Origin of the sequence: Rhodococcus sp. IEGM 1351 (assembly GCF_030056875.1) — a bacterium.
Taxonomy (GTDB): Bacteria; Actinomycetota; Actinomycetes; order Mycobacteriales; family Mycobacteriaceae; genus Rhodococcus_F; species Rhodococcus_F opacus.
Map to the genome: position 1 here is coordinate 21,814 of NZ_JASHKU010000019.1, position 113,909 is coordinate 135,722.

Below are 113,909 nucleotides of genomic sequence, written 5' to 3' on the forward strand. Positions count from 1 at the left end.
GCATCGGGGGGCGGGCCGCGGGGCGCGGCGCGCCGCCCCCCCCCGGGGGGGGGGGGGGGGGCCCCCCCCCACCCCCCGCCACTCACGTGCTCAGGGGACGGGTATGTGATCGGCGGCGGCGAGCGCCTGGCGGGCGTACGCCCGCACGTCGGCGTCCGTGTCCTCGAGCGCAGTGGTGAGCGCGCCGACGGCGGCCCGGCCGCCCGGCCACCGGCCGAGTGCGAGGACGGCGGCCTTGCGCACGTCGAGGTGCGCATCCGTCAGGGCGTCCGCCAGCGCGGCCACCGCGACTTCGGGGTCCGCTCCGGCGAGTGCCCGCGCGGCGCCCTGCCGGATCTGCCAGGCCGACTCCCGCAGCGCCGCCGCCGCAAGGGTCACGTCGTCGCCGGTGCAGCCCAGACTCGCGAACGCCGTGAGCGCGGCGGCGCGCACGAGCGGATCGCGGTCGCCGGCCAGCGAGCGCACGGTGTCGACACCGCCGAGCCCGATGGTGGCCAGGCCGTGTGCGACGGTGATCCGCACTTCCCGGTTCTCGTCGTGCGCGCCCGCCGCCACCGACTCCCACCGGTCCAGCGACACCAGCGCCCGCACCGCTTCGATCCGGACGTGGTGATCGCCGTCGGACAGCGCCGTCAGGAACTGCTCCGCCGAACCGGCGTGCAACGCGCGCAGAACGTCGACCACGGCGGCCCGGACCACGGCGTCACCCGACCCCAGGTGGTCGGCCAGTCCGTCGGCGGACGGCAGCACCTCGACGAGTTCGCGCAGGCCGTCGGCGGCAGCGCGGCGCACCGTCACCGCACCGTCGCCGAGGGCGTCGACGAGGGCCGCCCCGAATCCGTCCGGGGTTCCTTCCGTCAGCACCGAGAGTGCCGTGACGCGGACCTGCGGGTCGGCGTCGCCCAGATACGGTGCAAGCTCTGCGACGCTCGGCGCGTCGAGTCCGAGGACTGCGACGATGGCCGGTGACGACGGCTCCTGCCGGACCGGCGCCGCGATGCGCGAGCGCTCCTCCACCGGGGCACGCCCCCCGACCAGCGGCGGCTGCGCGACGGGTACGACCGTCCGGTCCACCGGCGGAAGGGAATCGAGACCGGGCACCGGCACGAAGTACGGCTCGACGGGGCGCTTGAGGAATTCCATGTCGCCGTTCTCGCCGCGCCGCAGATTCAGGTGGTACCCCCATTCGTCGTCCCGCTGCTCCGGGAGATCCGCCCGTTCGTGGTAGAGCCCCCAGCGACTTTCGGTCCTGGTGAGGGAACTGCGGGACGCCATTTCCGCGCAGTCCCGGATGAACGTGACCTCCGCGCAGCGCATCAGCTCGTGCGGGGTGGTCGCGCCCATCCCGGCGATCTCCCCAGCCATCCGTTCGAACGTCTCGACGGCGATCGACAGCTTCGTCGCCGTCTTCGGCGGCGCGACGTAGTCGTTGACGAAGCGGCGCAGCTTGTACTCGACCTGCGGCTGCGGCGGCCCGTCCGGGTTGCGCAGCGGCCGGTAGATCAGCTCGTGCGCGGCGGCCAGCTGCTCCGCGGGCAGCGCGGCCGGCGCCTCGACGTCGGGCAGGGTGCCGGTGGCGTGCGATCCGGCGAGGTCGCCGTACACGAAGGCGCCGATCATGTAGTTGTGGGGGACGCAGGCGAGGTCGCCTGCCGCGTACAAGCCGGGAACGGTGGTCGCGCCGTGCTCGTCCACCCACACCCCGGACGCGGAATGCCCGCTGCACAAGCCGATCTCGGAGATGTGCATCTCGATGTCATGGCTGCGGTAGTCGTGGCCGCGGTTCGCGTGGAACGTGCCGCGGGTGGGGCGTTCGGTGGTGTGCAGGATCGACTCGAGCGTGTCGAGCGTTTCCTCCGGGAGGTGGCTGACCTTGAGATAGATGGGCCCGCGGGCGGATTCGATCTCGCTCTTGACCTCGCTCATCATCTGCCCCGACCAGTAGTCGGAGTCGACGAACCGTTCCCCCTCGGCGTTCACCTGGTAGCCGCCGAACGGGTTCGCGACGTACGCGCACGCCGGGCCGTTGTAGTCCTTGATCAGCGGGTTGATCTGGAAGCATTCGATGCCGCTGAGTTCGGCTCCCGCGTGATAGGCCATCGAGTAACCGTCACCGGCGTTGGTGGGGTTCTCGTACGTGCCGTAGAGGTACCCCGATGCCGGGAGCCCGAGCCGGCCACACGGACCGGTCGCGAGGATCACTGCCTTCGCCCCGACCGCGACGAACTCACCGGTGCGGGTGTTCAGCGCCGCGGCCCCGACGGCGCGGCCGTTCTCCGTCAGCACCCGGACGGGCATCAGCCGGTTCTCGATGCGGATCTTCTCCCGCATCTTCCGCTGCCGCAGCACCCGGTAGAGGGCCTTCTTCACATCCTTGCCCTCGGGCATCGGCAGCACGTACGAGCCGGAGCGGTGCACCCGGCGGACCGCGTATTCGCCGTACTCGTCCTTCTCGAACTTCACGCCGTACTTCTCGAGGCGCTGCACCATCGCGAAACCGCGGGTCGCCGTCTGGTACACGGTGCGCTGGTTGACGATTCCGTCGTTGGCTCTGGTGATCTCGGCGACGTAGTCCTCGGGTTCGGCCTTGCCGGGAATGACGGCGTTGTTGACGCCGTCCATTCCCATTGCGAGCGCGCCGGAATGGCGCACGTGCGCCTTCTCGAGCAGCAGCACGTTCGCGCCGTTCTCGGCGGCGGTCAGTGCCGCCATCGTGCCGGCGGTGCCGCCACCGATCACGAGCACGTCGCAATCGAGACGGACGGTGTCCGCGAGGTCGGGGATGTCCATCAGGTCTCCGAAGTGTGGTTCAGTGCGGCGAGCACGTCGGCGCGCGCGGCACGGGTGTCGGGGTGGTCGAGGTGGTCGCGGTCCCGGGGGTGCGGGATGTCGACGAGCGCCCGCAGCGGCTCGCCGGCCCGGCCGAGCACCGCGACGCGATCACCGAGCAGCACCGCCTCGTCCACGTCGTGGGTCACGAACACCACGGTGGTCGGGTGAGTACTCCACGTGTCGACGAGCAGTCGCTGCATGACGCCGCGGGTCTGGGTATCGAGGGCGCCGAACGGCTCGTCCATCATCACGGCCCGCGGCGCCCCGGCGAGTCCGCGCGCCAACTGCACTCGTTGCCGCATGCCGCCGGACAGGTTCTTGGGCAGGAAGTCGCCGAACCCGGTCAGACCCACCTCCGCGATCCAGCGATCGGCGGTCTCACGGCGTCCCTTGCGGGGTTCGCCGCGGAGCGCGAGGGCCAGCTCGATGTTCGAGCGCACCGTGCGCCACGGGAGGAGCGCGTTGTCCTGGAAGACGACGGCCCGGTCCCGGGACGTCGACTCCACCGCCGCACCGTCGGCGACGACGCGGCCCGAATCGGGCGGCAGCAGACCGGCCAGTGCGCGCAGCACGGTGGACTTACCGCACCCCGAAGGCCCGGTGAGCACGAGGATCTCGCCGGGGACCACGGTCAGCGACAGCGAACGGATGACGGGGTTCCCGGTGTAGGACAGGGTGACGTCGTCGAGGACCAGCGACATGCCGGCGGCCACGGACGCTCCGGCGGTGGCGGTCATGCGCGCTCCCCTCGCGGCAGCCAGCGGGTGACGCGCCTGCCGAGCAGTTCGACTGCCCCGGACGTCGCGAATCCGAGGATGCCGATGGTGATCATGCCGACGAAGACGCCGGGATAGTCGACGATCGTGTACGCCTGCCAGGTGCGGTACCCGACACCGAGCCTGCCGGAGATCATCTCGGCGGAGATCACGCAGATCCACGCCACCCCGATTCCGACCGACAGTCCACCGAACACGCCGGGCAGGATTCCGGGCAGCACCACCCGGGACAGCACGTCCCAGCGTCCGCCGCCGAGCGTGCGCACCGAGTCCTCCCACAACGTCGGGAGGGCCCGGACGGCATGCCGGGTGCTCACCATGATCGGGAAGAACGCGGCAACGAACGTGATGAACACGATCCCGGCCTCGTCGCTGGGGAACAGCAGGATCGCGACGGGCACCACCGCGATGGCGGGGATAGGCCGCGCGAGTTCCGTGAGCGGACCGAGGATGTCGGCGAACAGTTCCGATCTGCCGAGGGCGATTCCGGTGGCCACACCGACCACGGTCGCGAGTCCGAATCCGCTGAGGATGCGGATCAGCGACTGCCCGAGGTCGAGGTAGAACAGGTCGCTCTGCAGCTGGGTACCGAACGCGGACACGACGTCGGTGACGGTGGGGAGCGTGTCGAACCGCAACCACACCCGCACGTCGTGGGCGGTCAGCAACTGCCACGCGACGATTGCCGCGATCACGGACGTGATCCGTACGAGGCGTGACCGCCACGGCGAGGTTCGCCGGCGCGTCGATGCCGGATCGTGTTCTTCGACAGCGGCTTCGGTGTCGACCAGGACCGTCGACCGTTGCAGGGTGGTCACTGCCGCACCTCCTCGACCGCGCGGTCGTACGTGACCACGCCACCCGTGGGATGCGCGCGCAGGTAGCGGTCTGCCGCGGCGCCGGTGGTGAAGGGCAGGAAGTTGTCGCCGTCGCGCACCCACACCGATTTGTCCGCGAACCACCGGGTGCCCAGTTCGGCGTCGGGAACGTAGGCAGCGCGCACGGCGCGTCCCTCGGCCCGGGCCTGCTTCACCGCCCGGAGCAGGCACGTCGGGTCCGCGGCCGGCTGCGTCCCGGTGGCGCCGTCGAACCAGACCTCGCCGGCCAGTGCCGGATCGCTCGGGGCGGTGGCGCACACGGGATCAGTGCCGATGACCGACGTCGGGTTGGCCGTGGACGCGAGCGTGGCGTCGTAGTCCTGCCCGTCGGCCTCGAACGCGGACCGGAGCGGAGCGTCGTTCACGAAACCGTCGACGTCGAGGTCGGCGAAGTCGCCGATCGACTTCAGGTACGGCACATCGTTCTTCAGCGCGCCGATCAGGTCCGGCTTGAGCGTCGTGTCGAACGACGTGCCGCCCGGGCCGTTGTACAGGTACACGACCTCCTGCGGCAGGCCGCTCGCGTCGGCCACGATCCGCGACGCCTCGAGCGGTTGCGTCTGGACGAACCGCGTGGCGTCGAGCTGCGCCCGGAGGAATGCGTCGAGAACTTCGGGGTGTTCGTCCGCGTACGCCTCACGGGCCACCACACCGTGCAGGGTCGGGGTTCGGAGTTCGGCGCCGTCGTACAGCAGCTTGGCCTTGTCCTGGAAGACGAGAAGCCCGGGCCAGGCGACGAACTGGGACAGCGCCGCCACCTGACCGGATTCCAGGGCCGAGGATCCGACCTGCGGCTGCTGGTTGAGCACTTCGACGCCGGTACCCGGGTCGATTCCGGCGCGGTCGAGTGCCTGGACGAGGGTGCCGTGGCCTGCGGAGCCGACGCTCGCGGACACCTTCTTGCCGGCCAGGTCGCCGAGTGTGGTCGCGGGTGAATTCGGTGGCACCACCACCATGTTCAGTGCGCCCTCGGGGTTGTAGCCGGTGACCGAGACGATCTCCGTCTTCGATCGCGGGTTCGCCTGGGTGCGGGAGCCGTTGATCAGCATGGGGTAGTCGCCCATCGATCCGATGTCGATCTTCTCGGCCACCATCTGGGCGGTGATCGGCGCACCGGTGTCGTAGTCCTGCCACTCGACGGAGTACTTCGTTCCGGTCTGTTCCGTCACGTCCTGCAGGCGCTGTTCGAGGTATCCCTGTGCGCGCAGCAGCGTTCCGGCGGTGACGGTGTTGATCGTCTTGGACTGGTACCCGATCACGAGTGTGACCGCGTCACCGTTGTCGGCCGAGGGTTCGAGGGAGCAACTCGTCGCCACGAGTGTCAGTGCCGCGGCGGCGATCGCGAAGGCGGAAGAGCGTCGCTTCATCTGGGTGGTCTTTCGCTCAGCGGAGGAGGTACGGCATGTTCACGGTGACCGCGCCGGTCGGGCAGCGAGCAGCGCAGGGACCGCAGTACCAGCATTCGTCGACGTGCATGAAGGCCTTGCCGTTCTCCGGGTTGATGGCCAGCGAATCGAGCGGGCAGATCTCGACGCACAGGGTGCAGCCCTCGATGCACAGCGACTCGTCGATGGTGACGGGTACGTCGGCTCGTTGATTGACCAAAGTCATGAGGTGAGGTCCCAGTTCGTGATGTCGGGTCGGCGGACGAGGCTGCTGCGCATGGTGATTCGGTCACCGCGCATGCGGATGTATTCGAGGTCGACGGGACGTCCGTCGACGAGCCGGGTGAGGCGTTCGAGCAACAGGAGCGCCGCACCCTCGGGCGTCTGGAGGTTCGCGGCGGAATGGGCGTCGGCGTTCACCGATTCGATCGCCACATCGGCGGAGCCGAGGGGCTGACCGCACACCTCCTCGATCAGCGCGAACACGTCGTTGGTTTCGAGGTCGTGGCCGAGGATCTCGGCTCCGATGTCGGGAACGAGGTACGTGAGGTCCAGGCTGAGCGGCAGGTCGCCGAGATAGCGCACCCGCTCGATGTAGACGGCAGGTTCGCTCGGCTCCAGCTGCAGGCGGCGGGCAACGGCGGGCGGCGGGCTGATCTCCAGGGCGGCGCGGACGTCGTTGCGGACCTCGCCGTGCCCCTTCAGCGTCTCCTTCAACCCGAGCAGGGCGTCGAGACCGTGGTCGTACTTGCGCTGCGCCACGTGCGTTCCCACGCGCGGGACCCGGTCGATGAGCCCCTCCTGCTTCAGCAGCGCCAGCCCGTCGCGTACAGCGTTGCGCGACACGCCGAACTCGGCGGCCAACTCCGATTCCGACGGCAATCCGCGCTCGGCGAAGGAGTCCGCGTGGATCTGCTGACGGAGCAGGTCGGCGAATCTGCGCGCATGGTCCGCGCGGGAACTGCGCGACGCCGTCTGGAGGGGAGTCGGATTCACCACCGTGGTTTCCTTCGTCGATAGTGCGTGTGAGCTGGACGAAGACAAACGCTAACGGCACTCGGCGGGGCCCGGAGTCGCCGCGAACAGCCGCTCGGGGCGCCCCCGTGAATCGGCCGGGTCCACGCCGGGACCGGAACGCCTCACCAGCGGAAACACGGCAACGACCCGGCAATGCGCCAGGCCGGGCCGGGCCGGGAAGTTTCAATCAGGGTGATTCGAAGTCGCGACGTCCGCCCGTCGAGCGATGAAGTCTAGGTTAGGCTTACCTTCTATCTTCGCCCCGAAGGAGTCGTTGCCGTGTTCGCACCCACCGCCAGACGTCAGCTCGCCGTCGCACTCGCCGTGGCCAGTTCGTCCCTCTTCCTCGCCGCATGCTCGTCCGGCGACAGCGGAGGCACCACGGAAGCGTCCGGTGAGGGATTTCCGGTCACCATCGAGAACACGTTCGGATCGACAACCCTCGACGCGGCGCCCGAACGCATCGTCACCCTCGGATGGAACGCCCAGGACGTCGTCTACGCGCTCGGCGAGACACCGGTCGGCATGCCGAAATACACATACGGCGCCGAGGCGAACGGTGTGATGCCCTGGCTGCAGGACCGATTCGATCCGTCCCGGACCACGTTGCTCGACACGGCGACGTCCACCCCCATCGAGGGCGTCGCCGCGCTGGCGCCCGATGTCGTCCTCGCCCCATACGAGGGATTCGACCAGGCAACGTACGAGAAGCTGTCGGGAATCGCCCCCACGGTGGCGTACCCGGACAAGGCGTGGCAGACCACGTGGCAGGACCAGACCACGCTGGTCGGACAGGCACTCGGCAAGAGCGCCGAGGCGGAGCAGCTGGTGGCCGGTCTCGACGACACCCTCGCCCAGACCGCCGCCGCGCACCCCGAGTTCGCCGGCAAGACGATCTCGGTGATCAACTTCGACACCGACGCCGCGACGGTCAACGTCTACATGCCCTCCGATCCCCGTGTCCAGGTGCTGACCCAGCTCGGGTTCACCGTGTCTCCCGGTGTGCAGAAGCTGGCCGCTGCCAATGATCCGGACAAGTTCTTCGCCGACATCTCCGTGGAGAACATCTCCGATGTCGACGCCGACGTCGTGGTCGCGTTCGTCCCGAAGAACACCACCGTCGCCGCGAACCCGGCCTACGCGAATCTCGGTGCCATCGGGCGTGGAACCGCGGTCGCGCTGTCGGACACGAAGATCATCTCGGGGCTCAGCCAGACCAGCGTTCTCGCGACACCGTGGGTTCTGGACAAGCTGACGCCTCAGCTGAGCGAGGCCGCCACGAAAGCGGGTGCCTGAACTCCCGCCTGACAGGCGGTCTCGGGCGTAGCGTGATTCGAGACACAAATTTCCGCTGTGCCCGCATCAGGAACGCTCGCCGAAAGCAGGTATGCGATGACGCAGATGTCCGAAAGACACACCGCGAAGGTCATCGGCGTCACCGTCGCCGCCGCGGTAGGTGGATTTCTCTTCGGTTTCGACAGCTCGGTCATCAACGGTGCCGTCGACTCCATCCAGGGCCACTTCGAACTCGGGTCGTTCTTCACGGGCTTCGCCGTGGCGATCGCCCTGCTCGGATGTGCTGTGGGCGCATGGTTTGCAGGCCGCCTCGCGGACCGCTGGGGCCGCAAGAAAGTGATGCTGCTCGGTTCGGTGCTGTTCGTCGTGTCCTCGCTCGGAGCGGGTCTCGCGTTCAGCGTCCCCGACCTGATGCTGTGGCGCGTCCTCGGCGGCCTCGGCATCGGTATCGCGTCGGTCATTGCGCCCACGTACATCTCGGAGATCGCGCCGGCCCGCTACCGCGGCGCGTTGGCGTCGCTGCAGCAGTTGGCCATTACTCTCGGCATCTTCGCCGCGCTGCTGTCGGACGCGGTGCTGCAGAACGCCGCGGGCGGCGCCTCCAACGAGTTGTGGCTGAACCTCGAAGCCTGGCGCTGGATGTTCATCGTCGGTGTGGTCCCCGCGGTCGTGTACGGCATTCTCGCCCTGCTCATTCCCGAGTCACCCCGCTACCTGGTCGGCAAGCACCTCGATCAGGAAGCGGCCGACATCCTCGCGAACATCACCGGTGAAGTCGACCCGCACGAGCGCGTCACCGAGATCCGGCTGACCCTCCGCCACGAATCCACGGCGTCGTTCGACGACATTCGCGGCCCGAAGTTCGGGCTGCAGCCCATCGTCTGGGTCGGCATCTTCATGGCCATCTTCCAGCAGTTCGTGGGCATCAACGCAATCTTCTACTACTCCACCACGCTCTGGAAGTCGGTGGGCTTCACGGAGAACGAGTCGTTCACCACGTCGGTGATCACCGCGATCATCAATGTGGGCATGACGTTCGTCGCCATCCTGTTCGTCGACCGGATCGGCAGGCGAATCCTGCTCATGGTCGGCTCGCTCGGCATGTTCGCGAGCCTGCTCATGGCCGCAATCGCCTTCTCCCAGGCGACGGGCAGCGGCGACGACGTCGTGCTCCCCAGCCCGTGGGGGGCGGTCGCGCTGATCGGCGCCAACCTGTTCGTGATCTTCTTCGCCTCCACCTGGGGCCCGGTCATGTGGGTGATGCTGGGTGAGATGTTCCCCAACAACATGCGCGCCTACGCACTCGGCATCAGCACGGCGGCGAACTGGATCGCGAACTTCACGGTCACGCTGTCGTTCCCGCCGCTCACCCGCTCGGTGGGGCTGTGGTTCCTGTACGGGCTGTTCGCGTTCTTCGCATTGCTGTCCTTCTTCTTCGTCCGGTCGAAGGTCCGGGAGACGAAGGGGATGGAACTCGAGGAGATGCACACCTGACCCAGGCACGAACGGATCCGGCCGAATCACAGTGTGATTCGGCCGGATCTCTGTGTGGGGCGCCCGGTACTACTGTCCGCTTTTCTCCGCGCGCTGCGCATCGAGGTCTGCGACGACACCGTTCTGCTGCCCGGGGCGCAGGTTCCCGAGGCCGGCGAACCATCCGGTGATCTGCCGGGCGACGTCCTGCGCGGTGAGGCCCAGCTCGGCATGGATCTGCGCGCGCGACGCGTGGTCGAGGAACCGTTGCGGAACACCGAGGTCACGACAGGGGACGTCGACCCCGGCCGACCGCAGCGCGGCGGACACGGTGGAACCGACACCGCCGTGCAGCCCACTGTCCTCGACGGTGACGACCATCGTGTAGTCCTCGGCGAGCTTCACCAGCGACTCCGGGACCGGCAGGACCCACCGCGGGTCGACGACGGTCGTCGAGATGCCCTGCTGTTCCAGGCGTTCCGCCGCGGCGAGCGCGAGACCGGCGAACGCGCCGACCGACACGATGAGCACGTCGTTCCGCCCGGAGGGGGCGCGAAGGATGTCGACGACACCGTCCACGCGGCTCAGCGCGGGGACGTCGTCGCAGACCGTGCCCTTCGGGAACCGGAGCGCGGTCGGGCCGTCGTCGACGGCCAGCGCTTCGTCCAGTTCCTCCCGCAGGGTGGCGGTGTCGCGGGGAGCCGCGACCTTCATACCGGGGACGATGCCGAGCAGCGACATGTCCCACATGCCGTTGTGGCTGGCGCCGTCGTTGCCGGTGATACCCGCGCGGTCGAGAACGAGGGTGACGGGAAGCTTCAGCAACGCCACGTCCATCAGCAGCTGATCGAACGCGCGGTTGAGGAACGTCGAATACACCGCCACCACCGGGTGCAGACCCCCCAGGGCGAGGCCGGCCGCCGACGTCACGGCGTGCTGCTCGGCGATCCCGACGTCGAACATCCGGTCGGGATACTTCTCGCCGAACGCGGCGAGACCGGTCGGGCCCGCCATCGCCGCGGTGATCGCCACGATGTCCTGCCGGTGGCTCGCCTGATCGATCAGCTCGGCCGAGAACACCGACGTCCAGTCGGCGGACGCCGAGCCGGCCGACTTACCCGTGATCGGGTCGATCACGCCGGTCGAGTGCATCTGATCGGCCACGTGGTTCTCGGCGGGCGCGTACCCCATGCCCTTGCGGGTGACGGCGTGGACGATGACCGGGCCACCGAACGCCTTCGCGCGGCGCAGCGCGGATTCGAGCGCGGCCTCGTCGTGTCCGTCGACCGGCCCGAGGTACTTGATGCCGAGGTCCGTGAACATCACCTGCGGGGCCACGGCGTCTTTGAGGCCCGCCTTCATGCCGTGCAGGACCGAGTAGGCGGTACGGCCCACCCACGGAAGTTTCTTCACCATCCGGCGGCCGCTGTCGAGGATGCGCTCGTATCCCGGCTGGAGGCGGAGAGCCGCGAGGTGGTCGGCGAGACCACCGATGGTCGGCGCGTACGAGCGGCCGTTGTCGTTGACGACGATGACCACCGAGCGGTCCTTGCCTGCCGCGATGTTGTTCAGGGCCTCCCAGCACATGCCGCCGGTCAGTGCGCCGTCACCCACGACGGCCACGACGTGGCGGTCCTGACCGGTCAGTTCGAAGGCCTTCGCGAGGCCGTCCGCGTACGACAGCGACGCCGATGCGTGCGAGGACTCGACCCAGTCGTGGTCGCTCTCCGCCCGGCACGGGTACCCGGACAGGCCTCCCTGCTTGCGGAGCGAGTCGAAATCGTCCTTGCGGCCGGTGAGGATCTTGTGGACGTACGCCTGGTGGCCCGTGTCGAAGATGATCGGGTCGGCGGGCGACTCGAAGATGCGGTGCAACGCGAGGGTCAGTTCGACGACGCCCAGGTTGGGGCCGAGATGCCCACCGGTCGCCGCGACCTTCTGCACGAGGAACTCACGAATCTCCGCGGCGAGCTGCTTCATCTCCGCCGAATTCAGCTGACGAAGATCGTCAGGCGTCTGGATACGGGCAAGAACACCCAACGAGATCGCTCCCTCCGTGATGCACGCCGCCTTGCGTGCCTCTGCCGTGGCTTCGTGTCACGTCACAGTGGAACCAGTCTACGGAGCCGCCGGAGTGCGGGACACACGGTATGGGCCGGTGCGGCCCCGTATCGTGGGCTCGTCCTCGGGCATCCCGGCCACGGCCGTGACCGGCTTCACACAATTGTGCCGCCGGACGGGCCCCTCGGAACACCCGACAGCGTCGTGAACAGCCTCTAGGGTCGACTCATGAGCACCGTGGTGGACGCGCTGATCGGGAAAGTCTTCGCCGCGACCCGGGAGAACCGCAGCGGCGAGCTCGCCGACTACATTCCCGAACTCGCCGCGGTCGCCCCCGACTCGTTCGGAATCTGCATCGCCACCGTGGACGGCTTCGTGTACGAGGTCGGCGACACCCGCCTGCCGTTCACGATCCAGTCCATCTCGAAACCGTTCACGTATGCCCTGGCGCTCGCCGATCGCGGGTCCGGCGCCGTCGCCGAGAAGATCGACGTCGAACCGTCCGGGGAACCGTTCAACGAGATCAGCCTCGACCCGCGGACGGAGCGACCGCGCAATCCCATGATCAACGCCGGGGCGATCACCGCGGCGTCGTTGGTGGCCGGACCCGACCTGGACACCCGGTTCGAACGTATCCGGGCCGCGTACTCCCGCTACGCCGGACGGGACCTGACGTTCAACCGGTCGGTGTACGAGTCCGAGTCACGGACCGGGCACCGCAACCGGGCCATCGGCCACATGCTGCGCTCGTTCGACATCATCACCGGCGACCCCGACGAGGCCGTCGACCTCTACTTCCGCCAGTGCTCCGTCGACGTGACGTGCCGGGACCTGAGCGTGATGGCTGCGACGATGGCGAACAACGGCGTCAACCCCGTCACCCGGGAGACCGTTCTCGACCCGGCCCTCGTCGAGCGGGTTCTGAGCGTGATGTCGACGTGCGGCATGTACGACGCCGCGGGCAAGTGGGTGTACGAGGTGGGGTTGCCGGCCAAGAGCGGCGTCGGCGGCGGCATCATCGCGGTCCTGCCGGGGCAGATCGGCATCGCCGTCTACTCGCCGCGCCTCGACGAGCATGGCAACAGCGTGCGCGGGGTGGAGGCGTGCCGGGCCTTGTCGGCCGAGTTGGAGTTGCATTTCCTCCATGTCACCCGTGCCGCCCGTTCGGCGATCCGTGCCAGTTACTCCGTCGTCGACGGTCCGTCGCGGATGCGGCGCACTCCCGCCGAGCGGGCCGCCCTCGACGACGTCGGCAAGCGCAGCAGGATCTACGAGCTGCACGGCGACCTCCTCTTCGCCGGCGCGGAGTCCGCGGTGCGCGAGATCGGCGGGGTCGAGACCGAGCTCGAGGTCGTGGTGATCGACGTCCGGCGGGTCGACGACGTCGGCGGCATCGCGCGCCGCATGCTCGACAGTCTGCGCGACGAACTCACCCGTCGCGGCTGCGCGGTCGCCCTCGTCGATCCGGCGGGGCTGCTGGGCTACACGCGGTCGGATCTCACCGGAACGAGCGGGCGGGTGTTCGCCGACCTCGACGCCGCACTGCAGTGGTCCGAGGACACCCTCCTCGACCTGCACTGCGCCGCCCTCCGCCAGCCGGCATCGATCGACGTCACGCAACATCCGGTGCTGGCCGGACTTCCACCGGAGCAGCTGCGGCGACTCGCCCGCGACCTCGATATCCGCACGTTCACGCGCGACGAGCAGATCATCCACCGGGGCGACCGGGCGTGCGGGCTGTTTCTGATCCTGTCGGGCCGGGTCAGCATGAGAGTCACCGATTCCGGGGGTGTCGTGTACCGGATCATGACGCTGTCGACGGGCATGACCTTCGGCGAGATGACGATGCTGCTCGACTTGCACTTCCTCAACGACGTGTGCGCGGACTCCGACGTCACCGTCGCCGTACTCCCCGCGGAACGGTACGCCGACATGGCCGCTCACGAGCCCGGCCTCAAACTCGCTCTCCTCGAACGGCTTGCTGCCGGTGCCTACGAGCAACTCGACGTGGTGCTCCGGTCGCTGCTGCGGCCCTGATCCAGGACCGCCCACAGGAAATGCGATTGCCCGAATCGGAAAAATCGGACAGGCTTGGGGCTCGGAATCGACGACGCTCGAATCGAAAGCAGGGTGCAATGCTCTCAGCGACAAAGCTGGCCATCGAGACGACGGGACTCGTCAAGACGTTCGGATCCACCCACGCGGTCGACGGCCTGGATCTGGCCGTCCCCCTCGGGGGCGTGTACGGCGTCCTCGGACCGAACGGCGCGGGCAAGACCACCGCGATCCGGATGCTGGCCACGCTCCTGCCCCTCGACGGTGGAACGGCCACCGTGCTGGGGCACGACGTCGCGAGCGAACCGGACGCCGTGCGCAGCAAGGTTTCACTCACGGGACAGTTCGCCTCGCTCGACGAGGATCTGACGGGCAGCGAGAATCTGTTGCTGCTCGGCCGGCTGTACGGGTACTCCCGCGCGGCGGCCCGCACCCGGTCCGAGCAGCTGCTGTCCGCCTTCGGGCTCGACGAGGCAGGCAACCGGCAGGTGAAGAACTACTCCGGCGGTATGCGCCGGAGGCTCGACATCGCGGCGAGCATCATCGTCACTCCGGAGATGATCTTCCTCGACGAGCCCACCACCGGTCTCGACCCGCGCAGTCGCAATCAGGTGTGGGAGATCGTCCGCGCACTGGTGGCCGGCGGCACGACGGTTCTGCTGACCACGCAGTACCTCGACGAGGCCGATCAACTCGCCGACCGGGTGGCAGTCATCGACCACGGCAAGGTGATCGCCGAGGGCACCACCGGTGAACTGAAGGCCTCCGTCGGGTCGGGTGCCCTGCACGTGCGGGTCACCGACACCGCAACCCGTCCCGCGGCGGCAGCGCTGCTGAGGAACGTGCTCGAGGTGCCGATCACCGAAGAAGCCGATCCGGCCGCCCTCACCGCCCGTATCGACGACCCGGCCCGGGTCTCGCGGGCGCTGCCCGCACTCGACGACGCCGGAATCGCCGTCAGCACATTCGCATTGGGGCAACCGAGCCTCGACGAAGTCTTCCTCTCCCTCACCGGCCGACCCACCGAGGAGCATGCGTCATGACCTCCACCACCGACCGGACCGCCGACACCGCCACCGCTGTCGCCGACGTCCTGAAGATGCCCGGCCCGAGGCCCGCGAGACCCACCGCGTGGTCCACCTCGCTCTCGTTCGGCTGGCGAGCCCTGCTCAAGATCAAGCACGTGCCCGAGCAACTGTTCGACGTGACGATGTTCCCGATCATGTTCACGTTGATGTTCACGTACCTCTTCGGCGGCGCGCTGGCCGGTTCGACCAGTGCCTACGTGCAGTTCCTTCTGCCGGGCATCCTCGTGCAGACGGTCGTCATGATCACCATGTACACCGGGCTGACACTCAACAAGGACATCGAGAAGGGTGTGTTCGACCGGTTCCGGTCGCTCCCGATCTGGCGTCCGTCCCCACTCGTCGGCGCGCTGCTCGGTGACGTCGTCCGCTACACGATCGCGTCGATCATCGTCCTGATCCTCGGTCTCGTCCTGGGATTCCGCCCGGACGGCGGTCTCGTCGGTGTGGTGGCGTCGATCGGCCTGCTGCTGCTGTTCTCGTTCAGCCTGTCCTGGATCTGGACGATGTTCGCGATGCTCATGCGCACCGAGCAGGCGGTCATGGGTGTGTCGATGTTCATCCTGTTTCCGCTGACATTCGCCAGCAACATCTTCGTCGACCCCGCGACCATGCCGGGCTGGCTGCAGGCGTTCGTCGGCGTCAACCCGATCAGCAAGCTGGTGACGTCCATCCGCGGGCTCATGGCCGGGACGGTGGAGATGGCGGATCTCGCCGTCGTGTTCGGGTGGTGCGCCGGGTTCGTCGTGATCTTCGGACCACTGACGATGCGCCTGTACAACCGTAAGTCGTGACGGTGGCGGCCACCGATCACGCCGAGAGATCGGTGACGGTGCGGGGATCCGGAATCGTGTCGGCGGTTCCGGATCTCGTCCGCGCCGCCGTCACCGTGACCGCGACGCGTCCCGCGGTGGCCGACGCGTTCGAGGCCGTCGCCCGGTCCACCACCGCCGTCACGGACACCCTGCGCGGGTACGGCGTCTCGGGGCCCGACCTCGCGACCACCGGGCTCTCCGTGCACTCCGAGACCACCTGGACCGAGGGCCGGGGCAGCGAGGTGACCGGCTACACCGCCGCGACGACGCTGCAGATCACCGTCCGCGAGGCCGGGGCGTCCGCATCGTCACCGGCGCAGGTGGTGGCCGCCTGCGTCGGCGCGGGCGGCGACGACATCCGTCTCGGCGGACTCGAATTCGACTTCGCCGATCCTGCCGCGCTGACGGCGACAGCCCGGGACCGGGCCTGGGCCGATGCTCTCGCCAAGGCGGAGCAGTACGCCTCGCTGTCGCGTCGTGTGCTGGGCGAGGTGCTCGACATCGCGGAAGTCGACATCGGTGACGTGTCCCCGCGGCCGGTCGCGAAGGCGTTCGCGGCGGCCGACTCCCCGATCGCAGTCGAACGCGGCGAGAAACCGACGCGGGTCGACGTCCGCGTGCGGTGGCGTCTCGTCTAGGCCCGGGGGCCCCGCTGCTGGACCGACGCGGCGAACGTGTCGTTGAGCTGCGTCAGCGACGTCACCGCCGCGAGCGCCTGTTCCTGGGACCAGCCTTCGAGCATGCCGCGCAGCCGTTCGGCCCGGCGCTCGGTCGTCTCGCGCAGAATGTCCATCCCGTTCGGCGACACCCGAATGCGGGAGGCACGCTTGTCGTCAGGATCGGCGGCGCGCGACACGTATCCCGCGTCGACCAGTTCGGAAATCTGCCTGCTCAGCGAGGACTGACTGACGCACAGGTCGGCGGCCAGTTCGTTCTGGCGGCACTCCCCGCGCGCGGCGAGCACGAAGAGCACGCTCGTCAGCGCCGGCGGGATCGGGGTCTCGCCGCTCGCGGAGACCACCGCCCGCAGCGACCGCCCGAGTGCGAACACCGCATCGACGAGCGCTTGCGCAGTATCTGCCTGTACCGACATCCAGTCCCCGTCCCACACACCCACTACTTGCGGGCCGACTATAACGTTTTGTTGCGTTCGGTAACGATGCGCCGGTGTCAGCGCGTCAGCAACGCGATGCACTCCACGTGGTGGGTGAGAGGGAACGCATCGAACGCGCGCAGCTCGTCGACATGATATCCCTGCGCGAGGTACAGACCGATGTCGCGGGCGAACGACGCCGGGTCGCATCCCACGTGCACGACCCGTTCGGCGCCCGCGGCGGCGACCGCACCGATCACGTCACGCCCGGCACCCGCACGCGGCGGATCGAGCACCACGACCTGCGGCGGGGAGGCGAGCCCGGAGATGGCGCGCTCTACCCGGTCGGCGTGGAACCGCACCTGCGGCAGGTCGGAGAGTGCCGCCTTCCCGTCCGCGACGGCCTGGCGCGAGGACTCGACGGAATCCACGTGCCCCGACGGCCCGGCGCCGCCGGCGAGGGCGGCGGCGAACACACCCACTCCCCCGTACAGGTCCCATGCGGTCTCACCCGCGGACATCCCGGCCCATTCGGAGACCACGGCCGAATACGTTTCCGCGGCCCCGCGATGCGCCTGCCAGAACCCGGTGGCGGCCAGCGCCCATTCCCGGTCGCGCACCCGCTCCACCGGGCGACCCGATCCGGCGACCACCCGCTCGGCGCGCGGCGCACCGCTGGCAGCGCGGCGTGCCATGGCACCGCGGCGCCCGGGACTCGTACGGCCGGTCCGCGACACCTTCGGCGGAGCGATCTCGACCACGTGCCGCTCCCCCGCGCCGTCGAGAACGATTTGTACCTCGCTGCCGGGCTTCCAATCGTGTTCGCTCACACCGTCGTAGGCGGTCGACTCGATCTGCGGGCACGCCAGGTCCGTGACGATCCCGGAACTGCGGTGCCGGTGATAGCCGGGGCGGCCGTCCGGGTCGACGGCGAGCCGCACCCGCGTGCGCCAGCCGGTGCCGTCTCCGGTGCCGGGCAGTTCCTCGACGTCCACGTCCCGCTGCACCCGCGCGAGCCGCGCCAACTGCTCGGCCACGACCTGCGCCTTCATGTCCCGCTGCACGTGCAGGCTCGCGTGCGAGAAGTCGCAACACCCCGCGCCGCCCGGACCCGACACCGGGCACACCGGGGTGACCCGTTCCGGGGACGCGTCGAGGATCTCGATCGCGTCGGCCCGGCAGTAGGACCCGCCGCGGTCCTCGGTGACGAGGGCGATCACCCGCTCGCCGGGTAGTCCGTGCCGGACGAAGACCACGCGCCCCTCATGGCGGGCGACGACGAAACCGCCGTGCCCGGGATTTCCCAGCCGCAGTTCGATGCGGCGGTCGGACCAGTTCTCACTCAACGCTGCTCGCCCGTCACTTGTCGTCGGGTTCGTAGCCGCGGCGTGACGCCCCGGCCGTGTATTCGATGTTCAGTGTCTTCGCCTTCTCGGACGAGTTCAGTTGCCACGGAACGCTGGTGACCATCACACCCGGCTGGAACAGCAGGCGGCTCTTGAGCCGCAGCGCACTCTGGTTGTGCAGGATCTGCTCCCACCAGTGCCCCACCACGTACTCCGGGATGAACACGGTGACGACGTCCCGCGGCGAGTCCTTCCGGACGCGCCGCACGTAGTCGAGCACGGGTTTGGTGATCTCGCGGTACGGCGACTCGATCACCTTGAGCGGCACCGCGATGTCGGTCTTCTCCCACTGGCGCACGAGCGCCCGGGTGTCGGGTTCGTCGACGTTCACCGTGATCGCCTCGAGGGTGTCCGGCCGTGTGGCCCGGGCATAGGCGAGCGCGCGCATCGTCGGCATGTGCAGCTTGGAGACGAGGACGATGGAGTGAGTCCGGCTGGGCAGCACCCCGTCCCATTCCTGTTCCTCGAGCTCCCGCGCGACGCTGTCGTAGTGCTTCCGGATCATCTTCATCACCACGAAGATGGCGACCATGGCCACGATCGCGATCCAGGCGCCTGCCGCGAACTTCGTGATGAGCACGATGATCAGGACGGCGCCGGTCATGGCGAGGCCGATGGAGTTGATCACCCGGGAGCGGTGCATCCGCCGGCGCTGAACCGGGTCGTTCTCCGTCGTCAGGTGCCGGGTCCAGTGCCGGATCATGCCCGTCTGGCTCAGCACGAACGAGACGAACACGCCGACGATGTACAGCTGGATCAGCTTGGTCACCTCGGCGCCGAACAGGACGACGAACGCGATCGCCGCCCCGGACAGGAACAGAATGCCGTTGCTGAACGCCAGTCGGTCGCCGCGGGTGTGCAACTGCCGGGGCAGGTAGCGGTCCTGCGCGAGGATCGAGCCGAGCACGGGGAACCCGTTGAAGGCCGTGTTGGCGGCCAGCACGAGGATCAGGGCCGTCACGACGGCGATGAAATAGAAGCCGATGGGGAAACCACCGAACACCGTCTCCGCGATCTGCGCGATCAGAGTCTTCTGGTGATACCCGGCGGGGGCGCCGATCAGCTGTTCGGCCGGGCTGTGCGCGTACACGATCCCGATCTTCTGGGCCAGGATGATGATGCCCATCAGGAGCACGATGGCAATCGATCCCAGCAGCAGCAGCGTGGTGGCCGCGTTGCGGGACTTGGGCTTCTGGAAGGCGGGAACACCGTTGCTGATCGCCTCCACACCGGTCAGTGCCGCACAGCCGGAGGAGAAGGCCCGCGCGATCAGGAACGCGAACGCGATCCCGTACAGGTGGGAGTCCTCGGCTTCGAGTTCGAATCCGGACGATTCGGCGCGCAGGTCGTCGCCGAGGACGAAGATCTGGAAGAACCCCCACAGCAGCATCAGGGCCATGCCGGCGATGAACGCGTATGTCGGGATCGCGAAGGCGGCACCGGATTCACGGATGCCACGCAGGTTGATGGCAGTCAGCAGCACGATGGCCGCGACCGCGAACAGCACCTTGTGCTGGGCCACGAACGGCACCGCCGAACCGATGTTGGACGCGGCCGACGAGATGGAGACCGCGACCGTGAGGACGTAGTCCACCAGCAGGGCGCTGCCCACGGTCAGACCCGCGTTGGGACCGAGATTGACGGTCGCGACTTCGTAGTCGCCGCCGCCCGACGGGTAGGCGTGCACGTTCTGCCGGTAACTGGCGACCACCACCGCCATCACCGCGGCGACGGCAAGTCCGATCCAGGGGGTGTAGGCGTAGGCGGAGATGCCCGCCACCGACAGCACCAGGAAGATTTCCTCGGGTGCGTAGGCCACCGACGACATCGCATCGGAGGCGAAGACCGGGAGGGCGATCCTCTTGGGAAGCAGCGTGTGCCCGAGCTTGTCGCTCCGGAAGGGTCTGCCTAGCAGTAGCCGCTTTGTGGCGGTCGAGAGCTTTGACACTGCCAAAGCGTAAGCCGTCCGCAGAAAACCTGGACCCTCACCCACCAATGTGTCCGGATTGCGATCTCTGTCTCGGTTGCTCTTCCGCCTGGGCACTGTACGGTTCGATTCGGTACGCACGTACTCGAGACGTGACACCAGAGCCCATGAACGGAGTACAAGGTGTATGTGGTCATCATGGGATGCGGCCGGGTCGGCTCATCCCTCGCTGGCTCGCTGACCCGGATCGGCCACGAGGTCGCGGTCATCGATCGCGACCCTGCCGCATTCCTGCGTCTCGAACCCGACTTCCCCGGACGCACCGTCGTCGGCATGGGATTCGACCGTGACGTGCTGGTCAAGTCCGGTATCGAGCGCGCAGAGGCATTCGCCGCCGTGTCGTCCGGAGACAACTCCAACATCATTTCCGCACGCGTGGCCCGGGAAACGTTCGGCGTGGAGCGCGTCGTCGCCCGGATCTACGACGCCAAGCGTGCCGCCGTGTACGAGCGGCTCGGGATCCCCACCGTCGCCACCGTCCCGTGGTCGACGGACCGCTTCCTGCACACCCTCACCCGCGACAGCCAGACCGCCAAGTGGCGCGATCCGTCCGGGACCGTCGCGGTCACCGAGTTGTCCCTGCACGAGGATTGGATCGGCAGGCCCGTCGCCGAACTCGAGGCGGCGACGAATTCGCGTGTCGCGTTCATCATCCGCTTCGGCACCGGCGTCCTTCCCGACCGCAAGACGGTCTTCCAGGCCGACGACCAGGTGTACATCGCGGCCGTGTCGGGAACGGTGGCCGAGGCCGTCGCGCTCGCGGGCAATCCCCCGCCTTCGGACGACTGAGACGGCAGTGAGAATGTTCACGATCGACCACCCGAACGGAAGCAATCGATGAGAGTCGCAATCGCAGGAGCTGGCGCAGTCGGACGCTCGATCGCGCGCGAACTGGTCCGCAGCGAACACGACGTCATGCTGATCGAACGCAAGCTCGAGCACGTCGAGCAGGAGTCGGTGCCCGAGGCGACCTGGGTCCACGCCGACGCGTGCGAGCTGAGCAGCCTCGAAACGGCGTCCCTCGAAACCTACGAGGTGGTGATCGCGGCCACCGGTGACGACAAGGCCAACCTGGTCCTCAGCCTCCTCGCGAAGACCGAGTTCGGGGTCAGTCGAGTGGTGGCCCGCGTCAACGATCCCCGCAACGAGTGGTTGTTCGACGAGTCGTGGGGAGTCGACGTCGCCGTCTCCACCCCCCGGATGCTCGCCTCGCTGGTGGAGGAGGCGGTGTCGGTCGGCGATCTCGTGCGGCTGATGACGCTGCGCCAGGGGCAGGCCAACCTCGTCGAGGTCACGCTGCCCGACAACACTCCGCTCGCCGGGAAACCCGTCCGCAAGCTGCAATTGCCCCGCGACGCCGCCCTGGTCACCATCCTCCGCGGCGGACGGGTCATCGTGCCGCAGCAGGACGATCCGCTCGAGGGCGGCGACGAACTGCTGTTCGTCGCGTCCGTGGACGTCGAGGACGACCTTCGAGCGGCCGTCGGGCTCTCCTGACCCGGCGGGGACCGATCGACACCCCGGGAGGATCCGTTGAGTACCACCGCAACACCCGAGAGCATCGTCGTCACCGACAGCCCGCAGCAGAGCCGTTACGAGATCCACGCCGACGATGAACTCGCGGGAATCGAGCAGTACGAAGTCGACGGGGACGCACGCGTTTTCGTTCACACCGAGATCTACCCGCGGTACGAGGGACTCGGACTCGCCCGGACGCTCGTCAGTGCGGCTCTGGACGATCTGCGCCGCCGTGGACTGCGGGTGCACCCGGTGTGCCCGTACGTCGTGAACTTCGTGTCGAAGCATCCCGAGTACCAGGACCTCGTGGCCTGATCGATTCGGCGACTTCGTCTCCGGCACAACCGGTCAGCGCCCCCCCGGCGGCCCCTACGAGGGGCGCCGTGCTCAGGCGCGGCCGGGCTCGTCCCGGGGGCCGCCTGCTTCCGTGTCGTCCGTCGGTTCGCCGGCCTCGTCGGAGGGTCCCGGTTCGACGATCCGGTCAGCCCGGCGCACAGCCCAGATCGTCACCAGGAGCGCCAATCCCGCCAACGGCCAGCCCATCGCGATGCGCGCGAACGCGAGCCACCCGGTCTGGTCCGAATCGTAAAGTTGCGACTGCACGAGGTAGCGGGCCGCGAACACCAGCGCCCAGGCGCCAGTGGCCACGTCGTAGGCCCGTACCGCGCCACGATGGCGCCGCCAGAGGTTGCCGTGGCCGTTGAGGAATCCCCAGATCAGGCCGACGATCGGCCAGCGCACCAGAATCGAGAGCAGGAACACCGCTCCGTACGCGAGGCTCGTGTAGATCCCGAACAGGAAGTATCCCTTGGCATCGCCCGTGCGGTAGGCGATGAACGCGGAGATGCCGACGCCGAAGAACCCGGACACCGCGGGCTGGATGGGGCTGTGGCGGACGAGGCGCCAGAGGAGAATGGCGACGGCGACACCGAGGGCCGCCCAGATCGCCGGACCCAGGCCCCACACACCGTTGACCGGAACGAAGACCAGGATGGGCAGGGTCGAATAGATCAGCCCGCTGATCCCACCGAGCTGTTCGAGTATGGATTGCTGCTTCGTTTCGGTCACTCAACGAGAGTGCCACATGGGGCGGCCCCTAGGATTCGCCGCGCAACTCGTAATACGGGTTGAAGATCACCTTCTGGCCGTCGCGTTCGCCGACACGTCCACGAACCAGCAGAGTCTTGCCCGGCTCGATACCCGGAATCCTCCGCCGGCCGATCCACACCAACTTGATCTGTTCCGTGCCGTCGAAGAATTCGGCTTCGATGCTGGCGTTCCCGGACTTCGGACAGGCTTCGACACTACGGAGCCGTCCCAGCATGGTGACCTCTTCGCCGCGGCTGCAGTCGCAGGCACGTTGTGCGCCGGACGCCTGAGACGTCTCGGCCATTTCCTCGGCGTCCAGCTGCTCGAGGTCCTCGGTGAGCCTGCGAGTCAGCCGACGAAAATATCCTGCCGTGGCGGGTGCCATTGCGCGCTCCTGGAGCATGTGCGACGCGAGATCTTCGCGCCGCTCGTAGGGCTGTGTATTCGCCACTGTAGACCCATTGGTTCCCGGCAACCACACCACCGGAGGAGCACCGTGAGGGACGAGGCAGGATCGTCACATGCCCTCTGATGACCGTCCCTCCGTTGCCGTTGTGCTCCCGGGTACGGGATCCGACGCGGACTTCGTGGCCCGCGCCTTCACCGAGCCCCTGACCTGCCGTGGAGTGCGCACGGCTGCAGTCGAACCCGACCCCCGGCGAGTCGTCGAAAGCTACGTCGACGCGCTCGACGCCGCGGCCGCCCGGCACGGGCGCATCCTCGTCGGAGGGGTCTCCATCGGGGCCGCCGTGGCACTGCAGTGGGCAGGATCACACCCGGATCGCGTCGCGGGCGTCCTCGCGGCACTGCCCGCGTGGACCGGGACCGCCGCGGACGCTCCCGCCGCCGCCAGCGCCCGGTTCACCGCGGCCCGGCTGCGGGCGGACGGCCTCGAACAGGTCACTGCCGAGATGATCGCCTCCAGCCCGCCCTGGCTGGGCCGGGAACTGGCGAAATCGTGGCGATCGCAGTGGCCGCACCTTCCCGCCGCACTGGACGAGGCGTCCCAGTACCACGCCCCCGGTGTCGGCGACCTCGAGCGCATCAAAGTGCCGGTGGGGATCGCCGCCGCCACCGACGACGCCGTGCATCCCCTCGAGGTCGCCCGCGAGTGGTCCGAACGACTACCGCACGCGGGCCTCGTCACGATGTCGCTGGACGAGATCGGCGCCGACCCGGCGATTCTCGGCTACGCCAGTCTCGATGCACTCGACTCGGTACTGCACAGGACCTGAGCGTCGAATCTCCGGGACCGGGATCAGCGACCGAGTTGCTGCATCGCCGAACCCGATTCGCCGCGACGCTGCTGCGGCGGTGCCTCCGCGGGGGGCGCCTGCTGCTCGCCCTGCGGACCCGCCGGAGCCGGCTGCTGCGGCGCGGGCTGCTGCGGAGCGGCACCCTGCTGCTGCGCCAGCTGCTGCTGGTGAGCGGCGGCCAGCTGCTGGGCGAGGGCCTCGGGCAGGACCACCGGCAGCGGCGTTCGCACCGGGTTCGGCTCGTTGCCCCGCTTCACGACGGTGTCGCGCAGGATCGCCCTGGCGGTCGCGACGAGCTCCGAGTCGGCCGTGTTGCCACCGCTCGGTCCCGCGACCACGCAGCGCACCATCCACCGGTAGCCATCGACGCCGATGAAGCGCAGGTCGGCGTTCGGGGTGACGGCGAAGACCTCGCGTCCCCACGGTCCGCTCTCGACGCTCACCGTCGCGTTGTCGTTGCGCAGCGATTCTGCGAGGTCGCCCGCGACTTCCCGCCACTGGCCCGGAGACTTCGGGGCGGCGTACGCGGCCACCGTGATGCGCCCGTGCTGGGTGACGAGATGCACGGCCTGCGGCGACCCGTCAGGCGCCATCTCGACCTGCAACTGGGCGCCCTGCGGCATCGGGACGAGCACGGAACCGAGGTCGAGGCGGGTTCCCACCTCACCGACGGTGAGGTCGGCGCCCGACTCGAGGTCGTCGGCGTCGTACGGACCGCCGTCCACCTCGGTCACGGCGTCGTAGTCGTCCTCGTAGTCCGCGTCGGCGTCGCCGGCCTCGGCGTCCGTCTCGGCGTCCTCGAAGAAACCGGGCCGGTCGTCCTCGGCTTCCTTCTTCTTACGACGTCCGAACATGATCAGGCTCCTTCACTGGCATTGCCGACGAGGCTCGCGTGGCCTCCGCTCGACCCGTGTCCGTCACTGCCGCGGGTGGTGCCGTCGAGCGACGGGACCTCGACGAACAACACCAGTTCGACCCGCTGGACGAGCAGTTGGGCGATCCGGTCGCCCCGGCGGATCTCGATCGGGGTCTCGAGGTCGTGATTGATCAGGCACACCTTGATCTCGCCGCGGTACCCGGCATCGATGGTGCCGGGGGTGTTGACCACCGACAGACCCGATTTTGCGGCCAGCCCGGAGCGGGGATGGATAAGCCCGACCGTGCCCAGCGGCAGCGCGATCGCGATGCCGGTTCCGACGAGGACCCGGCGCCCCGGCTCGATGGTCACATCGATGGTGCTGCACAGGTCGACACCGGCGTCGCCGTCGTGCGCACGCTGCGGTACCGGAATGTCGGGGTCCAGCCGCTGGAGGGCGACGGGCGGAAGGACGGGGGTCGCGGCGGGAGAAAGGCCGGGAGATAGGTCGCTCACGTGCACCGAGCCTACTCTCAGACACCGACTATCCTGGTCGGGTGTCACAAACGTCCCGGCCCGAAGTCGCGCCCACCGATAACACCTCGCCCGTGCTGTACTCCGAGCGCCTGTGGGTGCCCGTCTGGTGGTGGGCAGTGGGCTTGTTCGTCGCCGGTCTGCTCGCCGCGGAGGTGCACATGGGTGCGCCGGGTCTGCGCGCCTGGCTGCCGTACGTACTTCTGCTTCCCCTGCCCGTGTGGGGACTCGTCTGGCTCAGCCGACTCCGCGTCGAGGTCGTCGAGGAACCGAACGGTGTCCACCTGCGGGTCGGCCAGGCGCATCTGCCGCTGGACGTCATCGCGCGGGTCGCCGAAGTGCCCGGTTCGGCGAAGAGCGCGGCTCTCGGTCGTCAGCTCGACCCCGCCGCGTTCGTGCAACACCGGGTGTGGGTCAAGCCGATGGCACTGATCGTGCTCGACGACCCCGAGGACCCGACCCCCTACTGGTTGATCAGTACACGACGGCCGGCCGAGCTGCTGGCCGCCGTCAACCGTCCCCGCCCGCAGGCGGACGGAGACTGATCGGACGGTGGCCTCCCACCGTCCGCCTCTCGTACTCGCCGCCGCTCAGGCCGCGCAGTCCCTGCACACCAGCACTCCGCCCGCGTCGCTGGCGAGTCGGCTGCGGTGGTGCACCAGGAAACAGCTCGAACACGTGAATTCGTCGGCCTGCTTCGGCACGACCCGCACCGAGAGCTCTTCACCGGACAGATCCGCGCCGGGCAGTTCGAACGATTCCGCGGTGTCGGACTCGTCGACGTCGACAACAGCCGACTGAGCCTCGTTGCGTCGCGCCTTCAGTTCCTCCAGTGAATCCTCCGAAACCTCGTCGGACTCTGTTCGCCGCGGTGCGTCGTAGTCAGTTGCCATGTCGCCTTCCCCTCATCCTCTTCGGTGTATCCCGGCCCGTGCGGTACGTCGAACCGATTGTTGGTCGACCGCCCACACGAAAACCGCCTCGGCGCAGATCACACCCCGCGGCTGCACAACGCTGCAGCGAATGGGTTCGTGCCCGGAACCACGCCCCGGAAACATGATCTACGCCTCTTTTGTCATCTTCTGCCGACCCTCGTTCTGCACGCTTTGAACGACTGGGGCCGCCAGACAGTAGCCGAAGGAAGTACAAAAGTCGTAACCGAATCGACCGATCGCGCAAATTGTCTGCTAATCGTCACCAACACCACAGCAAGCTGTGACATTCCACAACGGGGACGGGTTCGGGGTTATGACGTGCCAGGGATCTAAGGTAGGTGCCGAACCTGCGCCACGACGTGTGGCCGGGCCCTGTATCGGTGCGCTGCACGGGTGCAACGTACGAAGCGCAGTTCGTAGGAGAGGTCGAGGCACACTGTGGTTTCACTGATCACCGAAGGCAGCCCGCTCGACGACAAGGGTCGTCCGTTCCGGCGGCGGCGGGCGATGCCGATCCTCGTGGTGTTCGCGGTCCTCGCCCTGCTCGGCGCCGTCGTGTGGATCGGCGTCCTCGGCGACGACGAGGATCTGGCCACCACGGTCGACTGCAACCCTCCCCAGCCCGCCGCGCAACCCGTCGACCCCGCCGCCCCGCCGCAGCAGGCACTGGGTGAGAAGGTCGACGGTTCGACCCTGCGGGACGTGGAGCCTGCCGCGCTGTCGGCCACGAAGGTCCGCGTGTTCAACGCCAACGGCGAGCACGGCCAGGCGGCGCAGGTGGCCGCACAGCTCAGCGACTACGGGTTCGCGAGCGCGCCCGACGTCCAGGCGGGCAACGACCCGGTCTACGTCGACCAGAACATGCAGTGCCAGGGGCAGCTGCGATTCGGACCCAACGGCGCCGCCGCCGCGAGCGCACTCTGGCTGGTGGCCCCATGTGCCGAACTCATCCAGGACACCCGCACCGACGACACGGTCGACCTCGCGCTCGGCACCTACTTCCGCAAGATCTCGCCGAACACCGACGCCGAAGAGGTCCTGCGGTCCCTGAAGGATCCGCCGCCCGGAAGCCAGCCCGCCCCCCTCGACATCGACCTGTTGAAGGCGGCGCGCACCGCCCGCTGCTGACCGGCGGTCACCGTTCCGGGATCGGGGCGTCCACCCCGATCCCGGCGAACAGCGCGTCCAGGGCGTCGGCGATGCCGGGGGCCGCGGCCACCACCACTTCGCCGTCCGCGCTCGACGTCTGCGGGGAAGGGATGCGTACGCGGGCCCCCGCCTCGGTCGCGATCAGCGACCCCGCGGCCCAGTCCCACGGGCTCAGCCCGTGTTCGAAATGAGCGTCGACACGACCGGCCGCAACCATGCACAGATCGAGGGCCGCCGAACCGATCCGGCGGATGTCGCGCACCCTCGGCAGGATGTCCGCGATGAGGGCGCCCTGTGCCTTGCGCCGCGCCGCGCCGTACCCGAATCCGGTGGCGAGCAACGCCATCGACACGTCGGTGACCGGGTTGCACCGGAGGTCGCTCACCCGCCCGTCCGCGTCGGTGAGGGTGGCCCCGCCGCCACGTGCCGCCGCGTAGGTCGATCGGGCCGCCACGTCGACCACGGCCCCGGCGACGGACACGCCGTCGATCTGGGCGGCCACGGAGACCGCGTACGCGGGGACGCCGTACAGAAAGTTCACGGTGCCGTCGATCGGATCCACGATCCACCGCACCTCGGCGACGGAATCCTCCTCTCCCCCACCTTCTTCGCCGAGGATCGCGTCGTCGGGGCGAAGCTCCGCGAGCCGGTCGCGGATGACCTGCTCGCTCTCGGTGTCGACCACCGTGACCGGGTCGGTCGGGGTGCTCTTCGACGCGACGGAATCGCCGGATCCCGCTCGCTTGCCGACGATTCCGAAGACCTCGGGCCGTCGCGCCCGGACGTGGGCGGCGGCCTCCTCGGCCACCGCCACGGCGACCTCGAGTAGTCGCCTGGGATCGGTGCCGACGTGGCCTGGTGCGGACTCTGAACTCTGGGGTGCATGCACCCACCCATCGGAACACACTTTCGCTGCCTCACACCACCGCTGACGTTTCGCACAGCTGGTGTCATCGCCCACCGAACACGCGTCGACACACTAGTGTGACGGGCAGCAGAACTGCGCCGGAGAACACGTCGTCGTCGACACGAAGGAGCACACGCCATGACCAAAACGGGGTTCGGTGTCGACGTCGGAGGCAGTGGCGTCAAGGGTGGCGTCGTGGATCTCGAGACGGGCCAGCTGGTCGGGGACCGGATCAAGCTCCTCACTCCCCAGCCGTCCACCCCGGAAGCGGTCGCGGAGACCGTCGCCGAGATCATCCGCCAGGCGGAATGGGACGGACCGGTCGGTATCACGCTGCCGAGCGTCGTCACCGGCGGTGTGGCGCGATCGGCCGCCAACATCGACAAGAAGTGGATCGGGACGGACGCCCGCGCGCTGTTCTCCGACGCACTCGGCGGCCGGCTCGTCACCGTCCTCAACGACGCGGATGCGGCGGGGATAGCGGAGGACGCGCTCGGCGCCGGCAAAGACGCGAAGGGTGTCGTCATCCTCCTCACGTTCGGCACCGGCATCGGCTCGGCGATCCTCCACGACGGCGTCCTGCTTCCCAACACCGAGTTCGGGCACATGGAGGTGGACGGCAAGGAAGCCGAGCATCGGGCGGCGTCCTCGGTCAAGGAGAAGAAGGATCTGTCGTACAAGGAATGGGCCGGCGAGGTGAGCCGTGTCCTCACCCGGTTCGAGAACCTACTGTGGCCGGATCTGTTCATCGCCGGCGGCGGAATCAGCCGGAAGAACGAGAAGTGGATCCCGCATCTGACCAACAGGACACCCGTCGTACCTGCTGCGCTCCTGAATACGGCGGGCATCGTCGGTGCTGCGCTCGCAATGGAAACGGGCATCGCTCCGTAACTAATTCGGATGGGTCGTTACAATGGAAGAACCCGGCTGCGCGCCGGCGAAACCAGTAGACCTCTCCGCCGGATGACCACTCTGGCGTGACGCCGCACGACACCGTCACGAAAGGGCGTACGTGGCAGCCACCGATACACGTCAGACTGCTGATTCGACTTCGGAGTCAGGACCGGAAGCACCAGTCGGAGCGGCAGCCACCGGCACTGCTCCGGCAGCCGAGGAAGCTCCCGCGAAGAAGCCGGCGGCCAAGAAGGCTCCCGCCAAGAAGGCAGCAGCGAAGAAGGCTCCCGCCAAGAAGGCGGCAGCGAAGAAGGCGGGCGGCAAGAAGGCCACGGCCGGTAAGGGCGCGGACGGCGAGGACGTCGACGAAGACTCCGCCGACATGGAGGACATCGACATCACCGAGGGCGACCTCGCCGAGGTCGAGTCCGACGTCGTCGAGGTCGTCGCAGTCGGCGAGGACGAGGAGACCGAGGAGCCGTCCGAGAAGGACAAGGCCTCCGGCGACTTCGTGTGGGACGAGGAGGAGTCCGAAGCGCTCCGCCAGGCCCGCAAGGACGCCGAACTGACCGCGTCCGCCGACTCGGTCCGCGCCTACCTGAAGCAGATAGGCAAGGTCGCCCTCCTCAACGCCGAAGAGGAGGTCGAGCTCGCCAAGCGGATCGAGGCCGGGCTCTACGCGACCCAGATCATGCAGGAGCTGTCCGATTCCGGAGAGAAGCTCCCCGCCGCCCAGCGCCGGGACATGAGCTGGATCTGCCGCGACGGCAACCGCGCCAAGAACCACCTCCTCGAGGCGAACCTCCGCCTCGTCGTGTCGCTGGCCAAGCGCTACACCGGCCGCGGCATGGCGTTCCTCGACCTGATCCAGGAAGGCAACCTGGGCCTCATCCGTGCCGTCGAGAAGTTCGACTACACCAAGGGCTACAAGTTCTCGACCTACGCCACGTGGTGGATCCGTCAGGCCATCACCCGCGCGATGGCCGACCAGGCCCGCACCATCCGCATCCCGGTGCACATGGTGGAGGTCATCAACAAGCTCGGCCGCATCCAGCGTGAACTCCTGCAGGACCTGGGCCGTGAGCCCACTCCCGAAGAGCTCGCCAAGGAAATGGACATCACGCCCGAGAAGGTGCTGGAGATCCAGCAGTACGCTCGTGAGCCCATCTCCCTCGACCAGACGATCGGCGACGAGGGCGACAGCCAGCTCGGCGACTTCATCGAGGACTCCGAGGCCGTCGTGGCCGTCGACGCCGTGTCGTTCACCCTCCTGCAGGATCAGCTGCAGTCGGTGCTGGAGACGCTCTCCGAGCGTGAAGCGGGCGTCGTGCGCCTGCGCTTCGGCCTGACCGACGGACAGCCCCGCACCCTCGACGAGATCGGACAGGTCTACGGGGTCACGCGTGAGCGCATCCGTCAGATCGAGTCCAAGACCATGTCGAAGCTGCGCCACCCGTCCCGGTCGCAGGTGCTGCGCGACTACCTGGACTGACGAACACACCTCGATGCCCCCGGACTCCGAGCGAGTCCGGGGGCATCGTCGTGTGCGCCCGCGGCATCCGCCTACGGCCCGCTACGCGCTGGTGCGGACCCGGATCCAGGCCCCTGCCACCGGTTCGACCACCCGTGCCGCCACCGGGCCGATGACGGCCATCAGAAGGACATACGCGGTGGCGAGTGCCACGAGTTCGCTCTCCACCGCTCCGGCCGACAATGCCAGGCCTGCGATGACGATGGAGAACTCGCCGCGCGCGATCAGCGCGACCCCCGCCCGGGCCCGGCCCAGCCGCCCGACGCCCTGCTGTTTCGCCGCCCAGGCGCCGGTGACCATCTTCGTCAGCGCGGTGACGACGGCGAGCAGGACGGCCCAGCCGAGAACCGGTGGAATCGCCCGGGGGTCGGTGTTGAGTCCGAACACCACGAAGAACATCGCGGCGAACAGATCGCGGAGCGGTTCGAGGACGCGGCTCGCGTTGTGGGCGGTCGTACCGGAGATCGCGATTCCCAGGAGGAACGCCCCCACGGCGGCCGAGACCTGCATCGCCGAGCTGATCCCCGCGACGAGGAGCGCGGCGCCGAGCAGTTTCAGGAGCAGCGTCTCGCTGTCCGGGCTGTCCAGCAGGGCGGACACGTAGCGGCCGTACCGCAGGGCGATCACGAGGACGACCGAGATGACGACGAGGGAGATGCCCACCGCCTCGAGTCCACCGGCGAAACTGACGCCGGCGAGCAGAGCCGTCAGAATGGGCAGGTACACGGCCATCGCGAGATCCTCGAACACGAGAATCGAGAGCACGACCGGCGTTTCGCGGTTACCGAGCCGACCCAGGTCGCTCAGCACCTTCGCGATGATGCCCGACGACGAAATGTAGGTGACGCCGGCCATCACGACCGCGCCGGTGGGTCCCCACCCCAGCATCAGTGCTACGACCGCTCCGGGCGCGGCGTTGAGGACAGCGTCCACGACCCCGGCCATCCACGACCGTCGCAACCCGGTGACGAGTTCCGACGCCGTGTATTCCAGCCCCAGCAGAAGCAGGAGAAGAACCACGCCGATCTCGGCCGCCAGGTGGCTGAACTCGCTGATGTCGCCGAGATTGACGAATCCGCCGCTGCCGAAGCAGAGTCCGCCGAGGAGATAGAACGGGATCGGCGACATGCCGAACTGAGCTGCCAGACGGCCCAGCAATCCGAGCGCGAAGAACACCGCGCCCAATTCGATGAGCGCGAGCGTGGTGGTGTTCACGGGACCGTCAGCCGTTGGCCAGAAGCTTGGCTGACGCGTCCAGTCCGTCTGTGGTTCCGACGGCGACCAGGAGGTCGCCGGAGGTGAGCAGGAAATCGGGCTTCGGTGACGGGTACACCTGACCGGCCCGCATGACCGCGACGATCGAGACTCCGGTGCGGGTGCGCATCGCCGTGTCGCCGAGCGGGCGGCCGTCGAACCGGGAGTCCTCCTTGATGTAGAGCTGCTTGGTGCGGATTCCGGGCAGGTCCCGGTGCTCCTCCTCCAGCTGCGCCACCAGTTGCGGTGCTCCCAGCAGGTTGCTGAGGACTGCCGCCTCCTCGGTGGTGAGCGGCACGGACGCAGCGCACGCATCGAGATCGTCGGCCTTCGAGACGATCAGATCGGTGCGACCGTCGCGGTGGGTGATGACACCGATGCGGCGACCGGCGGCGAGTTCGAAGTCCTTACGCACCCCGATACCCGGTAGTGGCGTCACTTCAACGTTCATGCCTCCACGGTAGACCGATCGGTGTGACCAACCGCGGAAGGCTCGCGTCAGTGCCGGGCCGGGAACATTCCGTCGGCGTCGGGGCGGTAATCCTCGACCGCGGTGACCGCCGTGACGGGCAGCGTCCCGTACAGGTGTGGGAACAGCATCGACGCCGGATCCGCCGGCACGCCCGGCTCCCACCTCACCGGCGCACCGAGCGCGGCGGGGTCGAGCCTCAGCAGGACGAGGTCCGTACGCCCGGCGAACAACCTGTTGGCGGGCAGATGCACCTGGGCCGGCGTCGAGAGGTGCACGAAACCGTCCGCGGCGAACGTCGCGGGCACTCGACTGCCTTCGCGTTCCGCGGTGCGCCATTCCTCGCGGCTGCAGATGTGGACCAGCTGGTCTTCGGATTTCACACGGTGAGACTAGCGTCACGCCCCGGAACGAATCAGCTGTCAGCGAACTCGGACCGCGCGGTCTGTTCACATCTGCGCTCGTCACGTCCCTGACTGGGCGTTTCCGGCGGGTTTCGTGTGTGATGCAACACTGAGAAACGCCGATGGGAACAACGCGTAAACCCCAAACGTCTGACAGAGTAGATCCACCGCGCCACCCCCGACGCGGCGGACCAAGGCCCCAGGCACTCGGCGTCAGTCGAAGCCAGTACGGAGGAGTCATGCCCGGAACACTGACCAGCCCCCCGTTGACCGCAGCCGACCGGTGCGACCGGTGCGGTGCGGGAGCCCGCGTTCGCGCGGTACTTCCGACCGGAGGAGAGTTGCTCTTCTGCGGTCACCACGCCAACGAGCACGCAGACCGCCTTCGCGAGATGAACGCCACGATCGTGTCCGAAGCCGAAGCTGCAATCTGATACGTCAGCCGGGTGACCCGTCCCAGGCTCACCTATTCAGCAAAGAGACCGGCGAGTGCGATGCACTCGCCGGTCTCTCTTTACGTTCGCGTCACCGAGTGACGGCGGTCACCACTGTCGCAGGGTGGAGATCCGCTCGGTGAGCTGCTCGACGGTGGCGATCGCCGTGGGCGGGCCCCCGCAGACGCGACGCAGTTCGCCGTGGATGGTGCCGTGCGGCTTGCCCGTCCGGTGGTGGTGCATCGCGACGAGACTGTTCAGTTCCCGACGCAGCTGCGCGAGCTGTCCGGCGGCGGCCACCCGGTCCGCGACCTGGGGCACGGGCGTGTGCACGGGCGCGGGGGCGGGCTCCTGCTTGTCCAGCTGCTCCGACTGACGCTGACGGAGCAGCGCGCGCATCTGATCGGCGTCGAGCAGTCCGGGCAGACCCAGGTAGTCGGCCTCCTCGTCGGAGCCCGAGAACGTGGCCGTCCCGAAGGACGACCCGTCGTAGATCACCTGGTCGAGCTCGGCATCCGCGCCGAGCGAGGTGAACGCCTTCTCCTCCTCGCCGAGCTCGTCCTTCTGCTTGTTCGCGTCGGCGAGAAGATCGTCGTCGAAGCCGTCCTTCTCCCGATGGGGCTTGCCGAGCACGTGGTCGCGCTGCGCCTCGAGCTGGCTGGCCAGGTCGAGCAGCACCGGAACCGACGGGAGGAACACGCTCGCGGTCTCGCCCTTGCGACGGGACCGCACGAAACGCCCGATCGCCTGCGCGAAATAGAGCGGGGTGGACGCACTGGTCGCGTACACACCGACGGCCAGGCGGGGAACGTCGACGCCTTCCGACACCATGCGGACGGCGACCATCCACTTCTGGGTGCTCGCCCCGAACTCGGCGATCCGCTTGGACGCCGTGGGGTCGTCGGAGAGCACCACGACCGGATCTTCCCCGGTGACCGCCTTCAGGGTCTGCGCGTACGCACGGGCCACGGTCTGGTCGGTGGCGATCACGAGACCCCCGGCGTCGGGCATGCCGCCCGTGCGCAGCTGGCCGAGCCGGGTGTCTGCGGCGTGCAGGACCGCGGGAATCCAGTCGCCCGACGGATCCAGGGCCGTTCGCCACGCCCGGGCCGTCTGCTCCGCGCTGAGCGGCTCACCGAGTCGCGCAGAGAACTCCTCGCCCGCGTTGTTCCGCCAGCGTGCCTCGCCGGAGTAGGCGAGGAACACGACGGGCCGGACGACGCCGTCCGCGAGGGCGTCCGAGTACCCGTAGGAGTGATCCGCCTTCGAACGCATCAGACCCTCGCGATCGGGTTCGTATGTCACGAACGGGATCGCACTGTCGTCGCTGCGGAACGGCGTACCGGTCAGGGCGAGGCGGCGGGTGGCGTCACCGAACGCCTCCCGGATGGCGTCACCCCAGCTCTTCGCGTCGCCACCGTGGTGGATCTCGTCGAGGATGACCAGCGTGCGGCGGCTCTCGGTGCGGACCCGGTGCTTGAACGGGTGGGAGGCGACCTGCGCGTACGTCACCACGACACCCTGGTAGTCGCTGGACGTCTGTCCCGTCGAGTTCGAGAAGTACGAGTCCAGCGCGATGCCGTTGCGCGCAGCCGACTCGGCCCACTGGTGCTTGAGGTGCTCGGTCGGTGCGACCACGGTCACCTGATCGACGGTGCGGTCGCGCAGCAACTCCGACGCGACCCGCAGCGCGAACGTGGTCTTACCGGCGCCCGGCGTCGCGACCGCGAGGAAGTCCTGCGGTCCGGTCGACAGATACTTCGTCAGCGCACGACGCTGCCAGGCGCGCAGTGATCCTGCGGGTCTGGCAGGTTCTGTCTGTGCGAGGTAGGCCTCGGTGCCCACGATCTGCGCTGCCTCGGTTTCCATTCTCGGCGCCGACTGGGAGCCCACTGTCTCAGCACTCACGGGCTGCCCTCCGCTGGCATGGCACTGTTTGCTCGCACTCCTCGGTATTCGATCGACATGTCCGGGTCCAGACCCGAAGGCGCTGTCCGTCAAGGAGCCTAGCGTCCGGATCCGACGCGGACCGCATTCGCGACATCCGATAGTGACAGATTTGTCGCGACACGAGGACAGCAGCGGTGGGCAACCGGGCGTGTCCTCAGGGATGCTGGAAACATCATGACCGAAACACCCTCGACAACGCCGCAGAGTGGCGGTGACCCACCCCGGTCCGGGTGGCATCCGCTACGTCGTGCACTGAGCGTGATCGGTCGCACAGCGAGCAAGGCCTGGGACGATTCGATCTTCGGAAAGGCGGCCACGGCGGCGTTCTGGCAGACACTGTCGCTGCCTCCGCTCCTGCTGGGGCTCCTCGGAATGCTCGGCTACGTCGGCGGCTGGTTCGGACCCGACACCGTCGACATCATCCAGTCGAAGATCATCAACTTCAGCGGGACGGTGTTCAGCGACAGCGTCGTCGAACAGATCATCCGCCCCACCGTCGGCGACGTACTCGAACGTGGGCGCCCCGAGATCGTGTCACTGAGCTTCCTGCTGTCCCTGTGGGCCGGCTCCTCCGCCATTTCCACGTTCGTGGACTCGATCGTCGAGGCCCACGGCCAGCAGGAGGCGCGGCACCCGGTGTGGCAGCGCGTGTTCGCACTGCTGCTCTACGTGATGTTCCTGATCCTCGCCGTGTTCACCCTGCCGCTGGTCGCGCTGGGGCCGACGCTCGTCGGCAGAGTGCTCCCGGAGGCGTGGCGCACGATCGGGACGGAGATCGTCGACACGTTCTACTACCCCGGCGTGGGCCTGTTGCTCATCGTGGGCCTGACGACGCTGTACAAGGTGGCACTGCCCCGGTCGCTGCCCTGGCACCGGCTGCTCGGCGGCGCGCTCGTGGCGGGGGTGTTCTTCCTCGGCGCGAGCACCTGCCTGCGCCGCTACCTCTCCTGGGTGGCCGGAACCGGATACACGTACGGGGCGCTGGCCACGCCGATCGCGTTCCTGCTGTTCACGTTCTTCCTGGGTTTCGCGGTGGTGCTCGGCGCCGAGTTCAACGCCACCGTCCAGGAGTTCTGGCCCGCCCGTGCCACCCGCATCGACCAGATGCGGGATTGGATCGCCGCACAGGCCGAGAGTTCGCCGTCGACGGGTCCGGTGACCAGCCTCACACGTCGCATCGCCACCGGTCCGATCAAGGTCGTCGGCGACCGTGCCCGTCCGGATGCGGGCGAGCCGGAGCCCGGGAACGACGACGAGCCCGACGGCCCGGTACGAGAACCTCCCGAGCCACCGGGTGTGCGACGAGCGCCGGTGAAGCCTCAGTCGCCCTTGCGTAATCCTTCGTAGATCTTCTTGCAGTCGGGGCAGACCGGCGATCCCGGCTTCGCGGACTTCGTCACCGGAAACACTTCGCCGCACAACGCGACGACGTGAGTGCCCATGACGGCGCTCTCCGCGATCTTGTTCTTCTTGACGTAGTGGAAGAATTTGGGAGTGTCGTCATCGGTCGACTCGTCGGTGGTGACGTCGGGCCGTTCCTTGGTTTGAGTGCTCACCCCTCAATAATGCCGCAACCGGCCGACGAACCCACCCCCTGTGTGCATTTGCCGCCCGACAGTGGAACAGTGGAGTCATGGCACGAAGTGCAGGGTTCGGTGGGTCCCACGACGCCGGCTCCCCGAGCAATCCGGTTCTCATCACCGAGGCGGCGCGATCCATCGAGGATCAACATCGCGCCCGTGTCCGCAAGTACCTGCTCATCATGTCCTTCCGGTTCCCCGCGCTGATCTTCGCGGCGGTGGCGTACGGCATCTGGGAGAACCCGTGGATCTCGATGGCGATCATCGGTGTGTCGATCCCGCTGCCGTGGATCGCGGTTCTCATCGCCAACGACCGCCCGCCGCGCACCAAGGACGAGCCCAGCCGGTACGACCACCGCGAGTCGCCGTCCACCGCGCTGCCCGCGCCGCCGCACCACACGATCGAGGGCTGACACAGTCGGGCGTGCTGCAACAATGCACGGGTGAACCGTGACGAGCTGCTGTCGATCTGCCCCTCTCTGCGTGCGGCCCTCCGCCGCAACCGGTACGACACGGACACCCTGCTCGATGCGCTGGGCCCCGAGGTCCATGCGGCGCTGAGCCGCAACGAGCCGGTCCCGGTACGCCGGGCCAGCGCGGCCTGCGGCGAACTCGGCACCCTGATCCGCCTGTTCCTTCTCACCGACGACTGTCCCGTCAGCGAGGTGGCCGCGGCGCTGTCCCCGCTGCCGGTCGAAGACGCCGTGGCGGCCGGCCTGCTCGAATCCGACGGCGACGTCGTCCGGGCAGCCCTCGACCTTCGTCCGATGGACATCGGCGGGGGCAACCGCTGGGTGCTCTCCGACCTCGACGGCTCACTCCGCCCCCGCGAGACCCCCGTCGACCACGTCATCGGCGTCGGGCACGCGTCGCTGTCGCTGCTGCAGGCCACCCCGACCGCGCCGGTCGGGACGCTGCTCGACGTCGGGACCGGTTGCGGCATCCAGGCCCTGCACGGCGCGTCCTACGCCGACTCGGTCACGGCCACGGACCTGAACGTCCGTGCCGTCGATCTGGCGGCCGTCACGGCGGCACTCAACGAGGAAGAGATGGAACTGCTCGCCGGGTCGTGGTTCGATCCGGTCGAGGGCCGCACGTTCGATCAGGTCGTGGCCAATCCGCCGTTCGTCGTCAGCCGCGCCCGGGTGGGTCACACCTACCGCGACTCCGGACTCGACCTCGACGGCGCGAGTGAGCTGATGATCTCCCGCGTGGCCGACTATCTCGCGCCCGGCGGCACGGCGGCGCTGCTGGCGTCCTGGATCCACGTCGAGGGCGAGGACTGGCGCGCCCGGGTGGCCTCCTGGCTTCCCGCCCACGGGATCGATGCGTGGGTGGTGCAGCGGGATGTCGCGGACCCGGCCCTGTACGTCGGCACCTGGATGCGGGACGGCGGCCTCGACGCCCGGGACCCGGCCACCGCGACCATTGCCGAGGACTGGCTGGATCACCTCGCGAGCGCCAACGTCGAGGGGGTCGGCTTCGGGTTCGTCTACCTGCGCCGGACCGACGCACCCACCGATCTGATGGCGGAGGATCTCACCCACGGCTTCAGCGACCCCTTGGGCGCGGAGGCGCTCGCGTACTTCGAGCGGGTGGCGTGGCTGCGCGACCACGACGTGCTCACCGCGCGTTTCCGTGTCGAGGAGAGCACCGCCCTGGAGCGGGTGTTCCTGCCCGGCGACGAGGGATGGAACCAGGTGGTCGCCCGGCTGCACCGGGGGAACGGCCCGGCGTGGCAGCACGAGGTCGACGATCTCGTCGCCTCGCTCGTCGCGGGCATGCGCGGTGACGGCCTCGTGCTGGGCGAACTGATCGAGCTTCTCGCCGCCGCCCACGGCGTCGACGCCGAGGAACTCGCGCAGTCGGCCGTGCCGCTCGTGCACGCTCTCGTCCGGCACGGACTCGTGCTTCCCGCGTAGCCGCCGGGTTCCCGATCCGTGGCCCTTATACGTGTTCTCAGCAACTTCTCAGGACTGAATCGAGGAACCCGCAGGTCACAGCGCCTTCACAAATTACCGGCCGGGAACTTTCCCAGGCCTTCGGTGCGTTGATCCATATGAGACACCACCGATGAGGAGGCAAGTCATGACAAGCCCCAGCACCACTACTCGCATTCGCCCCAGCGCTGCCGATCTGGACGCCCAGAGCCCCGCTGCCGACCTGGTCCGCGTCTACCTGAACGGAATCGGCCGCACAGCTCTGCTGACGGCCGCAGACGAGGTAGAACTGTCCAAGCGAATCGAGGCTGGGCTGTACGCCGCGCACATCCTGGAGACCGGGAAGCGACTCTCTCCCGCCAAGAAGCGGGACCTCGCGACGGTCGTCCGTGAAGGACAGTCAGCCCGCGCACACCTCCTCGAGGCCAACCTGCGGCTCGTCGTCTCACTCGCCAAGCGGTACACCGGACGCGGCATGCCCCTGCTGGACCTCATCCAGGAGGGCAACCTGGGTCTGATCCGCGCGATGGAGAAGTTCGACTACGCGAAGGGGTTCAAGTTCTCGACGTACGCCACCTGGTGGATTCGTCAGGCGATCACCCGCGGCATGGCCGACCAGAGCCGGACGATCCGGCTCCCAGTGCACCTCGTGGAGCAGGTCAACAAGCTGGCCCGTATCAAGCGTGAGCTGCATCAGCAGCTCGGGCGTGAGGCGACGGACGACGAGCTGGCCGAGGAGTCGGGCATCCCGGCGCACAAGATCGCGGATCTCCTCGACCACAGCCGCGACCCGGTGAGCCTCGACATGCCGGTCGGCAACGACGAGGAAGCTCCCCTGGGCGACTTCATCGAGGATTCCGAGGCCACGTCGGCGGAGAACGCCGTGATCGCCGGTCTTCTGCACAGCGACGTGCGCAGCGTGCTGGCCACCCTCGACGAGCGTGAGCAGCAGGTCATCCGGCTGCGTTACGGTCTCGACGACGGTCAGCCGCGCACTCTCGACCAGATCGGCAAGCTCTTCGGGCTCTCCCGCGAGCGGGTCCGCCAGATCGAGCGCGAAGTGATGGGCAAGCTGCGTCAGGGCGACCGCGCCGAGCGGTTGCGCTCCTACGCCAGCTGACGAGAACCTCCCACCGGAATCAGCGCCGGTGCCGGTCGTACGCGACCGGCACCGGCGTTGCGCTGTCTGCGAGGCGGGGTGACCGGTCAGCGCAGGCGTCGGGGCCCGAGGTCGGCGACGCTGGGCTCCGGGCCGATCCGCACACGCGAATCGGTGATCTGCGCGCCCTCGGCCGATGCGAGCACGGGTTCGCAGGCCAGTTCCCGCACCTCTGGGAGGTCGTCCGCGAGAGCCGAGATCCGCTGCACGAGGTCGACGAGAGCCGATTTGTTCACCGGGACCGCGCTGCGGTAGCCGGACAGCAGCGGTGCGGCTTTCGGTGCGTCGATCAGTTCCGTTGCGGCGTCCTCGGTGAGGGGCAGGACCCGGTAGGCGCGGTCGCCGAGGAGGTCGGAGATCACGCCGGCGAGTCCGAACGAGATGAGCGAACCGAACGACGGGTCGTCCTGGACGCCCACCACACAGCCGATTCCCTTCGTGGCCATCCGCTGCACGTGGAGTAGCGGTTCACCGGACGCGGCGGCGAGGTCGCGGTAGGCCCAGCGGACCGAATCGGGCCCGACCAGATCGAGGCGGACGCCACCGAGGTCCGGCCGGTGCCGCCACTGCTCCCCCGTCGCCTTCACCGCGACCGGGTACCCCAATTCCTCGGCGGCCTGCACGGCCTCGTCTTCGGTGGTGGCGGAACGGAATTCCACGACATTCACGCCGTAGCACGCGAGGAGTTGCGATGCCTCGAAGTCCGACAGCCAGCGTCCGGACGACGTCCCCAGCCAGCCGTCGACCATCGTTTTCGCCCGCTCCGGATCGATCCCATTGGGGCGCACCACTTTCGAGGACGGTTTGCTCTTCCACGCCGAGTACCGCCAGGCGCGGGCCAGTGCCAGCGCCGCACGTTCCGGACCGGGATAGGAGGGAACCGAACCGCGCGTCGGGTGCCCGTCCTCACCACGGACCGCCAGGACGTCGGGCACACCCTCCGCCGCGAGGAACGTCGTGAGGACGGGTTTGTCGGCGTCCCGCACCGCCTCCCGCAGCGCCTGGGCATAGGGTTCGACGGGAACGGCGACCGGTGGTACGAACACGGCGATCACCGAATCGACGTCGAAGGACGTGAGCGCCGTCCGCACGGCCGCCGCGAACTCCTCGGGACCGGCCTGCGGACCGAGGTCGACGGGGTCGCCGACCTGCAGACCCTCACTGCGTGCCGCGTCCGCGGCGAGCACACCGAGGGCGGTGGAGTTCCCGACCACGGCGAGCCGGGGTCCCGCGGGCAGCGGCTGATATCCGAACAGCAGCGCACAGTCGAACAGCTGGGAGATCGACCCGACCTGCACGACACCGGCCTGCTCGAAGAGGGCGCGGACGATCGAATCGTCCATCTCGCCACCGCTGGCCGCCAATGCGGGCGGGACGGCGTGCCTGCCGCTCTTGACCGCGACGATCGGCTTGTTCCGTGCCACCCGGCGTGCGATGCGCGAGAACTTGCGGGGGTTGCCGAAGCTCTCCAGGTACAGCAGCACCACCTCGGTGGCCGGATCCGAATCCCAGTACTGCAGGAGGTCGTTGCCGGAGACGTCGGCGCGGTTTCCCGCGGAGACGAAGGCGGACAATCCGATTCGGCTCCGCGCGGCCTCGTCGAGGATCGCGATGCCGAGCGCGCCGGACTGGCAGAAGAATCCGACGTTGCCCGGGCTGGGCAGCACCGGTGCGAGGGTGGCGTTCAACGAGACCTCGCTGTCGTTGTTGGCCACACCGAGCGCGTTGGGACCGATCAGCCGCATCCCGTGCGCTCGGGCGGCGTGGACGAGGCGACGTTCGGACTGCCGTCCGTCCATCCCGGTTTCACTGAATCCCGACGACACGACGACGAGTGCCTTGACCCCCTTGTCCAGGCAGTCGTCGAGGACGGCGTTGATCGACTCGGCGGGTACCGCGACGACGGCGAGATCCACCTCGTCGGGGATGTCGCGAACCGACGGGTACGCCCGCACTCCGTGGACCGAACGGTGCTCGGCGTTGACCGGGTACACCGGGCCGGTGAATCCCGCCCGCAGCAGGTTGGTCAGCACGGCGTTGCCGACCTTCGCCCGGTCGGTGGACGCACCGATCACCGCGACCGACCGCGGACTGAGCACGTTGCGCATGCTGCGCGCCTCGGCGGCCCGCTCGCGGGAATTGCGCACGGACACCATCGCTTCGGTGGGGTCGATCGCGAACTCGAGCTTGAGTACTCCGCCCTCGAAGCTGCGGCTCACCTGATATCCCGCCTCGCGGAACACCGTCACCATGTTCCGGTTCTCGGCGAGAACCTCGGCGACGAACATCGTCAGGCCGTTCTCCGCGGCTGCCGCGGCGAGATGCTCGAGCAGGATGGGCCCGAGTCCGCGGCCCTGATGCGCGTCGGCGACGACGAACGCCACCTCCGCGGACTTGCCGTCCCCCTCGCCGATGAGCCGCTCGTACCGGCCGACGGCGATGATCTCGTCCCCGAGCAGCACCACGAACGCCACCCGGTCGTGGTGATCGACCGTGGTGAAATGAACGATGTCCCGTTGCGACATGGTCGGGTAGGGGCCGAAATACCGCAGATAGCGGGTGCGTTCGGAAAGCTTCGAGTGGAACGCGACGAGTTTGTCCGCGTCCTCCGGCACGATCGGCCGTAACGCCACCGCTCCGCCGTCCGCCGCCAGCACGTCGGCGACCCAGTGCCGCGGGTAGTTGTGCGCGGCGTCGGGTTTCCCCTTCGCCTCGGTCTTGACCGCCGCCCCGGCGCCGCCCGACGTCTCCGCGCTCGCCGACGTCTGGATGCCGTCGGTGGTCTCGCTGCCGTCCGTCGGCTCAGTCACGGGGATCCTCCGGGTCGAGTCCGAGTAGCGGGAAGCAGGCGCGGCGAGTGGCGATGACGGCCGAGTCGATCCGCGTCAGGGCGCGATCGACCGAGGGGATCCCGGTTTCCGGTGTGCCACCGGGACCGTCCCAGGGCCGGTAGTCGACCTCGCCGCCGTCGCCCATCGTGTCCGGCAGGTCCACGCTGGGTGCGAGCGCGTGCGCCCGCTCCTGCCAGGCCTCGGGTACGGCACGGCGCGTGTCGATCTCGCGGTCGAGCGCGGCGGCGATGAGGTGGGTCCACGCGCGCGGGACGACGCGGACGAGGCCGTAACCGCCGCCGCCGACGGCGAGCCAGCGTCCTTCGGCGTAGCGGTCGGCGAGATCACGCATCGCGAGGAACGCGGCCCGCTGGCCGTCGACCGTCAGGGCGAGGTCGGCCAGCGGATCCTCGCGGTGGCTGTCGACACCGCACTGGCTGATCACGATCTGGGGCCGGAACGACGCGAGTGCACCCGGGACGACGGCGTGGAAACCGCGCAGCCACAACGCATCGACGGTGCCGGGCAGCACAGGGAGGTTGACGGCGGTGCCCTCCCCCGATCCCTCACCGACCTCGCTCGACCACCCTGTGTTGGGCCAGAGCGTCGCCGGATGCTGGTGGAGCGAGATCGTCAGGACGCGGGGGTCGTGCGCGAACGCGTGCTGCACCCCGTCCCCGTGGTGCGCGTCGACGTCGATGTAGGCGATCCGGTCGAAACCGTGGTCCAGCAGCCAGGAGATCGCAATGGCGACATCGTTGTACACACAGAAGCCGGAGGCCCAGTCGGGCATCGCGTGGTGCATGCCACCGCCGATACTCACCGCGCGGCGTGTGCGTCCCGCTGCGATCTCCTGCGCCGCGGCGAGGGAACCGCCCGCGAGGATCGCGCTCGCCTCGTGCATCTGGGGGAAGACCGGATTGTCCTCGGTGCCGAGCCCGTGCGGGGCGTCCGCACCGAGCACACCCGACGTCGCCGAGTGCCCGGCCTGCTTGACTGCTTCGACGTACGCGGGAGTGTGGATCCGCAACAGGTCTGCGTCCGAGGCGGCGTCGGGCCGCAACAGTTCGACGCCCTCCAGAATCCCGAGGCTGCGGGCGAGCGACATGGTCAGCTCGAGCCGGGTGGGATTCATCGGGTGGTCCGCACTCCACCGATAACTGAGATAGTCCGGACTCCACACGACTGCACGGTGCGATACCAGTGCAGCCGAATCCTCCCCGGAACTGAACGACGCGGTCATGAACTCACGCTACTGGTCCCCCGCGGAGGGTGCGAGCAGACCCCGGCACGACCGGCACCGACGCGCTGCGGGGACGGACGGCGCCGGTGGCGGGCAATCACCGGTAGAATCAACCGAGACGAAGGGGTGTGAGTGTGAAGGATCTGGTCGACACCACGGAGATGTACCTCCGGACGATCTATGACTTGGAAGAAGAGGGCGTCGTCCCACTTCGAGCACGTATTGCCGAACGACTCGAGCAGAGCGGTCCCACGGTCAGCCAGACCGTTGCCCGGATGGAGCGTGACGGTCTCCTCCTGGTCGCCGGTGACCGCCACCTGGAACTGACGGAGAAGGGCCGCGAACTCGCGGTGTCGGTGATGCGCAAGCACCGCCTCGCCGAACGACTGCTGGTCGACGTCATCGGCCTCAAGTGGGAAGAGGTCCATGCGGAGGCGTGCCGCTGGGAGCACGTCATGAGCGAGGAAGTCGAGCGGCGCCTGGTGGAGGTGCTCAACAACCCAACTACTTCGCCGTACGGCAACCCTATTCCCGGGCTCGCGCTGCTCGGGCTGGACCGCCCGGTCGACGCCCCCGAGACGCTCATCCGGCTTACGGACGTGCCGCCCGGCAAGCCGACCGCTGTCGTCGTCCGGCGCCTCGCGGAGCACGTGCAGTCCGATCCGGACGTCATCGGGCAGCTGCGCGAGGCGGGCGTCGTCCCGGACGCGCGCGTCACCGTCGAGACCAAGCCCGGTTCGGTCACCATCACGGTGCCCGGCCACAGCGGGTTCGATCTGTCCGAGGAGATGGCACACGCCGTCCAGGTGAAGCAGGTACAGGGATAGTCGATGAAACTTCTGGTCACCGGCGGCGCCGGCTACGTCGGCAGCGTCTGCAGCACGGTCCTGCTCGAACGCGGACACGAGGTCGTCATCATCGACGACCTTTCCACGGGTAACGCCGACGCGGTGCCGCTCGGTGCCGAGTTCGTCGAGGGCGACGTCGCGGAGGTGGTGTCGGACGTGCTCGGCACGAGCGGCACACCCCGCTTCGACGGCGTCCTGCACTTCGCGGCGCAGTCGCTCGTCGGCGAGTCCGTCCAGTACCCGGAGAAGTACTGGCGCGGCAACGTCGTCACCACGCTCGAACTTCTGGAGGCCATGCGGCATTCGGGGACACGGAAACTCGTGTTCTCGTCGACCGCCGCGACATACGGCGAGCCGGAGCACTCGCCAATCACGGAGGCCGATCCGACCCGTCCCACCAATCCGTACGGGGCGACGAAACTCGCGATCGACCATGCCATCACGTCGTACTCGGTGGCTCATTCGCTCGCAGCGACCAGCCTGCGGTACTTCAACGTCGCGGGAGCGTACAAGTCGGCCGGCGAGAACCGGGTCGTCGAAACGCATTTGATTCCTCTCGTGCTCCAGGTGGCGCTCGGTCAGCGGGAGAAGATCTCGATCTTCGGAACCGACTGGCCGACTCCGGACGGAACGGCGATCCGCGACTACATCCACGTGCTCGACCTCGCCGAGGCGCACGTGTTGGCACTGGAGTCGTCGATCGAGGGAAGGCACCGCATCTACAATCTCGGCAGCGGTGCGGGTTTCAGTGTGCGCGAAGTCATCTCGGCGTGCGCTCGGGTCACCGGGCTCCCCATTGCGGTCGAGGACGCACCACGCCGGGCCGGTGATCCCGCCGTGCTGGTGGCGTCGAGTGATCGTGCGATCGCGGAGCTCGGGTGGCGGCCGGAGCACACCGACCTCGACGAAATCGTCGCCGACGCCTGGGCATACCTGCAGGAGCTGGGCGACCGGTCGCACGCGGCACGTCGGTGACGCCGACTCGGTCCGCGATTCAGCGGGGCAGCACGACACCTATCGCTTCGGCTCGCTCGTAACCGACGTCGGCCAGGCCCCGCACCTCGGTCGGCCGGAGTCCTGAGTGCGGTGCACCGTTTAGCAGGGTGGCCAACGCGATGCCGGCGAACGGCCCGTCGCCAAGAAGGTAGGCGCAGTATCCGAGCAGCGCCGCCGGGTTCGCGCGCTCCGGGCCCGGGAGGTTGCGGCGACGAGAATCCACAATTGACCGCGAACTCCTTGCAGTCAGCCGAATCGACGCCTATCTGGGCATGCCCGCATCGGAGTGTGCGGGAGCGAACGCCGGAGACGGTGAAGCAGTGTATTGCCGGGTGTCGGGCTCGACAGGGCATGTGCCATCGCTAGCCAATCAGGAACAGATATTGCGGAAGGCGATACTGGTGAGATCTATCGGGTCTACAAGGATCGCGGTTCGGTCTGCAGGAGCGGCGGGCGGGGCGCGGGGCGGATTCTTGACGACGCGGCCGAGGGTCGGTTCGCGGTGGTGCGGGTGGTGTGGGCGAGATCGATTGCCCCGGTCGGACGGTCGGTCCGCCTGCGGACTCCCTCCGAGGCTAAATGTCGGAGGTCGGCGTTACAGTCGAGATCTTGGGACCGGGGCGACAAATCGCTGGTGAAGGAGTTGATGGATGATGTCATGGCGTCGCTGGCATCGTTGTCCGGCCGGTTCTATCAGCTGCGGTCGAAACAGTATCAACACCGGCTTCGGGGCGGCGCCGCCGCACGGCTGGAACGGTGTACCCGGTGAGCATCTCGGATTGCGGGTCATCTCGGAAAGTGGAGGCGCTCGTCGATCACGACTTGTGCCCGGTAACGGGGGCAACGAAACTCGGCCTTGGGATGGGTAAGATGGGTGCCGCGATACGCGCCCACGAGGCGAGGCGGGTGGACGAGGAATATCCGAACCTGATCCGGAGCGAGCCGGACTTCAGGCACCTCGAATCCGAACAGCGCCGCCGCTGTACCGAAATCGAGATGCGTACAGTCCGCTACGTCGCTTTCCGTGCGGTGAATGACCTTTCCCGGGGGCCATCGGCGGACGATCTCTCCGGCGGAGAGCTGTCCGCCTTGCGGGTTGCGGGAGTTGATCCCGGCGATCACAGCACCTGGCCGCTACACACCTCCGGATGCCAAGGCACCCGCACAAAATTCGGAATTCCTTGCTGCGGCCGCGACTACTGCCGTCAGCTGGGCGCGACCCGGTTCGTTCGACTGTGCTTCGTTCCTGATCGACCAGCATGACCGGGCCGGGATCGACCGCGCCGCGGCAGTTCGCGTTCACCACACGCGCACACATGGCGGTCGACGACGCGACCGGTGAGCCGATCGGCCTCGACGACGTCGACACCCGGGTCGGGTGGCTCCTCGACCTGATCACCGCGGCTGGCGCCGAGTTGGTGTCACGCCTGTGGCAGCCGGCGACGTTCGATGTGCTCGCCACTGGCCTGGACCGCCACGATCGCAGACTGCCCGCACAAGGCCATGTCGCCGCGGCCCGCCTCGGCTGGAACCCGCGCTATCCGGACGGAATCTACGTGCCGTCCAGGGTGGGCAGGGTGGTGACGGCGCACGTTGTGGCGACCCTACGGACCCTGACATTCCGGGACACCGCTATCGCGGCACTGTCGGCCCGATTCGATCCAGCCACCGGGGCTGTGGCACCGTCGACCGAGTCGGCGGACTACGTGCCGCCGGGCTTCGTCCGAGGCGTGCAACGTCAACTCGCCGCACACGCCCGCCGCAGCGGCGCGGCACCGGCCGACCGGTTGCGGATCACCGACGTCCAGGGCCCGCCACAGACGAGCGCGATGGCCCAGCTGTCGGCCGCCGACCGGCAACTCGCACAGATCACCATGACAAAACGTGAACTGGTGTTGACGGTGAAGCTGCCCACCAGTCCCGCCCCGGCGGGGCGGGCGCAGTGGCGGCGGGTGCGGCTGACCGCCGCCATCCCCGCGCACCTGCACGGCCGGGCGGTCACCGACTGGCATCTGCCGACCCTGGTCCTCGACCGCCGGGGCCTGCTCTGGCGGTGCGCCGCGACCGAACTCGTCCCCGTAAACGACCCGAAATCGGCCACCGTCGCGGTCGGGGTCGATTGGTCTCCGTCCACGCTGGGTGCGGCCGCGATCGCAGCCGAGGGCCCAAGCGGGTTGTCCTCGGACTATCGGGGCTGGACCTACGACGACCGCGGGCTCGGAATCAAACTGGGGCGCCTGCAGGCCGAGGGGCAGATGCTGCACCGTAAGGCGGCCCGGTTGACCCGGCTGGCCGCCACCGCCCCACCTGAGGTCCGCGCCCTGCTGGAGGAGAAGATCGCCGTCCTGAACGAGCATCGCGAGGCGGTGGGCGTCAAGAGAGGGAGGATCAACCGGGAACTGGCGTTCCACTTCGCCCGCCAGGTCACCGACTACGCCGCCGCCGCGGATGCGGAGATGATCGCGGTGGAGGATCTGACCACTCTCGAGACTCGGGACCACGGGCGGGTCAACAACAACCGGGCCGCGCAGTCCGCCCGCCGACGAGCGGTCGCCGCGCTCGCGCACACCGCCGCCGGTGTCGGCGTCCCGGTGGTCTCGGTGCCCGCCCGGGGATCCTCCGCACAGTGTCCGGGCTGCGACAAACCACTTGCACGCCCCGGCGGCTACCACACCGCGTGGTGCCCCCGCTGCCAGGTCGGCGGCAACCGCGACCACCTCGCGGGGGTGAACCTGGCCAAACGCGCGCTGCTCGGCAGAAACAAGGTCACCCGTCGGCGCGGACGACTACCCGCGATCCGGGTGGCCGAACACGCGCCGGTGCGGCCATCGCGCGACAAGAACGGTCCCACTCCGAGCAGGCCACGGCACCGACGGGTTCGCCGCAGCCTGCCCACCGTCACACGGCTGTTGGGGGTGAATCCGAAACAGCATGTTCCTGCACCACAAGCGTCGGTGTGGGACACGGTCAAACCCACACCACCGCACGGTGATGCGGGTAGCCGTGACACACGTCCATCTCCAACGCCCACACCAGTGGCAGACAGTATGAGATAGCCGTAGACGCTGAACCATTCGCGGCCGGCGCTGCCGGCGCCGTTCTCCGCCGTGACGAACACGTCGAGAAGTTCGGTCGGTGTGCAGTCAGGAGCTCTTCGAATTCTTCGACGATCGCGGACAGCTTGTCCAGGGAGATCGCGGCCGGGTCGTGTCTCATGACGGCTCCGACCGACGGGTTGCGCTCCCCGGACAGGCGCACCGCCACGATCGAGCGGCGGGCCGGAATCCGAGCAGTGCGGGAACCGAGGCGAGAAGGTCGCCCGGGGCGGACAACGTGACGGTGTGCTGGTGCGGGGGCGGTCCCCCGCCGGGATCGTCGGAGAAACCGGAACCGTGCGGGAAATGCGGGTGTCGTCATGCATCAGACTCTGACGGGTCGACGCGTCGCCGCACGGCGGGCGAACTGGGAAAACCCAGAGGGCTGTGGATGGGCCGTCGGTTGTGGACAACCGGGCCGCCGCGCCGCGCAGACGCGCCGATCGACCGAGAAGTCGTCGGAGCCCTCTGCTAGGGCTTGCTCAGCTGTTCTGCACCTTCTGCACCGCGGCGGTGAACAACTCGTCGAGCGCGACGGTGTCGGCCTTCGCGTCGCCGAAAGACATGAAGGTCGCGGACACCCGCACGTCGCCCACCTGCGCGATCAACGTGACCATCGACTGGGTGACCTTGTCGCTCTCGTTGCCGGACTTGACGGTCCGCCGCAGCGCGAGGGTGTCGTCGGCCCGGACCGGAGGGGCCGGCGTGACCGCGGTGGTGACGGTGGACTCGGCCCCACTGTCCGTCACGGTGACCTCGCCGCACTTCTTCGTCTGTGCCGCCAGTTCGTCGAGGGGTGTATCGGTTCTGGTGAGCTCGACCGAGATCGTCGAACGGCTCGCGTTGTCCGTGCCCACCGCCATGACGGTGCCGGTCGGTCCGTAGTCCTGCGCAGGTGGCGCACAGTCCGCAGGGTCGACCACCGCGCCTTGCGGTACTCCCGTCAGGTCGGGTGCCGCCATCGACACGGCCTGGGCGGGCAGCACGATCGCCTCGTACCGGGCCGGGAAGTCGGCCGGATCGACCAGAAGCTTCGACAGTCCCTTTCCGGACGGCGAACCGGCCGCGATGGTCGTGCTCGGCTGCGCGACACCGGAGACCGTCGAGGAACACCCGGAGAGAATCGTCACCGCGGCCAGCGAGACCACCGGGACAACGATGGCCGTCCGTACCGCTGTGCGCCGAGACCTCACCGTCGACCTCCCGTGTCGGATGTGTGGTGCTCCCGCCCGGGGAGCCTTTCCGCCACTCTGCCACGCCGGCGCGCCGACAGCGGGGAGGCTGCGGCTCAGTTGCCGCGGGCGATCCACTCCTCCAGGTGCGGGGATTCGGTCCCGATGGTGGTTCCGTCGCCGTGCCCGGTGCGGACCGTCGTCGACGGCGGTAGCGCGAACAGACGGTCGCGGATGGACCCGATGATCGTCGGGAAGTCCGAGTAGGAGCGCCCGGTGGCTCCCGGTCCGCCCGAGAACAGGGTGTCGCCACTGAACAACTCCCCTGCCTCCGGCAGAAACAGGCAGCAGGAGCCGGGCGAGTGGCCGGGCGTGTGGAGCACGCGGAGGTCGGTCCCGGCCACGGCGATCTGCTGCCCGTCCTCGATCGGCGTGTAGGCGACGGCGGGGTGAGTCTGTCGCCACAACACGTCGTCGGCCGCATGGAGGTAGAGAGGGGCGTCCAGCGCCGTGGACAGTTCGGGCGCCACGGTGACGTGGTCGTTGTGGGCGTGTGTGCAGACGATGGCCCGCACGTGCCTGCCGCCGACAGCCTCGATGATCGGGGCGGCGGTGTGGGCGGCGTCGATCACCACCACCTCGGTGTCGTCGCCGACGATCCACACGTTGTTGTCGACGTCCCAGGTGCCCCCGTCGAGACTGAAGGTGCCGGAGGTGACCACTCGGTCGACGTGCACGCTCACGACTCGACCGCCGATCGCCGAACCCGGTACGCAATTGTTCGTACCCGTGCAGACATCGTGCACCTCCAGGATCTCGTCCGTCTGGGACCGTGCCGTTGCTCACATTGCCACAGACCGTGCGCGGGATCTCGCTGTGGGCGAACACCGGAAGGCCCCGGACGGGAATTATCGGTCGCCCGCGCCGTGTTCCCCCAGAGCGGGACCTCCGAGAGCAAAGTCCGACGTATCGATGCCGGAGACGATAGGGGACACTGGAGGCCAGGCACGAAGGAGAAGAGGTCTGTAATGGACGAACAGTCGAAGATGTACGAGCTGGAGTTCCCGGCACCGCAGCTGTCCTCCGCGGACGGCCAGGGACCTGTCCTGATCCACGGACTCGAGGGCTTCTCCGACGCAGGCCACGCCGTCAAACTCGCCACGACGCATCTCCGCGAGAGCCTCGAGAGCGAGCTGGTCGCCTCCTTCGCGGTCGACGAACTCGTCGATTACCGCTCCCGTCGGCCCACCATGACGTTCAAGGCCGACCACTTCTCGGACTACGACCAGCCCGAGCTGAACCTGTATGCGCTGAAGGACACGGCGGGTACCCCGTTCCTGCTACTGGCCGGCATGGAACCCGATCTCCGCTGGGAGCGGTTCACGACGGCGGTGCGCCTGCTGGCCGAGCAGCTCGGTGTACGCCGGACCGTGGGCATCAACGCCATTCCGATGGCCATCCCGCACACCCGCCCACTCGGGGTGACCGCGCATTCCACGAACAAGGACCTGATCAAGGACCACCAGCGCTGGTCCGGCGAACTGCAGGTTCCCGGCAGCGCGTCCTCGCTGATCGAGTTGCGGATGGCGCAGCACGGGCACGAGTCGGTCGGGTTCTCGGTTCACGTCCCTCATTACCTGGCGCAGACGGACTACCCGGGCGCCGCCGAGACCCTCCTCGAGAATGTGAGTGACGTCACCGACCTGGACCTGCCGCTGGCCGCGCTCGGCGAGGCCGCCGCACGCGTCCGCGAACAGGTCGACGAGCACATCGCAGGTAACGAGGAGGTACAAACCGTCGTCCACGCCCTGGAACGCCAGTACGATGCGTACGTAACAGCTCAAGAACAGCAGTCCACGCTCCTGGCCAGCGAAGAAGACCTGCCGAGTGGTGACGAACTCGGTGCAGAATTCGAGCGTTTCCTCGCCGAACAGGCCCTGCAGGACGGCGAGGACGGCGGCTCCGAGGAGGAGGGGGGATCACGGGGCGGGGCGTGACCGAGGAGCTGTTGTGCGGTCGCCACTCGGACACTGTGCGACCGCACGGTCCAGTTGTTCGGCCGAGAGCGGTGCAATAGCGTCGAGACCAAGCGGATGATTGAGCTGTCAACATTCGGGAGTGCACCCAGTTCAGGAGGCGACATGAGCGACACTCGCATTCGTAAGCTCAGGCCCGTTCCGAACGCCGAAACCCGCATGATGTTCCGCACGATCCACGGTTACCGCCGCGCGTTCCGCATGGCAGGTGAGGGTCCCGCGCTGCTGCTGATCCACGGCATCGGCGACAACTCGTCCACCTGGACCGAGATCATCCCGCACCTCGCCAAGAACTACACCGTCATCGCCCCCGATCTGCTGGGTCACGGACGCTCCGACAAGCCGCGGGCCGACTACTCGGTCGCGGCGTACGCCAACGGCATGCGCGACCTGCTGTCCACCCTGGGGATCGACAAGGTCACCGTCGTCGGTCACTCCCTCGGTGGCGGTGTCGCCATGCAGTTCTCCTACCAGTTCCCGCAGATGGTCGACCGGCTCGTCCTGGTCTCGGCCGGCGGCGTCACCAAGGACGTCCACCCGCTGCTGCGGCTCGCGTCGGTGCCGGTGGTCAACGAGGCGCTGAAACTGCTGCGCATTCCCGGCGCGATGCCCACCGTGCGTCTGGTGGGCAACGTGTTGAGCCAGCTGAACGGGACGCGACTGCGTCCCGGTGCGATGCTGCACGACACACCCGACCTGGTGCGCGTACTGGCGGAGCTGTACGACCCCACGGCCTACGAGGCATATCTGCGCACCCTGCGCGCGGTGGTCGACTGGCGCGGCCAGGTCGTCACCATGCTCGACCGATGTTATCTGACCGAGAATCTCCCGGTGCAGCTCATCTGGGGCGATCAGGACGCCGTCATTCCGGTTAGCCACGCCCACCTCGCGCACGCGGCGATGCCCGGCTCTCATCTCGAGATCTTCCGCGGCGCAGGCCATTTCCCGTTCCGCGACGACCCGATGCGGTTCCTGCGCACCATCGAGAAGTTCCTGTCAGTGACTCATCCCCTGCAGTTCGACGAAGCGAAGTGGCGGCAGATGCTCGTCACCGGCGTCGGTGAGAGCACCATCACCGGCAGCGCGTCCACCCGCATGGCGGTCCTCGACGCGATGGGATCGGACGAACGCAGCGCGACATAGGCCCGGCAGCGGTGCACCGCCTTCCGGCTAGCCTGTAGCAGTGCTTCTCTCCGACCTGCTCCCCGAGAACGCGGATTCCGATTCCGTTTTCGACGCCTTCACCTCCTGGACCGAAGAACGGGGTCTGACGCTCTACCCCGCCCAGGAAGAATCCGTGATGGAGCTGGTGTCGGGGGCCAACGTGATCCTGGCGACGCCCACCGGATCCGGCAAGTCGATGGTGGCGGTCGGCGCCCACTTCTACGCCATGGCCACCGGCAAGCGCACCTTCTACACCGCCCCGATCAAAGCCCTTGTCAGCGAGAAGTTCTTCGCCCTGTGCGAGGTGTTCGGCGCGGAGAACGTCGGCATGATGACCGGCGACGCCGCCGTCAACTCGCGGGCACCGATCATCTGCGCGACCGCCGAGATCGTCGCGAACCTCGCACTGCGCGAGGGCCCCGAGTCCGACATCGGTCAGGTCGTGATGGACGAGTTCCACTTCTACTCCGAACCCGACCGGGGCTGGGCGTGGCAGGTCCCCCTCGTCGAGCTCCCCCACGCCCAATTTCTGCTCATGTCGGCCACCCTCGGCGAGGTCGACTTCTTCTCTTCCGACCTCACCCGCCGGACCGGCCGCCCCACCACCGTGGTGGCGGGCACCGAGCGTCCCGTTCCCCTCATGTTCTCGTACGCCACGACACCGGTGAGCGAGACGATCGAGGAACTGGTAACCACCAATCAGGCCCCCGTCTACGTGGTTCACTTCACCCAGGCCGCAGCCCTCGAACGCGCACAGGCCCTGACCAGCGTCAACTTCTGCTCGCGCGAGGAGAAGGACGCCATTGCCGAAGCGCTGGGCGGCTTCCGGTTCACCACCGGATTCGGCAAGACGCTCTCGCGTCTCGTCCGGCACGGTATCGGCGTCCACCACGCGGGCATGCTGCCGAAATACCGCCGTCTCATCGAGAAGCTGGCGCAGGACGGTCTGCTGAAGGTCATCTGCGGTACCGACACCCTCGGTGTGGGGATCAACGTCCCCATCCGCACCGTGCTCCTCACCGGGCTGACCAAGTTCGACGGCACCCGCACGCGGCACCTCCGCGCCCGCGAGTTCCACCAGATCGCGGGACGCGCGGGACGCGCCGGCTACGACACCCTGGGCACCGTGGTCGTGCAGGCCCCCGAACACGAGGTCGAGAATCTGCGTGCACTCGCCAAAGCGGGCGACGACCCGAAGAAGCGCCGGAAGGTGCAGCGCAAGAAGGCGCCGGACGGCTTCGTGTCGTGGAGCGAGGCCACGTTCGATCGGCTCGTCGCCGCGTCACCCGAACCGCTCGTCTCACGGTTCTCCGTGTCGAACTCCATGCTGCTCAACGTAATCGCGCGACCGGGCAACTGCTTCGAGTCCATGCGGCATCTCCTCGAGGACAACCACGAGTCGCGACCCGCGCAGCGCAAGCACATCCTCAAGGCGTTGTCGTTGTACCGCGGGCTGATCGACGCCGGCGTGGTGCAGAGACTCGACGAACCCGACGCCGACGGCCGCATGGCCCGGCTCACCATGGAACTCCAGCGGGACTTCGCACTCAACCAGCCGCTGTCCCCGTTCGCCCTGGCCGCCCTCGAACTCCTGGACGTCGAATCCGATTCCTATGCACTGGATGTGGTGTCGGTGATCGAGTCGACCCTCGACGACCCGCGGCAGGTCCTCATGGCGCAGCAGCACTTCGCCCGCGGTGAGGCGGTCGCGCAGATGAAGGCCGACGGGATCGAGTACGAGGAACGGATGGAACTGCTCGAGGAGGTCACCTGGCCCAAGCCTCTCGCGGACCTGCTGTTCCCGGCGTTCGAGATGTACCGCGGTGGGCATCCGTGGATCACGGAGTTCGCGCTGTCGCCCAAGTCGGTGGTGCGCGACATGGTCGAGCGGGCCATGACGTTCGCCGAAATGGTCAGCCACTACGGTCTGGCCCGTTCGGAGGGGCTCGTGCTGCGATATCTCGCGGACGCGTATCGCGCACTGCGCCAGACCGTTCCGACCGAGGCCCGGACGGAGGAGCTGGACGACCTCATCGAGTGGCTGGGCGAGCTGATCCGCCAGGTGGATTCGAGCCTGCTCGACGAATGGGAATCTCTCACCGACCCCGGCGCGGAGGGAGACGACCAGCAGGTCGCGTTCGGCGCCGATGTGCCGCGCCCGATCTCGGCGAACACGCGGGCATTCCGGGTGATGGTGCGCAACGCCATGTTCCGGCGTATCGAACTCGCGTCGCGGCGGCGGTGGGCCGAACTGGAGGGACTCGACGACGGCATCGACGCCGAGGAGTGGGAGGACCAGCTCCAGCCGTACTTCGACGAATACGACTCCCTCGGCACCGGCCCCTCGGCGCGCGGCCCCCAACTGTTCCAGGTGGAGACCGCGCCCGAGCTGTGGCGGGTGCGGCAGGTCCTCGAGGACCCGCAGGGCGATCACGGGTGGGCGTTGACGGCGGTCGTCGACCTTCCCGAGTCCGACGCGGCCGGCGAAGTGATCTTCGACGAGCTCAGCATCGTCGAGGGTTAGCGGTCAGGAACGCGGCCGGCGGGGCTGATCACGCCGCGCCGCGTTCTTCTCCTTGATGCGGACGGTCTCCTTGCGGACCTCGGCCTGGGTGGCACGTTCCTGCTGCAGCCATTCGGGTCGATCGGCCATGAGCGCGTCGATCTGCTCGGTGGTGAGCGCCTCGGTGACGCCGCCTCGGGCGAGGCCCGCGATGGACACCCCCAGCTTCGCCGCGACCACCGGCCGCGGGTGCGGGCCGTTGCGGCGCAGCTCGAGCAGCCACTCCGGCGGATCGCTCTGCAGTGCACTCAGCTCGTCGCGGGAGACGAGACCCTCCTGGAACTCCGCGGGGGTGGCCTCGAGGTACACACCCAGCTTCTTCGCCGCGGTGGCGGGCTTCATAGTCTGAGGGCTCTTGTGCGACGTCATGGTGTCAAGAGTAACGAGCGTGTGCGGCGTCGTTGACCAAGGCCGGTAGCCTGACGGAGTGACAGACGCGGATGCATCCCCTTCGTTCCGGCTCGCGTATGTCCCGGGCGTGACCCCTACCAAGTGGGTGCGGATCTGGAACGAACGGCTGCCCGACGTCCCGCTCACCCTCGTCCCGGCAGCGGCCTCGGCCGCACCCGACCAGTTGCGCGGCGGCGGCGCGGACGCGGGCCTGGTGCGGCTGCCGATCGACCGGACCGGTCTCAGCGCCATCCCCCTGTACACCGAGATCCCCGTGGTCGTGGCGCCGAAGGACCATGTGGTGGCGGCGGTGGACGAGGTGTCGATCGCGGATCTGGCCGACGAGATCGTGCTGCACCCGCTCGACGACGTCCTCGTCTGGGACAGCGTGCCGGGACTGCCGGCCCAGGACCGCCCCGCCACGACGGCCGACGCAATCGAACTGGTCGCTGCGGGGATCGGGTTGCTCGTCGTCCCGCAGTCGCTCGCTCGGCTCCACCACCGCAAGGACCTCGTCTACCGGACGGTGTCGGACGGCCCGGAGTCACGGATCGCGCTGTCGTGGCCGGAGGACGAGACCACCGAACTGGTGGAGGAGTTCATCGGCATCGTCCGAGGCCGGACCGTCAATAGTTCCCGGGGCCGCACCCCGACGCCGGCGCAGCCGAAGAAGAAGCGTCCCGCCGCGGCGACTGCACGCCAGAAACCGGCCACGGGAGCCAGGACGTCCCGGTCGGGCTCCGGAGCGAAGGGTGGCAAGAAGGGCAAACCGCGGCGGCGGTCCTAGGCCCTGAGGTCAGGCGGGCGCGCCGACCGACGCCGTCTTCGTGAGGAGGGCAGCGAGTTGCCCGTAGCCGTCCGCACGGGCACTGGACGAGCGGAATACGAGGCCGATCGTGCGGCCGGGCGCCGGAGCCGCGAAGCGGGCGGTCGCGAGCGGTCCCCGTCCGGTCTCCACCTGGACGGCGGATTCCGGCACCAGGGTGACGCCGAGCCCGCCGGCGACGCACTGCACCACCGTCGACAGTGACGTGGCGCGGGTGTCGCCCGCAACCGGGTGCGCGTCGACCGAGCGGCACAGGTCGAGGGTCTGGTCGCGCAGGCAGTGCCCCTCGTCGAGCAGCAGGAGGGGAAGCGCGTCCAGCATCTGCGGCGAGACGTCGGTGCGACCCGCGAGTGCGTGTCCCTCCGGGACGACCATCACGAAATCTTCTGTGTACAAAGGAATATCGACGAGACCGCTGACACCAGTCGGCAACGCCAGCACCGCGACGTCGAGCGCACCCACACGCAACGCCTCCAGAAGTCGCGCCGTCTGGTCCTCGATGACCTGCGGCTCGAGGGCGGGCATCTCCTCGCGCAGCGCCGGCAACAGGGCTGGCAGTACGTACGGGGCCACGGTGGGGATCAGCCCGATACGCAGCGGTCCGGCCAACCGGTCGCCGACACCCGCGGCCGTCGCGACGAAACCGTCCGCGGCCTCGAGGATGACCTTGGCCTGACCGAGGAGCCGCTCCCCGGCAGTGGTGACGAGGACGCGTCGGGTGCTGCGCTCGATGAGCTGCACGCCGAGCCCGTTCTCCAGGGCGGCGAGCGACTGCGACAGTGTGGGTTGACTCACACTCAATCGCGCTGCCGCCGTGCCGAAATGGCGGTATTCCGCGACTGCCACGAACGCACGCAGCTGCGACAGTGTGGGTTGATAACTCTGATCAGCCATGCCTATCAGCCTAGCGTTATCCATCACCTCTGCCTTTTGACCCGGGGCCGGTGGCGAACTCTCCCACCGTCGAGGCACTGCCTCGAGGTCGACGAGCGATAGGGTGCGTCAATGCCCATCCACGTAGATGTCGTCCGGGTGTTCACCGACGACAAAGGACGCCACGGCAATCCGCTCGGCATCGTCGACTCCTCGGCCGTCCCGCCCGAAAACCGGCAGTCCGTCGCTGCCGCACTCGGATACAGCGAGACGATCTTCGTCGACGTGCCCGGACCCGGCGACGAGCACGCGCGCGCCCAGATCTTCACCCCCACCACCGAACTGCCCTTCGCCGGACACCCCACGGTCGGACTGTCCTGGTGGCTGCACGAGCGCGGCGCCGCGGTCACCACACTCGACGTGCCCGCGGGCCCGGTCGCCACCCGCCGTTCCGGCGCCTTCACCTGGGTGCGGGCCCGGCCGGAGTGGGCGCCCGAGTTCTCGCTGTACCCCATGAACAGCGTGCGCGAGGTTCAGTCTGCGGACCCGAAGAAGTTCGGTTCCGGACACCATTATCTGTGGGCCTGGACCGACAAGGTCGAGCACTCGATCCGGTCGCGAATGTTCGCCCCGGACATGGGCATCACCGAGGACGAGGCCACCGGTGCCGCGGCCGTCCGGATCACCGCGCACCTCCGGCACGCCCTCCTGATCACCCAGGGCAAGGGATCCGAACTGCGCACCACCTACGATCCCGCCGGCTGGATCGAGGTCGGCGGACGAGTCCACCCCGAGAAGTCACGCACCCTCTGACGACGGCCGCCGACCTCGCCCCGCGGTGAGGTCGGCTTCGCTCAGAGTCACCTCGATCTCCCGGCCCAGCGTCACACCGGGAGCGAGGGGAAGCCTGTCGCCGCTCCAGAACTTGCCGGGGTCGTACCAGTTGGTGCGCCTGCGCCCGCTGATCAGACCCATCTCCTCGTACGTCTGTGCAACCACCTCGGCGCAATAGGCACTTTCGAGGCCGCCCGATTTCTTCTGCCGGCGCCCCGTCCGGGGAAGGCGCCCGCCGAACCACCGTGACGCAAGTTTCGCGGTGGACGGGAACGGGGTTCCGTCGAGCCGTGCGATCGTCCGCAGCAACGCGTCCTCCTGCTGCGACGTCGCGGGTTCGGCGAGTTGGCGCAGCCATCCCCGCTGCCCGTACCGCGCACCCCACACCTGGACGGCGGCGCGCAGGTCGTGGAGTTGCACACCGCGCTGGAAGCGTCCCGTCCACATGTCCTGCAGCGAATGCCCCAGCTCGGCGTGCCACATCAGCGGCGGCAGGTCCTCGAGGACCACCGACATGCCGACGTGGTTGACCGGACTGTTCGTCAGCGTCTGAATGGCCCTGTCGGCCGGAGACTCTCCGCGGAAGATCCAGATGTCGCCGGTGCGGGTGACCTCGACCGCGGTGTCGAGGTCGATGGTGGAGCCGTGTCGTCGTGCGTCCGTGTGCCGTGGCGCGTCCATGGGCCCTAGCCTAGAAGGATGCGACCCCGTGGCAGGCAATGGTGGAAACTTCTCGGACTCGCCGGTGTGGTGGGTGTCGCCGCGACCGGGGTCGTCGCGGTGCGCGCGGATCGGCAACGCAAGGCGTACACGCCCGACGAGGTCCGGGCGCGTCTCCACGAGCGCTACACCCGCGCGTACGCGGTGCACGACGGGCAGAAGGAGATCGACCTGACCCCGCCCACCTGGCGGGACCGGGTCACCGGTGCCCTGCGCCGCCTCCGCAGGCGGGGCACCGGGACCGATCAGCCCAGGGCCCGGCGGATTCCGTCCGCGACCTGAGCGACCTGCTCGTCCGTCATCACGAACGCCGGCGAGATCTGCATGGCACCCTGACCGGCGGCGCGCCCCGAGATCCCGTGTTCGCGCAACGTGTTCACGAACGGGAGCGCTTCCGCCGGATCGGCCAGCTGCACCGCCGCGACCGCACCGAGACCGCTGCGCACTTCCTCGACCCGCGGGTGGTCGGCGAGGGGCGCGAGGTGCTCGCGCAGTGACGACTCGAGCCGCTTCGACTCTGCCAGCAGGTTCTCGCGCTCGATGATGTCGAGGTTGGCGAGAGCAGCCGCGGCGGCACCCGCGTGCCCACCGTAGGTGTAGCCGTGCCGCCACCAGATCCCGCCGGCGTAGAACGGCTCGGCCACACGCGGGGCGATGAACACCGCCCCCATCGGGACGTATCCGGAGGTGAGACCCTTTGCCGTCGTCATCATGTCGGGCTGCAGGTCGAATCGCGTCGACGCGAACCACTCGCCGCCGATGCGACCGAATCCCGTGACCACTTCGTCGACGACGAACAGGATGTCGTGCTCGCGGCAGATGTCGCGGACCTCCGCGAGGTAGCCCTCCGGCGGCAGGTAGACGCCGCCCGCACCGATGACGGGTTCGCAGAAGAACGCGGCGATCGTGTCGGCGCCGATCTTCTCGATCAGCTCGAGCAGGCCCTTCGCGTCGTTCCAGGCGACCGTGGCGGCGTCGGCCATCAACTCGCCGTAACCCTCGCGGTTGGCGGGAATTCCCGCCAGGGCGGTGCCCGCCACGTGCATCCCGTGATAGGCCTTTTGGCGGCCGACCACGATCGTCTTGGACGGCTTGCCCATCTCATGCCAGTAGCGGCGGGCGAGCTTGGCCGCCGTGTCCACGGAATCCGAACCACCGGACGTGAAGAAGATCTTGCTGCCCGGCACCGGCGCGATGGTCGCGAGACGATCGGCCAGGGTCGCGGTGGTCTCGGGAACGAAGTCGCCGAAGTTCGAGAAATGGGCCACGGTCCGCAACTGCTGCGCGACGGCGTCCGCGATCTCCGCACGGCCGTGCCCCACGTTGGTGAACCACAGCCCGGCCGTCGCGTCGAGGTAACGGTTGCCGCGGTCGTCCCAGATGTAGGCGCCCTCGCCGCGGGACACCACGAAGGGCCCCTTCTGTTCCACCGCGCCCATGTCCGCGAATCCGTGCCACAGTGCCGACGCCATGCTCATCCCTTCGTGAAACCCGCCCCGAGCCGACTATGCCATGTGGCCTGGGAATCCCCTCGCCCGACTCACGCGTCCCTCGCCTGGTCGGCCCGACCTCCTTGCCTCGATCGGAGTCGGACCGCGGGCTTCGGCAGGCACAATCTCTCCATGCCCGGAGTGAGATGTCGCGAGAACTGGAAGACCCCGTGCCGGCCGTCGAGCTCGACTGCACCGAACTGACATACGCATGTCCTTCGAAGTACTCGCGCTGATCTCCGCCGCAGCCTTGGCCGGCCCCGTGCTCGCGAGTCGCCGGACCTGGCATCTACCGGTCGTTCTCGGCGAGTTGCTTGCCGGAATCCTCCTCGGCTTTACGGGTCTGCGCATACTCGATCCCGGCGATCCCACCTTCACTTTCCTCGCGGACATCGGCTTCGCGCTCGTCATGTTCGTGGCCGGCACACATGTGCCGATCCGGGACGCACGCATCCGGCCTGCGCTGGCGAAAGGCGTGGTTCGGGCTGTTCTCGTCGGTGTCGGTGCCACCCTGGCAGGGTTCGGGATCGCTCAGGCATTCGGTACCGGCCACGCCGCTCTGTACGCGGTCCTCATCGCGTCGTCGTCCGCAGCGCTCGTCCTACCCCTGATCGACTCGCTCGGGCTCGAGGGCACACCGATCGTGCAGACCGTAGCCCAGGTCGCGGTTGCCGACATCGCGTGCATCGTCGCTCTGCCGCTCGTGATCGATCCGGCGCAGGCCCCACGCGCCGCAGCAGGCGCGGTAGCCGTGACGGGGGCGACCGCCGTCTTCTACGCGGTCCTCCGTGCGAGTGACAAACGCGGCTGGCTTCACAGCCTGCATCAGGAGTCCAAGGAACGCGGCTTCGCACTGGAACTGCGGATCAATCTCGGGGTCCTGTGCCTCCTGGCGGCATTGGCCGTTCACTCCCACGTGTCGATCATGCTCGCCGGTTTCGCACTCGGACTGGTGATCGCGGCAGTGGGCGAGCCGCGACGCCTGGCCAAGCAGCTGTTCTCGATCACCGAAGGATTCTTCGGGCCGTTGTTCTTCGTCTGGCTCGGCGCATCATTGAATGTCCGGGACCTCGGGGCGGACCCCTCCTTGATACTGCTCGGCGTTGCGCTCGGCCTCGCTGCCGTTCTCGTCCACTGCCTGACACGGCTGGTCGGTGTGCCGCTGCCCCTCGGCGTATTGGCCGCCGCTCAACTCGGCGTGCCCGTGGCCGCGGCGGCGATCGGTACGCAATCGCATCTCCTGGGCCCAGGCGAGCCTTCGGCACTGATCCTCGGCGCGCTGGTCACCATCGCTGCCACCACATTCGCCGGCGCGATGGCGGCACGTCGGGGGTTCGGCGCGCCCTGACAGGCGTCAGGGGCACACCCACACGCGTCACTTCTCCGCCAGGGCGGTGGGGTGCGGCACCGTGTCGATTCCCGGTATCCCGCGACCACGGATCGACGCGCCCGCCGTCTCGGCCACGAAGTACAGCGCGACGAGGCCGATCGCGCACGCGGCCATCATGTAGAACGCCGGCATCAGCGTGTTGCCGGTCCATTCGATGAGCAGTTCGTTGACCGCAGGTGCGGTGCCACCGAACAACGACGTCGACACGTTGTACGCGATGGCGAAACCCGCGAACCGCACGTGCGTCGGGAACATGGCCGGGAACGTCGCCGAAATCGTGGACAGCTGCAGGACGTACAGCAACCCGAGCACCGCGAACGCGAGGATCGCCCATCCGAAACCCTGACGCATCAGCAGGTACATCGGGACGGCGAGCACGATCAATCCCACGAGCGAGCCGTACCACAGCGGTTTTCGGCCCACCCGGTCCGACAACCCGCCGGCGAACGGAATGACGGCCATCATCACGAGCTGCCCGACGATGAACAGGGACAGCGACGCGGTGGACGTCAGGCCGATCTGTGTCTCCAGATATGTCGGCATGTAACTGAGCAGGGTGTAATTGGTGACGTTCAACGCGATGACGAGGCCGCCGAGCAGCAGCAACGGCTTCCAGTACTCGGTCACCAGATCCTTGAACTCGTGGGTCGGCGTCGACTCCACCTCGCCCTCCGCGTCCAGTTCCCGGAACACGGGTGTCTCCTCGAGCTTGGTCCGCAGGTAGAGGCCGATCAGACCCATCGGTCCGGCGATCAGGAACGGGATACGCCAGCCCCAGGTGGACATGAACGGATCGCTGGAGAACAACTCCACCGCCAGGACCACGATCGCACCCAGCGCATACCCGCCGAGCGTGCCGAACTCGAGAAAACTTCCGCAGAAACCGCGCTTGCGGTCCGGCGAGTACTCGGCCATGAACGTTGCCGCGCCGCCGTATTCGCCGCCCGTCGAGAAGCCTTGGATCATGCGCAGCAGCACCAGCAGCAGGGGCGCCCACAAACCGATGACGTCGTATCCCGGCACGAGGCCCACGCAGAACGTCGCACCCGCCATCAGGATGATCGTCAGTGCCAGAACCTGGCGGCGTCCGAGCCGGTCACCCAGCGGACCCCACACGAGGCCGCCGAGCGGTCGCACGACGAACGACACCGCGAACACGAGCAGGGCGTACAAGGTGGCCGAACCGGTGTCGCCGGGAAAGAACGTGGCCGAAATGTACGACACGGTGAACGCGTAGACGCCGTAGTCGAACCATTCGGTGGCGTTACCCATCGCCGACGCCGCGATCGCGCGACGGAGAACACCTGGTGGGAGAGTTTCCTGCTCGGCTGACGAACTCGCAGATGCCATGGTGATCCCGTCTCCTCGGGCCGGTTTCGCGTTCACTCATTGTGGCCCGAGTGGCACGTGTTGTCGCGCGTTTGCCGGTTACAGACACGCCACGGAGGCGCCCGAGCCGTCCCCGTGACAGTGTGCGACCACCGTCGCGCGGGTATCCGCAACCCATGACCAGCCGAATCATCGCCATCGCCGTCGACTGCCGTGACGCGGAATCACTGTCACGATTCTGGTGCGACGCCCTGGGCTATCCGTCGACCCGCCGCTGGAAGGACTCGTACGGGCTCGAGTACGTCGAATCGAACGCACCGGGGTCCCCGTCACTGGTGTTCCAGCCCGTCGACGACCCGAAGTCCGGGAAGAACCGCCTGCACCTCGACATCGCGCCGTCGTCCGGTACCCGCGACGAGGAGGTCCGGCGGCTCCTCTCGCTCGGCGCACGCCGGCTGAGCGACGACCCGAATGTTCCCTGGGTGGTCCTCGCAGACCCCGAGGGCAACGAATTCTGCGTGTTACCGGAACGTGGGACCGACGACGGGACGACCACGTAGCCCTCGCCACCAGGCGGCGGGCCCGCCGTGGGCGACCCAGTGCCGTGCGTGGTCCACGTAATCCGTCGCCACCCGGACCCACTCACTCCAGGCACTCGGCGTGGGAAGGGTTTCGACCGAACGGGTCAGGAGACGATCGATCGCGTCCGAGACGAGCTCTGCGCGCTCCAACTGCACCATGTGCCCCGCACCGGGGACCTTCACCAGTTCCGCGTCGGGCAGATGCCCGGCGATCGCCTTCGAATACCGGAAGGGGGTCAGGAGGTCGCGGTCGCCGCACACCACCAGCGTCTCGATGGGTGCGAGCAACGGCACCGCCGCCGTCTCGTCGTGATTCTTGAACGACGGCAGGAAGTCCACGAGCGTCTTGAGGGACGTGTCGTTGATCATCTGCTCGGAGTGCCACACGATCGCCGGGCTGATGCTGCGGTTACCGAACGACGCCGACCTCAGGATCGGCGCCAGCACCCTCTTGCTCGCGCCGCGACCGCTCTGGACGACCCGGGGCAGGTGGCGGGCGGCGGTGCTGAATCCGGCAACCACCGGCGTGTTGAGGGTCCGCGCGAGCCCCACGTCACCCAGCTTCTCCGCCGCGGTGGCGATCAGGCCCACCCCGACGATGCGGGACCCGATCAGATCGGGATGCTGTCCGACGTACGACAGGACCGCCATACCGCCCATCGAATGGCCGACCAGCACGATCGGCCCCTCGGGCACGAGCGCACGGATCACGGCGTCGACGTCCTGCGCGAGATGCGGAATGGTGCAGGTGGCGCGCCGCGGCACCCCGGAGTCGCCGTGCCCCCGCAGGTCGAAGAACACCATGCGAATCGTCGAGCCCCACGCCTCCTCGAGCTGAACCCGCTGGAAGTGCCACCCGGTCATTCTGTTGCAGAAGCCGTGGACGAACACCACCGTCAAAGGCGCGAACGCCGGACCCACCTCGCGCACCGCGAGCGGCACACCGTCGTCGGCGGCCACGACACTGCCGCGGTCGCGGCCGAGCAGGTCGAAGGTCTCGCCTGCGAACTCGTCGAACATAATCTCCCAGCCGTTGCCGAAGTCACGGATGATCGCGCGGACGCCTGTCGTGTGGAGGATAGCGCGGTCCGCGAATCGTCCGCGCGCACCTTCGCCGCTACCGATCCTCGTCGTACCGCCGGCGTGCACCGAGACGTCACACCGCGTTGACGGCGAACGCCATCAACGCCATCGCCAGCAACAACACGACCGCCGTGACGGCGAGCTGAAGGTACCCCTGCTGCCGGGGGTCCAGGAACGGGTACGGGTACGGGTACCAGTCGACGATCGGACCCCGTATCAGGGAATAGGCGCCGTACACGGCCGGGAACACCAGCCAGCTCAGGCTCTGTGCCTCGGAGATCCGCACCCGGGACGGGGCCACCACCCAGTCCAGCAGCAGGACGAATTGGCCAGTGAGAAGTCGTCGCTGCCGGCGCTACGGAGAGGAATCCACAGCAACGCGATCAGCCCGTAGACGGCGAAGACCGCCCGCAGAACCCGAACGATCCTCTGACCTCCCAGGTCCGTGACGACGGCAGCGTCCATCCGCCGATATTCGCACACGGGCGGGCGCGGCACAGGGCGATCCACCGGTTGGCTAGGCTGGGGTCCAGCATGTCCACCACAGCACCCAGCCGGCGGGACCTGAAGAACAGCCTCGGCGAACTCACACTGCGCGACGAACACCGGCTCCGCCGGCGACTCGACCGTGCGCGCACACCCGACGCACTCGCATCCCTGTCCGACGAGATCGCCGCCGCCCGCGGACGCATCACACGAAGACTCGACAGCGTCCCCGTCATCGACTTCCCCGACACGCTGCCGGTCAGCCAGCGCCGCGACGACATCGCGAAGGCGATCTCCGAGAACCAGGTCGTCATCGTCGCCGGCGAGACGGGATCCGGCAAGACGACGCAGATCCCGAAGATCTGCCTCGAACTCGGCCGCGGCGTCCGCGGCCTCATCGGACACACCCAGCCCCGCCGTCTCGCGGCGCGGACCGTCGCCGAACGGATCGCGGAGGAACTCCGTAGCGAACTCGGTGAGACCGTCGGCTACACCGTGCGATTCACCGACCAGGTGTCGGACGGCACGCTGGTGAAACTGATGACCGACGGAATCCTGCTCGCCGAGATCCAACGCGATCGGATGCTGCGCCGGTACGACACGCTGATCGTCGACGAGGCCCACGAACGCAGCCTCAACATCGACTTCATCCTCGGGTACCTGCGACAGCTACTCCCCCGCCGGCCCGATCTGAAAGTGATCATCACGTCGGCCACGATCGATCCGGAGCGCTTCGCGCAGCACTTCGCCACCGACGGGGTGCCCGCCCCGATCGTCGAGGTGTCCGGGCGCACATTCCCCGTCGAGATGCGGTACCGCCCACTCACGGTGGAAGTGGGCGACCAGACGTTCGACCGCGACCCCGTCGACGCGGTGTGCGAGGCGGTCGAGGAGCTCTCCGGCGAGGGCGACGGCGACATCCTGGTCTTCCTCTCCGGCGAACGGGAGATCCGCGACACCGCCGACGCGCTCCGAGACCGCAGAACGCGCGGCACAGAGATCGTGCCCCTCTACGCCCGGCTGTCGGCGGCGGAACAGCACAAGGTGTTCACGCCCCACACCGGGCGGAGGGTGGTGCTGTCGACGAACGTCGCGGAAACGTCGCTCACCGTGCCCGGCATCCGGTACGTCGTGGACCCGGGAACCGCCCGCATCTCCCGCTACTCGGTGCGCACCAAGGTGCAGCGCCTGCCCATCGAACCGATCTCGCAGGCGTCCGCCCGCCAGCGTTCCGGGCGTTGCGGCCGTGTGGCCGAAGGCATCTGCATCCGCCTCTACTCGGAAGAGGACTTCGAGGCGCGGCCCGCGTTCACCGAACCGGAGATCCTGCGCACCAACCTCGCGTCTGTCATCCTGCAGATGACGGCGCTCGGCCTCGGCGACATCGCCGCGTTCCCGTTCGTCCAGCCGCCCGACCCCCGGGCGGTCCGCGACGGCATCGGCCTGCTCGAGGAACTCGGGGCCATCGAACGGAAAGCCCAGAACGAGCAGCCCGTCCTCACCGCGGTCGGACGCGAACTCGCGCAGATCCCCGTCGATCCGCGCATGGCCCGGATGCTCGTCGAGGCGCACCGGAACGGCTGCCTGTCCGAGGTGCTGGTCATCGTCTCCGCCCTCTCGATCCAGGACGTGCGGGAACGTCCCGCCGAATTCCAGCAGGCAGCGGACGAGAAGCACGCCCGGTTCACTGTGGAGAACTCCGACTTCCTCGCCTTCCTCGAACTGTGGAAGTACCTGCGCGAGCAGCGGAACGAGTTGTCGTCCAACCAGTTCCGGAAGATGTGCCGAAACGAATTCCTGCACTGGCTGCGCATCCGCGAATGGCAGGACCTGCACGGTCAGCTCCGTCAGATCACCCGTGGGCTGGGCTGGGACACCACCGACACCCCGGCCGGTGAGGCGGCGATCCACCAGTCCCTGCTCGCGGGGCTGCTGTCGCACATCGGGCTCCGCGAGGGTGACAAACGAGACTTCCTCGGGGCCCGCGGAAGCCGATTCGCGGTCTTCCCCGGCTCGAGCCTGTTCAAGAAGCCCCCGCGATGGGTCATGGCCGCCGAGCTGGTCGAGACGTCCCGGCTGTGGGCACGGATGTCGGCCGGAATCGAACCCGAGTGGGCCGAGAAGCTGGCGCCGCACCTCGTGAAACGCACCTACTCCGAACCGCACTGGTCGTCGAAACGCGGCGCCGCCATGGCCTACGAACGCGTCACGTTGTACGGCATCCCGCTCGTCGCCCGGCGTGCCGTCACCTACAGCACCATCGACCCCGAAACGTCCCGCGACCTGTTCATCCGCCACGCCCTGGTGCAGGGCGAATGGCAGACGCAGCACAAGTTCTTCCACGCCAACCGCGCACTCCTCGAAGACGTCGAAGAACTCGAACATCGCGCCCGCAGGCGCGACATCCTCGTGGACGACGACACCCTCTACGACTTCTACGATCAGCGCGTCGGCCCGGAAGCGGTCTCGGCCCGGCATTTCGACTCCTGGTGGAAGGTCGCCCGCCGCAAGAATCCCGACCTGCTCACGTTCACCCAGGCGACGGTCGTCAACGCCGAATCGGCCGCAGTACTCGGCGGTGAATACCCCGACGCCTGGCGTCAGGGCGACATGCAGTTCCCCCTCACCTACCAGTTCGAGCCCGGGACCGAGGACGACGGCGTCACCGCCCGCATCCCGATCGCGCTACTGGCGGGCCTGCGCCCGGTCGGCTTCGACTGGCTGGTCCCCGGCATGCGCGTCGAACTGGTCACCGCCCTGATCAAGACGCTCCCGAAGACCCTTCGCCGACAGGTGGTTCCGGCACCGGACTTCGCGGCCGCCGCGCTGGCCGCCGTGAAGCCCCGCTCCGAACCTCTCACCACGGCGATGGCACGCGAACTGTCGCGGCTCGGAGCCTGTCGCATCGATCCCAAAGACTTCGACGTCACCGCACTCCCCGACCATCTGCGCATGACGTTCGCTGCCGTGGACGAGAAGGGTGCCGTCCTCGGCCGGGACAAGGACCTCGTGTCGCTGCGCAAGTCGCTCGCTCCCCGCGTCCAGGTGGAAGTGGCGAAGGCGGCCTCGAACTCGGAGCGGCCGCCCGCACTCACGTGGACCCCCGCCACCCTCGGTTCGCTCGAGGCCACCGTGACCCGCGAACTCGGCGGCCAGAAGGTCACCGGCTACCCCGCCCTGGTCCCGGAGGGTGACGGTGTCGCCGTCCGCGTGCTCAGCACCGCCGCGGCGCAACGAGCCGCGATGCGCGCCGGAACGCGCAGGCTGCTCCTCGCTGCCGTTCCCACCCAGGCGAAGACGGTCACGTCCGGCCTGAGCAACGCACAGAGACTGGCGCTCGGGCAGAACCCCGACGGCAGCCTCGACGCCCTGATCGACAACTGCCGCAACGCCGCCGCGAACCAATTGATCGCCGCACACGGCGCGCCGGTGCGCACACCGCAGGAATTCGACGCCCTCGTGGCGACGGCGCGCGCGGAGATGGCCCGGAACGTGGCGGTGCTCCTACGACTGGTGTCGCCCGTGCTCGAAGCGGACCACCGGCTCGCCGTCGTGCTGGAACGCGCCACCGGTGAAGCCGCCGACGACGTGCGGGAACAACGGCAGTCGCTGCTGTTTCCCGGATTCGTCGCCGACATCGGTACCACTCGCCTCCGCGAACTCCCCCGCTACCTCGCCGCCGCGGCGGCACGTCTCGAAGCCCTTCCGGGGAGCGCACCGCGCGACCAGAAGGGGATGGACGTTCTCGACCGGGTGTACGCCGGATACGAACGCATGCTCGCGGGCCTGCCGGAAGAACGACAGCACTCACCCGAGGTCGATGCGATTCACTGGATGATCGAGGAGTTGCGCGTCAGCCTGTTCGCTCAAACACTCGGGACACCGATCCCGGTCTCGGAGAAACGCGTGCTCAGTGCTATGGAGAAGGTGCGCTGACGCGCAAGGCCATGGAGAAGGTGCGCTGACGCGCAGGCTCAGGCCTCGTCTCGGGATTCGCGGTGTTCGCGTAGCTCTTTGATCTCGCGGGCGAAGTCCTCGGCGGAGCTGAAAGACCGGTACACCGACGCGAAGCGCAGGTACGCCACCTCGTCGAGATCACGAAGCGGACCGAGAATGGCGAGGCCGACCTCGTTGCTCGGAATCTCCGCCGAGCCCGACGCCCGGACCGCGTCCTCGACCTGCTGGGCAAGAAGATTCAGTGCGTCGTTGTCTACCTGCCGGCCCTGGCAGGCGCGGCGCACACCCCGCACCACCTTCTCCCGGCTGAACGGTTCGGTGACACCACTGCGCTTGACCACCGACAACACGGCGGTCTCGACGGTGGTGAATCGGCGACCACACTCGGGGCACGAACGTCGGCGACGGATGGCCTGTCCTTCGTCGGCTTCTCGCGAATCGACCACACGTGAATCGGGGTGCCGGCAGAACGGGCAGTGCATGGCGATTCCTTCGTTGTAGCCGTCGTGGCCGCAACTGTTCGCCTCCCCCGATGGCGAACCGACGAAAACGGATTCACGCAGCGGATGCACGATCTCGACGCGACCACACGAAGTGGTGGGACTGACAGCATCCGAGACTACTCGGCCGCCCGATGGGACAGACATGCAGAGCCACCCCCGTCACCGGGTAGAGGACGACGGGACGATCAGACTCTGGCCCGGGTGGAGCGCCGAATTGGACATGGCGTTCAGCTCCATGATCCGCTCGACCACCTGCGCCACCGGCAATTCCGGGGAGATCCGGGCCGCGAGCGCTGCCAGGCTCTCCCCCTGCTGCACCTGCACGACCTCCGTGGCCGCCGAGTTACTCACACCGTCGGTGGTGGCCAGCTGAGCCACCCCGACGAGCCCGCACAGCACACCCGCCGTGATCACGACACTCGCGAGCACCATCCGCCAGCCGACGTCGTTCGCCCCGCGCGCGTGATCGGCACGGGAGACACCGGTGTGGGTGGGCCGGTACGCGACGGCACCGGACGAGGGACGCCGCAGCTCGCCGTCGGTGCGCCGGCGGCGCGGCTCGGTCCGGTACGACCGTGCGGCGCCGGAACGGATGACACCCCGTTCGAGGGCCTGCCGGTTCAGCACTGCCTGCCGATGGAGAACTGCGTTGCTCATCGGTACCTCCGCTGCTCGTATCCGTTGTCAGATCCGTTGTCGTATCCGCTACCGACCCGGTCGGCGTCCGATCGCTCCGGGTGTTCGATCACGCGTTCGAAAGAACACATGTTCGATTTCTACCACGACCCTCCGACAATGTCTCTACTTCTCGCGACACGTGTCGAACAGATGTTTGAAACTCCGAGGAAAGCGGGATAGATTCGTGTCACGCGGCACAGCAGTCACATGCGACCCATACCGAGAAGATCCACATACAGACGGAGGCACCTCGCCATGAAGGACGACAGCTCGACCGACGGTTCGACTCCACGTGTGAGCGGTGGCTCCGCCGCCGGGTTGACCGACCGGCAGCGCCGTGTCCTCGAGGTGATTCGCACGTCCGTGAACGAGCGCGGATATCCGCCGAGCATCCGCGAGATCGGCGACGCCGTGGGGCTCACCTCCACGTCGTCCGTCGCTCATCAGCTGCGCACGCTGGAGCGGAAGGGCTTCCTCCGCCGGGATCCCAATCGTCCGCGCGCCGTGGACGTGCGCGGCCTCGACGAGGTGGCGGCGGGAGCCGCCGCGAACGCGAGCGCCGCCGTCGGGTTGGCCGCGGTCAAGTCCGGCGCCGACGGCGCACCCCTGCCGGAACCCACGTTCGTCCCGGTCCTCGGCCGGATCGCGGCCGGTGGCCCGATCCTCGCCGAGGAAGCAGTGGAGGACGTCTTCCCGCTTCCCCGCGAACTGGTGGGCCAGGGCTCGCTGTTCCTGCTCAAGGTCGTCGGCGAATCGATGATCGATGCCGCGATCTGCGACGGCGACTGGGTGGTGGTCCGTCAGCAGAACGTGGCGGAGAACGGAGACATCGTGGCAGCGATGATCGACGGCGAAGCCACCGTCAAGACGTTCAAGCGCACCGAGAACGAGGTGTGGCTGATGCCGCACAATCCGCTGTTCGATCCGATCCCCGGCAACGACGCGGTCGTTCTGGGCAAGGTCGTCACGGTCATGCGCAAGATCTAGTCCCGGCACGAGGAGGGCCCCACGGCGATCGCCGTGGGGCCCTCCTCGCATCCACCCCGGATACGCAGGCCGTGCCTCGTCAGAGATTGAGGCCGCGACCGATGATTTCCTTCATGATCTCGGTGGTACCGCCGTAGATGGTCTGGACACGAGAATCCATGTACGCCTTGGCGATCGGGTACTCCTTCATGTATCCGTAGCCGCCGTGCAGCTGCAGGCACCGGTCGATCAGCCGGACCTGCGCCTCGGTGGTCCACCACTTGGCCATCGCCGCTTCCTGCACCGACAACTTCTCGTCGTTGAGCAGTTCGATGAACTTGTCGACGAGGACTCGGACGGCCGTTGCCTCGGTGGCGAGTTCGGCGAGCACGAAACGGGTGTTCTGGAAGCTGCCGATCGACTTGCCGAAAGCCTTCCGGTCGCGGCAGTACTGGATCGTCATGTCCAGTGCCGATTCCATTGCGGCCGCGGCCACCACGGCGATCGACAGCCGCTCCTGGGGAAGGTTCTTCATCAGGTAGAGGAAGCCCATCCCCTCCTCGCCGAGGAGGTTGGCGGCGGGAACGCGGACATCGGTGAAGCTGAGTTCCGCGGTGTCCTGCGCCTTCATACCGATCTTGTCGAGGTTGCGGCCGCGTTCGAAGCCCGGCATGTCCCGTTCGACGACCAGGAGGCTGAATCCCTGCGCCCCCTTGTCGGGATCGGTACACGCGACGACGATTACGAGGTCGGCGTTGATGCCGTTCGTGATGAAGGTCTTCGAACCGTTGAGGACCCAGTCGTCGCCGTCGCGCACGGCGCGGGTCTTGATGCCCTGCAGGTCGCTGCCGGTGCCCGGCTCGGTCATCGCGATGGCTGTGATCAGTTCACCCGACGCGAAGCCGGGCAGCCAGCGCTGCTTCTGCTCCTCGTTGCTCAGTTCGAGCAGGTAGGGCGCGACGACGTCGTTGTGCAGGGTGAAGCCGATGCCGCTGTACCCGCCCCGGGTGGTCTCCTCGGTGACGATCGCGTTGTACCGGAAGTCGCGCACGCCGCCGCCACCGAATTCCTCCGGCACGGCCATGCCGAGGAAGCCCTGCTTGCCGGCCTCGACCCACAGGCTGCGGTCGACGATGTTCTGCTCTTCCCACGTGGCGTGGTTCGGCTCGGCGTGCTGTGCGAGAAACTTGCGGTACGACTCCCGGAACAGTTCGTGCTCCGGTTCGAACAGGGTGCGCTCCACGCCGACTCCTCGTATCAACTATCTGGGTACGTCTCGTTCGACGGTAGAGGCGAGGAACTACGTGGTGAATGACCCAGGTGATCGGGATTCGTGACCCATCCGGTCACGGTCTCAGGGCTTGCGGAACCGCGCGAGCGAGCGCATCACCGGGTAGGCGACGAGGATGCCCACCGAACCCCACGCGATGCCACCGAGTTCCACGGATCCGATCGTCAGCGTCAGGTCGCCGATGCCGGCGACGAGCGCCGCGGCGACCACGGTGAGGTTCACGGGGTCGGTGAAATCCACCTCGGCGTCCATCCAGATGCGCACACCGAGGACACCGATCAGTCCGTACAGCACGAGGGTGGCGCCGCCGATGACACCGTTCGGCACGGTGAACACGAGGGCACCGAACTTCGGTGAGAACGCGAGGACCACGGCGGTGGCGGCCGCGACCCAGTAGGCGGCGGTGGAATAGACCCGCGTCGCGGCCATGACTCCGATGTTCTCGGCGTACGTGGTGGTCCCGGAGCCGCCCCCGAATCCGGCGAGGGTGGTGGCCAGTCCGTCCGCGACGAGGGCGTCACCGGCGACGTCGTCGAGCGACCGACCCGTCATGGCCGACACCGCCTTGACGTGGCCGACGTTCTCGGCGATCAGGACGATGACCACCGGCAGGGTCAGCGCGATCACGGACCATTCGAACGTCGGCCCCCGTAATTCGGGCACACCGAACCAGGCCGCCTCCCGCAGCGCTGTGACCCGCTCCTCGGCGAGCCCGCCGATCACGGCGGCGAACACCCAGCCGACGACGACACCGACGAGGATTCCGAGACGGCCCAGCAGTCCCGGACCGAGCACTGTCACGAGCAGGATCGCCAGCAGGGTCACCCCGGCGATCAGCGGTTGCGATTCGAACGAATCCACCGCGGTGGGTGCGAGATTGAGCCCGATCAGGGCGACCACGGCGCCGGTGACGACGGGTGGCATGACGGCGTCGATGACCCGCGATCCGGCCAGCTTCACCGCGATGCCCACCACGAGCAGCAACAGACCCGCGGCGGCGACGCCGCCGAGTTGCGCGGCGGGACCCGAACTCTGCGACGCCGTCAGCGGCGCGATGAACGCGAACGACGAACCGAGATAGCTGGGGATGCGGCCGCGGGTGATGATCAGGAACAGGGCCGTACCGATACCCGAGAACAGCAGTGTCGTAGTGACCGGAAACCCGGTGATGGTCGGCACCAGGAGGGTGGCGCCGAACATCGCGATGACGTGCTGCATCCCGATTCCGACCGTGCGCGGCCAGGTGAGGCGCTCGCCGGGAGCGACCACCTCACCCTCACCGATCCGCCTGCCGTCGCCGTGCATCGTCCACCCGAACGCCCGCGTGGGGGTGGACGGGCCGGCAGAGCCGCCGGCCGGACCGTCGGGGGCGTCGGTTTCTCTTTTCGTCACAGTTCGCCAATAGTAGGCACGATCTGGGAGTTTCGCGTCTTCGGGACCGGATCCCGCGGCAAACCGGGACTACGCGCCCAGCACCCGTACCGCCGCGGTCCGCGCCTCCGCCGGATCACTCGTGGCGAGCACGTCCTCGGCGGCACGACGGCAGTCGTCCAGCGAGACCGATCCCACCTTCGCCCCGACACCGGACACGGCGGCACCGGCGCAGGACAGCGACGTGACCCCGAGTCCGATCAGCACGCAGGCGAGTAGCGGGTCGGCGGCCGCCTCGCCGCAGACGCCGACCGGTTTGCCCGCCGCGATGCCCGCCTCGGCCGTGCGGGCGACGAGCGCGAGGACCGCCGGTTGCCAGGGATCGGTGAGCGATGCCAGGTCGGAGGACATCCGGTCGGCGGCCATCGTGTACTGCGCGAGGTCGTTCGTGCCGATGGACAGGAAGTCGACGTGGCGCAGGAGGCGGTCGGCCAGAAGCGCGGCGGCCGGTACCTCGACCATCACGCCGGGCACGAGTCCGCGGGCGCGGACCTCCGCCGCGAAGGATTCGGCCTCGGCGGGAGTCGAGATCATCGGCGCCATCACCCACGGCTGCGACTGTGTCTGCTTCGCCGCGGCGGCGACGGCGTCGAGTTGCCTGCTGAGGATTCCCGGGTTCTGTTCGGCGATCCGGATTCCGCGGACCCCGAGCGCCGGGTTCGCCTCTTCTGCGTGGTTGGCGAAGCGCAGCGGCTTGTCCGATCCCGCGTCGAGGGTCCGGATCACCACCTTCCGGCCGGCGAACGCGTCGAGCACCTCTCCGTAGATCTCGGCCTGCTCGTCGACACCGGGCTCGGAATCGCGGTCCAGGAAGCACAACTCGGTGCGGAACAGTCCGACGCCCTCGGCGGCGGTCGTGGCCGCCGAGCGCGCACCGGCCCCGTCCTGGACGTTGGCCAGAATCGACACGGAATGCCCGTCGCTCGTGCGGCCGGGTCCTTCCCACGACTGGATGCGGATCCGTTCGGCGCGGCCGTGTTCCACGGCGGCACGGGCCTCCACGGGGTCCGGTTCGACCACGAGTTCGCCCGCCGACCCGTCGAGGAGGACGGGGGTGCCCGCGACGACGGATTCGAGGTCACGCACCGCGACCACACACGGTATGCCCAGCTGCCGCGAGATGATCGCGGTGTGGCTCGTCGGGCCGCCGAGGACGGTCACGAGTCCGACGATCAATTCGGGATCGAGACCGGCGGTGTCGGCGGGCGCGAGGTCCTGGGCACACAGGATCGACGGTGTCGTGGGCACGGGGATGCCGGGTTCGGGCAGGCCGAGGAGTTCGGACACGACACGGTCCCGGATGTCGCGCAGGTCGGTCACCCGTTCGGCCATCAGCCCGCCCATCTTGGTGAACAGGGTGGCGAACTGCTCGGTGGCTTCGGCCGCCGCTTCCTCGGCCGGGGCTCCACCGGCGATCAGCTTCTGCGCGGCACCGAGCCAGCCGCGGTCGGCAGCCATCGCCGCGTTCGCCTGCAGCACCTCTGCCGCGGCCCCGGAGACGCTCGCCGCGCGGTCGCGGAGTCGCCCTGACACGACGGCGGCCGCTTCCTCGAAGCGGACCTTCTCCGCGTCCCGCGACGCCTCGTCGATCCGGGCCGATCCGGGTGCGACCTCCGGCCGCGGAGCCGGCCAGATCACCGGCGCGTAGGCAATGCCGGGTACCACCGGCGTACCTCGCACGATTTCACGGTCTTCGGTCATCGGGTCCTCCTGGCCGGCTCGTTCTGTCTTCACACAGTCGGAAATGCGAATCGACTATGTGACGGAGATTACTCTCAACTCTTGACATGTCAACACACTCGGGCGTAAAACAACATGACACAACATTTCGTGTGATGCAGACCATAACGGATCACATCACCGAACACTTCACCGACGAGAACAGGAACGGGGTCACGGTGTATCCGGAAGAACGCCAGCAAGCGGTCACCACGCTGATCTCGCAGCGCGGACGCATGTCGGTCGCGGACCTCTCCGACACGTTCGGCGTCACCACCGAGACCGTGCGCCGTGACCTCGCTCTTCTCGAGCGTCTCGGCCACGTCCGCCGCGTGCACGGCGGCGCGGTGCCTGCGGGGTCCCTCACCGTCACCGAGCCCGGCATGACGGAGCGCGATCACACCCGCGCCGAGCAGAAGGACCGGATCGCCAAGCGCGCCGCCGCCTACCTGCCTCCGTCCGGTGGCAGCGTGCTGTTCGACGCGGGAACCACGACGGGGCGCATCATCCCGGAACTCCCGTCCGATCTGGACCTCACCGTGATCACCAACTCCGTGCCGATCGCAGCCCGGCTCGCGGGACTCAATTCGGTGACGCTCCACATGCTGGGCGGCCGGGTGCGCGGCATCACGCAGGCCGCCGTCGGCGAGGAGGCGCTGCGCATCCTCGACGTCCTCCGCGTCGACGTCGCGTTCATCGGCACCAACGCGCTCAGCGTCGGCCACGGCCTGTCCACCCCGGACACCGAGGAGGCCGCGGTCAAGCGCGCGATGGTCCGGTGCGCCAACCACGTCGTCGTGGTCGCCGACTCGTCGAAGGTCGGGAGGGAACACCTCGTGAGCTTCGCCCCCATCCACAGCGTCGACATCCTCGTCACCGACGCCGACATCAGTTCCGCAGACCGAGCCCACTTCCACGACCAGGGAATCGAGGTGGTGATCGCATGATCGTCACGCTGACCGCCAATCCGAGCATCGACCGCACCGTCAACCTGGTGGGACGCCTCGAACGAGGAACCGTTCTGCGCGCGGCCGCCACCCACAGCGACCCGGGAGGCAAGGGCGTCAACGTCGCCCGCGCGCTCACGTCGGCCGGTGTCGCCGCTGTCGCGGTACTCCCGGGCAACGAGGGTGATCCCCTGCTCACCGCCCTGTCCGAGCACGGGATCGAGCACGTGACCGTGGCGACGTCCGGTCCGGCGCGCACCAACATCACCATCACCGAACCCGACGGCACCACCACCAAGGTCAACGAACCCGGCGTCGTCATGTCGGCCGAGTCCCTCGCCGATCTGCAGTCGGAGATCATCGAACGCGGGTCCCGGGCCGAGTGGGTCGTGCTGTCCGGTTCCCTTCCCCCGGGCATTCCCACCGACTGGTACGCCACGCTCGTCGAGGCACTCCGCTCGGCACCATGCCGAGTCGCCGTCGACACGTCGGACGCCCCGCTGCTCGCGCTCGCGGAACGGTTCCCCGCGGCCGCCCCCGACCTCGTGAAACCGAACAGCGAGGAACTCGCTCAGCTCACCGGCGCCGACGGGCAGTTGCTCGAGGAGTCCGCGCTGCGCGGGGACCCGACGGCCACCGCCCATGCCGGCAGGCAACTCGTGGACCGCGGGGTCGAAGCCGTCCTCGCCACGCTCGGTGCCGCGGGTGCGGTTCTCGTGACGGAGGCCGGCGCCTGGTGGGCCACGCCACCACCGATCGTTGCCCGCAGCACCGTCGGCGCCGGCGACTCGTCGCTGGCTGGCTACCTGGCAGCGCAGATGTCCGGCGCGACCCCCGCGGACTGCCTCCGATCCGCCGTCGCCTACGGCAGCGCGGCGGCAGCCCTTCCCGGCACCACCCTGCCGACCCCCGAACACGTCGACATCGACGCCGTCACTGTCACCGCCCTCATCTCCCCCGCCCCCGATCCGGCCTGAACCAGAAGGAAACACCATGTCTCACTCGACACCCGACCGCGATTCGGGGCCGCAGATCATCAGCGAAGATCTGATCTCCCTGGACACCGACCTCGGAGCCTCCAAGGAGGACGTGATCTCCGCGCTCTCCCGGCGTCTGGCCGACGCCGGTCGCGCCACCGAAGCGGACGCTCTCCGCGACGCCGCACTGGCGCGTGAATCACAATCGGCGACGGGACTTCCCGGTGGGATCGCGATCCCCCACTGCCGTTCCGAAGCCGTTGTGGCGGCGTCCCTCGGATTCGCCCGGCTCGCCCCGAAGGTCGACTTCGGTGCCCCCGACGGACCTGCAGATCTCGTGTTCCTCATCGCCGCGCCCGAAGGTGCGGGCGCGGAGCACATGAAGCTGCTCTCCTCGCTCGCGCGGGCGCTGGTGCGCCCCGCCTTCGTCGGAGCGCTCCGTGATGCGAAGTCCCCCGCCGAGATCGTCACCCTGGTGAACGACGTCCTGGCACCCGCACCCGCACCCGCCGCCACACCGGCGGCCGCGGCCCCCGCAGCAGCCGCAGCACCCGCGGCGGCCGCCGCGGCCCCGGCCCCGGCTCCGACGCCCGAACCGGTCGCCCCGGAGAAGGAACCCGAGCCCGAAGAGGGACCGAAGCACATCGTCGCGGTCACGGCCTGCCCGACCGGCATCGCCCACACGTACATGGCCGCCGACTCCCTCGTCGCCGCCGGCGAACGCGCAGGCGTCGTCGTCCACGTGGAGACTCAGGGTTCGAGCGGAAGCACACCGCTGGCACCGGGAGTGATCGCGGGCGCATCCGCCGTCATCTTCGCCACCGATGTCGGGGTGAAGGGCAAGGAACGCTTCGCAGGCAAGCCGGTGGTGGCGTCGGGCGTCAAGCGCGCCATCAACGAGCCCGACACCATGATCACCGAGGCACTGCGCGCGGGCATGAACCCGTCCGCGGCCACCGTGGACGCGGGTAGCGCCGGCAGCGCGGCGGACGAGCCGGCCGGATCGATCGGCTGGGGCACCCACCTGCGCCAGGTGCTGCTCACCGGTGTCAGTTACATGATCCCGTTCGTCGCCGCCGGCGGTCTGCTGATCGCCCTCGGCTTCCTGCTCGGCGGGTACGAGATCTCCGGTCCCGCGGAGGACATCGTCCTCAGCAACTCCCTCGGCCAACTCCCCGAGGGTGGCCTGGCGACGTACCTGGGCGCGGTGCTGTTCCAACTGGGTTCGCTGGCGTTCAGCTTCCTCGTACCCGCTCTGGCCGGTTACATCGCCTTCGCCATCGCCGACCGGCCCGGTCTGGCGCCGGGCTTCACCGCGGGCGCCGTGGCTGTCTTCGTCGGCGCCGGATTCATCGGAGGCCTCGTCGGTGGTCTGATCGCCGGCGTGGTCGCGCTGTGGATCAGCCGGATCCCGGTTCCCCAGTGGTTGCGCGGCCTGATGCCGGTGGTGATCATCCCGCTGTTCGCGACGCTGATCGTCGGCGCACTCATGTTCCTGGTCCTGGGCCGTCCGCTCGCCTCGATCACGTCGGGACTGACGAACTGGCTCAACGGTCTGTCCGGCAGCTCCGTCATCTTCCTCGGCATCATCCTCGGCCTGATGATGTGCTTCGACCTCGGTGGCCCGGTGAACAAGGCCGCCTACGCGTTCGCGGTGGCCGGCCTCAACGTCAACGATCCCGCCTCGCTGCGGATCATGGCGGCCGTGATGGCTGCGGGCATGGTCCCGCCGCTGGCGATGGCTCTCGCGTCGACCGTCCTGCGTCCCAGCCTGTTCAGCGAGGCGGAACGCGAAAACGGCAAGGCGGCCTGGCTTCTCGGCTCGGCGTTCATCTCCGAAGGTGCCATTCCGTTCGCCGCCGCCGACCCGCTGCGCGTCATTCCCTCGATGATGGCCGGCGGCGCCGTCACCGGCGCCCTGATCATGGCGTTCAACGTCACCCTCAGCGCACCGCACGGCGGAATCTTCGTCTTCTTCGCCATCGGCAACCTGCTGTGGTTCCTGGTGGCGCTGGCCGCCGGTGTCGTCGTCGCCGCACTGTGCGTCGTCGCCGCCAAGGAATTCATCAAGCCCGGCGCGTCCGACGCCGAACTCGACCCCGACGTTGCGACAGTCGCAGCGTAAGAGAAACAGATCGACCCGCTCGTCCCGCACCACCCCCCACCGACAGAGGAGAGAGTCCATGCCCAGCACCACAGTCGCCGTCGGTTCGTCCATCGGCCTGCACGCCCGTCCCGCCGCCGTCATCGCCGAAGCGGTTGCCGCCGCCGGTGTGCCCGTCACGCTGGCCGTGGCGGACGGCGAACCCGTGGACGCCGGTTCCGCACTGCTCATCATGACGCTCGGCGCCACCAAGGGCACCGACGTCACGGTCACCAGCGACGACGCCGACGCCGTCGAGAAGGTGGCCCAGCTGGTGGCGGCCGACCTCGACGCCTGACCGCTATCCGGCCGTCAGCTGGTGAGACCCAGCTGACGGCCGGTCCAGTCCATCTCCCGCTCGAGCGCCGCACCCCAGGTTGCGCCCTCGTGGCCACCGGGGAGCTCGTAGTACCGCACGTTCAGGCCGGCCGCCCGCGCGGCAGCGAACATCCGCTGCTGCTGCGGGCGGTATTCGTCGTCCGCCGCCCCGGCGACGAACACCCCGGTCAGCTCCGGAAACTGCCGCGTCCTCAGCACGTCGACCGGATTGACCGCCGCGAACGCACGCTCGTCGCCGGCGAACGTCGCCGCAACCGTCCCCGCGTGATCGCCCAGCGAGGGCTCGTCCTGACCGAGGAAGTCGAGAAACGTCGGGTAGATCGCCGGATAGTTCACGGCCAGCTGGATCGAACAGGTACCCCCGTACGAGAATCCGCCGATCGCCCACTGCGCCGGATCGCGCGACACCTGCAGGGACTTCTCGATCCACGCGGGCACGTCGCGGGCCACGTAGGTGGCAGCGTTGCCCAGCGCCGAATCCAGACAGAGCGGATTCGCGTCCTGCGACCCCAGTGCGTCGACCACCACGACGACCGGCGCGAGGCCGTCGTGCCGCGCGGCATACGCGTCCACCGTGGACCCCAATCGTCCGCTGCCGAACCAGTCCTGGGGGCGCCCCGGCTGTCCCGCGATCATCACCATGACGGGGAGCACGGCGCGGGGCGACGTCAGGTACGCCGGCGGCAGATACAACACGGCCGGCCGGGCCGGGAATCCGGATTCGGTGCCGGGGATCTCCACTTCCGTCACCACACCGGAGCCGGGTGTGCGCACCGGACGTGTCCACACCGAGTCCATCGGGGTCCCGGACTGCACGGCGCTTTCGAACCCGGGGACGGCACCGAACGACACCGGCTCGACTACCGTCGGCGGGCGGTGCCCGGCCAGCGAACCGACGGTCGGGAAGACGCCGACCTCCGCATTGACCTGCCCGACCGCCGCGGCCGCGACCATGGCACCTGCCGTCCCGATCACCACTGCGCGCCGGACGCCGGGCTTCCGGAGCAGGAGAGCCGCTGCGAGTACGAGGGTGCCGACGGCGAGCCAGATCCACGCGTATCCCGCGGGCGGTATCTGATTGGGAAGCGGCCGGTACGTCGCCCACACGGCACCCCCGATCACCGCGGTCACGGGCACCGCGACCGCCGCGGCGCGGAGGATCGGCGGCCGGGCGGAACGCGACGCCGCGAGCATTACGACGGTGCCCGCCACCACGGCGACGGTCGATGCGGTCTGGGCGCGACCGTGCTCGAGTGACAGGTGGGCGATACGCGACAACAACTCGTGGGCCTGCACCCCGCCAGTATTCACACCGTGCCGGCCACCGAAAGAATCAGGCTCGCAACATTTCTCGCAAAACAGACCTATCGGGCACGGCGGCGGACCAGGAAGCCGGCGCCGACCACGAGCACGACCGCGCCGCCGGCGATGCCGATCCCCCACAACGTTCCCGACGAATGCGCCGACGCCTCGTCCGCGACTGTCTCCGTGCGGGCCTGCTGCTGCACCCTCGATACCGCCCCGGGCAGCGCCTGAATCGGCGGAACGGGACCCTCCCGCGCCTCGGAGGCGATCAGCAGGTCGCCGTTCTCGGTGAACGCGATCGACTCCCCCTGCGGCTGCTGCGGAACGTGTGCGCGCACCACCGGCCCCGCGGCGAACGCGGCGGCCAGGTCGCCGTCCGGCGCCGAGAACAGGAAAACGTCGGAGTAGCTGCGGACGGCGGCCACGGTTCCGTCGGCGGACACGGCGCCGCCGGTGAACATCGTCGAATGCAGGGCCGGGGCCGTGGTGCCGCTCCCGGTGGTGGCGTCGTCGGCGCCGTTCGTCTCGGCGACGTCCAGCGTCCCCACCTTCTCGAGCGGGGTCGGGCCGGGGCTCGCGAGGCCGCCCACACCGGCGCCCTCCGCAGGCCGGTACACGTTGCCCGCCCCGAACACTTCCTTCGTGACGATCAGCGGGGTGCCGTCGTTTTGGACGAGAACGGTCTCGGCGTCGTGCGGGCCGTCCGGATACGTCAGCCGATGCAGTTCCCCTGCGCCGGTGTCGCGGTCCATCGCGATCAGTGCCACCGTGTCGCGTCGGCGTCCGTTGTCCCCGGTGTCGGCGAGCCACAGCCGGCCGTCGGGGCCGGAGGCCATGTCCTCGACGTCGTACGGATCGACCGGCAGCGGAAGCCACCGCTGCACGGCGCAGTTCCCGTCCATCACCGCGACCGCGCGATCGGACCCGCTGTCACCGACCGCGTAGAGCAGTCCCCCCGCCGACACGAGCCCCGACAGCTCTTCCAGCGAGGCCTCGTCCGGGGTGCCGACCCCCGAATCGTCGGGAGTGCAGAGCGGACCGAATTCCGACGCGTCGACGGCGGTCTGATCGCGGAAGAACGGCTCTGCGGACCCGGCGCCCGCCGCCGCGAGCGGTGTGCACGCAGCGAGCACCGCGACCGCGACACGGGCCGACCACCGTGAGCGGTCAGGCACTGCCGCTGTACTGAACCAGTGCCGACGCCAGCGCTTCGGGCACCCGCGCGTGGACGCGCGTGCCGTCCTCTTCGTGGGACGAGTCGAGGATCTGTCCGTCCGAGTGGATCCGGGCCATCAGGTCTCCCCGGTTGTACGGGAGGAGAACGCTGACCTCGATCTCCGGGCGGACCAGCACATCACTGAGATGCGCGCGCAACTCGGCGATGCCTTCCCCGGTCCGGGCGGAGACGAACGCCGCTCCGGGCAGCAGGCCGCGCAGCTGGGTCAGCGTGACCGGGTCGGCCGCGTCGATCTTGTTCACCACGATGAGTTCCGGCGGCGCTGCGGCGTCGTTCTCCCGGATCACCTCGGTGATCACCTCGTGGACGGCCCTGATCTGATCCGTGGGCAGCGGATCGGAACCGTCGACGACGTGAAGCAGCAGATCCGCGTCCGTGACTTCCTCGAGCGTCGAGCGGAACGCCTCGATCAGCTGCGTCGGCAGGTGCCGGACGAACCCGACGGTGTCGGTGAGGACGTACTCGCGGCCGTCGTCCAGCGCCGCCCGCCGGGTGGTGGGGTCGAGGGTGGCGAACAGCGCGTTCTGCACCAGCACCCCGGACCCGGTCAAAGCGTTGAGCAGGCTCGACTTGCCGGCGTTGGTGTATCCGACGATCGCGATGGACGGGGTCTCGCTCCGCAGACGCCTGGTGCGTTTGGTGTCGCGGGCGGCCTTCATGCCCTTGATCTCGCGCCGCAGCTTCGCCATCCGCTCACGGATTCGCCGGCGGTCCGTCTCGATCTTGGTCTCACCGGGACCACGCAGCCCCACGCCGCCGTTGCTGCCGGCGCGACCACCCGCCTGCCGGGACATCGATTCACCCCAGCCACGCAGTCGCGGCAGCATGTATTCCATCTGGGCCAGTGCAACCTGCGCCTTGCCCTCCCTGGACGTCGCGTGCTGAGCGAAGATGTCGAGGATGAGGGCCGTCCGGTCGATGACCTTGACCTTGACGACCTTCTCCAGCGCGGTCAGCTGCGCGGGAGTGAGTTCACCGTCGCAGATGACGGTGTCGGCGCCGGTCGAGAGGACGACCTCACGGAGTTCCTCGGCCTTGCCGGAACCGATGTAGGTGGCCGCGTCTGGTTTGTCCCGCCGCTGGACGAGGCCCTCGAGGACCTCGGACCCGGCGGTCTCGGCCAGAGCCGCGAGCTCGGCCATGCTGGATTCGGCCTGCGCCGCGGTTCCCTGCGTCCAGACACCGACGAGCACCACGCGTTCGAGGCGCAGCTGTCGGTATTCGACCTCGGTGACGTCTGTGAGCTCGGTGGAGAGCCCGGCAACTCGGCGCAGCGCGCTGCGGTCCTCGAGTTGCATCTCGCCGACCGAAGGGCGCCCGTCGTCGTAGGCGAACTCAGTGGAGTCGGAGATCGGCGATTCTTCTGTGCGATGTGTTTTCGTCATACACCCTCATGATCCCACGGAATGTCGAGGGTGCGCACGTGCATTTCGCGCAGGGCGATCAGGCGAGGCCGTTCCACCAGCCGTCGTCGAGGTTCCCGGACGCCACCAGGACGGACGGTCCGCGCAACGTCGCCCGGCCGTCGGACACCGCAACGGTGACCTGACCACCGGGAATACGGACATTCACCTCACCGGAGTCGGCCCCGTCGAAGCGCAGAGCGGCGGTGGCCGCGGCCACCGTCCCGGTGCCGCACGACCGTGTTTCGCCGACCCCGCGCTCGTGTACCCGCATGTCCACGGCACCGGAATCGATGCGGGTGAGGATCTCCACGTTCACGCCGTGCGGGAAGAAGCCGGGATCGAACCCGGGTGCGGCCGTCAGGTCGAGGGCCGACAGGGACGCCGCCGTGAGGTGCGCATCGACACACGCCAGGTGCGGGTTGCCGACGTCGATGCCGATCCCGTTGAACACCTTGCCGTCGATGGTCGCGGCACTGGTTCCCAGATCCCGCACCACGCCCATGTCGACGGTGACCTCGCCGAAGGCGCCGTCGGCCGAGTGCACGATCACCGGTTTGCCGCCGGCCCGGCTGCCGACCACGAACTCGTCGCGTGTCTCGAGCCCCGCCGCGCGGAGGTAGTGCGCGAAGACACGGACGCCGTTGCCGCACATCTCCGCGATCGAGCCGTCGGCGTTGCGGTAGTCCATGAACCAGTCGTCCTCGGACGTGCCGTCGGGAAGTTCGGCGAGCACACCGGCGGCGGCCAGCGCACCGGCCTTCGCGACGCGCAGGATTCCGTCGGCGCCGAGCCCACGCCTGCGATCGCACAGCGCCGCTACCCGCGGGGCCGACAGGTCGATGAGGACATCGGGATCCGGGAGGACCACGAAGTCGTTCTCGGTGCCGTGTCCCTTGCTGAAATCCATGCGCACCACTCTAACCAACGGTCGAGCAGGTGCTGTTCATCTGCGCGACCGCGGTGCGGTTCATCGGCGCGACCGCGGTGCGGTTCATCGGCGCGACCGCGGTGCGGTTCATTTACGCTGCCGGGCGATTTCGTAGAGGGCGACGGCGCCGGCGGAGGGGGCGCCGAGGGAACTCGCGGCGCCTCCGATCGGGATGTTGACCACCGTGTCGCAGGCGTCGCGCCAGGCAGCGCTCATCCCGCGGGTCTCGTTGCCGATGACGAGCACGGTGCCGCCGCCGAAGTCGTGGGCGTCGATGGTGACGGAGCCGGTCTCGTCGGTGCCGACGATGTGCAGGTCGGTTCCGGACGCCCGCCGGGCGTCGCGGAAGGCGAGGATCTCGTCGACGGACGACACCGTCACGACGGGCATCGCGAAGAGGGATCCGGTGGAGGCACGGACACTCCGGGGGTCGAACGGATCTGCGCCGTGGCCGACGACGACGACCGCGTCGGCGCCGAACGCGTTGGCGGAACGGACGAGGGTGCCCAGATTTCCGGGTGAGGCGGGCCGGTCGAACACGACGATCAGGGGGACGGACTGCAGTCGCAGGTCCTTCAGTCGCGGGGTTCGTGTCTTCGCGACGGCGATCAGTTCCGGCGCGGTGGTGGTCTTCTCACCCAGTTCGGCCATCAGTTCGGCACTGACACCGATCTGTTCGACGGACCGGGTGTCGAGCAGTTCCCGTGCCCAGTCGGACAGTGGCGGGCCGTCGATGCGGTGCAGCAGCGATTCGATCGGCCAGCCGTGTTCCAGCGCCAGGTTGAGGGGACGGACGCCCTGGATCAGGAAGCGTCCCGCCTTCGTTCGCTTGGCGCGGTTGGTGAGGTACGACTGCCACTGCTGAAAGCGGGCGTTGCGGGTGGTCACCAGCAGGGACGGGGCCGGACGGTTGCGTCCGGACGGTGCGCGGCTCATCGTTCTCCCAGTGTTCGGGTCTCGCCGAGGGTGCGGATCGTGGTGTCCGCGAGGTCGGGGTCGCTTCCGTCGACCCAGTGGATGCGGGTGTCGCGGCGAAACCACGACCGTTGCCTGCGCACGTAGCGCCGGGTGCCGATGAATGTGCGTTCCTGCGCCTCGTCGAGGTCGTATTCGCCGTCGAGCCAGGCGAGGACCTGTGCGTAGCCGATGGCCCGGGGTGCGGTGACCCCGTCGCGCAGTCCCAGCTCGATCAGCCCGTTCACCTCGTCGACGAGTCCCCGTTCGAACATCAGCCGGGTGCGGAGCCGGATCCGGTCGTCGAGTTCGGCGGTATCCCGGTCGACACCGACGATGTGTGTGCCCCAGCGCGGTTCGCCGATCCGCGGGGCCGACGCCGCGAACGGCTTCCCGGTGATCTCCACGACTTCGAGGGCCCGGACCAGGCGCCTGCCATCGGTGGGGAGGATCGACGCGGCGGCGTCGGGGTCCACCCGGCCGAGTTCAGCGTGGACGGCCGCGACGCCCTTCTCGGCGAGGACGGCTTCCCACCGCGCCCGCACGGACGCATCGGTGGCCGGGAAGCTCCACTCGTCGAGCAGCGACTGCACATACATCATCGATCCGCCGACGATGACCGGCACTGCGCCGCGTGCGGCGATCGCCTCGACGTCGCGGACCGCCGCCTGCTGATAGTTCGCGACGGTGGCCGTCTCCGTCACGTCGAGCACGTCGAGTTGGTGGTGCGGGATTCCGCGGCGTTCGGCCGGGGCGAGTTTGGCGGTGCCGATGTCCATGCCCCGGTACAGCTGCATCGCGTCGATGTTGACGATCTCGCCGCCGAGACGTTCGGCCAGGTCCAGTGCGAGATCCGACTTTCCGGTTGCGGTCGGTCCGACGACGGCGATCGGCACGGGTGACCTCACGGACGCCACTCCCCCACGTGGTAACCGACTCCATAGGGTGCCGCGCTGTACAGCGTCCGGCAGGAAGCGGGTGGCGCGTCGAACACGCCGGCGAGAACCTGCCACGGGACGCGCCCGCCGATGCCGAGGGAATCGCACTCCGCGGGTTCGAGGGCCAGCAGCGCGTCGCGGTCGCCGGTGTCGAGCGCGGCGTCGATCCTGGCCTGCACGCCCTCCGCACGCGGGTCGAACGCGCCCGGCGCCTTCGCCGTGAGAGTGTTCGCCCCGTCCGCGACGATCACCAGACCCCGCGGCTCCGGATCCCGGTCGAGAAGGGTGCGCAGTTCCGCGCCGTACTCGGCGCACTGGTGCGGCGACAGGTCGGCGGAGAGGATCCGCGCGTCGACGACGGCGTCCGGCGCGCACGTCCCCCGGATCCACCCGGCCGTCAGCGCCGCGAGCGGCAGGTCCGGGTCGGGATCGCCTGCCGGACCGGGCCGCAACGCGACCCGTACGTCGACGCCGTAGCCGCGATAGGTGCCCTGGGCGTCGGAACGTACCGCCACCGCGGCGGGCGCCGCTCCGACCGCCACCCACTCGGTGGCGAGCGCGGACAACGCCTTCGCCGCCGTCTGGACCGCATCCCGCAACGGCGCCGTCTCCGCAGCGGCCGCCCCGGTCAGTTCGGGTACCAGTAGCGGTGGAGACGGCACGAGGATTGCGGCGGTGAACACACAGTCACGCTAGTCGACCGTCCGTGCGGACCCGACATCCGATTCTGGCGGTGCCGTCAATCGGTACCAACGCGGACCGTCCGACCTGATTCAATAGTCCACAGGGCCCGTACCGGGTTGAATGGAGCCAGCACCCGTCCCGGGTCGTATGGAGCCAGTATTGCGTTCAGGCAGCCGTGACGCGCGGCAGAGATGAGGAACCGATGACCGACAGCAGCGACGCGAAGCCCGCCGTGGAGCCTGCCGCTCAGCAGCACGACACACCGAAGCCCAGCCTCCCGAAGCCCGGTGCCGCGGCGAAACCGGGTGCACCCAAGCCCCACCCCACACCGACACACGCCCTCTCCGCCCCCGCCGTCGCCGCCCCCGCCCACAGTGACCCGAGCAAGTTCGGCCGCGTGGACGACGACGGCACCGCCTGGGTGAAGACCGCGGACGGCGAACGGCAGATCGGGTCGTGGCAGGCCGGGGACGCGGCGGAAGGTCTGGCGCACTTCGGTCGGCGCTTCGACGATCTGGCAACGGAAGTGGCACTCCTCGAGGCCCGGCTCAGTTCCGGCGCGGGCGACGCGAAGAAGACCAAGGCGGCCGCGCTCGCACTCGCCGAATCCCTCCCGACCGCCGCGGTGATCGGTGACATCGATTCTCTCGCGGCGCGGCTCGACGTCATCATCGCCGGATCCGACGAGGCAGCGGCCCTCGCCAAGCACGAGAAGGAACTGTCGCGGCAGGCGCACACCGAACGCAAGGAAGCGCTGGCCGCGGAGGCGGAACAGATCGGTGCCGAATCCACGCAGTGGAAGGCCGCCGGCGACCGGCTGCGCGAGATCCTGGACGAGTGGAAGACCATCCGCGGTATCGACCGGAAGGTCGACGACGCCCTGTGGAAGCGGTATTCGAAGGCGCGGGAGGCGTTCAACCGGCGTCGCGGCGCCCATTTCGCCGAACTCGACCGCGAGCGCGCCGCCGCCAAGACCAAGAAGGAAGAGCTCGTCGAACGGGCCGAGGCACTGTCCGACTCCACCGACTGGGGTCCGACGGCCGGAGCGTTCCGTGATCTGCTCGCCGAGTGGAAGGCCGCGGGCCGCGCACCGCGGGAAGCCGACGACAACCTGTGGAGGCGGTTCAAGGGCGCTCAGGACGTGTTCTTCGCCGCCCGCAACGCCGCGTCCTCCGAACGCGACGCCGAGTTCGAGGAGAACGCGGTCGCCAAGGAAGAGTTGCTGAAGAACGCCGGCCACATCGATCCGGCCAAGGACATCGACGCGGCGAGGGCCGCGCTCCGCGACCTGCAGGAGAAGTGGGACGCCATCGGCAAGGTGCCCCGCGAGCGGATGCACGACCTCGAGGGCAAGCTGCGCGCCATCGAGAAGCGTGTTCGCGACGCTGCCGACGAGGAATGGCGCCGCACCGACCCGGAGGCCCTCGCCCGGGCCGCGCAGTTCCGGGAACGAGTCACGCAGTTCGAGGAGCAGGCCGCCAAGGCGACCGCCGCGGGCAAGACGAAGGACGCCGAGAGCGCCCTCGCGCAGGCCCAGCAGTGGCGCGAATGGGCCGAGGCGGCCGAGGGCGCCGTCAGCGGCCCGTAGGCACGATCAGCCGACGTTCCAGTCGCCGCGTCGCTCCGCTTCGGCGGCAGCGGCGCGGCGTTCTTCTTCGGCGGCCAGCTGCAGGGCGGTGCGGCTCCAGACCACCTTCAACCAGTGGAACGTGAGCACGATGACGGTGAGCCAGCCGATGATCAGACCGATCCCCGGTCCGGCCGCCTCGACGCCGGGCGCCGGGGTCTGCCGCGACCAGATGGCGAGCATGCCGAACACGATGGACACGGCGGTTCCGGCGAGGGCCACCCAGGCGAGCGCCCAGCGGCGGGTGACGAGCGCCAGCATCGACACGACGACCCCGAACACCACCTCGAACCACACGAACAGCCGCGACGGCAGCGCGATCGTCTCCGCGCGGGCGTCGTCCCCGTACACCAGCACCTCCCAGCCGTTGGCGATGCCGGAGTGCGGCAACGTCAGCGAACCGAGGAGTACGACCACCGCGACCGCGACGACGAGGGCACGCGCGCCGGGATCGATCTCGCCGGCCACCTTCTTCTCGGCGGCGTCGAAATCCTTCAGGTAACTCTCGATCGGCTCGCTCTCGGAACCCGAACCGTTGTCGCCGGTCCGGTTTCCGTCGTGCCGCTTGTCGTCGAACGGGGTGGTCATGCGTTGCATCCCATCTGGGCGGGTAGTGGTGCGGGCGCACCGATCTGCGGCAGTCCGAGTCCCACGCCGATCGGCGGGGTCTTCGGGGTGACGCCCTTCTCGAAGGAGTCGCCCGCGCGGGTGCGGCGGTGGGTCAGGACCGGGGTGTCGGCGACGAGGTGGTGGGGGGCGGCGGCACTGACGACGACAGTGACGACGTCGCCGGGCCGGACGTTCCCGTCGAGGTTGCCCGCGGGCCGGAAGTGGACGAGGCGGCCGTCGCGGGCGCGCCCGCTCATCCGGGCGGTCTCCGCGTTCTTGCGGCCCTCCCCGGCGGCGACGAGCAGTTCCACCTCGGCGCCGACGAGCTTCTGGTTCTCCTCGAGGGTGATCTGTTCCTGCAACGCGATGAGACGCTCGTACCGTTCCTGGACGACGGCCTTGGGCAGCTGCTCGTCCATCTCCGCTGCCGGGGTGCCCGGACGCTTGGAGTACTGGAAGGTGTAGGCGCTGGTGAAGCGTGCCTGCCGGACCACGTCGAGGGTGTCCTGGAAGTCTTCCTCGGTCTCACCCGGGAAGCCCACGATGATGTCGGTGGTGATGGCCGCGTGCGGCATCGCGGTGCGGACCTTGTCGATGATCCCCAGGAACCGCGACTTCCGGTAGGAGCGGCGCATCGCCTTCAGCACGCGGTCCGATCCGGACTGCAGCGGCATGTGCAGCTGGGGACACACGTTGGGGGTCTCGGCCATCGCCTCGATGACGTCGTCGGTGAATTCGGCCGGGTGCGGAGACGTGAACCGCACCCGCTCGAGCCCGTCGATCTCTCCGCACGCGCGCAGCAGCGCGGCGAACGCGCCGCGGTCGCGGGGCTGGTCGGGATCGGCGAAGGACACGCCGTACGCGTTGACGTTCTGCCCGAGCAGGGTGACCTCGACGACGCCCTCGTTCACCAGTGCCTGCACCTCGGCCAGGATGTCGCCGGGGCGCCGGTCGACCTCCTTGCCGCGCAGCGCGGGCACGATGCAGAACGTGCAGGTGTTGTTGCATCCCACCGAGATGGACACCCAGCCCGCGTATGCCGACTCCCGCTTGGCGGGCAGCGTCGACGGGAACGCCTCCAACGCGTCGAGGATCTCGACCTCGGCCCGCTGGTTGTGGCGGGCCCGGTCCAGCAATGCCGGGAGCGAACCGATGTTGTGGGTGCCGAACACGACGTCCACCCACGGCGCCTTCTTCACGACGACGTCGCGGTCCTTCTGCGCCAGGCACCCGCCGACCGCGATCTGCATGTCGGGGTTCTGTTCCTTCGCAGGCGCGAGGTGGCTCAGGTTGCCGTACAACTTGTTGTCGGCGTTCTCCCGCACCGCGCAGGTGTTGAAGACGACGAGGTCGGGCGCCTGCCCCGCGGCCGCCTTCGTGTAGCCGGCGTCCTCGAGGAGCCCCGACAGCCGCTCGGAGTCGTGCACGTTCATCTGGCAGCCGTACGTGCGCACCTCGTAGCTGCGGGGAGGGGTCTGGTCGATCGTGTCCACGTATGCCAGGGTACGGCCCGCGCCAGATCGCCTCGTCGCGGCCGGTGTGCGCCCGGACACACGCTCGAAGCCGGACAGTAAAGTTTCCGTGACATCCCGAGGATTCTCGGAGCAAATGGCAGGTGCTCCCGCTCCCAACACATAGGGTCATCGACTATGACGCAAGCCGACGACGCGACGCCGACACCCTCCACGGGCGCGGCCCCGTCCATGATCTCGATGAAATCGGTGAACAAACACTTCGGCGCCCTCCACGTCCTCCGGGAGATCGACCTCGAAGTCCCTCGCGGACAGGTCGTGATCGTCCTCGGACCGTCCGGCTCGGGTAAGTCGACGCTGTGCCGCACCATCAACCGCCTCGAGCCCATCGACTCCGGTGAGATCGCGGTGGACGGGAAGGTACTACCGGCCGAGGGCAAGGCCCTGGCGGCGCTGCGCGCCGACGTGGGCATGGTGTTCCAGTCGTTCAACCTGTTCGCCCACAAGACGATCCTCGAGAACGTGATGCTCGCACCGGTCAAGGTGCGGAAGAAGAGCAGCGCCGACGCGAAGGCGAGGGCCTACGAGCTTCTCGAGCGGGTCGGCATCGCCAACCAGGCGGACAAGTACCCGGCGCAGTTGTCGGGCGGTCAGCAGCAGCGAGTCGCAATCGCACGCGCACTCGCCATGAACCCCAAGGTCATGCTGTTCGACGAGCCGACGTCCGCACTCGACCCGGAAATGGTCAACGAGGTTCTGGACGTCATGACCTCACTCGCCAAGGACGGCATGACCATGCTCGTGGTGACCCACGAGATGGGCTTCGCCCGCAAGGTCGGCCACCGTGTTCTCTTCATGGCCGACGGCCAGATCGTCGAGGACGCCGAGCCCACCACGTTCTTCACCGCTCCCAAATCCGAGCGCGCGAAGGACTTTCTCGGCAAGATTCTCAGCCACTGACCCGAAGGAGCGCCGCTGCGGTGCTCTCTCGGTCGACCGTGCTCCACACGCAACACCCGTCATTTCAATTGGAGGAACTCGATGAGGATCAATCGCTCGATTCGCGTGGGAATCGGCGTCATGGCGCTCGCCGTCGTCGCATCTGCCTGTGGCGGAGGTGAAGAGAAGAGCGCATCCCAGAGCGCGTCGGAGGGCAAGCTCACGGTCGGAATCAAGTACGACCAGCCCGGCCTCGGATTGCGCAACCCCGACGGTTCCTTCAGCGGCTTCGACGTCGAGGTGGCCGAATACGTGGCCGGCAAGCTGGGTGTCGCGCCCGAGAACATCGAGTTCAAGGAGTCCCCGTCGGCTCAGCGCGAGACGTTGATCCAGAACGGTGAGGTCGACTACATCGTCGCCACCTACTCGATCACCGACGCCCGCAAGGAGAAGGTCGACTTCGCCGGGCCGTACTTCATCGCCGGACAGTCGCTCCTGGTGAAGTCCGACAACACCGACATCACCGGCCCCGATTCGCTCAACGGCGGAAAGAAGCTGTGCTCCGTCACCGGGTCCACCCCGGCGCAGAAGGTCAAGGACACGTACGCGCAGGACGTGCAGCTGCAGGAATTCGACACGTACTCGGCGTGCGTCGAGGCACTGCGTAACGGTGCGGTGGACGCCGTCACCACCGACGACATCATCCTCGCCGGCTACGCGGCGCAGTACCCCGGCGAGCTGAAGGTGGTCGGCGCGCCGTTCACCGAAGAGCGCTACGGCATCGGCCTGGCCAAGGGCGACGACGAGACCCGCGCCAAGATCAACGACGCCATCGACGCCATGATCGCGGACGGCTCGTGGGAGCGCGCGTTCAACGAGACCGTCGGCGCGTCGGGTTACCCGATCCCCGCCCCGCCGACCGTCGATCGGTACTGAGCTACTCACTCATCCGGGTCGGACGACTCCCCATTCGCGGAATCGTCCGGCCCGGTTCGACACCAACCACCGGTCACCTGGGGAGACGGTAAGTGGACCTACTGAGCAAATACAGCGATCAGCTGATCGACGCATTCTGGACGACGGTGCAACTCACCGCGTTCTCGGCTGTCGGTGCTCTGATACTCGGCACCATCCTCGCGGCGATGCGGGTGTCACCGATCCCGGTCGCGCGTGGCGTCGGCACGGCGTACGTGACGATCTTCCGCAACACTCCCCTGACGCTCATCATCATCTTCTGCTCCTTCGGGCTCTTCCAGACGATGGGCGTCAAGCTCGCCCCCGAGCAGTCGCCGACGTTCTTCGAGGAGAACAACTTCCGGCTCGCCGTGCTCGGCCTCAGCGTCTACACCGCAGCGTTCGTCTGCGAGTCGCTGCGGTCCGGTATCAACACGGTGCACGTCGGACAGGCGGAGGCGGGCCGGTCGCTCGGCCTCACGTTCTCCCAGAATCTGCGGTTGATCGTGCTGCCGCAGGCTTTCCGCGCGGTCACCGCCCCACTCGGTAGTGTGCTGATCGCCTTGACCAAGAACACGACGATCGCCTCGGTGATCGGCGTGGCGGAGGCGTCGCTCCTGATGAAGGAAATGATCGAGAACGAGGCCGCCATCTTCGTCGTCGGTGGCATCTTCGCGCTCGGCTTCGTGATCCTGACCCTGCCGATGGGGCTTCTCTTCGGGTACCTGAGTAAGCGATTCGAGGTTGCACGATGAGCAATGCCGCCACCGTCCTCTACGACGCACCGGGTCCGAAGGCGAAGAACATCTATCGCCTGATCTCGGTCGTGGTCGCTGTCGCGCTACTGGGAATCGGCTACCTCGTCTACGCCGCGCTCGACGACAAAGGTCAGCTGACGGCGGCGAAATGGGATCCGTTCCTCGAATCGACGTCGTGGACGACATATCTGATCCCCGGTATCCGCGGCACCCTCGTGGCAGCCGCCGTATCGATCCTGTTCGCGTTGATCCTCGGCGCGATCCTCGGCATCGGACGCCTGTCGAACCACCGGCCGGTGCGATGGGTCGCCGGCGGGATCGTCGAATTGTTCCGCGCCATCCCGGTACTGATCCTGATGATCTTCTCGTACCAGCTGTTCGCCGAGTACGAGGTCTTCAAATCGAAATACCTTGCGCTCGCCGCGGTCATCGTGGGCCTCACGCTGTACAACGGCTCGGTGATCGCCGAAATCGTCAGGGCAGGCATCAATTCGCTCCCCAAGGGGCAAAGCGAGGCCGCCATGGCGCTGGGTATGCGCAAGGGCCAGGTCATGGGCACCATCCTGCTTCCGCAGGCCGTCACGGCGATGCTCCCGGCGATCATCTCTCAGATGGTGGTGGCCTTGAAGGACTCCGCGCTCGGTTACCTCATCGGCTACGTCGAAGTGGTGCGGTCCGGTCAGCAGCTCGGTGCGTTCTACGGCAACTACCTTCCCGCCCTGATCGTGGTGGCGATCATCATGATCGTCCTCAATTACACGCTCACCGTGGTGGCGACCAAGGTGGAGAAGCGACTCCGGGCCAGCCGCAAGGGCGGAGGCCCCAAGGGGGCCGTTCCCGAGCTTCCGGCGGTGTCGGTTCCGGGTATGGACATCACCGACAAGCGGTTGTGATGTGACATTCGCCCCGAAATAGCACTGCGGTCGGACGGGAACTCTGTTCCGTCCGACCGCAGTGGTGTCGTCTCGTCGGTGTTGTCGACGTCTCGTCAGTGTTGTCGTCGTCTCGTCAGGTCTCGTCGAACAGGCCGTCGGTTTCCGCACCCGCGCGATCGAGTTGTTCCTTGACCACCTCGAACGCCATGCCCTGGGGGAATCCGCGGCGCGCGAGCATCGACACCAGTCGGCGGACCGCCCGGTCCCGATCGTCCGCGGACACCGTCCGCAGTTTCTTCTCGACCAGTTCGGTGGCTCGCGCTCGTTCGTCTTCGCTGTCGATCTGAGCGAGCGCCTCGGTGGCGTCTTCCTGACCGATGCCCTTGCGGCGCAGTTCCAGTGCGAGCGCACGTTTCCCCTTGCCGGAGTACGTGTGCCGCGAATGCACCCATTGCTGGGCGAAGTCGGCGTCGTTGACGAGTCCGACCTCGGTGAGGCGATCCAGCACACGCTCAGCGATCTCGGGCGAGTAGCCCTTCTTCGCCAGACGCTCGGCCAATTCCGCTCGGCTCCGGGCACGGTCCGTCAAGAGACGCAGGCACAAATCCTTGGCCTGCGTCTCCGTCCCACCTTCGCCCGTCGGACGCACGGCGGCGCCCTAGAATTCGACCGGGGCGGCGTCATCCGTAGCAGCAGTGACGTCGGCGCCGATTCCGAGCTTTTCCTTGATCTTCTTCTCGATCTCGTCCCGGATGTCGGTGTTCTCCAACAGGAACTTGCGGGCGTTTTCCTTGCCCTGTCCCAGCTGGTCGCCTTCGTAGGTGTACCAGGAACCCGACTTACGGATGAACCCGTGCTCGACACCCATGTCGATCAGCGAGCCTTCCTTGCTGATTCCCAGGCCGTAGAGAATGTCGAACTCTGCCTGCTTGAACGGCGGCGCAACCTTGTTCTTGACCACCTTGACGCGGGTACGGTTACCCACCGCGTCGGTGCCGTCCTTCAGGGTCTCGATCCGCCTCACGTCGAGGCGCACCGACGAGTAGAACTTCAATGCCTTACCACCGGTGGTGGTTTCGGGGGAACCGAACATGACGCCGATCTTCTCGCGCAGCTGGTTGATGAAGATCGCGGTGGTGCCGGAATTGCTGAGCGCACCGGTCATCTTACGGAGCGCCTGGCTCATCAGACGCGCCTGCAGACCCACGTGGCTGTCGCCCATCTCACCCTCGATCTCGGCGCGCGGGACCAGAGCAGCCACGGAGTCGACCACGAGGATGTCGAGGGCGCCGGAGCGGATCAGCATGTCTGCGATCTCCAGCGCCTGCTCACCGGTGTCGGGCTGCGACACCAGCAGCGCGTCGGTGTCGACGCCGAGCTTCTGGGCGTAGTCGGGGTCGAGCGCGTGCTCGGCGTCGATGAACGCGGCGATGCCGCCGGCCGCCTGGGCGTTGGCGACCGCGTGCAGAGCCACGGTGGTCTTACCCGAGGACTCCGGGCCGTAGATCTCGACGACACGGCCGCGGGGCAGCCCGCCGATGCCGAGGGCGACGTCCAGCGCGATGGAGCCGGTCGGGATGACGGCGATGGGCTGACGGACACCTTCGCCCAGGCGCATCACCGAGCCCTTGCCGAAGTTCTTGTCGATCTGCGCCAGCGCGAGGTCGAGCGCCTTGTCTCGATCGTGTGCCTGTGGTGCCATCGTCGTCCCCATTCCTCGAGTCTCATCAGTGATCTGCGGTCAGGTTAGATCCAGGTACCGACAAGAACCGTGACCACCGAACATCCCCAGCATAGGGGAACGTGTGTTCGATATCTGCGGTCGGTCCGTTCGACACGCCGGATTTCTACCGGCGCTGCGGCGGGACGTCGAACTCGACGCAGAGTTCACGCCACACCTCGCGGGGTTCCCGGCCGTCCTCGATGGCTTCGGCGGCGGTCTTGCCCCCGAGACTGAGCAGCACGTGGTCGACGAGCAGCGCGTCGCCGCGCATCTGCCCGAACTCTTCGCGGACGAGTTGGTGAAATTCGGTCAGTCGCACACGTCCACGCTAGCCGAACCGCGTGCCGGGCCCTCACCGCAGCGCGGCGCGGCACACCTCCACCGCATCGGTGACATCCGCGATGCTCCGCGCGGCCCGCTGCGCGGCGTCCGCGTGGGCACCGTTCGAGAGCACCTGTTCGACTGCCGCGCGGAGGGCTTCCGCGCTCGGGGGACGCACCACGACGGCGCTCCCCTGCCGCGCGGCCCGGTTCGCGAGTTCCCACTGATCGCCGCCGCCGGGAACCACCACCGCCGGAACCCCTGCGAGCAGGGCCTTGGCCAGCATTCCGTGTCCGCCGCCGCAGACGACGGCCGAGGCCTCGCGCAGCATCGCGTCCTGACGGCCGAGACCAGCTCGCGCCCAGGGCGGAACCGTGGCCGGCGATCCGTCGAGTATCGACGCGATCACACGAACACCTGCCCCGTCGAGCCCCGCGAGCGTCGTCTCGAGCATGCCCTCGGCGCCGGTGAATGCAGTCGACGGAGCCACCATGACCAGAGGATCGGCGCCGTCCGGCGGTTCGAGCACCTCGTTCGTCGGTTCCCACAGCAGCGGCCCGACCACGTGCGCCTCGGCGGGCCAGTCCGGTCGTGGCACCTCGAGCGCGGGGAGTGTCGCGATCAGCCGCCGAACGGGCCCCGGGTCCTTCGCAGGCAGTCCGACGCCGACCCGGGCCTCGGAGCGTTGCCGCTCACCCTGCCGGATCGACCGCGCCGTCGCGGTACGCATGAGCGTGTCGCGGAGCCTGCCCCGAATTCCCACACCCGGGGCCAAACCGCTTCCGATGGGCGGCAACCCCTTGGACGCGGCGTAGAGCGGGTGCGGGGACAGCTCGACCCACGGGATCCCCAGCCGCTCCGCGGCCATGCCCCCGCCGGCGGTGAGGATGTCCGAGACGACGAGGTCGGGTCCCATCGCGCGCAGGTCGGGGAGCAACTCGGTGGAGATGTGCGCGGCGCGGGCGTGAATGCGCGCGCCCGCATCGAGGTCGTCGTCCGTCGGGCGGGGCGCGAGACCTTTCAGCAACTCGGCAGGCACACCGGCCGCCCGTGCGGGCTCGACCCACCGTGTACCTGTGAACAGGACCGGATCGTCTCCGGCCTCGATGAAGGCGAGGCACAACGCAAGGGCAGGGAAGGCATGTCCGGGATCAGGCCCGGCGACCACGGCGACTCGCACGAACCACAGAGTGTCACACGGTCGGCGTCACCGTTTCTCGAACACGGCTTCGGCGGCGGCGAGGGACCGCGCACGGTCGGCGGGGACGAGTCCGATCCGGGTGCGCCGGTCGAGTAGGTCGTCGACGTCGAGTGCCCCCTCGTGAGTCACCGCGAACTCGAGCTCGGCGCGGCTCACGTCCACACCCTCGGCGATCGGCGCCAGCAGTTCGGGGTCGGCGGCGGCGATCAGCGCCGCCTCCGTTCCGTAGCGGGCGAGCAGCGCCGGCGGGGCCGAGACCTTCCGCAGCGCTTCGGGTGTCGCGGCACCGACGAGCGGCAGGGCCCGCGTCCGGCACGGGCCCGCGTCGAGTCCTGCCACCTCGACCGCGGCGTCGACGGCGTCCTCCGCCATCTTGCGATAGGTGGTGAGCTTGCCGCCGACCACGCTGACGAGACCCGTGTCCGAACGCAGGATGGCGTGATTGCGCGAGAGGTCCGCGGTGGATCCGTCCCCGGTGTCGAGCAGAGGTCGCAGCCCGGCGAAGGTCCCGACAACGTCCGAGCGCTGCAACGGAACCTCGAGCGCGGTGTTGACCGTGTCGAGAAGGAAGTCGATCTCCTGCTCCGACGCCACCGGGACGTCCGGAACGGGTCCCGGCGCCGCCTCGTCGGTCAAGCCGAGGTACACGCGGCCGAGCTGTGCGGGCAGCGCGAAGACGAAGCGATTGGTCTCACCGGGGATCGGAACCGTGAGCGCCGCGGTCGGGTTCCCGAGCCGCTCGGCCGGGAGCACCAGATGTGTGCCGCGACTGGGCCGCAGCGTGATCCCGGGATCGATCTCACCCGACCACACGCCCGCCGCGTTGACCACGGCGCGCGCCGTGATCGGCAGTTCCGAGCCGGTCAGCTCGTCGCGCAGGGTCGCGGACGTCCCGGTCACGTCGTACGCGCCCGTCCGGGTGAGCACCTTCGCACCGTGGAGCGCGGCGGTGCGCGCGAGGGACACCACGAGTCTGGCGTCGTCGATGAGCTGGCCGTCGAATGCCATCAGGCCGCCGCGCAGGCCTTCCCGCCGCACCGCGGGGGCGAGTTCGACTACCCGGTCGGCCCGGACCGACCGGGATCGAGGCAGGACCGACGACGGCGTGCGAGCACTTGCACGCAGCAGATCACCTGCCAGGAAGCCCGTGCGGACGAGGGACTTGCCGAACAGCGTCGTCGAATCGAGAACGGGCACGAGCTGCGGGAGCGCCCGGACGAGGTGGGGGGCGGTGCGGGTCATGAGGATTCCGCGTTCGACCGCGCTCTCGCGGGCGATGCCGACGTTGCCCGATGCCAGATACCGCAGCCCGCCGTGGGCGAGTTTCGAACTCCACCGGCTGGTCCCGAACGCGAGATCCCGCTTCTCCACGAGCACGACGTCGAGGCCGCGTGACGCCGCGTCGAGCGCGACGCCGACACCGGTCACTCCGCCGCCTATCACCAGCACGTCGACGACTGCACCGTCCGACAGCCGGTCGAGTTCGCGCGCCCTTCGCGCGGCGTTCAGAGCCGACGAGCGGCTCACGGGCGGCGTGTTCGGGTGGTTCACCGGTCTCCTCGTTCTGTCGGGTGGTTGCCGGCGGCGTCCGGTGCCAGGTAGGCGCCGACAGCGTGCCGGAGTTGCTCCGTCAGGGCGTCGCCGGGAAGTTCCTCGACCACCATCACGGCCGACTGGACCGCGGACTGCGCGATGAGCAGGACCATCGTGGCGATCTGACGGCTGTCCCCGGCGCGGATCGAGCCTTGGTCCTGACCCGTCGACACCGCGAACGCAACCTGGTCGATGATCGCCCGCTGGCTCGTGCCCAGCCGCTCGAGGATGTAGGTGGTGAACAGTTCCTGATCCGAACGCAGGATCTTCACGAACAGCGGATGGTCGCGCACCTCGGTGGACACGTGGACCACGGCGTCGACCAGCTGGCGGTGGACCGATTCCTCGGCGGAGAATTCGGGCATCACGGCAGCGATCTCGCGGGTCATGAGATCGGCGACGACGGCCCTGGTGTCGGACCAGCGCCGGTAGACGGTCGGCCTGCTGACGCCTGCGCGCCGGGCGACCTCCGCCAGTGTGGTGCGGCGCAGTCCGAAATCGAGGATGCACGAGCGTGCGGCGTCGAGAATGGAGTCCTCGACGCTCGCTGAGGTGTCGTCACGCGACGGAGAATTACGGATAGACATTGTGTGTAACACCGTAACGCATGAATCCCCTGCCGGCACCGAACCGGTACTCGAAGCACATCGCCAGGCGCACGATGCCCGCCCCACTCCCCCGACCTCGGGGATGTGAGCAGCGCAGACGCGATCAGAGGGCGAGTCGACAGCAAGATTCCGCGCGTCGGAGAAAAGCAGAGGGCAACCACTCAATTATTCGGATAATTTTGGTATTCCGTCCGGGTCGGATTCTTTTCCATCAGACCGGAGCGTCGCCACGTTCGTTCTCGGTCGCGACCTCAGCCGAAGAAGTAGAGCTCGAATCCCACCGCGCGTTCGGCGTCGAATCCCGGTTGCGGCCCGGTCACCATCTCGACCTGGGCCCTCGCCTGCTGCCCCACCGGGACGTCGCTGAGCGCTTCGAGATAGCGGGTGTGCTCGGCCAGCGAGAGCACCGCCCGATCCACGGTGTGGGTGACATCCACCGCGTGGGTGGGGGTCATCGTGTTGACGGCGACCCAGCGGACACCGCGCCACGGCGGTAGCCCCGACTCCCCCAGCTCGGGAAAGATCCATTCGTTCGCGGCGTCCGCGGTGGCGTCGAGAACGGAACGGCCGAGTGCGCGGTGGTCCGCGCTGTTCAGCTGGCCGGGCCCCCACGTGTCCGCGAAGTTCGCCGTCACCACGAGATCCGGGCGATGACGACGGATCGCCGTCGCAAGGTCGCGGCGGAGCGCGAGACTCTCCACGAGAGTGCCGTCGGGGTACCCGAGGAACTCGACGTCGGTCACTCCCACCATGGCTGCGGAACGCCGCTCCTCCGCCTCCCGGAGCGGGCCCGACTCCGCGGGGTGCAGGCCCGCGATCCCCGCTTCCCCGCTGGTGGCGAGCACGTAGCGGATGTCCTTGCCCTGCTCGGTCCAGCGCGCCACGGCCGCCGCTGCGCCGTATTCGATGTCGTCGGGGTGCGCGACGACGACGAGCCCACGATGCCAGTCCTCGGGTACCGGTTCCATGGGTAGAGCATGCCTGTCAGCTCCGCGTGATGTCCGATTTCTCGCCGGATCCGGACATCGCCTTGATCAACAGGTACACGCCGAACACCACGGCGCTGACCACGAGAATCCAGAACAGACCCTTGACGAGGGCACCGACGACCGCCAATGCGATCCAGATCGCCGCGACCGCCAGAACAATCTTCCAGAACATGATTTCCTCCACTCACGTCTCCCCGATCGATTTCTGCGCCCGACATCTGGTCGACCCCACTTATCGGGTTCGCACACCAGCGTGGCACGGCGGAGCGGGTAAATCACCAGGTCAGCGTAAAGATCAGGGAAAGATCAGGGTTCTCCCCCACACGATGTACCGAAAGTCACCGGACCGGTCGATCGACGACATCAGCGGTAGCGGCGAACGATGTCGTCGATCTCACCGAGAGCCGCCGCGAGGCCGGCGAGCTTTTCCGTCGCAGACACCAGTTCTGCACGTTCGTACGCCAGTTCGCCGACGGCACTCGTGGTTCCGGGAACGGCGACCTCGGCGGCAGCGGCCACCAGTTCTTCGAACTGGTCGACGCCGTCGTCTAGTTGCGCGGCTGCGGAGGTGATCGCCCGGTGGAGCGGTGCGGCCGCGGCACGGCTGCCCTGGGCGGCGTCCTCCATGGACGTGATGTCGAGGGCGACCGCCTGCAGGGCGGCTGCCGCGGAGCGGGCCGTGGCGTGGGTGTCCTCGATGTCCTCACCGCTGATCGTCCCGGACCGGGACAGCACACCGAGGATGCCGTGCAGTGCGCGCTCGCTGTGCACGAGTCGTTCCATCGGCTCGCGGGCGGCCGAGGACGGCGCCGGAAGGACCCGGCGGGCAGGCAGGCCCGGTGGCAACGTCACGGCGTCGAGCTTGCGGTATCGGCTGACGGCCAGCACGGCGGGGACCGCGAACACGACGGCGCCGCCGCCGGCCATCAGCATCGACCACTCCGGCGCGGCCATCAGAGCGAGACCGGCGGCACCGGTGGCAGAGGACCCGGACACGATGCCGTAACGCTTCGCGCGACGCCTGGCCCGCCGCTTTTTCCGCAGCAGACGTTCCCGGGGGTCGCGCCACTTCTGTGCTGCGTCCGCGACGGACTCACCGGCGTCACGCAGCGCGCCCTGGATCCCGGCGAGTCCGGACACGACAGTGGCCGACCGGACTGCGCGTCCAGGTCGGCCACGTCGGGTGGAACTCATGCGAATACTGTTCGGCTACTACGCAGTGCCGGCCTGGCCCGCTGCCGGCGGCTGCTTGTCGAGGTTCGGGTTTGCTGCCGGGGTCGCGGGCGCGTTGGCGGCACCGCCGGACGGCAGGGCGTCGCCCTTCATCGAGGCCCGGATCTGCTCGAGCCTGCTGTGTCCGGCCATCTGGATGCTCGCCTGCTGCACCTCCATCATGCGGCCCGACACCGAGTTCTGTGCCAGCTCGGCGGAACCGAGGGCGTCGGCGTAGCGGCGCTCGATCTTGTCGCGCACGGCATCGAGACTGGGCGTGTTGCCGGGAGCCGAGAGGGTGCTGTCCATGGAGCGCAGCGACTCGCTGACCCGTTCCTGCATCTTGGCCTGCTCGAGCTGGCTGAGCAGCTTGGTGCGCTCCGCGACCTTGGACTGCAGAGCCATCGCGTTCTGCTCCACGGCCTTCTTCGCCTGTGCGGCCGCCTGCAGCGACTGGTCGTGCAGCGCCTTGAGGTCTTCGACGCCCTGCTCGGCGGTGACGAGCTGCGCGGCGAACGCCTCGGCGGCGTTGGTGTACTGGATAGCCTTCTCGGTGTCGCCCGCGGCCTGGGCCTGGTCGGCCAGGTTGACGGCCTGACGGGCGTTGGCGTTGAGCTTCTCCACCTCGTCGAGCTGCCGGCTGAGCTTCATCTCGAGCTGGCGCTGGTTGCCGATGACCGACGCGGCCTGCTGCGACAGAGCCTGGTGCTGGCGCTGCGCATCCTCGATCGCCTGCTGAATCTGAACCTTGGGGTCAGCCTTCTCATCGATCTTGGAATTGAAGAGCGCCATCAGGTACTTCCATCCCTTGACGAAAGGATTAGCCATGGGTTTGATCCTGCCTCCATCTGTTGCGCCGCGCGATGCGCGACCCGATACGCGACCGTCACGCACCGGAACAAGGGCTGCGCCCCGACTGCCTGTCTGCCCCGCCGACAACGAGACCGGCGGTTAACTGAAATCTATCGGTTCGGCACGGGTGTTGCTACGCGGCAGCCAGCGCCTGCGCGGGTGCAGGGATGACCACCCGGGTGTCGCGAGCGATGGTCGTCGAACCCGGTCGTGCGCTCGCGGCGGGAGCCTCGGCGGGCGCGGATTCGACGGCGTGCCGGTCGGTGTCCGCACGCTTGGCCGAAGAACCGTCGGACAGCGATTCGCTGACGTCGACGAGCACATCGGAGAGTGGGACCTCCAGCGCGTCGCAGATCGCCGCCAGGAGCTCACTCGAGGCTTCCTTGCGCCCTCGTTCGACCTCGGACAAGTATCCGAGGCTCACACGAGCACTGTTGGAGACCTCACGCAGGGTCCGGCTCTGCGAAACGCGCGTACGCCGAAGACTGTCACCGATTGCCTCACGCAATAGCAGCGCCATCTCGCTCCTCCTTCATCCGTCACCTGTCTCGCCTATCTCAACGCGCGAACAGGACCGATTGGTTCCCGACCTTAGCCTGCGGATGTTTCCTGCACACGATCGAGGAGTCCCGACACGGCGGCGGAAACCGCAGATTTACGGATCTGCCACCGGTCCCCGGTCAATCCGAGCTCGCGGACGGCCGTTCCGGATGCCCCGGAAATGCTCAGGAACACGGTGCCGACCGGGTGTCCGTCCTGCATGTCGGGGCCGGCGACACCGGTCAGTCCGACGCCCCAGTCGGCGCCGCAGCGGGCGCGGGCCCCGTCCGCGAGTGCGCGTGCCGTGGATGCCGCCACGGGCCCGTCCGCGGCCAGTCGGGTGGGATCGACCCCGGCGAGGGTGGCCTTCAGGTCGGTGGCGTAGACGACGAGCCCGCCGCGGAGCACGTTGCTGGCGCCGGGCACTCCGGCGATGGTCGCGGTGAGCAGTCCCGCGGTGAGCGATTCCGCGGTGGCCACCGTCTCGCCGCGGTCGGTGAGCACGGCAACCAGGTCACCGGCCCGCGTGCCGTCCACCAGTGGGTCAGTCATGCCCCGGTGCCCGCGTTCGCCTCGACCTTGTGCACGCCGGCTCGCAGGCGGACCGCCTGCACGACGTAGTCCAGCCCGGTCACCACCGTCAGCAGCACGGCGGCGCCCATCAGAATCCAGCCGGCGACCTCGAACCCGTCGGGCAGCGGCAGCAGGTAGTAGCCGATCGCGATCGTCTGCACGAGAGTCTTGAGCTTGCCGCCCCGGCCCGCGGGAATGACGGCGTGTCGCAGGACCGCAAATCGGAGCAGCGTGATGCCCAGCTCCCGGACCGCGATCACCACCGTCACCCACCAGGGCAGGTCTCCGAGGATCGACAGCCCCACGAGGGCCGCTCCGATCAGCGCCTTGTCCGCGATGGGATCGGCGAGTTTGCCGAAATCGGTGACGAGGCCGTACTTGCGGGCGAGTTGCCCGTCGATCCGGTCGGTGATGGCCGCGACGGCGAACACGCCGGTGGCGATCAGGCGCCACGTCGTCGAGTGTCCGTCGCCGACGAACAGCACGACCAGGAAGACCGGAACCAGCAGGATCCGGAGAATCGTCAGGATGTTCGCGATGTTCAGAAGAGGTACGGCCGTCTCACTCGCAGGCTCCACCGACGGGTCCGGGGCCGCCGGTTGGCCGGCGGCCGTCCAATCCTCGCGCTGCGTGCTCATCGGAGCACCGCAGCGGAGAACTGCACCCCGGGACGCAGCGGGGAGTGGGGAGGAATCGTAGGTCGTACCGGCACGTGCCTAAGAATATCGGTACGGCCGTTGGCTAATGTTCACGACATGACTTCTCGGACGCCGGACACCGCCGACAATCAGCTGATCGTGCGGCGAGCACGAACCTCCGACGTTCCCGAGATCAAGCGCCTGATCGACATCTACTCCGGCAAGATCCTGCTCGAGAAGAACCTCGTGACCCTGTACGAATCCGTCCAGGAGTTCTGGGTGGCCGAACGCGACGGCAACGTGATCGGTTGTGGCGCAATGCACGTGCTCTGGGCCGACCTCGGCGAGGTACGCACGATCGCGGTCGATCCGTCGGCCAAGGGCCAGGGTGCGGGACACCACGTGGTGGCCAAGTTGATCGAGGTCGCGCGGGAACTCGAACTCGAGCGTCTCTTCGTTCTCACGTTCGAGGTCGACTTCTTCGGCAAGCACGGATTCGTCGAAATCGACGGCACACCCGTGACCGCCGAGGTCTACGCCGAGATGTGCCGCTCGTACGACACCGGTGTCGCCGAATTCCTCGATCTGAGCTACGTCAAGCCGAACACCCTCGGCAATACCCGAATGCTTCTCACCCTCTGAAATCCCAGTGCGTGAGACAGAAGTGCCCTGATCCCATTTTTGTTCGACGAACCCGTCCCGAGAGAGCGAGAACATGTCCCTGTTCGTAGTGGAGTACACGTATTCGGCCGACACCGTCGCAGGACGCGACGAGCATCGCCCCGCCCACCGCGAGTGGCTCGGTGAGCTCGCCGAGCGGAAGACCGTCGTGTCGTCCGGCCCGTTCGCCGACGGCAGCGGCGCATTCATCATCGTCGACGCCGCCGACGCGGAGACCGTGGAACTGCTCTTCACCCACGACCCGTTCGCCCGCAACGGACTCGTGGCGGCCTCGCGGATCGTGGAATGGGTTCCGGTACTCGGCGAATTCAGTTCCTGACTCGCCGAGCACCGGACACCCTCGAGCACGACGTCCGGCGGACCTACTTCACCGGCGTCGTGTTCCGCGTCTTGAGAAGGCTGGCGACGGTGGTCACTGCCAGCACACCGATGATGACGGCGAGCGAGAACATCGTGGACACCTCCGGTACGGCCACGTGCTCGCCGCCGTTGATGAAGCCCAGCGTGTTCTCGTGCAGGGCGTGCAGCACGAGCTTGACACCGATGAACGCGAGAATGATCGACAGGCCGTACGACAGGTACACCAGGCGGTCCAGCAGGCCGCCGATGAGGAAGTACAACTGACGCAGACCCATCAACGCGAACGCGTTGGCCGTGAAGACCAGGTATGGCTCCTGGGTGAGTCCGTAGATCGCGGGAATCGAGTCGAGTGCGAACAGCACGTCGGTGAAGCCGATGGCGACCAGCGCGAGCAGTAGCGGCGTCACGACGCGCTTGCCGTTGATCCGCGTGACGAGCTTGTCGCCGTCGTAGGTGTCCGTGGTGGGGAGGATCTTCTTCGCGACGGCGACGATCTTGCTGTCGCGCTCCTCCTCCACCTCCTTCTCGTGCCCGTGATCACGTACCAGCGTGTACGCGGTGTAGATGAGGAACGCACCGAACAGGTAGAACACCCAGCTGTAGGCGTTGATCGCCGCGGCACCGACCCCGATGAAGATGCCGCGCATCACCAGTGCCATCACGATGCCGATCAGCAGTACCTTCTGCTGGTACTCCCGCGGCACCGCGAATGTTCCCATGATGATGACGAACACGAAGAGGTTGTCGACCGACAACGCCTTCTCGGTGACGTAACCGGCGAAATACTCGCCGCCGTACTGACTTCCCCACAACCACATCACGACCAGGCCGAACAGGATCGCGACACCGATGTAGACCGACGACCAGAACGCCGACTCGCGGAAGGTGGGGGCGTGCGGGGTGCGCACGTGCGCGAAGAAGTCGAAGACGAACAGTCCGAGAATCACCACACAGGTGATGACCCAGACCAGCGGTGACACATGCATGAACACAGACCTCCGGTAGACCTAGCGGGTACCGGAGGTCTCTCCCGCCGCCGGAACCTTGTGTCCGCGCGACTGACAGCACCGGATCGGCAATGGTGCCGATCGTGTTGACGATGCTGTCACAGAGGTGGGGATACTCCCCTCCAATTCGGTGACCATTCAACCACACTGCGCGAGAATCGCCCATTTCGGACACGCGCACCGCGCCCTACTCTTGATCGGACGGCGCCTCGTTCGGGTCGCCGCCGCGGATCGACCACAACAGACCGTCGAGTTCCTCGGGCTTGATGAGCACGTCACGGGCTTTCGAGCCCTCGCTGGGGCCCACCACTCCCCTGGTCTCCATCAGGTCCATCAGGCGGCCGGCCTTGGCGAAACCGACACGCAGTTTGCGCTGCAGCATCGACGTGGACCCGAACTGGCTGGAGACGACGAGTTCCACCGCCTGCAGCAGCACGTCCATGTCGTCGCCGATGTCGGGATCGACGTCCTTCTTCTCCCCGACCTTGGCGGCGGTGACGCCGTCGGTGTACTCCGGCTCCGCCTGGTTCTTGCTGAAATCGACGACCGCGGAGATCTCCTCGTCGGTGATGAACGCACCCTGCAGGCGTGTCGGCTTGCCTGCGCCCATCGGCAGGAACAGCCCGTCACCCATACCGATCAGCTTCTCGGCGCCGGGCTGGTCCAGGATGACCCGGGAGTCGGTCAGCGACGACGTCGCGAAGGCGAGTCGTGACGGCACGTTGGTCTTGATCAGACCGGTCACGACATCCACCGACGGCCTCTGTGTGGCCAGCACGAGGTGGATACCGGCGGCGCGCGCCTTCTGGGTGATCCGCACGATCGCGTCCTCGACGTCGCGCGGCGCGGTCATCATGAGGTCCGCGAGTTCGTCGACGATGGCGAGGATGTACGGGTACGGCCGGTAGACCCGTTCGCTGCCGAGCGGCGCGGTGATCTCACCCGACTTCACCTTGGAGTTGAAGTCGTCGATGTGACGGACCCGGTTGGCCTGCATGTCCTGGTAGCGCTGTTCCATCTCCTCCACCAGCCAGGCCAGCGCGGCTGCGGCCTTCTTCGGCTGGGTGATGATGGGCGTGATGAGGTGCGGTATGCCCTCGTAGGGCGTCAACTCCACCATCTTGGGGTCGATGAGGATCATCCGCACTTCGTCGGGTGTCGCACGGGACAGCAGCGACACCAGCATCGAGTTCACGAAGCTCGACTTACCGGAACCGGTGGAACCGGCCACGAGCAGGTGCGGCATCTTCGCGAGGTTGGCGCTGACGAAGTTGCCCTCGATGTCCTTGCCGAGACCGATCACCAGCGGGTGGTGGTCATTGCGGGTGCTCGGGGCGGTGAGCACGTCGGCGAGGCGCACCATCTCGCGGTCGGAGTTGGGGACCTCGATGCCGACCGCGGACTTGCCGGGGATGGGCGCGAGCAGGCGGACGTTGTCGGTGGCGACGGCGTACGCGATGTTGCGGGCGAGCGCGGTGATCTTCTCGACCTTCACGCCCGGTCCGAGTTCCACCTCGTAGCGGGTGACGGTCGGGCCGCGGGTGAATCCGGTGACGGCTGCGTCGATCTTGAACTGCTCGAGGACCTCGGTGATGGCCTCGATCATCGCGTCGTTGGCGGAACTGCGCTTCTTCGGCGGATCGCCCTCGATGAGCAGCGACGTCGGGGGCAGCGTGTAGTCGCCCTCGACGACCCGGTCGGTCACGAACTTGTCGACGTCGGGCAGCGGTTCCGGTTCGGGTTCCGGCTTGGGGGCGACGACCGGCTTGGCCTTGGCGCGCGCCGGTTTCGGCGCCGGCGCAGGCGCCGGGACGGGTTCCGTGGCGGGCTCGGTCTCCCACAGACCGAGCACCTCTGTCTTCGCGGTATCGCTGACGTCGTACTCGTCGGTGGGATAGTTGTCGGCCGGAACACCCCGGCCCCCGGTCGTGTAGTCGTCGACCGGGTAGCCGTCGGCGTCGAAGAGGGTGGGGTCGTATTCGCCGTCCTCGTAGTACTCGCTGTCGTAGTCGGCGTAGTGGTCGCGGCCGAACGACGTCCCGAAGTACGACTGCAGCTTGCCGGGCACCTCGCGGACCGTGGTTCCGGTCAGCAACAGGACACCGAACAGTGCCGCCATCAGCAGCAGCGGCGCGGCGAGCCACACGGTCAGGCCGTCCGTCAGTGGACCTCCCGCCGCGTACCCGACGAACCCGGCGCCGCGGGTCCTGCCCTCGGCGTCGGTGGGCGAACCGGTCGCGATGTGCCAGAGACCCAGGGCGGGCAGACCGACCAGCAGCGATCCCAGGACCAGCCTCGGCTGGATCTCGGGTTTCGGCTCGGTCCTTATCAGGATCACCGCGACGGCGACGCCGATCAGGGGCAGGACGCCGGACGCGCCACCGAACAACACACGGACTCCGGTCTCGATCCACTCGCCTACCGGACCGCCCGCGGAGAACCAGATTCCGCCGGCGACCACGACGCTGATCGCGATCAGCCCGAGCGCGATGCCGTCGCGCCGGTGGCCCTGTTCGATCTCGGCTGCCTTGCCGACGGTGCGGGTGGTGGCCCCGACGCCCTTGGCCATGAGCGACCAGCCGGCACCGATTCCCCGACCCACCGACTTCAGGGGGCCGGATGTAGACGATTTCTTTGAGGTGGACTTACGCGGAGTGCTGACCGTCCGGGTCGTACGGGACTTCGGCTTGGACGTGGTCGAGCCGCCTCGCACGCCCGTCCTCGCCGTGGAGGTCGTCGTGCTCGAACCGCGGGCGCTCGCCTTACCTGCCATGGTTCTCAGATTAGTCGCTATGGCACCTTCCGGACCATCCGCAACACCCGTAACACGGCGAGACCTGCGGTGAATGCCCTCAGAACCCCCGGTCGAGGGAGGTCACGGCGTCGATGTCGGCAGCCTCACCGTCGGTCTCGATGCGCACCTGGTCTCGGCCGAACGCGTGCAGGGCGAGTTCCGACGGTTCGCCGCGCAGGATCACCCGGCCGGCACCGGCCTTGCGGACGGTGGCCTGCTCCCCGGACGGCCGCTCGAGCACGACCGTCACCGGGGCGTGCCGGTAGCCGAGCTTTCCGACCTTGCGTGCGAGACCCCACAGCGCGTCCTGGCGCTCGTCGGGCAGGACCCGCGGCTCCCAGCCGTCGTGGGCGCGGCGCACATCCTCGTGGTGGACGAACATCTCCCCCAGGTTCACCTGTGCGTCCACCCAGTACATGGGCGACCACATCGGCGGACCCGACCGGACCTCGTCCAGCAGTCGGCTCCACGGACGCGTCGCCGTGTCGTTCTGGACGCGCTCCGTGTAGCCGGCGAGCCGACCCACGACGATGCCGGGGGCAGCGTCGAGGCGTCGTTCGCGCACGATCAGGTGGGCGGCCAGGTCCCGGTTGGTCCACGTCCCGCAGAGGGTCGGGGCGTCGGGACCGAATTCGGCCATCGAGTCGACGAGGGCGAGGCGTTCATCTCGGGCGAAGGTCACCCGTCCGAATCTACCTGCCGGAGAACTACTTGCCCTCGGCCGACGGTACCGCGATGACGGTCGGGACGATCATCGGCCGGCGACGGTACTTGTCCGCCACCCATTTGCCGACGACGCGCCGGATCGCCTGGGCGATGCGGTGGGCGTCGTTGATGCCCTCGGTGGCCAGGCGCAGGAGTTCCGCCTCGACCAGCTGCGCCGCGTCCTTGAGGGCCGTGGGGTCGTCGGAGAATCCGCGTCCGGACACCTCGGGGGTGCTGACCGCGCGTCCTGTGTGGTCGTCGATGACGACGTTGATGGCGATGAACCCGCCTTCGCCGAGGACCAGCCGGTCCGACAGCGTGGAGTCGCCGACGTCGCCGACGGACAGTCCGTCGACGTAGACGTGTCCGACGGGAACTTGCCCGACGATCTCGGCGAGACCGTCGACCATGTCGACCACCACCCCGTCCTCGGCGAGCACGATCCGGTCCTCCGGCACGCCGGTGGCCTTCGCGAGGGCGGCGTTGGCGCGCAGGTGACGCCATTCGCCGTGGACCGGCATGGCGTTGGTGGGCCGGACCGCGTTGTACAGGTACAGGAGCTCGCCCGCCGATGCGTGACCGGAGACGTGCACCTTCGCGCTCTGCTGGGTGACGACGGTGGCGCCGCGCTTGGCGAGTCCGTTGACGACGGCGAACACGGAGTTCTCGTTGCCGGGGATCAGCGAGGACGCCAGCACGACGAGGTCGTTGGCCCGGATGTTGATCTGCCGGTGCTCACCGCGGGCCATCCGCGACAACGCCGACAGCGGTTCGCCCTGCGAGCCGGTGGAGATCAGGACGAGCCGGTCGTCGGGCAGGTTGGCCGCGGTGTCGATGTCGACCACCAGGCCGTCCGGCACGCTCAGATATCCGAGATCCTGCGCGATCTGCATGTTGCGGACCATCGACCGGCCCACGAACGCGACCCGCCGGTTGTACCGGTGGGCGACGTCGACCACCTGCTGGATGCGGTGCACGTGGCTGGCGAAGGACGCCACGATCACGCGCTGCTTCGCCTTGCCGATCACGTTGTCGAGCACTCCCCCGATCTCACGTTCGGGGGTGACGAAGCCTGGCACTTCGGCGTTGGTGGAGTCGACGAGGAACAGGTCGACACCCTCGTCGCCGAGACGGGAGAAGCCGGCGAGGTCGGTGAGCCTGCCGTCGAGCGGCAGCTGGTCGAGCTTGATGTCACCGGTGTGCAGCACGACTCCGGCGTCGGTCCGGATCGCGACGGCGATGGCGTCGGGGATCGAGTGGTTGACGGCGAAGTATTCGCACTCGAACGGACCGTGATCGGTGCGCTGCCCCTCGACGACCTCGACGAGGTTGGGGCGCTGGCGGTGCTCACGGCACTTGGCCGCGACGAGTGCGAGCGTGAACCGCGAACCCACCACGGGCAGATCCGGCCGCAGGCGCAGCAGGAACGGGATGGCGCCGATGTGGTCCTCGTGGCCGTGCGTGAGGACCACGGCCTCGACGTCGTCCATCCGGTCCTCGATGTGCCGGAAGTCCGGGAGGATCAGGTCGACACCCGGCTGCTGGTCTTCCGGGAACAGCACACCGCAGTCGACGATGAGCAGCTTGCCCTGGTGCTCGAAGACGGTCATGTTGCGACCGATCTCGCCGATACCGCCGAGCGCCACCACCCGCAGACCCTTGAACGGAGCCTTCGGCGGGGCGCCGAGCCGGGCCGTCGGATCGACCGAAGCCGGCCGGGCGTCCTGACGCTTGTTGCCGCCGCCGCGCCTGCCGGACCGGGACGACGACTTGTTGGCGGCGCCGCCCTTCGTGGAGGAGGTCTTCACGGGCGCGGACTTCGCCTGCGCTGACTTCGGAGCCGACGGCTGGTCTGCGACGACGGGCGCCGACTTCGGCGGCTCGGCGACGACCGGCGCCGACTTCGGCGGCTCGGCGACGACCGGCGCCGACTTCGGCGGCTCGGCGGCCACGGGCGCCGCCTTGGTCGGCTCGCTCGCGGTGGGAGAAGGGGGACCGGCCTGACGGCTGGCGCTGCGACGACGAGGCGGTCGGGTCACGCGAGCACCCCCGCAGCGTGCAGATCGGCGGCCAGGAGGTCGAGTTGATCGTGGGTGGGCGCCACCTGCGGCAACCGGGGTTCGCCGACGTCCAGGCCGATCAGGCGCAGACCCGCCTTCGACGCGCTGACGCCGCCGAGACGCGCCACCGAGCGGATGACCGGGATCAGGCTGAGGTTGATCGCGCGGGCGCGGGCGATGTCACCGGCCGCGAATGCCGTGTGCAGTTCGCGCAACCGGCCGGGCACGAGGTGCCCGATGACGCTGACGAATCCCGTCGCGCCCACCGACAGCCACGGCAGATTGAGCGGATCGTCACCCGAGTAGAACTGGAGGTCTGTGGTGCCGATCAGCTCGGCGCCCGCGTTGAGGTCGCCCTTGGCGTCCTTGACCGCGACGATGCGCGGGTTCTCGGCGAGGCGCCGGATGGTCTCCGTCTCGATGGGGACCACGGAGCGGGGTGGAATG

At 68.3% G+C, this 113,909-nt stretch carries 109 protein-coding genes (1 of these 109 running past the window's edge); 44 read left to right on the plus strand and 65 right to left on the minus strand.

The genetic code is table 11. The features are described from left to right. Positions 1–90 precede the first annotated feature (90 nt). Genes QM806_RS28280 through QM806_RS28305 form a run of 6 tightly spaced genes read right to left on the minus strand, consistent with a single transcriptional unit; the run spans position 91 to position 6,870 of the window. Entirely contained in the window at positions 91–2,790 is a 2,700-nt protein-coding gene (locus QM806_RS28280; RefSeq protein ID WP_222820758.1) for a fumarate reductase/succinate dehydrogenase flavoprotein subunit, read from the minus strand. Next, the gene (locus QM806_RS28285) at positions 2,790–3,569 is read right to left on the minus strand and encodes an ABC transporter ATP-binding protein (protein ID WP_005560971.1); all 780 of its coding nucleotides are present in this window, start codon (positions 3,567–3,569) and stop codon (positions 2,790–2,792) included. Before QM806_RS28285 ends, QM806_RS28280 begins: the two co-directional genes overlap by 1 nt. After that, positions 3,566–4,426 (minus strand): ABC transporter permease, encoded by an 861-nt coding sequence (locus QM806_RS28290; RefSeq protein ID WP_283293627.1) that lies wholly within the window; start codon positions 4,424–4,426, stop codon positions 3,566–3,568. Before QM806_RS28290 ends, QM806_RS28285 begins: the two co-directional genes overlap by 4 nt. Continuing rightward, on the minus strand, positions 4,423–5,853 hold the full coding sequence (locus QM806_RS28295; protein ID WP_283293629.1) for an ABC transporter substrate-binding protein: 1,431 nt from the start codon (positions 5,851–5,853) through the stop codon (positions 4,423–4,425). Before QM806_RS28295 ends, QM806_RS28290 begins: the two co-directional genes overlap by 4 nt. 16 nt (positions 5,854–5,869) lie before the next feature. Continuing rightward, complete coding sequence (locus tag QM806_RS28300) at positions 5,870–6,097, minus strand: 4Fe-4S dicluster domain-containing protein (protein ID WP_005240903.1); 228 nt, start codon at positions 6,095–6,097, stop codon at positions 5,870–5,872. Next, positions 6,094–6,870: a GntR family transcriptional regulator gene (locus tag QM806_RS28305; protein ID WP_283293631.1), complete on the minus strand. Its 777-nt coding sequence runs from the start codon at positions 6,868–6,870 to the stop codon at positions 6,094–6,096. Before QM806_RS28305 ends, QM806_RS28300 begins: the two co-directional genes overlap by 4 nt. 297 nt (positions 6,871–7,167) lie before the next feature. Here QM806_RS28305 and QM806_RS28310 point away from each other — a divergent pair, with 297 nt between their 5' ends. Both QM806_RS28310 and QM806_RS28315 read left to right on the plus strand, forming a co-directional pair. Next, positions 7,168–8,184 (plus strand): iron-siderophore ABC transporter substrate-binding protein, encoded by a 1,017-nt coding sequence (locus QM806_RS28310; RefSeq protein WP_283293633.1) that lies wholly within the window; start codon positions 7,168–7,170, stop codon positions 8,182–8,184. 96 nt (positions 8,185–8,280) lie between these two features. After that, positions 8,281–9,678 carry a sugar porter family MFS transporter gene (locus tag QM806_RS28315; RefSeq protein ID WP_007296321.1) on the plus strand — a complete coding sequence of 466 codons (1,398 nt, stop codon included), beginning with the start codon at positions 8,281–8,283 and terminating at the stop codon, positions 9,676–9,678. A gap of 69 nt (positions 9,679–9,747) precedes the next feature. Here QM806_RS28315 and dxs read toward each other — a convergent pair whose 3' ends face one another. Next, entirely contained in the window at positions 9,748–11,697 is a 1,950-nt protein-coding gene (dxs, locus tag QM806_RS28320; RefSeq protein WP_283293636.1) for a 1-deoxy-D-xylulose-5-phosphate synthase, read from the minus strand. Positions 11,698–11,946: 249 nt separating this feature from the next. Between dxs and glsA the strand changes: the two genes are divergently transcribed. The 4 genes from glsA to QM806_RS28340 all read left to right on the plus strand — a co-directional run bounded on the left by glsA (position 11,947) and on the right by QM806_RS28340 (position 16,311). Next, positions 11,947–13,755 (plus strand): glutaminase A, encoded by a 1,809-nt coding sequence (glsA, locus tag QM806_RS28325; protein ID WP_169693214.1) that lies wholly within the window; start codon positions 11,947–11,949, stop codon positions 13,753–13,755. 98 nt (positions 13,756–13,853) lie between these two features. Next, on the plus strand, positions 13,854–14,816 hold the full coding sequence (locus tag QM806_RS28330) for an ATP-binding cassette domain-containing protein (protein ID WP_054248405.1): 963 nt from the start codon (positions 13,854–13,856) through the stop codon (positions 14,814–14,816). Further along, a complete protein-coding gene (locus QM806_RS28335; RefSeq protein ID WP_005263974.1) occupies positions 14,813–15,652 on the plus strand; it encodes an ABC transporter permease in 840 nt (279 codons plus the stop codon). Before QM806_RS28330 ends, QM806_RS28335 begins: the two co-directional genes overlap by 4 nt. Then, the gene (locus QM806_RS28340; protein WP_065490652.1) at positions 15,649–16,311 is read left to right on the plus strand and encodes an SIMPL domain-containing protein; all 663 of its coding nucleotides are present in this window, start codon (positions 15,649–15,651) and stop codon (positions 16,309–16,311) included. The genes QM806_RS28335 and QM806_RS28340 overlap by 4 nt, the downstream gene beginning before the upstream one ends. Here the strand turns inward: QM806_RS28340 and QM806_RS28345 are convergent. The 3 genes from QM806_RS28345 to QM806_RS28355 all read right to left on the minus strand — a co-directional run bounded on the left by QM806_RS28345 (position 16,308) and on the right by QM806_RS28355 (position 20,120). Next, entirely contained in the window at positions 16,308–16,766 is a 459-nt protein-coding gene (locus QM806_RS28345; protein ID WP_037207097.1) for a MarR family winged helix-turn-helix transcriptional regulator, read from the minus strand. The two genes, QM806_RS28340 and QM806_RS28345, sit on opposite strands and share 4 nt — an antisense overlap. Positions 16,767–16,843: 77 nt before the next feature. Continuing rightward, entirely contained in the window at positions 16,844–18,112 is a 1,269-nt protein-coding gene (locus tag QM806_RS28350) for a class I SAM-dependent RNA methyltransferase (RefSeq protein WP_169693213.1), read from the minus strand. A 13-nt stretch (positions 18,113–18,125) separates the two neighbouring features. Continuing rightward, positions 18,126–20,120: an APC family permease gene (locus tag QM806_RS28355; protein ID WP_043793459.1), complete on the minus strand. Its 1,995-nt coding sequence runs from the start codon at positions 20,118–20,120 to the stop codon at positions 18,126–18,128. A 162-nt stretch (positions 20,121–20,282) separates the two neighbouring features. On the opposite strand from QM806_RS28355, the gene QM806_RS28360 reads away from it, so the two are divergent. From QM806_RS28360 to QM806_RS28370, 3 genes are read left to right on the plus strand one after another with little or no spacing between them, the layout of a single operon-like run. Then, on the plus strand, positions 20,283–20,948 hold the full coding sequence (locus QM806_RS28360) for a potassium channel family protein (RefSeq protein WP_005263967.1): 666 nt from the start codon (positions 20,283–20,285) through the stop codon (positions 20,946–20,948). Between the two features lie 48 nt (positions 20,949–20,996). Continuing rightward, positions 20,997–21,656 carry a potassium channel family protein gene (locus QM806_RS28365; RefSeq protein WP_005240868.1) on the plus strand — a complete coding sequence of 220 codons (660 nt, stop codon included), beginning with the start codon at positions 20,997–20,999 and terminating at the stop codon, positions 21,654–21,656. 36 nt (positions 21,657–21,692) lie between these two features. Further along, a complete protein-coding gene (locus tag QM806_RS28370; protein WP_065490649.1) occupies positions 21,693–21,992 on the plus strand; it encodes a GNAT family N-acetyltransferase in 300 nt (99 codons plus the stop codon). A 72-nt stretch (positions 21,993–22,064) separates the two neighbouring features. Here the strand turns inward: QM806_RS28370 and QM806_RS28375 are convergent, their stop codons facing one another. Further along, a complete protein-coding gene (locus tag QM806_RS28375) occupies positions 22,065–22,745 on the minus strand; it encodes a DUF3159 domain-containing protein (RefSeq protein ID WP_065490647.1) in 681 nt (226 codons plus the stop codon). 28 nt (positions 22,746–22,773) lie between these two features. Beyond that, on the minus strand, positions 22,774–23,151 hold the full coding sequence (locus QM806_RS28380) for an OB-fold nucleic acid binding domain-containing protein (RefSeq protein ID WP_005240856.1): 378 nt from the start codon (positions 23,149–23,151) through the stop codon (positions 22,774–22,776). Between the two features lie 136 nt (positions 23,152–23,287). On the opposite strand from QM806_RS28380, the gene QM806_RS28385 reads away from it, so the two are divergent. Next, a complete protein-coding gene (locus QM806_RS28385) occupies positions 23,288–24,001 on the plus strand; it encodes an alpha/beta fold hydrolase (protein ID WP_169693212.1) in 714 nt (237 codons plus the stop codon). Between the two features lie 23 nt (positions 24,002–24,024). Here the strand turns inward: QM806_RS28385 and QM806_RS28390 are convergent, their stop codons facing one another. Together QM806_RS28390 and dut are read right to left on the minus strand one after the other, a co-directional pair. Beyond that, positions 24,025–24,876, minus strand: coding sequence for a DUF3710 domain-containing protein (locus QM806_RS28390; protein WP_169693211.1), 852 nt, complete (start codon positions 24,874–24,876; stop codon positions 24,025–24,027). Between the two features lie 2 nt (positions 24,877–24,878). Beyond that, positions 24,879–25,400: a dUTP diphosphatase gene (gene dut, locus QM806_RS28395; protein ID WP_502943908.1), complete on the minus strand. Its 522-nt coding sequence runs from the start codon at positions 25,398–25,400 to the stop codon at positions 24,879–24,881. Positions 25,401–25,486: 86 nt separating this feature from the next. On the opposite strand from dut, the gene QM806_RS28400 reads away from it, so the two are divergent. Further along, positions 25,487–25,957, plus strand: coding sequence for a DUF3093 domain-containing protein (locus QM806_RS28400; RefSeq protein ID WP_005569764.1), 471 nt, complete (start codon positions 25,487–25,489; stop codon positions 25,955–25,957). Between the two features lie 45 nt (positions 25,958–26,002). Here QM806_RS28400 and QM806_RS28405 read toward each other — a convergent pair whose 3' ends face one another. Continuing rightward, complete coding sequence (locus QM806_RS28405; protein ID WP_005240850.1) at positions 26,003–26,305, minus strand: DUF4193 domain-containing protein; 303 nt, start codon at positions 26,303–26,305, stop codon at positions 26,003–26,005. A gap of 480 nt (positions 26,306–26,785) precedes the next feature. Here QM806_RS28405 and cei point away from each other — a divergent pair, with 480 nt between their 5' ends. After that, positions 26,786–27,475: an envelope integrity protein Cei gene (gene cei, locus QM806_RS28410; protein WP_005240849.1), complete on the plus strand. Its 690-nt coding sequence runs from the start codon at positions 26,786–26,788 to the stop codon at positions 27,473–27,475. A gap of 7 nt (positions 27,476–27,482) precedes the next feature. Here the strand turns inward: cei and QM806_RS28415 are convergent, their stop codons facing one another. Continuing rightward, positions 27,483–28,385: an inositol monophosphatase family protein gene (locus tag QM806_RS28415; RefSeq protein ID WP_050998577.1), complete on the minus strand. Its 903-nt coding sequence runs from the start codon at positions 28,383–28,385 to the stop codon at positions 27,483–27,485. 156 nt (positions 28,386–28,541) lie between these two features. On the opposite strand from QM806_RS28415, the gene ppgK reads away from it, so the two are divergent. Next, complete coding sequence (gene ppgK / locus QM806_RS28420) at positions 28,542–29,294, plus strand: polyphosphate--glucose phosphotransferase (protein ID WP_005569766.1); 753 nt, start codon at positions 28,542–28,544, stop codon at positions 29,292–29,294. A 121-nt stretch (positions 29,295–29,415) separates the two neighbouring features. Beyond that, entirely contained in the window at positions 29,416–30,789 is a 1,374-nt protein-coding gene (locus QM806_RS28425) for an RNA polymerase sigma factor (RefSeq protein WP_005569767.1), read from the plus strand. Positions 30,790–30,870: 81 nt separating this feature from the next. On the opposite strand, the gene QM806_RS28430 is transcribed toward QM806_RS28425, so the two are convergent. Genes QM806_RS28430 through QM806_RS28440 form a run of 3 tightly spaced genes read right to left on the minus strand, consistent with a single transcriptional unit; the run spans position 30,871 to position 32,934 of the window. Beyond that, positions 30,871–32,043: a cation:proton antiporter gene (locus tag QM806_RS28430; RefSeq protein ID WP_005261095.1), complete on the minus strand. Its 1,173-nt coding sequence runs from the start codon at positions 32,041–32,043 to the stop codon at positions 30,871–30,873. A 7-nt stretch (positions 32,044–32,050) separates the two neighbouring features. Continuing rightward, positions 32,051–32,533: a cation:proton antiporter regulatory subunit gene (locus QM806_RS28435; RefSeq protein ID WP_005569768.1), complete on the minus strand. Its 483-nt coding sequence runs from the start codon at positions 32,531–32,533 to the stop codon at positions 32,051–32,053. 47 nt (positions 32,534–32,580) lie between these two features. After that, a complete protein-coding gene (locus QM806_RS28440) occupies positions 32,581–32,934 on the minus strand; it encodes a DUF952 domain-containing protein (RefSeq protein ID WP_005261097.1) in 354 nt (117 codons plus the stop codon). A 260-nt stretch (positions 32,935–33,194) separates the two neighbouring features. Here QM806_RS28440 and QM806_RS28445 point away from each other — a divergent pair, with 260 nt between their 5' ends. Further along, positions 33,195–33,389 carry a DUF7455 domain-containing protein gene (locus QM806_RS28445; RefSeq protein ID WP_005240831.1) on the plus strand — a complete coding sequence of 65 codons (195 nt, stop codon included), beginning with the start codon at positions 33,195–33,197 and terminating at the stop codon, positions 33,387–33,389. A gap of 108 nt (positions 33,390–33,497) precedes the next feature. On the opposite strand, the gene QM806_RS28450 is transcribed toward QM806_RS28445, so the two are convergent. Next, a complete protein-coding gene (locus tag QM806_RS28450) occupies positions 33,498–35,258 on the minus strand; it encodes a DEAD/DEAH box helicase (RefSeq protein WP_054246693.1) in 1,761 nt (586 codons plus the stop codon). 255 nt (positions 35,259–35,513) lie between these two features. On the opposite strand from QM806_RS28450, the gene QM806_RS28455 reads away from it, so the two are divergent. Beyond that, the gene (locus QM806_RS28455; RefSeq protein ID WP_039950704.1) at positions 35,514–36,686 is read left to right on the plus strand and encodes a YihY/virulence factor BrkB family protein; all 1,173 of its coding nucleotides are present in this window, start codon (positions 35,514–35,516) and stop codon (positions 36,684–36,686) included. On the opposite strand, the gene QM806_RS28460 is transcribed toward QM806_RS28455, so the two are convergent. Next, a complete protein-coding gene (locus tag QM806_RS28460) occupies positions 36,659–36,895 on the minus strand; it encodes a DUF3039 domain-containing protein (RefSeq protein WP_005240826.1) in 237 nt (78 codons plus the stop codon). The two genes, QM806_RS28455 and QM806_RS28460, sit on opposite strands and share 28 nt — an antisense overlap. Positions 36,896–36,972: 77 nt before the next feature. Between QM806_RS28460 and QM806_RS28465 the strand changes: the two genes are divergently transcribed. The 3 genes from QM806_RS28465 (at position 36,973) to QM806_RS28475 (ending at position 39,979) form a co-directional block, all read left to right on the plus strand. Continuing rightward, positions 36,973–37,332, plus strand: coding sequence for a DUF3099 domain-containing protein (locus tag QM806_RS28465; RefSeq protein ID WP_005261100.1), 360 nt, complete (start codon positions 36,973–36,975; stop codon positions 37,330–37,332). Positions 37,333–37,362: 30 nt separating this feature from the next. Next, positions 37,363–38,841: a DUF7782 domain-containing protein gene (locus tag QM806_RS28470; protein ID WP_169693210.1), complete on the plus strand. Its 1,479-nt coding sequence runs from the start codon at positions 37,363–37,365 to the stop codon at positions 38,839–38,841. Positions 38,842–39,007: 166 nt separating this feature from the next. After that, positions 39,008–39,979, plus strand: coding sequence for a sigma-70 family RNA polymerase sigma factor (locus tag QM806_RS28475; protein ID WP_005261102.1), 972 nt, complete (start codon positions 39,008–39,010; stop codon positions 39,977–39,979). A gap of 86 nt (positions 39,980–40,065) precedes the next feature. Here the strand turns inward: QM806_RS28475 and QM806_RS28480 are convergent, their stop codons facing one another. Both QM806_RS28480 and QM806_RS28485 read right to left on the minus strand, forming a co-directional pair. Continuing rightward, positions 40,066–42,828, minus strand: a complete 2,763-nt coding sequence (locus QM806_RS28480) for a bifunctional acetate--CoA ligase family protein/GNAT family N-acetyltransferase (RefSeq protein WP_005568506.1) — start codon at positions 42,826–42,828, stop codon at positions 40,066–40,068. Beyond that, positions 42,821–44,092: an acetoin utilization protein AcuC gene (locus tag QM806_RS28485; protein ID WP_005261104.1), complete on the minus strand. Its 1,272-nt coding sequence runs from the start codon at positions 44,090–44,092 to the stop codon at positions 42,821–42,823. The genes QM806_RS28480 and QM806_RS28485 overlap by 8 nt, the downstream gene beginning before the upstream one ends. Positions 44,093–44,226: 134 nt before the next feature. Between QM806_RS28485 and QM806_RS28490 the strand changes: the two genes are divergently transcribed. Beyond that, positions 44,227–44,919 (plus strand): iron-dependent transcriptional repressor DtxR, encoded by a 693-nt coding sequence (locus QM806_RS28490; RefSeq protein ID WP_005240804.1) that lies wholly within the window; start codon positions 44,227–44,229, stop codon positions 44,917–44,919. A 3-nt stretch (positions 44,920–44,922) separates the two neighbouring features. Continuing rightward, positions 44,923–45,915 carry a UDP-glucose 4-epimerase GalE gene (gene galE, locus QM806_RS28495; protein WP_005261105.1) on the plus strand — a complete coding sequence of 331 codons (993 nt, stop codon included), beginning with the start codon at positions 44,923–44,925 and terminating at the stop codon, positions 45,913–45,915. Positions 45,916–45,934: 19 nt separating this feature from the next. Here galE and QM806_RS28500 read toward each other — a convergent pair whose 3' ends face one another. Beyond that, positions 45,935–46,159: a DUF4192 family protein gene (locus QM806_RS28500; RefSeq protein ID WP_240960845.1), complete on the minus strand. Its 225-nt coding sequence runs from the start codon at positions 46,157–46,159 to the stop codon at positions 45,935–45,937. A gap of 542 nt (positions 46,160–46,701) precedes the next feature. On the opposite strand from QM806_RS28500, the gene QM806_RS28505 reads away from it, so the two are divergent. After that, positions 46,702–47,199: a hypothetical protein gene (locus tag QM806_RS28505; protein ID WP_133986578.1), complete on the plus strand. Its 498-nt coding sequence runs from the start codon at positions 46,702–46,704 to the stop codon at positions 47,197–47,199. Continuing rightward, positions 47,196–48,992, plus strand: a complete 1,797-nt coding sequence (locus QM806_RS28510; RefSeq protein ID WP_133986577.1) for a zinc ribbon domain-containing protein — start codon at positions 47,196–47,198, stop codon at positions 48,990–48,992. Before QM806_RS28505 ends, QM806_RS28510 begins: the two co-directional genes overlap by 4 nt. A 521-nt stretch (positions 48,993–49,513) precedes the next feature. Here the strand turns inward: QM806_RS28510 and QM806_RS28515 are convergent. Both QM806_RS28515 and QM806_RS28520 read right to left on the minus strand, forming a co-directional pair. Continuing rightward, positions 49,514–50,179: a DUF5642 family protein gene (locus QM806_RS28515; RefSeq protein ID WP_005568504.1), complete on the minus strand. Its 666-nt coding sequence runs from the start codon at positions 50,177–50,179 to the stop codon at positions 49,514–49,516. Between the two features lie 140 nt (positions 50,180–50,319). Beyond that, positions 50,320–50,946, minus strand: coding sequence for an MBL fold metallo-hydrolase (locus QM806_RS28520; protein WP_120661249.1), 627 nt, complete (start codon positions 50,944–50,946; stop codon positions 50,320–50,322). Positions 50,947–51,231: 285 nt separating this feature from the next. Between QM806_RS28520 and QM806_RS28525 the strand changes: the two genes are divergently transcribed. From QM806_RS28525 to QM806_RS28535, 3 genes are all read left to right on the plus strand, one after another. Beyond that, positions 51,232–52,200 (plus strand): proteasome assembly chaperone family protein, encoded by a 969-nt coding sequence (locus QM806_RS28525; protein ID WP_005568502.1) that lies wholly within the window; start codon positions 51,232–51,234, stop codon positions 52,198–52,200. A gap of 144 nt (positions 52,201–52,344) precedes the next feature. After that, entirely contained in the window at positions 52,345–53,382 is a 1,038-nt protein-coding gene (locus QM806_RS28530; RefSeq protein WP_005240793.1) for an alpha/beta fold hydrolase, read from the plus strand. A 40-nt stretch (positions 53,383–53,422) separates the two neighbouring features. Beyond that, positions 53,423–55,927: a DEAD/DEAH box helicase gene (locus tag QM806_RS28535; RefSeq protein WP_054246697.1), complete on the plus strand. Its 2,505-nt coding sequence runs from the start codon at positions 53,423–53,425 to the stop codon at positions 55,925–55,927. Positions 55,928–55,930: 3 nt separating this feature from the next. Here the strand turns inward: QM806_RS28535 and QM806_RS28540 are convergent, their stop codons facing one another. Beyond that, positions 55,931–56,335, minus strand: coding sequence for a DUF5997 family protein (locus tag QM806_RS28540; RefSeq protein WP_005240786.1), 405 nt, complete (start codon positions 56,333–56,335; stop codon positions 55,931–55,933). Positions 56,336–56,393: 58 nt separating this feature from the next. Between QM806_RS28540 and QM806_RS28545 the strand changes: the two genes are divergently transcribed. Further along, a complete protein-coding gene (locus QM806_RS28545) occupies positions 56,394–57,143 on the plus strand; it encodes a LysR family substrate-binding domain-containing protein (RefSeq protein WP_043793906.1) in 750 nt (249 codons plus the stop codon). Positions 57,144–57,152: 9 nt separating this feature from the next. Here QM806_RS28545 and QM806_RS28550 read toward each other — a convergent pair whose 3' ends face one another. Continuing rightward, on the minus strand, positions 57,153–58,076 hold the full coding sequence (locus tag QM806_RS28550) for a hydrogen peroxide-inducible genes activator (RefSeq protein WP_054246699.1): 924 nt from the start codon (positions 58,074–58,076) through the stop codon (positions 57,153–57,155). A gap of 111 nt (positions 58,077–58,187) precedes the next feature. On the opposite strand from QM806_RS28550, the gene QM806_RS28555 reads away from it, so the two are divergent. Beyond that, positions 58,188–58,868, plus strand: a complete 681-nt coding sequence (locus QM806_RS28555; protein ID WP_005574543.1) for a PhzF family phenazine biosynthesis protein — start codon at positions 58,188–58,190, stop codon at positions 58,866–58,868. On the opposite strand, the gene QM806_RS28560 is transcribed toward QM806_RS28555, so the two are convergent. After that, positions 58,854–59,570, minus strand: a complete 717-nt coding sequence (locus tag QM806_RS28560) for a hypothetical protein (protein ID WP_005574544.1) — start codon at positions 59,568–59,570, stop codon at positions 58,854–58,856. The two genes, QM806_RS28555 and QM806_RS28560, sit on opposite strands and share 15 nt — an antisense overlap. A 66-nt stretch (positions 59,571–59,636) precedes the next feature. Between QM806_RS28560 and QM806_RS28565 the strand changes: the two genes are divergently transcribed. Further along, a complete protein-coding gene (locus QM806_RS28565) occupies positions 59,637–59,891 on the plus strand; it encodes a hypothetical protein (RefSeq protein ID WP_502943909.1) in 255 nt (84 codons plus the stop codon). Here QM806_RS28565 and QM806_RS28570 read toward each other — a convergent pair. Then, entirely contained in the window at positions 59,855–61,087 is a 1,233-nt protein-coding gene (locus QM806_RS28570) for an aminotransferase family protein (protein WP_283293654.1), read from the minus strand. The genes QM806_RS28565 and QM806_RS28570 overlap by 37 nt on opposite strands. 223 nt (positions 61,088–61,310) lie before the next feature. Here QM806_RS28570 and QM806_RS28575 point away from each other — a divergent pair, with 223 nt between their 5' ends. After that, on the plus strand, positions 61,311–62,447 hold the full coding sequence (locus tag QM806_RS28575) for a cation:proton antiporter (RefSeq protein WP_054246701.1): 1,137 nt from the start codon (positions 61,311–61,313) through the stop codon (positions 62,445–62,447). A gap of 27 nt (positions 62,448–62,474) precedes the next feature. On the opposite strand, the gene QM806_RS28580 is transcribed toward QM806_RS28575, so the two are convergent. Next, complete coding sequence (locus tag QM806_RS28580) at positions 62,475–63,839, minus strand: MFS transporter (protein ID WP_054246702.1); 1,365 nt, start codon at positions 63,837–63,839, stop codon at positions 62,475–62,477. Between the two features lie 155 nt (positions 63,840–63,994). Here QM806_RS28580 and QM806_RS28585 point away from each other — a divergent pair, with 155 nt between their 5' ends. Continuing rightward, entirely contained in the window at positions 63,995–64,378 is a 384-nt protein-coding gene (locus QM806_RS28585; protein ID WP_005261119.1) for a VOC family protein, read from the plus strand. Here the strand turns inward: QM806_RS28585 and QM806_RS28590 are convergent. Further along, positions 64,340–65,419 carry an alpha/beta fold hydrolase gene (locus QM806_RS28590; RefSeq protein ID WP_037205470.1) on the minus strand — a complete coding sequence of 360 codons (1,080 nt, stop codon included), beginning with the start codon at positions 65,417–65,419 and terminating at the stop codon, positions 64,340–64,342. The two genes, QM806_RS28585 and QM806_RS28590, sit on opposite strands and share 39 nt — an antisense overlap. 136 nt (positions 65,420–65,555) lie before the next feature. After that, entirely contained in the window at positions 65,556–65,783 is a 228-nt protein-coding gene (locus QM806_RS41830; RefSeq protein WP_283293655.1) for a Pr6Pr family membrane protein, read from the minus strand. Positions 65,784–66,016: 233 nt separating this feature from the next. Here QM806_RS41830 and hrpA point away from each other — a divergent pair, with 233 nt between their 5' ends. Beyond that, positions 66,017–69,904 (plus strand): ATP-dependent RNA helicase HrpA, encoded by a 3,888-nt coding sequence (hrpA, locus tag QM806_RS28600; RefSeq protein WP_169693209.1) that lies wholly within the window; start codon positions 66,017–66,019, stop codon positions 69,902–69,904. Positions 69,905–69,942: 38 nt separating this feature from the next. On the opposite strand, the gene nrdR is transcribed toward hrpA, so the two are convergent. After that, entirely contained in the window at positions 69,943–70,407 is a 465-nt protein-coding gene (gene nrdR, locus QM806_RS28605) for a transcriptional regulator NrdR (RefSeq protein WP_005567362.1), read from the minus strand. 180 nt (positions 70,408–70,587) lie between these two features. Next, positions 70,588–71,085, minus strand: coding sequence for a LysM peptidoglycan-binding domain-containing protein (locus QM806_RS28610; protein WP_005567361.1), 498 nt, complete (start codon positions 71,083–71,085; stop codon positions 70,588–70,590). Between the two features lie 276 nt (positions 71,086–71,361). On the opposite strand from QM806_RS28610, the gene lexA reads away from it, so the two are divergent. After that, positions 71,362–72,093, plus strand: a complete 732-nt coding sequence (gene lexA, locus QM806_RS28615; RefSeq protein ID WP_005567360.1) for a transcriptional repressor LexA — start codon at positions 71,362–71,364, stop codon at positions 72,091–72,093. A 79-nt stretch (positions 72,094–72,172) separates the two neighbouring features. On the opposite strand, the gene QM806_RS28620 is transcribed toward lexA, so the two are convergent. The 3 genes from QM806_RS28620 to ptsP form a co-directional block, all read right to left on the minus strand. Continuing rightward, positions 72,173–73,315, minus strand: coding sequence for an acyl-CoA dehydrogenase family protein (locus QM806_RS28620; RefSeq protein ID WP_005567358.1), 1,143 nt, complete (start codon positions 73,313–73,315; stop codon positions 72,173–72,175). Positions 73,316–73,426: 111 nt separating this feature from the next. Further along, complete coding sequence (locus tag QM806_RS28625) at positions 73,427–74,668, minus strand: uracil-xanthine permease family protein (RefSeq protein ID WP_005261127.1); 1,242 nt, start codon at positions 74,666–74,668, stop codon at positions 73,427–73,429. A 156-nt stretch (positions 74,669–74,824) separates the two neighbouring features. Beyond that, positions 74,825–76,495, minus strand: a complete 1,671-nt coding sequence (gene ptsP, locus QM806_RS28630) for a phosphoenolpyruvate--protein phosphotransferase (protein WP_054248817.1) — start codon at positions 76,493–76,495, stop codon at positions 74,825–74,827. Between the two features lie 197 nt (positions 76,496–76,692). Between ptsP and QM806_RS28635 the strand changes: the two genes are divergently transcribed. Genes QM806_RS28635 through QM806_RS28650 form a run of 4 tightly spaced genes read left to right on the plus strand, consistent with a single transcriptional unit; the run spans position 76,693 to position 80,878 of the window. Next, positions 76,693–77,460, plus strand: coding sequence for a DeoR/GlpR family DNA-binding transcription regulator (locus QM806_RS28635; RefSeq protein WP_005261129.1), 768 nt, complete (start codon positions 76,693–76,695; stop codon positions 77,458–77,460). Continuing rightward, entirely contained in the window at positions 77,457–78,437 is a 981-nt protein-coding gene (pfkB, locus tag QM806_RS28640) for a 1-phosphofructokinase (protein ID WP_120659231.1), read from the plus strand. The genes QM806_RS28635 and pfkB overlap by 4 nt, the downstream gene beginning before the upstream one ends. 16 nt (positions 78,438–78,453) lie before the next feature. Beyond that, positions 78,454–80,562: a PTS fructose transporter subunit IIABC gene (locus tag QM806_RS28645; RefSeq protein ID WP_120659232.1), complete on the plus strand. Its 2,109-nt coding sequence runs from the start codon at positions 78,454–78,456 to the stop codon at positions 80,560–80,562. Between the two features lie 58 nt (positions 80,563–80,620). Further along, complete coding sequence (locus QM806_RS28650; protein WP_005261132.1) at positions 80,621–80,878, plus strand: HPr family phosphocarrier protein; 258 nt, start codon at positions 80,621–80,623, stop codon at positions 80,876–80,878. A 14-nt stretch (positions 80,879–80,892) separates the two neighbouring features. On the opposite strand, the gene QM806_RS28655 is transcribed toward QM806_RS28650, so the two are convergent. From QM806_RS28655 to QM806_RS28685, 7 genes are all read right to left on the minus strand, one after another. Beyond that, the gene (locus tag QM806_RS28655) at positions 80,893–82,215 is read right to left on the minus strand and encodes an alpha/beta hydrolase (protein WP_054248745.1); all 1,323 of its coding nucleotides are present in this window, start codon (positions 82,213–82,215) and stop codon (positions 80,893–80,895) included. A gap of 68 nt (positions 82,216–82,283) precedes the next feature. After that, complete coding sequence (locus QM806_RS28660; protein ID WP_054248744.1) at positions 82,284–83,399, minus strand: hypothetical protein; 1,116 nt, start codon at positions 83,397–83,399, stop codon at positions 82,284–82,286. Next, on the minus strand, positions 83,392–84,846 hold the full coding sequence (gene hflX, locus QM806_RS28665; RefSeq protein ID WP_005240762.1) for a GTPase HflX: 1,455 nt from the start codon (positions 84,844–84,846) through the stop codon (positions 83,392–83,394). Before hflX ends, QM806_RS28660 begins: the two co-directional genes overlap by 8 nt. A 58-nt stretch (positions 84,847–84,904) precedes the next feature. After that, positions 84,905–85,774: a diaminopimelate epimerase gene (gene dapF / locus QM806_RS28670; RefSeq protein ID WP_054248743.1), complete on the minus strand. Its 870-nt coding sequence runs from the start codon at positions 85,772–85,774 to the stop codon at positions 84,905–84,907. A gap of 108 nt (positions 85,775–85,882) precedes the next feature. Then, positions 85,883–86,731 carry a TrmH family RNA methyltransferase gene (locus QM806_RS28675; protein ID WP_005573526.1) on the minus strand — a complete coding sequence of 283 codons (849 nt, stop codon included), beginning with the start codon at positions 86,729–86,731 and terminating at the stop codon, positions 85,883–85,885. Then, positions 86,728–87,657 (minus strand): tRNA (adenosine(37)-N6)-dimethylallyltransferase MiaA, encoded by a 930-nt coding sequence (miaA, locus tag QM806_RS28680; RefSeq protein WP_169693208.1) that lies wholly within the window; start codon positions 87,655–87,657, stop codon positions 86,728–86,730. The genes QM806_RS28675 and miaA overlap by 4 nt, the downstream gene beginning before the upstream one ends. Beyond that, a complete protein-coding gene (locus QM806_RS28685; RefSeq protein WP_064081028.1) occupies positions 87,654–88,370 on the minus strand; it encodes a class III extradiol dioxygenase subunit B-like domain-containing protein in 717 nt (238 codons plus the stop codon). Before QM806_RS28685 ends, miaA begins: the two co-directional genes overlap by 4 nt. A gap of 203 nt (positions 88,371–88,573) precedes the next feature. Between QM806_RS28685 and QM806_RS28690 the strand changes: the two genes are divergently transcribed. Next, a complete protein-coding gene (locus tag QM806_RS28690; RefSeq protein ID WP_054246639.1) occupies positions 88,574–89,959 on the plus strand; it encodes a DUF349 domain-containing protein in 1,386 nt (461 codons plus the stop codon). Between the two features lie 6 nt (positions 89,960–89,965). Here the strand turns inward: QM806_RS28690 and QM806_RS28695 are convergent, their stop codons facing one another. Together QM806_RS28695 and miaB are read right to left on the minus strand one after the other, a co-directional pair. Beyond that, positions 89,966–90,586, minus strand: coding sequence for an Rv2732c family membrane protein (locus tag QM806_RS28695; protein WP_005261140.1), 621 nt, complete (start codon positions 90,584–90,586; stop codon positions 89,966–89,968). After that, positions 90,583–92,100: a tRNA (N6-isopentenyl adenosine(37)-C2)-methylthiotransferase MiaB gene (gene miaB / locus QM806_RS28700; protein ID WP_065490614.1), complete on the minus strand. Its 1,518-nt coding sequence runs from the start codon at positions 92,098–92,100 to the stop codon at positions 90,583–90,585. Before miaB ends, QM806_RS28695 begins: the two co-directional genes overlap by 4 nt. 210 nt (positions 92,101–92,310) lie before the next feature. Between miaB and QM806_RS28705 the strand changes: the two genes are divergently transcribed. From QM806_RS28705 to QM806_RS28720, 4 genes are all read left to right on the plus strand, one after another. Further along, positions 92,311–93,039: an amino acid ABC transporter ATP-binding protein gene (locus QM806_RS28705; RefSeq protein WP_005261142.1), complete on the plus strand. Its 729-nt coding sequence runs from the start codon at positions 92,311–92,313 to the stop codon at positions 93,037–93,039. An 81-nt stretch (positions 93,040–93,120) separates the two neighbouring features. Next, positions 93,121–93,954 (plus strand): glutamate ABC transporter substrate-binding protein, encoded by an 834-nt coding sequence (locus QM806_RS28710; RefSeq protein WP_005240753.1) that lies wholly within the window; start codon positions 93,121–93,123, stop codon positions 93,952–93,954. Positions 93,955–94,046: 92 nt separating this feature from the next. Continuing rightward, on the plus strand, positions 94,047–94,727 hold the full coding sequence (locus tag QM806_RS28715; protein ID WP_005261143.1) for an amino acid ABC transporter permease: 681 nt from the start codon (positions 94,047–94,049) through the stop codon (positions 94,725–94,727). Next, the gene (locus QM806_RS28720; protein WP_005261144.1) at positions 94,724–95,623 is read left to right on the plus strand and encodes an amino acid ABC transporter permease; all 900 of its coding nucleotides are present in this window, start codon (positions 94,724–94,726) and stop codon (positions 95,621–95,623) included. Before QM806_RS28715 ends, QM806_RS28720 begins: the two co-directional genes overlap by 4 nt. Positions 95,624–95,738: 115 nt before the next feature. Here QM806_RS28720 and recX read toward each other — a convergent pair whose 3' ends face one another. The 13 genes from recX to pgsA form a co-directional block, all read right to left on the minus strand. Continuing rightward, entirely contained in the window at positions 95,739–96,254 is a 516-nt protein-coding gene (gene recX / locus QM806_RS28725) for a recombination regulator RecX (RefSeq protein ID WP_005563806.1), read from the minus strand. 9 nt (positions 96,255–96,263) lie between these two features. Then, positions 96,264–97,307, minus strand: coding sequence for a recombinase RecA (gene recA, locus QM806_RS28730; protein WP_005240749.1), 1,044 nt, complete (start codon positions 97,305–97,307; stop codon positions 96,264–96,266). A gap of 145 nt (positions 97,308–97,452) precedes the next feature. Continuing rightward, a complete protein-coding gene (locus tag QM806_RS28735; RefSeq protein WP_005240748.1) occupies positions 97,453–97,647 on the minus strand; it encodes a DUF3046 domain-containing protein in 195 nt (64 codons plus the stop codon). Between the two features lie 33 nt (positions 97,648–97,680). Further along, the gene (locus tag QM806_RS28740; protein ID WP_133986571.1) at positions 97,681–98,829 is read right to left on the minus strand and encodes a glycosyltransferase; all 1,149 of its coding nucleotides are present in this window, start codon (positions 98,827–98,829) and stop codon (positions 97,681–97,683) included. 27 nt (positions 98,830–98,856) lie between these two features. Continuing rightward, positions 98,857–100,401 (minus strand): glycerol-3-phosphate dehydrogenase/oxidase, encoded by a 1,545-nt coding sequence (locus QM806_RS28745; RefSeq protein ID WP_133986570.1) that lies wholly within the window; start codon positions 100,399–100,401, stop codon positions 98,857–98,859. Next, positions 100,398–101,030, minus strand: coding sequence for a TetR/AcrR family transcriptional regulator (locus QM806_RS28750; protein WP_133986569.1), 633 nt, complete (start codon positions 101,028–101,030; stop codon positions 100,398–100,400). The genes QM806_RS28745 and QM806_RS28750 overlap by 4 nt, the downstream gene beginning before the upstream one ends. A 272-nt stretch (positions 101,031–101,302) precedes the next feature. Next, a complete protein-coding gene (locus QM806_RS28755; protein WP_005563810.1) occupies positions 101,303–102,019 on the minus strand; it encodes a PIG-L deacetylase family protein in 717 nt (238 codons plus the stop codon). A gap of 16 nt (positions 102,020–102,035) precedes the next feature. Then, a complete protein-coding gene (locus QM806_RS28760; protein ID WP_007296377.1) occupies positions 102,036–102,212 on the minus strand; it encodes a hypothetical protein in 177 nt (58 codons plus the stop codon). 191 nt (positions 102,213–102,403) lie between these two features. Then, entirely contained in the window at positions 102,404–103,234 is an 831-nt protein-coding gene (gene pspM, locus QM806_RS28765) for a phage shock envelope stress response protein PspM (protein ID WP_206032698.1), read from the minus strand. An 18-nt stretch (positions 103,235–103,252) separates the two neighbouring features. After that, the gene (locus QM806_RS28770; RefSeq protein ID WP_005563813.1) at positions 103,253–104,080 is read right to left on the minus strand and encodes a PspA/IM30 family protein; all 828 of its coding nucleotides are present in this window, start codon (positions 104,078–104,080) and stop codon (positions 103,253–103,255) included. Positions 104,081–104,237: 157 nt separating this feature from the next. Next, positions 104,238–104,624: a helix-turn-helix domain-containing protein gene (locus tag QM806_RS28775; protein ID WP_007296380.1), complete on the minus strand. Its 387-nt coding sequence runs from the start codon at positions 104,622–104,624 to the stop codon at positions 104,238–104,240. 71 nt (positions 104,625–104,695) lie between these two features. Next, positions 104,696–105,196, minus strand: coding sequence for a CinA family protein (locus QM806_RS28780; RefSeq protein WP_005261153.1), 501 nt, complete (start codon positions 105,194–105,196; stop codon positions 104,696–104,698). Further along, the gene (gene pgsA, locus QM806_RS28785) at positions 105,193–105,855 is read right to left on the minus strand and encodes a CDP-diacylglycerol--glycerol-3-phosphate 3-phosphatidyltransferase (RefSeq protein ID WP_005561141.1); all 663 of its coding nucleotides are present in this window, start codon (positions 105,853–105,855) and stop codon (positions 105,193–105,195) included. Before pgsA ends, QM806_RS28780 begins: the two co-directional genes overlap by 4 nt. A gap of 117 nt (positions 105,856–105,972) precedes the next feature. Here pgsA and QM806_RS28790 point away from each other — a divergent pair, with 117 nt between their 5' ends. Then, positions 105,973–106,497, plus strand: a complete 525-nt coding sequence (locus tag QM806_RS28790) for an amino-acid N-acetyltransferase (protein WP_005240737.1) — start codon at positions 105,973–105,975, stop codon at positions 106,495–106,497. A gap of 73 nt (positions 106,498–106,570) precedes the next feature. Next, positions 106,571–106,855: a YciI family protein gene (locus QM806_RS28795; RefSeq protein WP_005240736.1), complete on the plus strand. Its 285-nt coding sequence runs from the start codon at positions 106,571–106,573 to the stop codon at positions 106,853–106,855. A gap of 43 nt (positions 106,856–106,898) precedes the next feature. Here the strand turns inward: QM806_RS28795 and QM806_RS28800 are convergent, their stop codons facing one another. The 5 genes from QM806_RS28800 to dapA all read right to left on the minus strand — a co-directional run. Then, positions 106,899–107,882 carry a TerC family protein gene (locus QM806_RS28800; protein ID WP_133986568.1) on the minus strand — a complete coding sequence of 328 codons (984 nt, stop codon included), beginning with the start codon at positions 107,880–107,882 and terminating at the stop codon, positions 106,899–106,901. Between the two features lie 208 nt (positions 107,883–108,090). Further along, a complete protein-coding gene (locus QM806_RS28805) occupies positions 108,091–110,676 on the minus strand; it encodes a DNA translocase FtsK (protein WP_283293663.1) in 2,586 nt (861 codons plus the stop codon). Between the two features lie 79 nt (positions 110,677–110,755). Further along, on the minus strand, positions 110,756–111,379 hold the full coding sequence (locus QM806_RS28810) for a TIGR03085 family metal-binding protein (RefSeq protein ID WP_005261160.1): 624 nt from the start codon (positions 111,377–111,379) through the stop codon (positions 110,756–110,758). 25 nt (positions 111,380–111,404) lie between these two features. Then, on the minus strand, positions 111,405–113,441 hold the full coding sequence (locus QM806_RS28815; protein ID WP_283293664.1) for a ribonuclease J: 2,037 nt from the start codon (positions 113,439–113,441) through the stop codon (positions 111,405–111,407). Further along, positions 113,438–113,909: the 3' portion of a 4-hydroxy-tetrahydrodipicolinate synthase gene (gene dapA / locus QM806_RS28820; RefSeq protein WP_005261164.1), read on the minus strand. 437 nt of this gene lie beyond the right edge of the window; 472 of the gene's 909 nt are visible here — the last part of the coding sequence; the start codon falls outside the window, past its right edge; its stop codon occupies positions 113,438–113,440. The genes QM806_RS28815 and dapA overlap by 4 nt, the downstream gene beginning before the upstream one ends.

Excerpts from the sequence above, each read along its gene's own strand:
- QM806_RS28475 (WP_005261102.1), top strand. The coding sequence starts at position 39,008 with ATGACAAGCCCCAGCACCACTACTCGCATTCGCCCCAGCGCTGCCGAT.
- QM806_RS28465 (WP_005261100.1), top strand. The coding sequence starts at position 36,973 with ATGGCACGAAGTGCAGGGTTCGGTGGGTCCCACGACGCCGGCTCCCCG.
- QM806_RS28720 (WP_005261144.1), top strand. The coding sequence starts at position 94,724 with ATGAGCAATGCCGCCACCGTCCTCTACGACGCACCGGGTCCGAAGGCG.
- QM806_RS28695 (WP_005261140.1), bottom strand. The coding sequence starts at position 90,586 with ATGACCACCCCGTTCGACGACAAGCGGCACGACGGAAACCGGACCGGC.
- QM806_RS28710 (WP_005240753.1), top strand. The coding sequence starts at position 93,121 with ATGAGGATCAATCGCTCGATTCGCGTGGGAATCGGCGTCATGGCGCTC.
- QM806_RS28705 (WP_005261142.1), top strand. The coding sequence starts at position 92,311 with ATGATCTCGATGAAATCGGTGAACAAACACTTCGGCGCCCTCCACGTC.
- QM806_RS28285 (WP_005560971.1), bottom strand. The coding sequence starts at position 3,569 with ATGACCGCCACCGCCGGAGCGTCCGTGGCCGCCGGCATGTCGCTGGTC.
- QM806_RS28800 (WP_133986568.1), bottom strand. The coding sequence starts at position 107,882 with ATGCATGTGTCACCGCTGGTCTGGGTCATCACCTGTGTGGTGATTCTC.
- QM806_RS28570 (WP_283293654.1), bottom strand. The coding sequence starts at position 61,087 with ATGAGCATGGCGTCGGCACTGTGGCACGGATTCGCGGACATGGGCGCG.
- pfkB (WP_120659231.1), top strand. The coding sequence starts at position 77,457 with ATGATCGTCACGCTGACCGCCAATCCGAGCATCGACCGCACCGTCAAC.
- hflX (WP_005240762.1), bottom strand. The coding sequence starts at position 84,846 with ATGACGAAAACACATCGCACAGAAGAATCGCCGATCTCCGACTCCACT.
- QM806_RS28315 (WP_007296321.1), top strand. The coding sequence starts at position 8,281 with ATGACGCAGATGTCCGAAAGACACACCGCGAAGGTCATCGGCGTCACC.
- QM806_RS28445 (WP_005240831.1), top strand. The coding sequence starts at position 33,195 with ATGCCCGGAACACTGACCAGCCCCCCGTTGACCGCAGCCGACCGGTGC.
- QM806_RS28770 (WP_005563813.1), bottom strand. The coding sequence starts at position 104,080 with ATGGCTAATCCTTTCGTCAAGGGATGGAAGTACCTGATGGCGCTCTTC.
- recA (WP_005240749.1), bottom strand. The coding sequence starts at position 97,307 with ATGGCACCACAGGCACACGATCGAGACAAGGCGCTCGACCTCGCGCTG.
- dapF (WP_054248743.1), bottom strand. The coding sequence starts at position 85,774 with ATGGATTTCAGCAAGGGACACGGCACCGAGAACGACTTCGTGGTCCTC.
- galE (WP_005261105.1), top strand. The coding sequence starts at position 44,923 with ATGAAACTTCTGGTCACCGGCGGCGCCGGCTACGTCGGCAGCGTCTGC.
- QM806_RS28780 (WP_005261153.1), bottom strand. The coding sequence starts at position 105,196 with ATGACTGACCCACTGGTGGACGGCACGCGGGCCGGTGACCTGGTTGCC.
- QM806_RS28450 (WP_054246693.1), bottom strand. The coding sequence starts at position 35,258 with ATGGAAACCGAGGCAGCGCAGATCGTGGGCACCGAGGCCTACCTCGCA.
- QM806_RS28525 (WP_005568502.1), top strand. The coding sequence starts at position 51,232 with ATGGACGAACAGTCGAAGATGTACGAGCTGGAGTTCCCGGCACCGCAG.
- QM806_RS28675 (WP_005573526.1), bottom strand. The coding sequence starts at position 86,731 with ATGAGCCGCGCACCGTCCGGACGCAACCGTCCGGCCCCGTCCCTGCTG.
- QM806_RS28455 (WP_039950704.1), top strand. The coding sequence starts at position 35,514 with ATGACCGAAACACCCTCGACAACGCCGCAGAGTGGCGGTGACCCACCC.
- pgsA (WP_005561141.1), bottom strand. The coding sequence starts at position 105,855 with ATGAGCACGCAGCGCGAGGATTGGACGGCCGCCGGCCAACCGGCGGCC.
- QM806_RS28555 (WP_005574543.1), top strand. The coding sequence starts at position 58,188 with ATGCCCATCCACGTAGATGTCGTCCGGGTGTTCACCGACGACAAAGGA.
- nrdR (WP_005567362.1), bottom strand. The coding sequence starts at position 70,407 with ATGCACTGCCCGTTCTGCCGGCACCCCGATTCACGTGTGGTCGATTCG.
- QM806_RS28550 (WP_054246699.1), bottom strand. The coding sequence starts at position 58,076 with ATGGCTGATCAGAGTTATCAACCCACACTGTCGCAGCTGCGTGCGTTC.
- QM806_RS28760 (WP_007296377.1), bottom strand. The coding sequence starts at position 102,212 with ATGTTCTGGAAGATTGTTCTGGCGGTCGCGGCGATCTGGATCGCATTG.
- QM806_RS28790 (WP_005240737.1), top strand. The coding sequence starts at position 105,973 with ATGACTTCTCGGACGCCGGACACCGCCGACAATCAGCTGATCGTGCGG.
- QM806_RS28795 (WP_005240736.1), top strand. The coding sequence starts at position 106,571 with ATGTCCCTGTTCGTAGTGGAGTACACGTATTCGGCCGACACCGTCGCA.
- QM806_RS28690 (WP_054246639.1), top strand. The coding sequence starts at position 88,574 with ATGACCGACAGCAGCGACGCGAAGCCCGCCGTGGAGCCTGCCGCTCAG.
- QM806_RS28750 (WP_133986569.1), bottom strand. The coding sequence starts at position 101,030 with ATGTCTATCCGTAATTCTCCGTCGCGTGACGACACCTCAGCGAGCGTC.
- QM806_RS28405 (WP_005240850.1), bottom strand. The coding sequence starts at position 26,305 with ATGGCAACTGACTACGACGCACCGCGGCGAACAGAGTCCGACGAGGTT.
- QM806_RS28365 (WP_005240868.1), top strand. The coding sequence starts at position 20,997 with ATGAGAGTCGCAATCGCAGGAGCTGGCGCAGTCGGACGCTCGATCGCG.
- QM806_RS28390 (WP_169693211.1), bottom strand. The coding sequence starts at position 24,876 with ATGTTCGGACGTCGTAAGAAGAAGGAAGCCGAGGACGACCGGCCCGGT.
- QM806_RS28485 (WP_005261104.1), bottom strand. The coding sequence starts at position 44,092 with ATGACCGCGTCGTTCAGTTCCGGGGAGGATTCGGCTGCACTGGTATCG.
- ptsP (WP_054248817.1), bottom strand. The coding sequence starts at position 76,495 with ATGACCGAAGACCGTGAAATCGTGCGAGGTACGCCGGTGGTACCCGGC.
- QM806_RS28295 (WP_283293629.1), bottom strand. The coding sequence starts at position 5,853 with ATGAAGCGACGCTCTTCCGCCTTCGCGATCGCCGCCGCGGCACTGACA.
- QM806_RS28380 (WP_005240856.1), bottom strand. The coding sequence starts at position 23,151 with ATGGCACCCGCCACGGCAGGATATTTTCGTCGGCTGACTCGCAGGCTC.
- QM806_RS28775 (WP_007296380.1), bottom strand. The coding sequence starts at position 104,624 with ATGGCGCTGCTATTGCGTGAGGCAATCGGTGACAGTCTTCGGCGTACG.
- QM806_RS28435 (WP_005569768.1), bottom strand. The coding sequence starts at position 32,533 with ATGAACGTTGAAGTGACGCCACTACCGGGTATCGGGGTGCGTAAGGAC.
- QM806_RS28560 (WP_005574544.1), bottom strand. The coding sequence starts at position 59,570 with ATGGACGCGCCACGGCACACGGACGCACGACGACACGGCTCCACCATC.
- QM806_RS28575 (WP_054246701.1), top strand. The coding sequence starts at position 61,311 with ATGTCCTTCGAAGTACTCGCGCTGATCTCCGCCGCAGCCTTGGCCGGC.
- QM806_RS28645 (WP_120659232.1), top strand. The coding sequence starts at position 78,454 with ATGTCTCACTCGACACCCGACCGCGATTCGGGGCCGCAGATCATCAGC.
- QM806_RS28580 (WP_054246702.1), bottom strand. The coding sequence starts at position 63,839 with ATGGCATCTGCGAGTTCGTCAGCCGAGCAGGAAACTCTCCCACCAGGT.
- lexA (WP_005567360.1), top strand. The coding sequence starts at position 71,362 with ATGAAGGACGACAGCTCGACCGACGGTTCGACTCCACGTGTGAGCGGT.
- QM806_RS28610 (WP_005567361.1), bottom strand. The coding sequence starts at position 71,085 with ATGAGCAACGCAGTTCTCCATCGGCAGGCAGTGCTGAACCGGCAGGCC.
- QM806_RS28540 (WP_005240786.1), bottom strand. The coding sequence starts at position 56,335 with ATGACGTCGCACAAGAGCCCTCAGACTATGAAGCCCGCCACCGCGGCG.
- QM806_RS28585 (WP_005261119.1), top strand. The coding sequence starts at position 63,995 with ATGACCAGCCGAATCATCGCCATCGCCGTCGACTGCCGTGACGCGGAA.
- QM806_RS28300 (WP_005240903.1), bottom strand. The coding sequence starts at position 6,097 with ATGACTTTGGTCAATCAACGAGCCGACGTACCCGTCACCATCGACGAG.
- pspM (WP_206032698.1), bottom strand. The coding sequence starts at position 103,234 with ATGAGTTCCACCCGACGTGGCCGACCTGGACGCGCAGTCCGGTCGGCC.
- QM806_RS28345 (WP_037207097.1), bottom strand. The coding sequence starts at position 16,766 with ATGTCGGTACAGGCAGATACTGCGCAAGCGCTCGTCGATGCGGTGTTC.
- QM806_RS28755 (WP_005563810.1), bottom strand. The coding sequence starts at position 102,019 with ATGGAACCGGTACCCGAGGACTGGCATCGTGGGCTCGTCGTCGTCGCG.
- ppgK (WP_005569766.1), top strand. The coding sequence starts at position 28,542 with ATGACCAAAACGGGGTTCGGTGTCGACGTCGGAGGCAGTGGCGTCAAG.
- QM806_RS28330 (WP_054248405.1), top strand. The coding sequence starts at position 13,854 with ATGCTCTCAGCGACAAAGCTGGCCATCGAGACGACGGGACTCGTCAAG.
- QM806_RS28590 (WP_037205470.1), bottom strand. The coding sequence starts at position 65,419 with ATGTTCGACGAGTTCGCAGGCGAGACCTTCGACCTGCTCGGCCGCGAC.
- QM806_RS28805 (WP_283293663.1), bottom strand. The coding sequence starts at position 110,676 with ATGGCAGGTAAGGCGAGCGCCCGCGGTTCGAGCACGACGACCTCCACG.
- QM806_RS28385 (WP_169693212.1), top strand. The coding sequence starts at position 23,288 with ATGCCCTCTGATGACCGTCCCTCCGTTGCCGTTGTGCTCCCGGGTACG.
- QM806_RS28335 (WP_005263974.1), top strand. The coding sequence starts at position 14,813 with ATGACCTCCACCACCGACCGGACCGCCGACACCGCCACCGCTGTCGCC.
- QM806_RS28530 (WP_005240793.1), top strand. The coding sequence starts at position 52,345 with ATGAGCGACACTCGCATTCGTAAGCTCAGGCCCGTTCCGAACGCCGAA.
- QM806_RS28650 (WP_005261132.1), top strand. The coding sequence starts at position 80,621 with ATGCCCAGCACCACAGTCGCCGTCGGTTCGTCCATCGGCCTGCACGCC.
- glsA (WP_169693214.1), top strand. The coding sequence starts at position 11,947 with ATGAGCACCGTGGTGGACGCGCTGATCGGGAAAGTCTTCGCCGCGACC.
- QM806_RS28625 (WP_005261127.1), bottom strand. The coding sequence starts at position 74,668 with ATGCACGGCGACGGCAGGCGGATCGGTGAGGGTGAGGTGGTCGCTCCC.
- QM806_RS28280 (WP_222820758.1), bottom strand. The coding sequence starts at position 2,790 with ATGGACATCCCCGACCTCGCGGACACCGTCCGTCTCGATTGCGACGTG.
- QM806_RS28510 (WP_133986577.1), top strand. The coding sequence starts at position 47,196 with ATGACCGGGCCGGGATCGACCGCGCCGCGGCAGTTCGCGTTCACCACA.
- hrpA (WP_169693209.1), top strand. The coding sequence starts at position 66,017 with ATGTCCACCACAGCACCCAGCCGGCGGGACCTGAAGAACAGCCTCGGC.